Source organism: Aliamphritea ceti, from assembly GCF_024347215.1.
Taxonomy (GTDB): Bacteria; Pseudomonadota; Gammaproteobacteria; order Pseudomonadales; family Balneatricaceae; genus Amphritea; species Amphritea ceti.
Window position 1 is genome coordinate 4956448 of sequence record NZ_AP025282.1, and the last position, 115343, is coordinate 5071790.

Genomic DNA, 115343 nt, shown 5'->3' on the forward strand with positions numbered 1-115343 from the left:
CGACATTGCCATCATTCATCTCCTGTTTACTGATATATCTGTTAGCTTAGTAATGCTCAGCCCGGCTTTCATCCGAACCGGCAAACAATGCCTCAGTTTGCCACTGAAGCCCGTGAAAACATATCACTCTTCATAAAAGCGACCCATAAAAAAGGGAGCATCTGAGATGCTCCTTTTCTGTGTAACAGAGATTTAACGATCAGTTTTCCTGTGAAACCGCAGTGCCTTCACTCGCCTGTTTCCTTTCCATAAACAGGGATTTCAGCACACCCAGCGTCATCAGGATGATCACCACACTGAGCGGCAGTGCCGCCGCAATATTGGCCGTTTGCAAAGCACTAAGGCCACCTGCCACTAATAGTGCAGCAGCTACAAAACCAATAATGATGCCCCAGAATACCCGGAAGATATTCGGCGGGCTCTCATTACCGAAAGACAGAATAGTCGTCAGCACCAGGGTGCTGGAATCTGAGGACGTCACAAACCAACTCATTAACAGGAACACCATCAGCGCGGACAGAATCCAGCCCATCGCACCTGTACCGGCAATACCGTCAGAGCTGGCAAACAATGCCGCTGGCAGATTCCAGGCCATGACCAGATCAATAATTCCCGCGGTGCCTACACCCGCTTCGGCATACAGCTCCTGATACAGCGCTGTACCGCCAAAGATACCCAGCCAGACAAAGATGATAATGGTCGGTACCAGCAATACACCGATGACAAATTCGCGCAGCGTACGGCCTTTAGAAATACGGGCAATGAACAGACCAATGAAAGGTGCCCATGCTAACCACCAGCCCCAGTAGAAAACAGTCCAGCCGTTCTGCCACTTAGCCGGGCCTTCTTCTTCTGGGAACCACAACCCCATCTGTACGAAGCTACCCAGATAATCGACGATAGAATCGCCAAAGATTCCCAGTAACCAGGCGGTTGGTCCGCCAAACAGGAAGAAAGCGACAACCAGAATTGATACCAGAATATTCAGTTCAGAAATAATCTTGATACCCTTATTTACACCGGATACTGCCGACAAAATCGATACCACAGTGATCAGAGATATCAGCACCAGTTGCGTCGTAATTCCCGGGTCAGTGCCAATCAGACGTTCAAGCCCGACAGACATCTGGCTAACGCCAAGGCCCAAAGAGGTCGCAACACCAAACACGCAACCAAGTACACCGAAGATATCCACAACGTGCCCTATCGGACCATAAATACGGTCACCAATGAACGGATACAGTGACGAACGCAGTGCCAGCGGCAGCTTCTTACGGTATGCAAAGTACGCCAGCGACATACCCACAATCACGTATACCGCCCAGCCATGAAACCCCCAGTGGAAAAATGTTACCCGCAAAGCATCTACTGCCCGCTCATAACTAAGTGCAGTGGCACCTTCCATATCTGCATAAGGATTATTCGGGTAACCAAAGCCACCGCTGTTATCCAGATAAAAAATAGGTTCCGCCACACCAAAAAACAGAATACCTATGCCGATACCGGCCGAAAACAGCATAGAGAACCAGGCAAAGTTGCTGAATTCAGGGCGACTATCATCGTCACCCAACCGAATTTTTCCGAACGGGCTGACAACAATGTAAAAACAAACTGCGATCAGAAATACCACGGTGACCAGGTAGTACCAGCCAAATGTGGATTCAATCCAGCTACGGGCGCTGCCGAATACTGTTCCGGCGAGATCTGTATTGGTTGCTGTAAATAACACAAACAGCATGACCAGCGCCGCAGAGGTAATGGTCATTCCTTTGTGCATATCCTTAAATAGCCCGGACTGGGCCAGCATATCTGCCCGAAACACCGAGTTTTCCGGTGCCGGACTGCGTGAGTCTTGCGACATAACGCATCCTCCATCTTGTTATTTTTGTAGATGAATAAACCTTCTGCAAAGAAGGCAGGTATGGAAAAAGGCCGGCTTGCGCCGGCAAAACTCGCTAACCCGAGAGGCTCAAACAATCGAGTCAGGCAGGCATTTTTCCGAATCTGATTTAAAAAGCTCAGGCGTTTATTTAAGCCAGCGTATGGGTATCACCATCTACGCTAATGACCTGACCGGAGACTTTGCTGCCACCGTCAGATGCCAGAAACACAGCCATCGCGGCGATATCTTCAGGAGCAACGAAGGTTTGCATTGAACACTGGCTGACGTAAGCCTTTCTGACATCCGCTTCTGAGCTGTTACGCGCCCGGGCTTCATTGGCAATTACCCGGTCCATACGCTCACCGGAAACCGCTCCGGGGCATATCGCATTCACCCGGATATTGTCAGCGCCGCATTCCATCGCCAGTGATTTTGTCAGCCCGGTAACCGCCCATTTCGCCGCCGCATAAGGCGTACGCAGTGGATAACCCATAATGCCGGCTGTAGAAGAAAGATTGATAATTGCCCCGGACTGCTGTTGTTTCATTAATGGCAGGGCTTGCTTGCAGGCGTAAAAAGTCGCATTAAGGTTAATCTGTACAGTTTCCTGCCAGGCATCTGAATCCAGTGACTCCAGGACTCCGGCAGGACCACCGATCCCGGCATTATTCACCAGTACATCAATGCCACCTAATTGCTCCAGGCCGTCACGGAAGAACGCTTCAACCTCAGCTTCATTACCGACATCGGTGAGGCTACAGCTGATCTGGTCTGACTCTGCTGCCATCGCGTTCAGCGCGTCCTGATCAATATCACAAATATGTACCCGGGCACCGCTGGCAATAAAGGCCCTGGCTATCGCCCGGCCAATGCCCTGGGCGGCAGCTGTTACAAATACCCGTTGCTGAGATGTCGTTGTCATAGATCTGCCCCGCAAACAGCAGCTACCGGAATGAAGATTTCTTCTCCGGAAGCAGCAAGCTTATTGTTATTATCTGCCTGATAAAGTAACCAAGGCGGCGGGTGAGGTTTTCAGAAAAAACGACTATCTGTTGATAAAAATCGAAGAGATTGTCGAAAAAGTACCTATTTGCAGCTAACGCTCATGACTGGGCTTAACATTGAAGTACCGCTGATAGCAGCGGCTGAAGTGTGCAACGGAGCTGAAACCACATGCCACCGCGACATCCGTCACGCTGTGGCTGGTCTGCTGTAGCATCCAGCGGGCCTGATTCAACCGTAATGTCCGGTAATAGGTACCTGGTGTCTGTTGCAGATAATGCTTAAACAATCGTTCCAGTTCACGGTTAGAAATGCCCAGATGAACCGCTATCTCGCTCATACTTAAAGGCTCTTCAATATTGTTTTCCATCAACTGGACGGCATCAGCCAAACGGGGATTACGGCTATCAAGTCGTTTTTGCAGTGAAGCCCGCTGAGGATCAGAATGGTGCCGCTCATGGGTAACAATCAGCTCATCAGCCACTGTTACTGCCAGACCGTTGCCATGCTGCGTGCGGATCAGATGTAACATCATCTCCAGCCCCGACAATGCACCACTACAGGAAAACCGTTTACCGTCGACCACCAGCAATTCCTGTACCCAGGAAACCCGTGGATAGGTAGCCATTGCCACCGGCAGATTTTCCCAATGCATGGTTGTCCGGTAGCCATCCAGCACCCCGGCAGCTGCAACGATGTATGCTGCCGTATCCTGACTGCCAATTTCTGCCCCATGGCTTGCCAGCTGACGAATAAAACTGAGGATTCCAGAGGTAATATGATGTTCAGGATTATCACCGGCACAGACAATGACCATCTGCAGCTTACCGGCGTTTTTGATGCTGTGCTGGCTCATAATCTCAATGCCATCACTGCTGCTAATCAGCCCTCCCTGCTCACTGATCAGTCGCCAGCGGTAGAGTTCGCGCTCACTGGTACGATTGGCGTGCCGCAGAGGATCAAGCATAGAGGTTAAGCCAAACAGCGAGAAACCAGGCACAAGCAAGAAGTCTATTTGCTGGGGAAAGCTAACCGGCCGATCACCGAACATACTGCACCTCCTGCTCAGGCGTCTATACCGATATGTTTCAGGCGGGGCCTGCAACCGGTATCAGGTTTTGACTGGCGCTTTTAAGCAGACCGAAATAAAACAATCCGGCCACATCAGCCCGACTAACCAAGCTTACTAAGATACTGGCAAAAGCTGAAAATCTTTGCCTGTATACGCACAAAAACATAACAGATACGAATATTTTTTTGCTATATCAGCATAATAGCATCCACTGACAAGCAAGCCTCCGGCACAAAAAAGCCCCTTAACCGGGTCTATTTCTACACTGTAAAGAATACAGCTAAACTTATCAGGCCTTATCCCGCTCGGCCCGTGCGCGGAATTTAGCCTTCACCATTCGGGTGACTGACTGGAAAGGAAATAACTGCTGACGGTACATCCCTACCGGCACGTAGTCACCAACCACACCGTATGCATCCGGCCATTCTTTCTGTCCCCGGACAGCCGTTCCAAACAGATAATCCAGAAATGAGAAATGCGCCGCATAATTACGGTCTATCGCGGCATCATCTGAAGAATGGTGCCAGTGATGGAACTGTGGCGTAACAATAATGTACTTCAGCCAGCCAAATTTAATGTTCACATTGGCGTGATTAAATACTGCCTGTAAGCCAACAATTATCACGTAAATATCGATTACCTGTTTGGAAAATCCCAATACAAAAATAGGTGTTAGCACCAGACAACGCGTCGCTATCAGCTCAAAGATATGCTGCCGGGAACCCGCCAGCCAATCCATATGCTTCGCGCTGTGATGCACTGAGTGGAAACGCCACAGCACAGGCACTTCGTGATATGCCCGGTGTGCGCTGTATTGCACCAAATCTGCTGCCAGTACAATCAGGAAAATCTGTGCGGCCAGCGGTAAGTCGGCAATGAAAGTCTGTACCTCTGCAAACACCGCCCAGCCAAAAGCTTTATGTACAAACAGGTTGGTAACCAGCAGCACAAATCCCACAATCAGATGATTAACGAAGAAATGGTTCAGATCACCTTGCCACTCAGGCCGTAACACCGCTTGCTGCCGGTTATGCGGAATCAGCTTTTCAATGAAGATAAACACTAAAGTTGAGCCCAGCAGATCCAGAATGAACCAGTCCATTCCCAGATATAGCTCCGGCGTCTCAAACTCGCCAACTTCAACCCGGTGGCCGCCCAGTAACAGCGTCAGAATCAGAAATACCCAGGCAAACGCGCCCATACGTTTCTGCCGGTTACGTACAAAGTTAAGTAATCCCAGACTGCCCGCCAGCACCATTGACCAGAACATCAGCTCACGTAAGAAGGCGACATCATAGGCCTGTCGTAATTCAGGCGTGGTCAGGTATTCAGGGAAGTGAAACGCCAGCACTCCCAGAAATGAAAGTACCGATAACATACAGGCGATATAGCCGCTGATATTGCCAGCGCCAAACTGAAAGGTATCGTCCTTAAAAATCCTGCTAAGCATTATTGATCCTTGTGCTTAATGTTATTTTTCTGGCGGGTACTTTACCGGATTCAATGACCAAGAGAAAAGTAGATACACATCTGTATATCCGGTAAACCCCGTTTTTCAGCACAGGCGTGCCTAATCAGCCTAAAGCCTGACGGGGTCAGGCCATGTAGCGTCAAACTAGGCCCGGGGCCCTACACAAAGTAGTGCGGTAGGTTCCAGTAAACCTGACTGCGGTAACAACTGACATACTGCTACGTCATCAAAACCGCCCACCAGGGTCATGCCCAGCCCCAACGCCGTTGCCTGTAAATGAATATTCTGGCTCACCGCACCGGTTTCCATGTACACGTACCGCTCACCGCGCCAACCTCGTGGCGCCTGCTCGGCAAACGCCTGGCGCATGCTCTGAATATCCGCCAGCACGACAATTACCGCGGCAGCATCCGCTAACCAGGGTTGTTCACCTATAGCTGCGGCAGCAAACTGTTCGCTACGCTCACCTTCATCAAGAAAATTCAGACTGTGGCTGGCACCGTTATAACCATAAACACCCGGTATCAGCCCCCGGACATGACGGACATATACCTGCAAGGATAACGGACATAAACCGTTTGCCGAGGGCGCCATACGCTTACCGTTAGAAGTACCGCTACGGGTTTTACGCTCCCCCTGCCCTGCCCACAGCAAAGCTGCCAGTTGCTCCAGATTCAGGCCTTTTTCTGTATCCAGCTGACGAACTGTTTCCCGCTCTTTAAGTACCAATTGCAGGTCACACGGCGGTAATTGCAGTTCCGGTAACGGCTTGATCATCACATTCCCCTGTTCAGTCAGGCTTTTGCCAGCTCGCCACAAAACCTAATGGCGGATTAGCCGGAGTATCTTCTAATTCAGCACAGTAATTGCCAATATTTTCTGCCGCTTCTTCGAACCAGCACAATCGTAACTGCTGCCCCAGCGCTGCCTGTAAAATATCTGCCAGTGTATGCTGAAACCAATAATTGGGTGTTGCGTTATAGGCCTCGCCGGTAAAATAATCCAGCCCGGAATCATCCTCGAAAGGCTCCCGGTTGAAGTACGAATACTGCACCAAAGCACCACCTTCAGCTTCATCATACATATTCAGCACCGGATGAATGTCTTCGACCAGCAATTTACCGCCCGGCTTAAGCAACTGGTTACATACTGCAACAAAAGCCGGTAAATCCGGCATCCAGTTAAGTACGCCAACCGTCACCATCACAATATCGAAACGGTTATGTAGCTCTGCAGGTATGGCATAAACGTTATGGCAATAAAACGTCATGTCATCATGCCCTGCCAGGGATGCAAGCTGACGAGCCTGGGCAACAAAATTGTCAGCACCATCGATCCCGACGCACTGTCCTGCTCCCATGTTTTTAACCGACAGCAGATCAATACCATTATTGCAGCACAGCTGCAGAACAGATTTACCCTGCAATTCTTCTTTAGCGAGTAAATTATGCAGACCGGCATTCAGGTTATTAAAGCCCGGGCACTTTACTTGCTGCTGCAAAGCGTCATTAATCCTGGCGTGCCGTGGCGCGGCCTCATTCCAGGAAGCAATAGTGCTGTGCATTAAATTCTGATGTTTAGTATCCATACCTTATTCCTTTTACATCTTCTGCGGTCATCTGATAACGACTTTTGCACCCATTGTGGTTTAACTGATCTCTTCGAAGCCAGATTCACAATCCAGTTCACAACCCAACTCAGTGTTCGGGTCTGTCGCTTCTGTGGCTAACAGATCTTTACTAAAAGTTACTTCCGTCAGCTGATATCCCTGACGGACATAGCAGTCCCGGGCTAACTGATTATCCGCCAGTGCGCTGACCAGAATTCGTGCCAGCCCCAGCTCACGACAGTGATCTTCAGCCGCTGCCATTAACTGTGCAGCAATACCCTGCCCCCGGGCTTCCGCAGCAACGCAGATATCCGTCACCACGCCATAGGTTTTATATGTCGGATAAAGGTGCAGATCTGCCAACGCTTCCGACTCGGTAATCACCACCAAAAAACCCCAAACCTGTTGATCCTGTAATGCGACAAATACCTGACCGGCCGACTCTGCACAGGCACTGAGCAGATATTTAAAATGACCCGCTGCCACTTCATTGCCCGGTGGCCGGTCAGCACTAAGACTACGTTCGTGATCCTGTAATATCGCCATCAGCGCAACGACATCTTCATAATGCTCTGTCTGATATCCGATTATTTCAGTTGCTGTCAGCATGAAATACCTCTCCCTCCGGATGAAATGCAAACCAGGCGAACCAGAAGCTATTCACCACTGACAGCTCTGTACCCTGCGACTTATGTTCCTGAGCAGCTGGTATCGATGCTGCGTCCTGCTCTTGTTCCGAATCTGCTGGGGTTACCAGCCAGATGCGGCCACTGCGTTGTTCCGCATCATAACGAATCAATATCTGCTGTCCGGCAAGTTCATCATATACCTGCCCTTTTGAGCCGAGTTTGGCTAACTCGGCAAAAGGATAGGCCTTAAATTCACCGTTCAGTTCCAGCCCCAGCACCCGCTCTTTTGGATGGTAGGCTTTACTCAGAAAGCTAACCGGAAAATACAAATTCGTCGAGGTATCGTAATTGCCATAAGGAGAGCGCAGGTAATCCCGTGAATATCCGGTATCCCGTGACAACACCAGCGTCTGCGGGTGTTGTCTCTGCCAGCTTTGCCAGGAAGTGTACTGTGCCGTCACCGGCTGCAGGCGCTGGCCTTTATACGCACCGGCAATCGCACGGTTCTGCAGTTGCGACCAGAGAGACTCTGTCTGCCGGTCATACAGCAAGACATCACTGTTATATAACAACCCCGAGACACCGAAAGACAAAACTTCTCCAGTGGGCGCGGCCTGATATACCACTCCGGTGCCACACAGTGGGCAATAAGTAATTACCAGCGCGTTATCAGCACCTTCACCAAACTGATCATTAACAATTTCATGCCAGTCGAGAATCGCAATCGGGTAGGCTTTGGCAATGCCATTATGCATCACCCCCATGACCCGGGCGTCAGCACTTAACCAACCGGCTTCTGCTGCGCGAATAAAACGGGGATTATCGATCGAAGGGATACCATCCCGGGAAGGCCCACCAGAGAGAATCTGCCGGGCATCCAGCAAACTGTCACTCAGATCAAAACCATTCAGGGAATTTGCCTGAAGCGCAGTACACAGCGCGCCAGGCAGTAATATCAAGGAGAACAGCAGAGCACGAAGGAATGATCCGCACTTAAATAAATAAGACTGAGATAAGCACCCTGGCAAGAAAGGCTGAGATGAACGCGTTGATAACGGCATATGCTGATCCTCCTGAGAGATCATCATATACCGCGCTGTCACACATGAATACTTTCCAGGCTGCCACCTAACTGATACTGCTCGCGACTCCCTGAAGTTTACTCTGATGACGTTCAAGCAACTTCAGCCACACAAGCAACACAGCACCCAGCAGCATCATGCCAGCAGCAAGATACAACCCCTGAGCGTAACTGCCACTACTGCCCGCTAACCAACCAGTAGCAGCCGGGGCAACTATCTGCGCAACACCATAAGAAATCGTCATGCGCCCCATCATCTTCGCCGGGCGGGTCGGGTAATAACGACCGGCCATTGCCAGTACCAGACTGACCATCCCCACGAAGGTCGCACCAAACAACGCTGCGCCACTCAGGGCAAACCAAAGGCTGTTACCAAACAAAGGCAACATAATCCCTATAATTTGCAGTAAACAGGCCAGCAACAGCGCGTAAACATCCCCTGTAGAACGGGCAATTCGGTCCCAGATAAAACATGCCGGCATTGCACCCAATCCAACCAGCATAAAGGTAATACTGCCTTGCCCCTGCATTCCGGGCAGTGCTTCAACAATAGCGCTGATAAAAGTCGCACTGACCGCATAGCCAATACCGGCACAAAAATATGCAGCCATAAATACCCAGAAAAACAGCTTGCCTGGTGGGTTATCCGGCATTGGTTTCCCGGATGTTGTCATACCACTGGTATCCGGTGCTGGCATCCAGCGCCAGGTCAGTACAGTCAGAACCAGTGCCAGCAGTGTCAACAAATACCATTGCTGCTGCCAGTCAGCGAAGCGTACTGTCACTTCTACTAATATGGCGCAACAGGCAATGCCCAGGCCAATACCGCCAAAGTGAATACCCAGTTCGCCGCGCTGGCCATTACGTAATAACCAGTTCAGTACCAACCCGGAGCCCAGTAACATACCGGCAGCACTGCTAAGACCGGCAAAGAAACGCGAAACAGCCCAGACCCACAGATCATCACTCAGTCCCATCATTAGCGTAGTAGCAACCGCCACCAGCAAGCCTAGCCGAAACAGGCGGTCCTTAAGCTGCAAATCACTGATCAGTGAAGCGATAATCGCACCACTCAGATAGCCCACATAGTTCAGCGCTGCCAACCAGCCGCCGGCGGCCAGACTCAGATCAGTATGCTGCTGCATAATGCCCAACAGCGGCGTATAGGCGAACCGGGCAACGCCCATGGTAATCACCAAACCCAGCACACCGGCAGCCAGCACGCGAAACTTTTCTGAAAACTGCAACACTGACTCACTCCCGTAAAGCCGTTAAGAGTCGGCATATTTGCCGACTCGCCGCACAAGGTACATAATGCCAATCATCTCAACAAGCGAATCATTTTGATATAATCATTCTGTATAACAGATACATAAAAGACCGACTAAATATAAAAGACTGACTAAAGAGACCCACTATGGATCTGGCTGCCCTTAATACTTTCATCAGCGTCATTGAACAGGGCGGTATTCTTGCTGCATCCAGGCATCTGAATACTGTGCAGTCAAACGTTACCTCACGGATAAAACGCCTTGAAGAAGCACTCGATACCCAGCTGTTTTACCGACAGGGCCGTGGCCTGATCCTCTCCCCTTCCGGGCAGGTACTGGAAAGCTATGCCCGCCGTATGCTGCAATTGGAAATTCAGGCCACTCAGGCAGTCCGTCAAGCCGGTAACCAGAGCGGCGAATTACGTATTGGTACCATGGAGTCTTTCGCCGCATTACGTCTCTCACCTATTCTCCAGCAGCTGCGCCGTAATCATGCCGGGCTGCAACTGCAGATCAGCACCAATACCACAGCGGCGTTGGTGCAGGATCTGCTGCAACATAAACTGGATTGTGCCTTTGTAGGCGGCCCGGCAGAGCACCCGGATATAACCGTCAGCCAGGTCATAGAAGAAGAATTAGTACTGGTTCACAGCTGTCAGTCAGATACACCGGCAGTCGCAATGCTGCCGCTGATCATGTTCAGGGAAGGCTGTGCCTATCGAACCCGGGCGCTTAACTGGCAACGGCACACTGGCAATAATGGTCAGCCGTTAATGGAAATGGGAAGTCTGGACGGTATTCTCAGCTGTGTTGCCGCAGGTCTGGGCTGTACATTACTGCCTGCAGCAGTGGTTGCTGCCAGTAGTCATTGTCAGGCACTGGAAACCACCACTCTGCCGCCAGAGCTTGCCATGGTCCCGACGCTGCTGATTCAGCACAAAGATGCTCTGCCATTGCCGGTACTAAGTGACTTAAGTGCCCAGGTCAGCCAGCTGCTGGCTGACCAGCAGTTAGCAACTGAGGACGCTAAAGCCTGTCATATCAGCCCGTCAAATAAGCCCGTATGCTCAGCAGCGCCACGGCCATAAAAACAGGGCAGAAGATCAGGCCAGTACAGCAACACTCTTAATCTGAGCGAATACCTGACTACCCGGCTGTATATTCAGCTCAGCAGCTGACTTGCGGGTAATCCGCGCCAGAATCAGATCATTGCCGATACGCAGTCTGACAGTCATCTGGGCTTTACTGGTTTCCGCGAGCGCTTCAACCTGTGCCGGGAAGATATTCAGAATACTGGTATCAGTCTGGCGATTGAGTGTCAGGCTGACATCCCGGGCCTGAATCTGTAAGCGAGCCCGCTGGCCCTGAGGCATGCGTTCACCGGCAACCGCAAAACGACCACCGGAAAACACCAGATAACTCAGATCATAAGCGGCATCCCGCCCTGCAACCACAGCCTCAATAACAGTCTCTGCATCCGGGCTTTGCGCCATCGGCATATCCAGACTGGCGAATACGCTGTCCAGCGGGCCTTCCGCCACTACCTGCCCGGCTTGCATCATCACCAAATGATCAGCAAGGCGAGCCACTTCATCCAGGGAATGGCTAACATACAGCAAAGGAATATCCAGCTGCTGATGCAAGGTTTCCAGATACGGCAGTATTTCCTGCTTCCGGGCATCGTCCAGTGCCGCCATAGGTTCATCCAGCAACAGCACTTCAGGACTCACCGCCAGTGCCCGTGCGATAGCAACCCGTTGCTGCTCACCGCCGGATAGCTGATGTGGCTGGCGCTGTAGCAAATGGCTAATACCCAGTAACTCAACCGCAGTTTCCAACGCTATGGTTTTATCACCGGCAGGCTTACTACGCTTCATGCCAAACTCAATATTCTTCTGCACGCTCAGGTGCTCGAATAAGCTTGGCTCCTGAAACACATAACCGATTGGCCGTTTATGTACCGCCAGCCGTTTACGGCTGTCTTGCCAGATTTGATCATTGACCCGCAGCTCACCCTGCGCTTGAGGCTCCAGCCCTGCAATTGCCCGCAACAAAGTGGTTTTGCCACAGCCAGAGGGACCAAAAATAGCCGTTACACCTTTAGCCGGCAGCTGTAAATCTACCGCCAGCTCAAACTCACCCCGGTTAAGCCGGAAACGCGCTTCAATACTCATAAGCGCACCACCGTAAAGCGTCGGTTTAAAGCATACACAGCCATCAGCATGACAAACGAAAGCGCCAGCAAGCCGCCGGCTAACCAGTGTGCCTGACCATATTCCAGCGCTTCAACATGATCATAAATAGCGATAGATACCACCTGAGTTTCCCCCGGAATATTACCGCCAATCATCAGTACTACACCGAACTCACCCAGCGTATGGGCAAACCCCAGCACTGCAGCGGTCAGAAAACCAGGCCGGGCCAGCGGCATCACCACGCTGAAAAACCGGTCCAGAGGCGCTGCCCGTAAGGTAGCCGCCACTTCCAGTGGGCGCCGGCCAATCGCCCGGAAGGCGTTCTGTAAGGGCTGCACCACAAAAGGTAACGAATAAAACACGGAACCAATAACCAAACCGGTAAAGCTGAAAGGTAACGGATCGCCACCCATGGACTTCACCAAACTGCCAACCGGTCCGTCAGGACCTAAAGCAATCAGCATATAGAAGCCCAGCACCGTTGGTGGTAAAACCAGCGGCAAAGCAACGACAGCTTCAATAAGGAATTTATAACGCCAGCGACTTCGGGCCAGCCACCAGGCAAAAGGCGTACCTATTAATAACAATATTAAGGTAGTGACACCTGCCAGCTGTAGCGTAATAAGCAGTGCATCGAGATCTTGTTGAGTCAGCATCATTGGCCATTGTCTGTGGTGCTGTCATAGCCATAACGGGCGATAATTTCAGCACCTGCCGGGCTTTGCACAAACTGCATAAACTGCTGTGCTGCCGGCGTATCTTTAAGTAATACCGCCTGCTGGCGGATCGGTGTATAGCTGTTCAGGTCCGGCAACCACAGTGAGCCTCCGGCATCCGGTAAAGATTTCAGCTGTGAATATGCAACGAATCCCAGCTGGGCATTGCCACTGCGCACAAACTGAAATGTCTGGCCGATATTCTCTCCCCGAACCGTACGGCTGCGCAGCCCGGGCCAGACACCTGCCTGTTCCATTATCTGTTGTGCCGCACGGCCATAAGGTGCCAGTTTAGGATTAGCCATCGCCAGATAGTGAAACCGCTCAGACTGTAAAACCTTGCCTTCTTCATCTACCAGACTGGCATCCGGGCTCCACAACACCACCTTACCTACTGCGTAAGTAAAACGGCTGTTAACCACTGCGATACCTTCCTGCTCAAGCAACTGCGGACGTTTCACATCTGCAGCAAAAAAAGCATCAAAAGGCGCGCCATGTTTAATCTGCGCGTAGTGTTTACCGGTCGACCCGAAAATCAGCTTAGTGCTGTGACCACTAACTGCACTGAACTGTTCCGCTAATTGTTGCATTGCCGCTGTAAAATTACTGGCGACAGCAATCCGTACCTCAGCAGCGGTGGCGTTGGTAGCCAGCAAAACACTGCAGGCCAGCAATAAATATCGCGACTTATTTAAAAAACCAGATAACAGCAACATCATAAAAGCCTATCAGTGAACACGCGCCGTCAGTGGCAATGCCGAATTTATAGCAGATTAGACCAGCCAGTGGCAGCAGAACTGCCCCTAAAACGGGGCAGAGAAGTACTCAGATCAATGTATAAGGTGTAGCAGAATCAGAAGGATGGCGGCGTATGCGCACTGACAATCCGGCACTGTTTATTGGTTTTATTACGGAACCTGTGGGGAATTTTCGTCTGAAAATTATAACTGTCTCCCTGCTCCAGATTGAAAACTTCACCGCCCACTGTGATCTCAATTTTACCATCAATCACAGTACCGGCTTCTTCACCTTCATGTTCCATCAGCTCAGTACCGGTATCAGCACCCGGCTCATAACACTCAATGAAAAAGGCCAGCGTACGCTTTGTATCCGGGTTACCCACCAACTTCCAGTGAATATCATCCGTGCCCATGTCTATCAGCTCATCCGGACGGAAAATCACCTGCCGCTTCGCTTCAATATCAGCGGTGAAAAACTCGGTAACTGTCATAGGAATGCCGCTGAGAATTTTCTTCAGAGACGCAACCGAAGGGCTGACTGCATTCCGCTCGATCATCGAAATAGTACTGTTAGTTAAACCAACACGTTTCGCCAGCTCGCGCTGAGAAAGCCCGTAGATCTGGCGGATTTTTTTTAACCGGTCACCTACTTCCACGCATATACCTTTAATTAACAGCTGGATGAGCCCAGCATTGTATCAGCAGACGACGGACGAATGCAGGCTTACATACGTCACGCCGTGCCAAAGCATGACGATTAACGCAATTTTTCTAACATGCCGTAGTACCACATACCTGCAGCCATCATCTGACCACTTACCCAATCACCAAACGGCAACCGCACATGGCTGATATCGGCAAATACATCAAATTTTTCCATCGAGCCGGCAACTGCATCGCCCATTATTTCTGCAATGATATGGGTCAGACCAATACCATGGCCGGAATAGCCCTGCGCGTAATAAACATTGTCAGACAACTTACCTAACTGAGGGATCCGGTTAACCACTATGCCCATCATGCCGCTCCAGGCATATTCAATTTCGACACCTTTCAGCCTTGGAAATGTCTTTTCGATTCCCGGCCGAAGCTCAGCACGAATATCCCGGGATTCACGGCCTGAATAGTTAGCACCACCACCAAACATCAGGCGCTTATCAGCAGTCATACGATAATAATCGAGCACGAAGCGGCAGTCGTAAACGGCCAGATCCTGAGGGTTAATTTTACTGGCAACCTCATCCCCCAAAGGTTTAGTGACCACGTTACCGCCGCAGGCAGGAATGATCATGCCTTTCATCTTCATGCCACCTAAACGGTGATACGCATTACCGGCAAGAATCACCGATTTAGCAGTCACTTTACCCTGCTCGGTAATCACCGCCGGTGCATTTCCGTGCTGAATATCGACGACTTTAGAGTTTTCGAAAATCAGTGCACCCATCGATTCAGCAGCCCGTGCTTCACCAATACACAGATTAAGCGAATGCAGGTGCATATTACGCGTATTCAGTACCCCGCCATGATAGATATCAGTCTCCAGATACTCTGGCATATCTTTCGCGGAAATCAGCGTGACGTCATCACCCATGCCCCGTGCCAACGCTTCTTTATATCCGTCTTCCAGTTCCTGCATATGTGACGGTTTATAAGCCGTGTGCAAGTGACCGTGCTTAAGATCACACTGAATACCGTACTTCTCCACACGGGACTTGATAATCTCATGCCCCCGCCAGCGCAGATTCCAGACAAAATCCTCACCCGCCTGCCCCATCTTTGGAACCAGCTGCTTAAGTAACGCTTTATCACCCGACAGAGAACCAGTTACCTGGCCACCATTACGTCCGGTTGCACCCCAGCCAACCTTATTGGCTTCAATAATGGCAACTTTATAGCCCTTTTCCGCCAGTTCAACTGCCGTCGCCACGCCGCTAAAGCCGCCACCAACAATCGCCACATCAACCTGATGTTCACCTTCCAGCCGGGGATAATCCGTGGCGTCATTCAGGGACTTTGCATAGTAATTATCACAGTATTGGGCTTGCATCCGCTCTCTCCGAATTTACTTGTCACGGCCGTTTGAAGTGAATTTTGAACATTTATCAGTCCGACCATTTGCGAACAGAAAACAACAAAACCAGCCTATAAATGTTTTAAAGAAGCCTTATCAGAGCTAATCAATATCACCTAAGGCATTGATTAAAATCATTTTTACTATTAAAAGCCTCACGAAACCATCAAAAACAAGTGATCATTTTTTTGATCATATTATGCATATTAAGGTCCCCTAACAAGGTTATTGTAAAAAATATGATCAATTTTCTCTTGACTACAGGCTTCCCAAAACCTAATTTAATACGCAAATGAGCATTATATTGATCACTTATGTAAAACCCCGACGCTCTTAATAACAAGATTCCGGGGCAACGCAGCACAGAAAAACAAAAAAGGCATCCCATGTCCGAGCAAGCACAGAATCACAATCATCATCCTGCCGTTACTACTCTGCTGGAAAAACATCCTGAAATTCAGGCAGTAGATTTACTTATCAGTGACCTCAACGGCGTTACCCGTGGCAAGCGCGTCGAATGCAGCGCACTGGATCATGCAATGGATGACGGCATCAACATGCCAGCATCACTGTTCTCACTGGATATCACCGGTAAAACTGTAGAAGAATGCGCCTTAGGGCTAGATATAGGCGAGCCGGATAAACTCTGCCTGCTCAGCCCACAAAGTCTGACCCTGGCTCCCTGGCAGCGTCGTCCAACCGCTCAGGCACTGATGAGCATGTATGAACCGGATGGCCAGCCTTATTTTGCAGACCCTCGCCATGTACTGAGCAACATCACCAAACGCCTGACAGATATGGGCCTCACGCCGGTTGTCGCCGTTGAGCTCGAGTTTTATCTGATTGACACTAAGCGCGACAGCAAAGGTTTCCCACAGCCACCTATCTCACCCCGTACCGGAAAGCGTGAAGAACACACTCAGGTTTACTCGATTAATATTCTTGATGAGTACAGCGCCTTTCTGGAAGACATCGCGACCTATACCGCCGCTCAGAATATCCCGGCAGATACTGCTGTAGCTGAGTACGCCCCGGGACAATTTGAAATTAACCTCAAGCATCAGGACGATCCGCTGGCTGCCTGCGACAACGCAATTTTGCTAAAGCGGGTAATCAAAGCGGTTGCTGAAAAGCATGGTATGGAGGCGTCTTTCATGGCGAAGCCATATGAGGAAGAAGCCGGCAGCGGTACTCATATCCACGTCAGTCTGGTTGATGAGCAAGGCAACAATGTACTGGCTGAAGAAGGCCGTGAATACAGCGACAAGATGGAACATGCTATCGCAGGTTTGCTGGACTTTATGCCGGCATCAATGGCGTTCTTCTGCCCGAACATCAACTCTTACCGTCGTATGCGCCCAGAGTACTACGTACCGATGGCACCTAACTGGGGTGTCGATAACCGCACTACTTCACTTCGTATTCCAGCCAGTGGCAACAACGCCAAGCGTATCGAACACCGGGTTTCCGGCGCCGATGCGAACCCTTATCTGGTTATGGCCTCGATTCTTGCCGGTATTCACTACGGTCTGAGTCAGGCACAGGCACCTTCGAAACCACGTATCGAAGGTAATGCTTTTGCTCAGGACGGTGTCGGCCTGCCCACCCGCATGCACGACGCGCTGCAGAAAATGCAGGACAGCGAATTACTGCGTGAGTATTTCTCCCCGGCATTTATTGAGCTGTTCACCGTCTGCAAACGTGAAGAATTGTCTGAATTTGAGCGCCACGTAACGGCACTCGAAAGCCAGTGGTTCCTGACCACTGTGTAAATACCTTAACCGTCCCGTCGTCACCGACAGCGGGTATCGGATGTTAAACAACAATAAAAAAGAGGTTATACAAAATGATCGACGTTTCCGCTTCCCGCAATACTCTGGCCGCCGCAATAGCACTGAGCACTGCTCTGGCTATGCCGGCATCTGCCAGTGAAGACAGTCTGAAATTCTATAACTGGTCGGATTACATTGCCGGCGACACTATCGATAACTTCCAGAAAGAAGCCGGTATTGATGTCACCTACGATGTATTCGACAGCAACGAAGTACTGGAAGCCAAGCTAATGGCTGGCGGCTCAGGTTTCGACGTTGTCGTACCGGGTTCACAATTTCTGGGACGTCAGATCACCGCAGGTGTTTTCCAACCTCTGGATAAAACTAAACTGAGTAACTACGCCAACCTTGATGAAGGTCTGATGAAGGTGCTGACAGAAGTCGATCCGGATAATAAGTACGCTATTCCTTACCTGTGGGGCACGACCGGTATCGGCTATAACGTTGAACAGGTCAAAGCAGCACTGGGGGAAGATGCGCCGGTGGACAGCCTGGATCTGGTTTTCAAACCGGAAAATATGGAAAAGCTGGCAAAATGTGGTGTCGCTTTCCTGGATGCTCCGGGTGAGATAGTCCCTATCGCTCAGAACTATTTGGGTAAGAATCCAAACAGCGATAACAAAAAAGATTACAGCAAAGACTCTGCCGCCGGTAAGTTGCTGCTATCAGTACGTCCGTATATCACTTACTTCCACTCTTCCCAGTACATCAACGACCTGGCAAACGGTGACATCTGTGTCGCTATCGGCTGGTCAGGCGATATTCTGCAGGCAGCAGCCCGCGCTGAAGAAAGTGATAACGGTGTAAAAGTCGCTTACAGCATTCCAAAAGAAGGCACCGCTGTATGGTTCGATATGCTGGCAATTCCGGCTGACGCCAAAAATACTGACAAAGCGCACAAGCTACTTAACTACTTACTGCGCCCTGAAGTCATTGCCGGTATTTCAAACTACGTGGCATATGCCAACGCCAACAAAGCTTCTACTGACCTGATTGATCCTGCGATCGTTAACGATGAAACCATCTACCCGACAGATGAAGTCAGAAAGAACTTATTCTCTCTGAAGGTACTGCCGAAGAAGATCGACCGGGTACTGACCCGTCTCTGGACAAACGTAAAAGCTAATCGCTAATTCGTTATCCGAATGCTGGCAGCCTCCGGGCTGTCAGCCAGACAACAGATGGATAAACATTTGTAATTACTCTCAGCGGCCAGCTCTCAACGACCAGCTGACGAAATTACAAATGTTTATCCATTAACGTGAGAACCTGACATAACCTCAGCCGCGCCTCTGAACCCGTCCTCTGGCTATGTCATTTTCATCAATAATTATAAGAAGTCATCGGAGGCTTCCCCATGACACAAGCGCAACGCATCGACACGGACAGCATTGAACAACCCAATGCTGCTCCTGCAGAACAGATACCTGCCTGGAAACAGGACGGCGCTCAGCCATTCCTGCGGATTGAGAACATTACCAAGAAGTTTGGTGACTTCACCGCCGTTGATAACATCTCACTGGATATCTATAAAAACGAGCTTTTTTGTCTGCTAGGCGGTTCCGGCTCCGGTAAAAGTACCTTGTTGCGCATGCTTGCCGGCTTTGAGTCAGCCACGTCTGGCAAGATCATTATCGACGGCGTCGATATGGCAGGTATTCAGCCCTGGAAGCGCCCGGTGAATATGATGTTTCAGTCGTATGCGCTGTTCCCGCACCTGAGTGTTGAAGAAAACGTTGCCTTTGGCCTCAAGCGTGAAGGCATTCCCCGTGCAGAAGTCCGGGAGCGGGTCGCTCAGATGCTTGAGCTGGTGCAAATGGGCCATCTGAACAAGCGTAAGCCGCATCAATTGTCCGGTGGTCAGCGCCAGCGTATCGCACTGGCCCGCTCACTGATCAAACAGCCAAAACTGTTGCTACTGGATGAGCCACTGGGTGCACTGGATAAGAAGCTGCGTGAAGAGACGCAGTTTGAGCTGATCAATATTCAGGAAAAACTTGGCGTGACTTTTGTGGTCGTTACCCACGACCAGGAAGAAGCAATGACCCTGTCGACCCGTATCGGCGTGATGGATCAGGGCAAGATCGTCCAGACGGCCGAGCCGCATGATGTCTATGAATACCCGAACAGCCGCTTTGTCGCTGAGTTCATCGGTTCGGTGAATATGTTCGAAGGCCGGGTTATTGAAGATGAGCCGGACAGTGTGCGCATTCATTCCAAGGAAGCCGGTGGCGAACTCTATGTTAACCACGGCATCAGCTGTTCACCGAATCAGAAAGTACACGTGGCACTGCGCCCGGAAAAAATTAAAGTCAGCCGCCGTAAGCCGGATCAGGACGTTAATTGTATCGTCGGCATCATCGAAGAAATTGCCTACATGGGCAGCATGTCGGTGTTCCGCATCCGTCTGCCAAGCGGTAAAGAAGTCCGTATCACTCAGCCGAACCTGTCCCGTAGCATGGGCGAGCGCTTCACCTGGGAAGATCAGGTGTACATGTCCTGGGATGCAGACAGCAGCGTGGTACTGACCTCATGAACGCCCCGGTTTCCCTGAATATTCCCGGCCAGAAGCCGGTGTCAGGCTTGGGGCGCCTGATCTATAGCTTACGCCACCTGAGCATTGGTCGCTGGACGGTTATTTCCCTGCCCAGTCTGTGGCTGGCGGTGTTCTTTTTTGTACCCTTTTTAGTGGTCTTCAAAATTTCCTTAGCGGAGCCGACCATCTCGATTCCGCCTTACAGTTCATTGCTGGAATGGGACCCGGAAGAGTCGTTTGCGACACTGAAGCTGAACCTTGGCAACTACATCTACCTGTTTGAAGACACCTTCTATCTGGAAGCCTATTTGAGCTCGATCCGGATTGCGGCGGTCTCGACTTTCTTCACATTATTAGTCGCGTTTCCAATGGCATATCTGATCGCCCGCAGTAAATCCACCACACGGATCTTACTGCTGTCGCTGGTGATTCTGCCGTTCTGGACCTCTTTCCTGTTGCGGGTGTATGCCTGGATGGGCTTCCTGAAAAAGAATGGCCTGATCAATGAATTTCTGCTCAGTTTCGGCATTATCGATCAGCCGTTAACTATGCTGCAGACCGACTTTGCCGTGTACATCGGCATCGTCTATACCTACCTGCCGTTCATGGTCTTGCCGCTCTATACCGCATTGGAAAAGATGGACATTACCTTGTTGGAAGCCGCTGAGGATCTAGGTGGCCGGCCGATGCAGAACTTCTTCCTGATTACCTTGCCACTGGCGATACCGGGCATCATTGCCGGTTGTTTATTGGTATTTATTCCGGCGGTTGGTGAGTACGTAATTCCGGCCCTCTTAGGCGGTTCCGATACTCTGATGATAGGTAAAGTCCTCTGGGATGAGTTCTTCCTCAACCGGGACTGGCCGATGGCCTCTGCGGTCGCAACCGTGATGCTGATCGTGCTGGTACTGCCGATCATGCTGATTAGAAACACTAATTCCGGTAAGGAGGCGTTTTAAGATGCAACAACGTAAATCGCTGTTCCTGAATACCAGCGCGACATTAGGGTTTATCTTCCTGTACGCACCGATCATTGCGCTGATCGTATACAGTTTCAACAAATCCAAACTGGTCACCGTCTGGGGTGGCTGGTCCCTGAAATGGTATAGCGCGCTGTTCAATAACGAGCAGATCATGACCGCTGCCTGGCTGAGCTTAAAGGTCGCCTTCATCAGCGCCAGTGTGGCGGTGGTGTTAGGAACACTGGCAGGTTTCGTACTGTCACGGATGGGCCGTTTTCCGGGCAAACTGGTGCTGTCTGGCTGGATCACCGCACCTTTGGTGATGCCGGAAGTGATCACCGGTTTGTCACTGTTGCTGTTGTTTGTGGCAATGGAAGGCGCCTTCGGCTGGCCATCCGGCCGGGGCATTGGAACCATTATTATTGCCCACAGTACTTTCTGTCTGGCCTATGTGGCGGTCATTGTGCAATCGCGTTTATCGGCGATGGATGAATCACTGGAGGAAGCCGCGATGGACCTGGGGGCCAAGCCTTTCAGTTTGTTCTTCCTGGTGACCTTACCGCTGATTTCACCGGCGATCATCTCCGGCTGGTTACTGTCATTTACCTTGTCGCTGGATGATCTGGTTATCGCCAGCTTCGTCTCCGGTCCGGGTAACAGCACGCTGCCAATGGTGATTTTCTCCAAGGTACGTTTAGGGGTAACACCGGAAGTGAACGCCTTGGCGACGATCATGATCGGTATTGTCGCACTGGGTGTTGTTGGTGCGATCTGGCAGATGCGCCGCCAGAACCGGATGATGAACCGTTTAGACTAACTAGTCGAATATCCACCGCAGCTATCGTTTCACCCATAAGCGAGCTGCGGTGGTCAAAAAACCATCAGAAGCAGGGATAATACTGTTAACCCACAGCGACTGATTATAAAATAACCAAACATGCCAAGTGTGCCGCAGAACCGGCCACAAGAATTTGCAGTTAACTTCTCAGTAAAGGCTTTTTATGAAAGTTGGTATTCTCGCCGCCGGTATCACACCGGAGGAATTACAGGCTCAGTTTGGCAGCTATGCCGATATGTTCGTACAGCTGTTCAACACCGCTGAATATGAATTTGAGTACGATATTTATGACGTTCGTGAAGATATTTTTCCGACTGGCGCAGAAGTCTGTGACAGTTGGATCATCACCGGCTCAAAATCCGGCGTCTACGAAAATCAGGCCTGGATGCAACGCCTAAAAACACTGATCATGGAGATCCACCAACAGCAAAAGCCATTACTCGGCATCTGTTTCGGTCATCAGATAATTGCTGAAGCTTTCGGTGGAAAAGTAATCAAATATAACGGCGAATGGGGTCTTGGCCTGCAAACTTACCAACTGATTAGCGACAGCCCGCACATTCCTGGCGACGTATCTGGCAAGCCATTTACTATCAACGCGGTACATCAGGATCAGGTGGTAGAAAAGCCAGCAGCGGCTGAAGTTTTTGCCAGCTCCGACTTCTGTAATTATGCAGGTCTGGTCTATGGTGATCGTATTATGACTTTCCAGGGTCACCCGGAATTTACCGTAGAATTTGAAGATGCTCTGTTAACCTTCCGCGATGGCGACGGCATTCCTCATGAGCACGCGCAACAGGGGCTGCGTAGCCTGGCCGAGCCAGACGCCAAAGCAGACTCATTGCAGGTTGCTCACTGGATGGCAAATGTACTTTTACAACGCCCTGCCAGCTAACAGGGTCCATTTAAAAAAACCGTGCTTCTGCACGGTTTTTTTATGTAATAATTTTATTGCACAGCTATCTACAGAAACTCAACTGACTTGATACACAGGTTATTCAGCCAACACTTTGCCGGTTATTCCTGTAGTGAACGCAAGACAGCCTCTTCTGCGAAAGGCATGCACTGGCAATCACCAACTGAAAACTATAAGCCGTTAACTAACATCATCAAAAGCGCTTAACGCTATAAGGCTGCATATCTACACTGGTAGTTTCATTCGTCATCAATTGTGCAACCAATTTACCGGTAATGGCCCCGGTCGTTAAACCAATCTGACCATGTCCAAAAGCGTAAGCAACGTTACTGTAAACAGAGGCTTTATCTATCACAGGCAGGCTATCCGGCATGAAGGAGCGAAAACCCATCTGCTCTTCGCCCTGATTATTTTTCAGTCCGGGAAATAAACGCAGAGCTTTTTTAGCAATAATTTTTGCCCGTGAAAAGTTTGGTGAGTGATGCAACCCACCCATCTCAGAAGTACCGGCAATACGTAACCCATGCTCCATAGGCGTCACTACAAAACCACCATTGGTATAAATTACCGGGTGTTGCAGCGAAATCTCTGATTGGCTCACGGTCGTTGCATAGCCTGCTAATGCTTCTACTGGTAATTTATCACCTAACAGCCGGGTTAAGCGGCCAGACCAGGCACCGGCTGCAACGACAAAATGATCCGCCGTATAATTTTCATTACCAGCAAGCCTTAGTGCCTTCACTTCGCCATCACGACAATCAAACCCCTGCACTTCGGCTTGAAGCAACTTACCTCCCTCAGCGACAAAGTACTCCACCAATTGATCAACTAATCGCTTCGGATCAGCGAAAGACCTCCAGCCCTTAAGCAGTACTGCGCAGGCAAAATCATCTGCCAGTGCCGGCTCGATTATCTTTAACTGTTCGGGGCTAAGCCTTTCAAACTCAAAGCCAAGATCTGCTTTCATTTTCCAGGTAAGCCGGTCCTGTTCAAACTCATTTTCATGGTCATATACCAGTAGCGCTTCGTTTTCCCTCAACATGTCTTTAATGCCGGTAATGGCTAACAATTCTTCATAGCTTGAAGCAGCCTGACGCGTCAGAGCTGCCAGCCCTTCGCCAATTTCTGCCACTCTGCCAGGTTTAGCTGCCATCAGAAAACGGGCAAACCAGGGAATTAACTTCATGAAATAATGCGGCCGAATGACCAGCGGGCCTTCAGGATTCAACAGCCAACCAGGAATCTTTTTCATCGCTCCCGGCTTTGAGAAAGGTACTACCTCACCTATCGCTAATAGCCCGCAATTACCACTGGAAGCCCCTGCGGCAGGTGTTTCCTGTTCGATCAGACTAACTTGTATACCGCGACGCTGTAATTCTATTGCCGTACATACGCCGATAATTCCAGCACCAATAACAGCTGCACTTTGCTGATGGGTGTTGATCATGGAGTAACCCCTACAAAACTATGACAGTAAAATAAGCAAAACCGTGTTGTAGCAGATAACTCAGGAGGGGTCGATAGCAGGAGGGGAGATAGTAATAATCAGCCGGTAAGTACTCACTTACCGGCGATCATAGGATTATACTGCGCTTAGATCGGCAATCTTATCCAGCAATGCCTGTGGCACTTCAACACCATCACGTTCATGCTGCTCGCGCAACTGTTGACGGCGCTCACCCGGAATACGTACTTCGTTGTCATCGGTCAGTGAAGCAAACATAGTTTCCAGATGCGCCAGATAACCGTCACTGTAGAATTCCGGATTGAAAGCAATAATGGTCTGGCCTACATTAGGTGGCCCGCCATCATTGGTTGAGAACATAGATGCTTCATAGGAGCAGTTGCTGCCCGTCAGAGCACCACCCATCAGATCTACAATCAACCCCAGACCAAAACCTTTTGGTCCGCCTACCGGTAACTGAGCGCCTTTCAGGCCAGCTGCAGCATCAGTTGTCGGATTGCCATCAGCATCTATAACATGCCCCAGCTCAACCGGCTCACCGGCAGCGGCTGCTTTAACAATATTCACCCGTGCAGTCGATGACGTCGCCATATCTACTACAACTGGTGCCAACATTTCTCCTGAATCACTTTGCCGTGGCGAACCGAACGCAAAAGGATTGGTACCAAAGAAAGGTACTTTACCGCCGTGCGCCGCTACCGCTTTAGAAGAGTTAGCGAACATCAGAGCAACTAGCCCCCGTTGCGCCAGACGGCGTACAAACCAACCCAGTACACCGGCAGAATAAGACTGCTGGATTGCCAGCATACCAACGCCTTCACGCAGAGTAGTTTCGATCAGTTGCTCTTCAGCATGCAGATAAGCGGTATGGCAGAAACCGTGTCTGGCATTAACCAGCGTTGCTGCTGCAGACTGACGCACGATTTCAGGCTTCGCATCGCCAATTACTTTGCCGCACTTCAGGTGATTCAGATAAAGATGAATATATCCCAGTCCGACGTTACGTATCCCTTCGGCTTCGGCGTCCATCAGCTCCAGCGCAACCGCCGTAGCGTGTTCTTCGTTAGCGCCGCAACGGCGTAGTGCATCAAAACTTAACTGACGGATTTCTTCCAGTGACAAAACCGGCATATAAACATTCTCCCAACTAAACAGCCCTCAATGACAGTTGCTACCAATCTCAGGTTAGCAACTTCGAACTGTGCTTATTTTTCTGATTTAAAATTTATGCGCCGGCACCCTGGCGTGAGCTTTCACTGTTTTCTACCAGCACAGCATTACCAATCTTATAAATACTGTCCCATAAGGTCGCATCAATATAAATGCCCTTATCCAGTGCTTCTTTACCTTTCGCCGCCAGTTGTTGCGGCGTCATTTCCAACAGACCCTTGCCCTTAAACTGGTTACGTAACGACGATGTCAGGTCCAGCTGACGGGTACACAGCAACGTCAGGCTCTGATGCTCTACCGCTTCATCCCGTGCTTCAGGTGATAACTCTACCCGCGCATAGTTCGGATAGCTGTCACCGGCTTTTATAGCAGCAGTATGTTCAGTAATAACGTCTGAGCCATTCTGCCAGTATGCAACAGCACTTAAGCCTCTGCGGCCACAATCAGCCAACGCTTTCATCACCACCATCCGGTTATGGCAGTTATGCAAAGTTAAAGTAGCAATACCGGCGTGCAACGCTTTTACCTGTACCAGATCGACAGCAGCAGCAACACAGTTCAGCGCGCTGCGACCGGTACACTCGAGTACCAGTGAAGAAGCATCTTCGTAACTGATCTGGCTACCGGGTTTAACCTGATCTGTTTCCAGAAACGGCAGTGAGCGGTATAGCTCATCCAGCCCGCGGCAACCATGCTGCTCAAGCCAGACAACGGCATTAGCAGCATCTTCATATTGGCCAACACTGTAACCGTTTGCTTCAAAGCAACGGCGCAACGTGGCACTTAATTCATTCAGCGATACGTACATGATGGCGTCCTAGCGGTTAGATTGGGTTTGTGGATTCAGTGGCATAAACCAGTCATCAGCAAAAGGTTTGCCGATATCTTCCAGTAAGGGAGCCCCCTGAAACATAGTGTTACGTACCCAAAGCTTGGAACGCGGATCAAATTTACTTACCCCAAAGAACGCCAGCTTAGCGCGCAGCAAGTGCATTGGCAGCACGTCTTTATCCAGTAAGTTGGCACGAATTTCACCGAACAAAGTGTTACTCATTGCCTGAATACGGCGCACTATACCCCGTGACTGCGGCTGCTCCAGCAAGAACTGTGCACAGGTCGCCTGCTCATCACCGCCAAACTCCTGCAGCTGGTCGTAGCACTGACGTACAAGAAAACCAATGCCCAGCGGCATTTGTTTATCGGCGCCCGGCTCCTGCTCACAGTCACCTAAACGCGGTTCCATTTTATCTTCTGACCGATACCAAAATGTCTGGCAGGCTTCCGGCTTGGAAAAATCGATCTCCAGTGCCCAGTCATAATGTTTTTCGATCAGAGATTTAAGCGTGCTCAGCGGCATTTGCGGATTAAGATCCATCACGTCATTCTGACAGCAATGCTCTTCCAGCTCATCAACCAGCGTTGGGTACAGCTCAAGCAGCACAGAAACCAACAGCTCCTGGCCCTGTAATGAACAGTTCTGATTACTCCATTCCAGCAGGCTGCTCCAGTCACTGATACCGTTCAACATCTGCTCTTGCAGACGCTGCAAATCATTCAGCAGCATCTGATTATTGTCTTGCTGCCATTCATCGTCACAAAACACTTCACGGGTATGCAGGTCGCAACGCCGTAACAGCTCACCAAAGCGATCACGGGTGCTGCCGTCCGGCTCGGTCATGGCACAGATACGTGCCAGCGCCAGCTCACGCATTTCAATCCAGCGGTTAATCAGCAAAGGGTGATTAATCAGATAAGGCGCCATCCCCAGCCCGGTAGAATTACCAATACCAAAGTAACGCTTCAGGCCCAGCTCCATTGGTTTGTACGTTTCCGGATTGCGGATTTTTGCAATATGTTCCGCCTGTAACAGACTGAAGTTACGCAACATAAAGCACACAAACATTTCAGCACTGAACGGACGGGCGAAGTCCAGCCAGTGGCTTTGCACTTTCTGCCAGTCAGCCATACCAAGCTTACCGCTACCGTATACAGCGGTTGTACGGTACAGATAGCCAACTTTGGCAATCTTTTCGGCATCAGGCTGCTCGCCATTGGCCAGTTGATCAACGACGTAATCAAAGTTACGCGCGCTGCGGTTTGCCCGGGACAAAACGAAAACACGGCTATCGACCCGGCCGGCTTCCTGTTTAGGCACATTATCACGCAGTTTTTGCAGATAACTTTCATCACCGGCAGCAACTTCAGCCGCCAGATCACCGGCAACCAGCGCCATGGTCAGATCCCACTTAGTGGCAATCACACGATCATTACGTTCTTCAGGTGATAAATAGTCAGAGAAAAGTACGAAGCTGTAGCAGCCCTGTGGCGCCTGAATGCGATAGATAACCCGGCCATAGCCCTGGTCATCCAGCTCCATCAGTGCCGGGGTAATCTGCCAGCGTTCACGCATGATACGTCTTACCAGCGCGCGCATGAAACTCAGCCTGCTCTGGTGCATAGCCCCCAAACGCTCAAGCTGCATAACCTGCCCGACGGGCCGAAGTGGCAGTGCATGGCTGCCGTAGAGTGATGCCTGAATTGCCGCAGACCCTGTCATTGTCTTAACCTCATGGAACACCTAAGTCTCGTGGATACAGAATCCGCGACCGTCTGTGATACACACGCGTGTGCGCGTGAAAGACTGATTCGCCGATTCTTAGGGCAGCATAGAAATATATGGTGCAGTACCCGGACCGGACCGCTGATTATTATATTTAGGGCCAGATATAATCACCGCGCGTCGCTGGTATTATCCTGAGCTCCCTTACAAACATAATCAGCCGATTTCGCTGCGGCATCAAATCAAAAGGTTCTATCAAACGATAATCAAAACTTATTAAATTATCGAAGATATTATTTTTCCTAAGAGTTTATACGTTTAGGCGTCTTCTTCCAGATCACTACAGCACTGCTGCAGGATATATTTATAGAAGGCTTCCGCCGGTGGCGACAGGGAACGGTTAGTTTGCTGCACCACACCTATACGACGAATCACCTGCGGTGAATGCAAAGGTACAAACCTAAAGTTAGGACTATTTTCCGGAAACGCATAACGCGGCAATGTTGTAATTCCAAAACCAGCGTCCAGCATCGCCAGCAAAGAAATCATATTCGAAACATATAAAGGCGACTTATCTAACAGGCCGGCAGCATCAGTGCCTTCAAGTAAACGGGAGGTACCATTACCGATCAGGCGATACTCTTTCAGCACTTTCCAGTCAACGCTGACCTCTTCAGCCAGAGGATGTCCGACCGGACACACCACTCCCACTTCATCCTGCCAGATCGGCGTGAATGTCAGATTGGTATACAGATCTGGCTTCAGCAGATTCGTCAGGCCAAAATCCACCTGCTGATTTTCAATCATCCGAATAACGGCATCAGAATTATCATCAAAGCAACTGATATGCAGATCCGGTGCCTGACTAACAAAGTCCTGTAATAACGCGGGCAATACCCGGCTGGCGATCGACGGTACTGAGGCCAGACGTAAATGACCGGTACGGTGCTTAGCCAGTAACTCCATATCCTCAGCGACCCGGTCATGATGACTGATCAGTTCTTTAGCTTTCGGCAGGAAGTAATGCCCGAACGGCGTTAGCTCGGTCTTATTCGTTTTGGAGTGATGCTTCTCAAACAGCGCTTCACCGAGCTTATTTTCCAGATCACGAATGGATAAGGAGATCGCCGGCTGGGTACGGTGAGCCCGTTCCGCCGCGGCATGAAAGCCTTTGAGTTCAGCCACCCAGATGAAGTGACGCAGCTGCGCGATCTTCAGATCTGCCAACATAATAAGAACTCCTTATCACAAAATATTATTTATTAATTTTTATTATTACAGCACGAGACCTATTATGGTTCCAACAGATTTTTATATTGCGCCCTCTCTTACACATACAGTTAAGCATAGGCGCTACTTCCGATAGTCAGGAGATCAATATGTCAGATCAGGTATTCAACAACTACATCGCCGGTGAATGGCAGCCAGGCAACAACGGCAACATTGCTAACATCAGCCCGGCAGATACCCGTGACGTTATTGGTCAGTACGCTCAGGCTGATACAGCTCAGACTGAAGCGGCCATTCAGGCAGCAACTGCTGGTCAGGTAGAATGGGCCAAGAGCGGTCTGGAGCAGCGTTACTCCGTACTGATGGCGATTGGTGACGAACTGATTGCCCGTAAAGACGAGCTGGGTATGATCCTGGCACGCGAAGAAGGTAAAACAGTCGCTGAAGGCGGCGGTGAAGTTTACCGTTCTGGCCAGTTCTTCCATTACTACGCTGCTGAAGTGCTGCGTCAGATGGGCGAGACAGCTGAGTCAGTTCGTCCAGGCATCGAAATTGAAACCCGTCGCGAGCCTGTTGGCGTTGTCGGCATCATCACGCCTTGGAACTTCCCAACTGCAACAGGTGCCTGGAAAATTGCTCCGGCACTGGCATTCGGTAACGCCGTTGTATGGAAGCCAGCGAATCAGGTTCCTGCATCTGCATGGGCACTGACTGAAATCATTTCCCGTCAGGGTCTGCCTGCAGGTACTTTCAACCTGGTTATGGGTCCTGGCCGTGAAGTGGGTGACGTACTGATCAACTCCCGTCAGGTAAACGCTCTGACATTCACAGGCTCCCTGGAAACTGGCCGTAAGGTTGCATCTGCTACCGCTGGCAACCTGGTTAAATGCCAGCTGGAAATGGGCAGCAAGAACGCCCTGATCGTACTGGACGATGCCGATCTGGATAACGCTGTTGAATGTGCTGTTGGTGGTGCTTTCGGTGGTACTGGCCAGAAATGTACAGCATCTTCCCGTCTGATCGTAACTGAAGGCATTCACGACCGTTTCGTAGAAGCGATGCAGGCACGTATGCAGAAACTGGTTGTTGGCCACCCTCTGAAAGAAGGTGTTCACATCGGTGCTGTTGCTGATGCCCGTCAGTTGGAACAGAACGTTGAGTATTTTGAACAGGCTAAACGCGAAGGCGGCAACCTGGTATGTGGCGGTGAAGTGTTCACTGAAACTTACAACGGTGAAGAAGTTGAAGGCTACTACATGCAGCCAGCATTGTTCACTAACACAACTAATGACATGACAATCAACCGTGAAGAAGCATTCGCACCGATTGCCTGTGTTATCAAAGTTAAAGATTACGAAGAAGCTCTGGCGACTCTGAACGATACTAACTTCGGTCTGACTGGCGGTATCTGCACACAGTCTCTGCAGTACGCGACTCACTTCAAGCGTAACGCTAAAACTGGTTGTGTCATGGTTAACCTGCCAACTGCAGGTACTGATTACCACGTACCTTTCGGTGGCCGTAAAGACTCTAGCTTTGGTCCTCGTGAACAGGGCACTTACGCGAAAGAGTTCTACACAGTGGTTAAAACCAGCTACATCCGCGCCTGAAGTCAGCCGCATATAATCAGTCATCAGGAGAGCTAAACATGCATCTGGATATACATCGCCAACAGATCGTCATAGATGGCCTGCAGTACTCCAACTGGAGCCGCGAGATTTTCGAACAGCTGCAAGCCGGCGGTGTAACTATGGTTCACGCCACCATCGTCTATCATGAGCAGATTCGCGAGACCCTGCTGCGCATAGGCGAATGGAACCGCATGTTCGAGCAACACGGCGATCTGATCATGCCGGTTAAGTCTGCGGATGATATCCGTCTGGCGAAAAAACTGGGTAAAGTAGGTGTTATGTTCGGCGCGCAAAACTGCTCGCCGATCGAAGATGACATCGACATGATCGAGATTATGCGTGAGCTGAATCTTATGATTATGCAGCTCACCTATAACAACCAGAGCCTGCTGGCCTGTGGTTGCTACGAAGCAGAAGACAGCGGTGTTACCCGCTTTGGTCGCCAGGTTATCGCTGAGATGAACCGGGTAGGCATGATCGTTGATATGAGCCACAGTGCTGAGCGCAGCACCCTGGAAGCGATTGAAATTTCCAGCCGGCCGATTGTGATCTCACACGCTAACCCGAACAGCTTCCATGCGGCTAAACGTAATAAGTCCGATACTGTTCTGAAAGCACTGGGTGAATCCGGTGGTTTACTGGGCTTCAGCCTGTATCCGTTCCACCTGAAAAACGGCCCTGACTGTACTCTTGATGAGTTCTGCGACATGGTTGCCCGTACCGCAGACCTGATGGGTGTTGAGCAAATTGGTATTGGTACTGATTTGTGTCAGCAGCAGCCGCTGGAAGTACTGGAGTGGATGCGTAACGGCCGCTGGTCGAAAGAGATGGACTACGGCGAAGGCTCAAAGAGCAATGCTGACTGGCCACGTCCGCTGGAGTGGTTTAAAGACAGCCGCGACTTCCCTAATCTGACAGCTGGTTTACTGAAGCGTGGCTTCAGTGAACAGGATGTTGCCAGAATAATGGGGCTAAACTGGTTAAACTTTTTTGAAAGCAGCCTGAAGCCAGCTTAATTTAATTATTAAGTTAAGCTTTATTTTTAAATAGTCATTTAATTAAAAACAGCTTTTTCTTTAAATGACTATTTAATTAAAAAAACTGACATAAATGATATTTATGCCTATAAGTAAAATTGCGAATTATTTTCGCATTTATGATATAGGCATTAAATAAACGCTGTTAGATTGAGTGGTTAATCTGGCGACTTAATTTGTTTTTATTGGGTGTATAAAAACAAAATAGCTAATTGAAGCAGTAACATTTGTTACAGTTTCCGGATTAAACACATAACGCGCATACGCTCTCATCACTGCGACAGGCATGCAGTGATTAAGGCGGACAAAGCAGTAACAGGTAATATTACCTGCGCGATAATAAACTGCGTTATTTAGTAACGCTGAATACCTTCAGTTTTAATAAATGACAAAGTTAATATTTTAAGGAAAGGACTCCGGTATACGCTCCCGTTAAATACTCATAAAAATAACAACATGAGGTAATAACATGAAAACCCCACCGCCGTTTACGGATATAGAGGTTAAAACCTCTTCCGAAGGCTTTTATAAAGGTTACAGTTTGCCTATCGCAATGCTCAGTAAAGTGTCTATGACACTGCTGGTTTTGTGGGCACTGGTCTGGCCTGATAACGCTGGCTCTATGCTGTCATCATTGAATGGTACTCTGCTGAATACCTTCAACTCCTTCTACATCGTTGTAGTTGGTCTGTTCGCTTTCTTCTGTTTCGCACTTGCTATTGTCCCTTCCTGGGGTAGCCGTCGACTCGGTCCAGAAGGTGAAAAGCCTGAATTTTCTAATTTCTCATGGTTCTCCATGATGTTCGGTGCGGGTCTGGGTGTAGGCCTGATGGTTTACTCTACAGCAGAACCTATGGGACTCTGGGGCTCAAACCCAGTTGTTCTGGCTGGTGACGCCGTTGCTAATACTGCCAGTGCAGTTGAATCCGGTATGCGTTATACCTTCCTGCACTATGGCTTCCATGCCTGGGCGATTTACGTGGTGACAGGCCTGTCTCTGGCTTACTACGCGTACACCCGTAACATGCCACTAACTATCCGTTCTGCGTTGACACCTCTGCTGGGTCGTCATCTGAATGGCCCGCTGGGTCATCTGGTTGACGTATTAGGCGTTGTAGCAACAATCCTGGGTGTATCGGTAACTATCGGTTTCGGTATCAGCCAGCTGGTTGACGGTGTCTATGCCATTACCGGCATGGAATGGCTAATGAAAGATATCGACACTAAACCAGCACCAAGCACAGTTGGTCTGCTGGCAGCCCTGATTATGATCATGGGTATGTCGATTGTCTCTGCAGTATCCGGTGTAGGTCGCGGGGTAAAATACCTGTCTAACCTGAACCTGGTATTGTCTCTGATCCTGCTGCTGACTTTCGTATTCTTCGGTTCATTCGGCTTTGCCATGACCACTTACGGTACAGCACTGGTTGATTACATCCTGAACTTTGTTTCACTGTCTTTCGGCGCTTACGGCCCGACTCCTTACGACAGCTTTGTTGCTTCATTGCCTGAAGTTGCCCGTTCTCTGCCACCTGCAGATCTGCAGGCATTACACGCGACTGGCCCATGGGGTGGTTTCGAGTCCTTCAAGGCTGGCCTGCCGGCTGCCCTGCAGGCAACTGAAAACTTCGACGCTACTGCAGCGGCTATCTGGGAAGTTACCGAAGAAGGCCGTCAGTTTGGCTGGCAGTCTGCATGGACTACTTTCTATTGGGCTTGGTGGATTGCATTCTCTCCATTCGTAGGTCTGTTCCTGGCGCGTATCTCTAAAGGTCGTACTATCCGTGAATTCGTACTGGGTGCAGTTATTGCTCCGGCACTGGTATGTTTCGCATGGATGACTATCCTGGGTGGTACTGCGATCGATCTGGAACTGTCTGGCGTAGCTGAAGGCAGCATCATCGGTGCATCTGCTACCGCTAAGCTGTTCGCAACACTGGCACTGATGATTGACGGCGGTCTGCTGTCTGCAATCACTATCATGTGTGTTGTACTGATCATGACCTTCCTGGTGACATCTGCTGACTCCGGTATTCTGGTAATGAACACCATCATGTCTGGTGGCGCTCAGGAAACTGGTAATCTGCACCGCATCATCTGGGGTGTTCTGCTGACGCTGGTAATCGCTACTCTGCTAATCGCTGGTGGCGGTGGTATGGACGCACTTAAGAACGCAATGATCATCGGCGCACTGCCATTCACTATGATCATGTTCCTGATGTGTATCTCTATGATCAAAGCACTGATCCGCGACGATATCCGTGATAAAGAAGGTCTGGGCGCTGAACCATCAGCTTCTACGAACAACTAGATCCGGTACTGTAAAAAAGCCCCCGTCAGGTAACTGACGGGGGCTTTTTTGTTGGTTTGGCTTGGCTTGGCTTGGCTTGGCTTGGCTTGGCTTGGCTTGGCTTGGCTTGGCTTGGCTTGGCTTGGCTTGGCTTGGCTTGGCTTGGCTTGGCTTACAGAATTATAGACGGCGACGTAACTTTCTCAGGCTGCGCTTATAGTGTTTCATATTGGCATTAGAAGACACGTCATACTGTGCTTTCCCGGCAGCATCTGACCAACCTGACAACACCTCACTCAGCTCAGGCAAAGCCTGACACAAACGCTGGCTATACTGTTGCAGAGTTTCATCAGAACTGCGGGCCAGATTTGGATCCTGCCGGCTAACCCGGTCTGAAAGGCGCTCCGTATCCAGTGAAATCTGATCCCTGTACAAAGGCCTGGCACGTAAAAGCCACCAGCCAATGAATAGCAACACCACCGTGACCGGTAACAGTATCAATAACACTGATTTCAGATAATTAAGATTGCCCAACCAGTCCTGTAACAGATCTTCCTGCTGGCTGTCGTAGCCAAGCACCCAGCGATGCCAGTTATAGTTAAGGCTCTGATAACGCAAACGCAGTTCAGCCAGCAGCGCAAACTGTCGTTCTAAATTCAGGATATTTAACGGCTGGTTAGCCAGATATCCCGGTGACTGTTGCAGTAAGTTTTCGACACCGTCTCTGACCCGCTCCGGAGCCACTGCTGCTGTCGGGTCAATTCGCTGCCAGCGGCCATCCATCCAGGCTTCAACCCAGGCGTGAGCATCATACTGCCGGATCAGCAAATACTGACTGTATGGATTCCACTCCCCGCCAAGATAGCCTCCCACCACCCGGGTGGGAATACCGGCCATACGTAACATCAGCCCGGTTGCACTGGCAAAGTGCTCACAAAAACCTTCCCGGGTTGAAAAGAAAAACTCATCCACCCGGTCCCCCTGTAACCGGGCAGGTGACAAGGTATAACTGAAACGCTGCTGATACTGCTGCAGAATTGCCTTAACTATTTGTGATTTTGTCAGCCCTTGCGCCAGCCACTGATCGATTAAAGCCCTTGCACGGGGATTCCCGGCAGGCACCTGCAAATAGCGCCTGTATGCCTCTTTACTGAGCGATTCCTTAGTATCGACCTCAGATGCAAGATTATAGGTGAAACGCTGTTGCAGAGGCTCTGGAGCCCGTACAGTGCCATCAGCAAACAGCTTTAATCCCTGCGTGCCAGTTCGTACCGGCGTTAAGGCAATAAGCCAGCTACTGGTTGCCGGTTCTGCGATTACCTGATAATCACCGCTGCTGCTAATACCTGATAACTGGCTCTGTGACTGGGCGGCATCTATACGCCAGCGCTGACCATCAAAAGAATCAAACGTCATCGCCCGCCAATAGCGCTCCGGCTCTGCTACAGGCTCTCCACTAAAGCTCACCCGAAACGCCATTTCGTCAGAGCGTAACAAGTTGCTGATTTCTCCGGGCGCCATGCTATCTGAAAGACCGGTACGACCGGCAGTTGACCCCAGTTCCAGACTCCATAACGGGCCTATACGGGGGAAAACCAGAAACATCAGTGCCGCCAGCGGCAACGCCTGCAATAACAGTAACCCTGCGGTTTTTACAGGCTGCCAACGCAATGACTGCGCTGCTGCAACTTCATTTATAGCCCCGCTTTGAACCTCACTGTGCAGTGCAACCAGACTGGCAAGCAGTACGATAATAGATACCACACCGTAAGCACCCGCCAGCATACTGGTGGAAAACAGATACGCTGCGGCAATAATAAAGCAGTTCACCAGTGCTATAACCCAGGCGTCCCGCAACGTGCGAAACTCCAGTAACTTAAGGGTATTCGCCATAACCAGTAAAATAACCAGCCCCAGCAACATTGAGCGGTCCAATACACTAAGAGCGGCTGTAGCCAGAATCACCAATACGGCCAGCACCTTCAGTAAACGCGGTGGTTCCGCTAACCCTCTATTTAGCCGCAGGCCTACATATACCAGTAACACACCAGACACTACTGACATCCAGACAGGCATATTTAGCGCCTGTGGCAACATACACAGCACAGTGCTGAACAATAACCAGCGACGGGCACTAAGAGCAGGTAATGCAGACTTACTTTCAGACCGTTGGTGGGCAAATAAACTCATAGCGGCCCTCCATCTTCTGACTGGCTGGCAGCACCAGGACTCAGCGCTAGCTGTTTCAGCACCGCATCCAAATGCCCTCTGCCTTTAGCCGGCGCAAGATCGGCGCCACCAAGGCGTAAACCATAAGTCTGATCCTGAGCGTGATATTGCAAGGCCTGCCAGGTCATTTCTGAAATTTTTACTTCCCGACTGCCCGGCCAGACATTGGCATCCAGCCAATACTCTTGCCCCTGTTCAGTGGTATAGCTGCGTACTTTTAGCCCCTGGCCACTGGCGAGTTTTTTCCAGGCAATCCGGCTCAGTGAATCGCCGACCTGATAATCATCCAGCCCCTGAAATGCATCGGTACCCGACTGACGACTGCCGACCGGCCTGCTGCCTTCCGCTGCAGCCGGAGATAGCGGCGGTGGCCGTTTAGCCTGCACAGGTTTAGGGTATACCAGACATTTATTTTGCAAAGACGCCCAGCTCCAGGCGCGGATTAATCCCAATGGATATCGGGTTTCAATATACAACGCGCCGGCTTCATCCCAGCCTCTTTGCAATGCCGGGCGATACAGCGTCAGAATAGCACTGCCTCCAGCAGCAATGGCCACTGAACGTAAGTCCGCATCATGAATCGCCAGTGTAATCTGGTTTACCTGCCTGTCCGCCGCCTTAAGCTGATAACTGAAACCAATATCCTCACCCACAAACACCGGCTCACAGCGCCCTGTTTCAACAACCACGCCGGACAGCGTTGCGTATGTGTGCAAAATAGATATCAGAAACACTGCCCCCAGCATAAAGCACACCGCATAGGCGAGGTTGTTCTGATAATTAATAGCGAGTAGTAAAATCAGCAGGTTGACGCCCAGATAAGCAAACCCGGCCCAGGTAGGGAAAATATATATAACCCGCTGCGTCAGTTCGATCTTCTGTCCTGATTCATGACGGGCAATGGCCCAGCGACGCATCCGTCGGGCCAGGCGGTCAGCCAGAGAGAAACGGCGTGCCATCAGTTGAGTACATCAACCTGAGATAACAAATAACGGGCTGGATCATGCCCTGACCCGGCATGCAATAATTCCCGTCCCACCAGACGATGACCGGCAACCGCAGGAAATACCTGTTGTACATCATCAGGCAGAACATAGGCCCGCCCCTGCGGAATGCCCAGGCTTTAGCCGCATTCAGCACAGCCAGACTACCCCTGGGCGAGAGCCCCAGGCTGAAATGCTGACTGTCGCGACTGTATTGCGCCAGCCGTTGCAGATAGCTGATCACAGCAGGCGAGACCTGCAGCTGACTGACGATTTGTTGCGCCTCCAATAATTGATCTGCTGTCAGCAGTTGCTGTACACCACTCAATTGATCCGAGGCACCTCCCTGAAGCAGCATCTGCTCCTCTGCTGCAGCCGTGGGATAACCAATCGAAACACGCATTAAAAACCGGTCCAGCTGAGATTCCGGTAACGGAAAAGTACCGTATTGTTCGGTAGGATTCTGAGTAGCAATAACAAAAAAAACTTCTGCTAACGGATGCCGCTGACCGTCCAGAGAGACCTGCCGCTCTTCCATTGCCTCCAATAAAGCACTCTGGGTTTTCGGCGACGTCCGGTTAATCTCATCAGCCAATAGGAGCTCTGTAAAAACAGGACCTTTATGCAGTCGAAAACAAGATTGCTGCTGATCATAAATAGCCCCCCCCAGAATATCTCCCGGCAACATATCACTGGTGAACTGCACCCGCTGATATTCCAGCCCAAGTACCTTTGCCAATGCATGGGCAAGAGTGGTTTTACCCAACCCGGGCAAGTCCTCTATGAGTAAATGCCCCCGTGCTAACAGGCAGGCCAGAGACAAACGGATTACCTCAGGCTTGCCCAGTAAAACATCGTCGATTACCGCTGCAAGTTGCTGCAGTCTCTCCTGCATGGCCTTTTTCCTTTTTTAGTTCAGAGAGGCCGTTAACCAGCCAGTTGGCTTATTTTGTCACATATATAGTGCAGCATTGCAAACCTGTTTAGTTGTCATACAAGGTTTCCCTTCCTAAAGTGAAACTTACGTAAATTCAGGACCTTATGTGTGGATTATCTGTTTATCATTATAGTCGGACTACTCGCCGGAACATTGGCAGGCATTATTGGCACCGGCTCTTCAATCATACTGCTCCCGATACTGTTCTACAGTTTCGGCGCTAAAGTAGCAGTGCCGGTTATGGCTGTGGCCGCTGTTTTGGCAAATCTTGGCAGAGTAATTATCTGGTGGCGACAGATCCACTGGCCAGCGGTACTGGCATATTCTCTTACCAGTATTCCCGCCGCCGCATTGGGTGCGAATACTCTGATCAGCATGCCGGAAAACACGGCGAACCTGATCCTTGGCTGCTTCTTTCTGATCATGCTGCCATTGCGTCGCCACCTGAAGCAAAAACAATTCAGTATAAAGTTATGGCAGCTGGGCTTAGCCGGGGTATTTATCGGTTTTATCACCGGTATTGTTGTCTCATCCGGGCCCCTGAGTATTGCTGCATTTGCCGCTTTCGGACTGTTACAGGGACCTCTGATTGCCAGTGAGGCAGCCGCTTCAATGCTGGTCTATCTGGCCAAGCTGTCAGCGTTCGACAATCTCGATGTACTTAATACCAAGATACTGCTCAACGGCTTCATCGTTGGAAGCACTCTTATCATCGGAGCCTGGCTGGGCAAACACATTGTTTTACAAATGCGTCCACGCCAGTTTGAAAGAATTTTGGACTTAATGATGCTGATTGCAGGTTTATCGCTTCTCTGCATGTCGGCCTCAACTCCATGAAAAACAAACAAAAAATTAATCACACCTACCAGGCCCACCACCACTAATAAGATTAAATTATTAAAAAATATAAATAATTAATTTTTATTATCGAAAATAAATTCCTATGATTCTTGTGACGCAACCGCTGAAGGTTAGCGCATTCTTATTTTCACCATGAATGACTAAAAAACTGGTAAACCCCATGAAACAAGCTGTAAAGACCGACCTGTTCGCATCAAAAGCACCACTTGAATGGGCCGTAACGGCAAACGGTCACCTATCCACAGCACAAATTCCAATTAACGCTGAAGGTAAGGTAGTTGAAGGCGGCATCGAAGCACAGGCTCGCCAGACCATGGAGAACTTTAAACACACGATTGAAGCTGCAGGTCTGACAATGGCTGACGTCACTCAGGTTCTGATCTACGTAACGCACCGCGACCAGCTACCAATTTTCAATCAGGTTTACGCAGAATATTTTGAAGCTCCGTTCCCTAACAGAGCTGCAATGATCGTCGCGGGCCTGGCCCGCGAGGAAATGCTTTGTGAAATCGTCGCTTATGCAGCGATGAAGACACAGCTAGCAAGCTAGAGCACTAATCGGCAATGGGGTGCCCCTCCGACCGGGCATCTCATTGCTGATTCTTTGATTTTCTGTCTGTCAGCATACAACGGATTAACTTCCAGGCTGCTTCCGCTCTCGCCCTTCTTCCCCGCAACTGATAATACCCGTAATCAATCGCTCCATTGCTGTCCCGGCGAATCCTATCTTCTTCCCTGTCATGCTTATTCGTTAACTCTGCCATCAATCTGTACCTCTGCCAGTCGCTAAGCTATTCATCTGCTCAGGTTTACAAAGGCAAGTTTAAAGACGAAAATAAATCAATAATAACGATTTATATTTATTAAATTGATCGTAAATTACGAACTAATTTTCAAAAGACTTTAATCACAATATGTAATTTTTCTGATAACGCTTTGAACAGGTCTATGACTATGTCTGCAAATCTCTCTTCTGAATTGCTCAATACCTTTGTTACTGTGGTCCACGAGCAAGGCTTTATTAAAGCGTCTGAACGGCTGCATAAAACTCAATCCACCGTTAGCCAGCAGATTAAGAAACTCGAACAGGAAGTCGGTGTAGCATTGTTTCAGGCTGAAGGCCGCAAGCGCATTCTCACCCCTGAAGGTGAAATATTTCTTGGTCATGCCCGCCGCATACTCAGCAGCCATCAGGATGCCGTCGCAGCCATTGCCGGCCCCCGCCAGTATCAGCAACTAAAAATTGGTATATCTCAGGCCCTGTCTGAAACCCTGTTACCTGCATTGCTGGGACAGTTCCGTCAGGCAAACCCACAGCTGGCCTTAGAAGTGCACTGTGGCTTTAGTCAGGAACTGGGTAAAGAATTTGATGCCGGTAATTATGACTTAGTCTTATTACTACAGCCTGATAAGGCGGCACTGACAGGCTTGCAAATCAGTGAAGAGCCTCTTGCCTGGGTAGCATCTGCTCAGTTCTATCCACAGCCTGGTGCACCTTTACCGCTGGCATTTCTGTCACCCCAATGTCAGTTTCGCCAGCGCGGTCTTGAAGCATTAGATCAAGCGGGCATTACATGGGAGCAGGTTTATCACACCAGCAGCTTTGCCAGCCTGATGATGGCGGTGCGTGCGGGACTCGGCGTTACTGTGCGGCCGTTGCGCGGACTGGGGCAAGACTGGCAACTGGCTGACCTGCCACAGCTACCCGAACTGCAATCTATGTATATTGAACTGCGCAGCCACCCGTCAGCACCGGCGCAACAGCTGGAAAAACTTCTGGCCAGACAAAATCTGATCATTAACTGATTGGCGGATTTATCCAATACAACACAGCACTGGAAGATTAGGCTGCCACTCAATCATTCAACATGAAGGAGTCAGCCATGAACGACGCGATTAAAGCAGCATTTATTTTTATTACCCCTGACGCTAACCCGGAACAGCATCAGGGCTGGGTAAAAACACCCGGCGTTGAAGTTAAAACACTCGCAGTTAACAGTTATCAACAAGCCTGTGAATCCCTAGAAAACCTTATTAGCGAAGGCGTCGCAGCGGTAGAACTCTGTGGCGGTTTCGGCCATCAGGGCGTTGCACAGCTAACCCATGCGGCAGCCGGACGTGTACACATTGGAGTGGTGAGGTTTGATCAGCATCCGCTGCTAAACTTTGTCAGTGGTGATTCCATAGTAGCGCAGTAATATAATCTGCTCTCCTGACTAAAGGATTCGCCATTATCATGCTCAGGCACTGTACCTACCCTATACCGTCACTGACGCCATACATTGCACAGTTCTGGAGCATTGAAGCGCAATGTCGAATAAACATGCCTGACTATCTGCCCGGTACCGGGGTAGAAATACTGCTGAATCTGGCGGACGATGTCGAACTGATACAAACCAGCATTGCTGGTCCTTCCGTGACTACAGTTACTCTGCTCCGTGCCGAACAGGCCGTCTGTATATGCCCACGCTTGAGCCAGCTGAAAATCAAACCCGCCGGCAGAATTCATCTGTTCAGTGTTCGTTTCCGCTCTGCCGGTTTTTTCAGTCTGTTTGCTATACCACTGAATGTTTTTAGCGATCAGGTTATCCACATTAGTGAGCTGGGGCTCGTATTGCCTGATACGATAACCAACAGCCATCATGACGCACTGGTTAACCAGCTGCAGCCATGGTTTACTTCCCGGTTAGATACAAAATTGCCAGGTCAAAATCTGCTGAAGCACGCCATTGATCAACTCTATTATCAGCATACTCAATTTTCCGTTCAGGCTATTCAGCAGGCAACAGACCTTAGCGAAAGAGCTTTTCAACGCAGTGTTAAGCAGCTTACAGGCGTAAGCGCCAAATACTTTGCCCGCACCGCCCGCTTTCAGGCCACCTTAAAACTTCTGTTAAAACAGCCCCAGGCGCCCGTCCACTTTTGTCTCGACACCTTACTGGCACAGGGATATTGCGATCAATCACACTTCATTCGTGATTTTCGCTACTTCACCGGCAGCACGCCCACTCAGTATTTACGTGTAGCTAACCCCCAATGTAATTTTTACCTTCATCCTGTCGGCGACTAAACTTTCGTATGTTCACCAAGAACTTTTAGACGCCGGAATTGACAATCATATTAGGTTGATCTAATTTATATATTCCAAATAGTTTTATACTTATAACTAAAAACACTAAACAGGTATAGCCTAATGTCTGCCGCAGCCAAACCTGCCATTGTCACCGCCTTCTTTGATGAGCCTTCATTTACCTTCAGTTATGTTATTCAGGATCCTGACTCTAATCACTGTGCGATCATAGATTCAGTCCTGGATTTTGATTATGCATCCGGTAAAACCAGTACAGCGTCCGCCGATGCAATACTGGCATTTGTTAACAGTAAGTCACTCAGTGTTGACTGGATTCTGGAAACCCACGTTCATGCTGACCATGTTTCTGCAGCCCCTTATCTGAAGGCAAAAACCGGCGGGCTTATAGGTATCGGCAAACAGGTTTGCAGCGTACAGAAAACCTTTGGCCAAGCATTTAATGCAGAGAAAGAATTTGCCACTAATGGCAGCCAGTTCGATATCTTGCTGGAAGATAACGACAGCATAAGTATTGGCCAGTTAACCGGTCAGGCACTGCATACACCTGGCCATACCCCGGCCTGCATGACCTTTGTATTCGACGATGCGGTATTTGTCGGTGATACTCTTTTTATGCCGGATTACGGCACTGCCCGTTGCGACTTTCCCGGCGGTGATGCTGCTATGCTATACCAGTCAATCCAGCGTATTTTCCAAATGCCGGATAACACCCGTCTGTTTATGTGTCACGACTACAAAGCCCCCGGACGGGATGAATACGCTCATGAATCCAGCGTCGCAGAACAACGTCAACATAACATTCATATTCAGGAAGGCATCAACGAGACAGACTTTGTGGCCATGCGTACCAGCCGGGACGCCACCCTTAGCATGCCAAAACTGATTCTGCCTTCTGTACAGGTCAATATGCGTGCAGGGCATTTGCCACCCGCAGAAGATAACGGGCAGCATTATCTAAAAATTCCCCTCAACCTCTTCTGAATACTGGCAGGTCGCATGCCTGCCTATTTGCCCAATACCTTTTCGAAGCCCTGCACCGGTTGCTCATAACAGCAACCTTGTGCTGACCGTGCCTAAAATAATAAAAAGGACCCTGTCATGGATGTGCGTCAACTTAGCCCTTTCATCAGTATCACACCGCAAATAAACCCTACCGATATAGGTCTGGCGGCTTCGCTGGGGTTTCAGACAATCATCTGTAACCGGCCAGCCAATGAATCCAAAGATCAGCCGGACCACCGTTTACTGGCGGAAGCCTGTGAGCGACTGGGTCTCGCCTGGCATTACCTTCCTGTCGAAGCAGGTAATATTACCGATGCAGACGTAACCAAATTCAGCTCTCTGCTTCATGAAGTGCAAGGCCCTGCACTGGCGTTTTGCCTTAGCGGTACCCGAAGCGCAACTCTTTGGGCACTGTCACAGGCCCCCAGATTAGATATTAACGCCATTATCAAGGCCACAGCTCAGGCCGGTTACGACCTGGAGCCCCAGCGTCAACGCCTCATAGCAGCCGCGAATCAGCCAGATACGCAACCAATAAATGCCAGTCGCCAGCACGATATTCTGATTGTCGGTGGCGGTGCCGGAGGTCAGGCAGCTGCAGCAAGCCTGCTAAAACGCCAGCCCGACCTGGACATTGCCATCGTCGACCCCAGTTCCGAACATTACTATCAGCCTGGCTGGACACTGGTAGGCGGCGGTGTATTTAACCGCAAAGACACAGTACGTCACATGTCAGACGTGATGCATCCAAGCTGCCATTGGTATCAGGCAGCTGTCAGTCATTTCGAACCTGACCAGCAACAACTGGCACTGGAAGATGGCGAGCGGATAGGCTATCGCATATTGATAGTAGCTCCGGGCCTGACACTGGACTGGGAAGCAATTTCCGGACTGCGAGAAAATCTTGGTAGCAATGGCGTGACCTCTAACTATCAGTTTGATATGGCACCTTATACCTGGGAGCTGATACAAAACTGCAAAGCAGGTAAAGCGCTGTTTACTCAGCCACCTATGCCAATCAAATGTGCCGGAGCACCGCAAAAAGCTATGTATCTCGCCTGTGATCACTGGCTACGCAGTGGCCAGTTAAGCAATATTGACGTCGAATTCTGTAACGCCGGACCGGGGTTATTTGGTGTCGCTGACTATGTACCGGCCCTGATGGAATACGTAGAAAAATATGCCATTCAATTGCAGTTTCAGCACACGCTGACCAGCATTGACGGCTCAGCTAAAACGGCAAAATTTAATGTCAATAATGCTGATGGCGAGATACAGGAGGTCGAAAAATCTTTCGATATGATTCACGTCTGCCCACCACAAAAAGCACCACAGTTTATCTGCAATAGTCCTTTGGCAGACACCAGCGGCTGGCTCGACCTCGATCCTGAAACCTTACAACACAATAATTATGGCGATATCTTTGGTCTGGGTGATGCCAGTAACACACCGAATGCAAAAACCGCCGCAGCCGTTCGTAAACAGGCACCGGTAGTCGCAGAAAATGTCCTGATGGCACTCAAAGGTAAAGCACCCAAAGCTATCTATGCCGGTTATGGCTCATGCCCGCTAACAGTTGAAAAAGGTAAGATAGTGCTGGCCGAATTTGGCTATGGAGGGAAACTACAGCCGTCTTTCCCAACCTGGTTGGTACAAGGTACCCGACCATCCCGCTTATCCTGGTTTCTGAAAGAAAAAATGCTGCCCTGGATATACTGGAACGCCATGCTCAAAGGTAAGGAATGGCTGGCACAGCCAGAAATTCTCAGTCATCGCCCAGCCAGACATGAAGCTGCTGACGCTCTGGAAAAATAATCCTTCATGCATAAAAAAACGGGAAGCCAAGGCTTCCCGTTTTCAGTTCAGAATCCGAAATTAACCTTCTGGGTTAATCTCCAGTAATTCAACTTCAAAGACCAGAGTCGCGTTAGGTCCGATAGTACCGCCCGCACCTGCAGGGCCATAAGCCAAATCTGCCGGGATAACCAAACGGGCTTTACCGCCACTCTTCATCAGCTGTAAACCTTCAGTCCAGCCAGGGATAACACCGTTCAGCGGGAAAGAAACCGGTTCGCCACGGCTGTAAGAGCTATCAAACTCAGTGCCGTCAATCAGCGTACCTTTATAGTGCACCATCACAGAGTCTTCAGCGGTAGGGCTTTCGCCAACACCTTCGTTCAGGTGCTCAATCTGCAAGCCAGACTCAGTAGTCGTCACGTTTGGCTTCTTGGCATTTTCAGCCATGAAATCCATACCAGCCTGCTTGTTCTTGTCCGCTGCTGCAGCGGCTTCCTGCTGTGCCAGCTCAACTTTCTTCTGCTGAGCTTCCATCAGTACTTTTTCAACTTCTTCCCGGCTCAGCAGGCCTTCTTCTTCCGCATACGCTGCTTCAACACCACGACGCAACGCATCATAATCCATTGTTTCAAAGTCAGCCTTTAAACGCTCACCCAAAACCATACCCAGGCCGTAGCTTAACTTCTTCGTTTCACTATCCAGAGTGTAAGGCTTTTCCACCGGTGCAGGGGCGTTCTTTTCTTCACCACAACCCACCAGGAACGCACTTGCAACAGCAACAGCAACCAGCGTCTTTTTCATTTCATTTCCTTAATTTTGTCTGTCCGAATATCGGAGTCGGCAGCTTTCAGCCTGAGATCTTTGCATAAAGCTATCTGCACAGAATTTATACGCAGCGCCCAACTTAACATAGCTACTTCTTTATATCCTGCCTTAGTGGGGGTTGCCGGTTAAAAGTTCAACCTAATCCTCAGTTTCAGTGGATAAATCCAATAACCTTTGCAGCCACTCAGACCAGTGCCCCTGAACTGTCTCCAGATACACTTCCAGGTTTGCTCTGGCCAGGTCATCACCCGGCAGAGATAACGCAGGGCAAAGATCGTTCGCCGTCGCCAAATCATAAAGCATCTGTAGTTCAGCTTTTTCGCAAGCTAATTCAGCTTGCTTCAACTGTGCATATACAGCCTCTAAACGGCTATCCTGCTGATACTCTTCACGCACGCTGTAACGTAAAGCACGTAACGGTAACAGGCGTTCGTAATGCCAGTGCTGTAACGCCTTATCATTAAACAGCTCAGCTACTACACCTTGCTTCTGCTGCGCCAGCCACAGACAAAATAATACCCGGTTGACGGCCAGCCCCTGTTCAGACTGTAACTGCAGACAAAGCTGCGCCACCTGCGGTCGGGAATAAAAACTCACTGCAAACTGCCACAAGCTATTCTCTGCTGACTGTCTATCCGACATATTCTGGTCTCGCTCAAAGTCATATTCACGGGCTGAATTGTGCTAGAATCCGCAGCCAAAATCAGCGCCGGATTTATACCGGCATCCGATATTAGCCTGCCAGCCCGGTAAGAACCATGATTCAGTTAAACCAACTCAGCCTGCAACGCGGCCCGCAACGTCTGCTCGACCAGGCCCAGTTGACCATTCACGCCTCCCAGAAAGTCGGAATCATCGGCGCCAACGGAGTGGGTAAGTCATCACTGTTCAAACTGATTCTTGGCGAACTGCAAGCCGATGAGGGTGATCTTCAGCTGCCTACTAATCTGATCATTGCGCACATGGCTCAGGAAGTATCGGACTCTGACCGCAGTGCGCTGGAGTATGTCCTCGACGGTGATCGTCGCTTACGCCAGGTTCAACAGCAACTGGAAGAAGCTGAAAACAGTGGTAACCATCATCGCAGTGGCGAACTGCACGCTGAAATGGCCGCAATTGACGGTTATACCGCTGAGTCCCGTGCTCATCAGTTACTTAATGGCCTGAGCTTTAAACCCGGCGACGCCACTCGCCCCGTCAGTACTTTCTCAGGGGGCTGGCGTATCCGCCTGAATCTGGCTCAGGCACTGATGTGTCATTCAGATATTCTGTTGCTCGATGAGCCGACCAACCACCTGGATCTGGATGCCACTATCTGGCTGGAACAGTGGTTGCGAAGCTATCCGGGAACCTTACTGCTGATCTCCCACGACCGTGATTTCCTTGATGCCGTCACTACGCATATCGTGCATATGCACCGTCAAAAAACAGATATATATAAAGGCGGTTATTCAGACTTTGAAATCATGCGTGCTGAGCGTCTGTCACAACAACAGGCGCAGTTTGAGAAACAACAGCAACGTATTGCAGAAATAGAAAACTTCGTACGCCGTTTTAAAGCCAAAGCGACCAAAGCTAAACAGGCACAGAGTCGGGTCAAAGAACTGGAGCGAATGGAAAAAATATCTGCCGCACACGTCGACAGCCCGTTCACATTTGGTTTTCCAGCCAGCGATAAGATTTCGTTCCCGCTGTTAGCACTGGACAAAGCCGATCTTGGTTATGACAAAGCTATTCTCAAACAGGTTTCACTGAGTCTGGTACCTGGCGCACGAATCGGTCTGCTGGGGCCAAACGGCGCCGGTAAATCGACGCTGATAAAGTCCCTGACTGAAGACCTGACACTGCTCAGTGGTGAACGCAAAAGCGGTGAGCATCTGAAGATTGGTTACTTTGCACAGCATCAGCTCGAAGCACTGGATCTGGAAGCCTCTCCAAGCCTGCATATCAAACGTATTGCACCGAAAGCCACGGACCAGGAAATACGTAATTTTCTTGGCAGCTTTGATTTTCACGGCGACCGGGCTCTGGAACCTGTTAAACAATTTTCCGGCGGTGAAAAAGCCCGGGTTGCGCTGGCACTGATTGCCTGGCAAAAACCTAACTTATTACTATTAGACGAACCCACCAACCACCTGGATCTGGAAGTACGCCACGCGTTAACGCTCGCCTTGCAGGGCTTTGAAGGCGCACTGATTCTGGTCTCTCACGACCGTCACTTATTGCGTAATTGTGTCGATGAATTCCTGCTGGTCGCCGATCAACAGGTCGCGCAGTTCAAAGGTGACATGGACGACTACCAGCAATGGCTCGCCAACCAGCGACGTGAAGATAACCAGACAGAACAACCTGAGCGGGAAAACCGTTCGGCCAGTGCTGCTGAGCGCAAAGAACAAAAACGTCTTGCCGCCGAGCGCCGCAGTAAGTTGCGACCACTGAAGAAAGCCACTGAAAAGCTCGAAGCAGAAATGGAAACACTGGCTGAAAAGCTGACTGAAGTCGAAGAAAAACTGTCGGACACATCTATTTATGAAGACGCCCGTAAAGCTGAACTGAAAGATGTGTTACAGCAGCAGGCCAGTCTGCAGCAACGTAGCGAAGTGGTTGAAACAGAATGGATGGAAAAACTCGAAGAGCTTGAAGAGCTCGAGCAGCTGACTGCCGCAGATTAAACTCCCGGGCTCAGACCACTGAGCCCGTCAATCTCAGGCTTCAAAAGACGCCAGCTTTATACCAAATGTCACGAATACCACTCCCGTTACTGCCTTCAGCACCCGCTGAAATACACCCGCTCTGGTGAAGCCCATAAAGCGGGACAGCAAAATCACCATGCCAGAGAACCACAACAGGTTAATCACCGAGTGGACAAACACCAGCAAGAACGCAGCTGAAGCGCCTTCACCCATAGGAATAAACTGCGGAAATGCCGCTAAATAAAACATCGAAACCTTAGGGTTCAATGCGTTAGTCAAAAAGCCCTCCAGAAACGCATGCCTGCTACTTTGACGCTTAACCGCTTTAACTGTCTGAGCAGACTGCGTAACAGCACTACCCTTCCAGGCCGCACGCAAAGCATTAATACCTATCCAGCAGAGATACGCTGCTCCGAGTATTTTAACGATAAAAAACAACTGCGCCGATTGCACCAGAAGCACCGAGATACCCAGTATGGACAAAGCACCGTGCAGATAAAATGCAGCCACGAACCCCGCTACATTGGCAAAACCTGCCGCTCTGCCTGAGGTCGTCACTGATTTAAAAATCAGGGCACCATTCGGCCCCGGTGACATCACCAGTAAGGCGGCAACCAACGTAAAGGTTATAACCTGTGAAACATCCATACTGACTCCGTGTATTGATCGTTAATACGCGCTTTGAGGGTCTACATTCTAAGCTATTAAAACAAAAAAGCGCCGCAGTATTAACTGGGGCGCTTATCTTATTAGCTAACTGATGGCGCTAACTATTACTCAGTTTAACTGGCTTTTGCCGGCGCGATTGAGTTCACCAGCGCTTCCAGCTCAGTGCGATTCTCAAGGATTTTTTCCACTGCTTCATCCGCGTCTTCACGGCTGATCTGTAGACGCTTGAACAACGCACCCGGAATCTCTTCTTCAGGGCCATCGCCCAACCCCTTGGCACGCAACAGGCGGGATGCAATATAAAGCAAACCTACTTCCTGCTGAGCTTCTCCCTGATAATCAGGATCCTGCTGATGGCGAACCGCTTCACATACCGTCGCAGGCAGAGACCAGCTATCCAGCAGCCATGAGCCGATTTGTTCTCGGGTAACATTCAATACCTGTTGCTCGATATATTCAGACGACATATGCGGGTTTGCTTCGATATAACGGGACAACAGAGAAAAATACGACGGAAACACATGTGCCAACACCAGATAACCGAAGTTATGCAGCAACCCGGCCAGGTAAACCATACCTAGCTTAGGCCTTACCGCTACCGGCACCTTCTTACATAACAGCTCACACAATGCTGCCGTATAAACGGCCTGCTGCCAGAAAGGAACACCTTCACGCGGCGTATCATCCGGCACCGCCAGGGTCTGCCCCATTGCAACACCTAAGGCCAGATTAAGTACCAGATCAAAACCCAGTACCCGAACCACTGCGTCATCAACAGACTGCACATCCGTTGGCGCAGCGTAATATGGCGATGCAGCCCAACTCATTACCTGAGCAGCCAAACTTGGATCCACCCGCACCAGCGGCACCAGATCGTCGATACCGGCGATCGGATCCGAACGCAGGGCAATCAGCTTCTTCATAGATAACGGCAGTGCAGGCATGCCCAGCGTGTCTTCAAGACGCTGCTTTACACGCAGGCTGGTGAAACGCTCAACCGCCTGAGTAATAACTTTGGCATCATTACCGCCCGGCTGAGCATTACTGATAGTCGTCGTGGTTAATGCCAGCGCTTTCAGAACCACTGGTTTCTGAATCCAGCTGCGGCGAATTTCAAATACCCGCCCGGTATATGGCTCAACCGCCTCAATCAAATCCAGATCATTGAGACCAGAATCCATATAGACCTTCAGGCCCATTAATTTTTGTAAGCCTTTTTCAGTATTCAGAGCAGCCTGACCGAAAAACTTAATCGCTTCACGGCTACGCAGAGGCTGTAAACGCAACTCTGAGTGATTCCAGATACTTACTAAGTCCAGCAGCTGGTCAGACGGCACCAATACCAGCGCTTTGGTATTGGTATCATGCACCATCAGGATGCGATATTTAGGCTCAGTCTGAGCAGCTTGCATTGATTGCATATTGTGAGTCGCCAAAGCAATCTCCATCCACCAGGTTATTCAGGATTACTCTTCATTCAAAACCAGTTAAAACCGGTAAGCTACTGACCGCTATCGTTAAGCGGTTTTATTGAGTCAGACTACAAAGCCAGGCATGCAGTGTCCACGCCAAGCCTCCCAGTTTGGGGGCTAAATGGCGATATACCGTCGGCTTCACCCAAAACAGGGCTTGTATCAACCGGCAGATCTTGTATCGGTCGGCAGAGCAATTTCTGAACAAAAAATAGACAACAAGATAAATAAAGCACAAAAAAAGCACTTCCTGTCAGAGAAGTGCTTCTTTCGGAAGAATGAGGCGCCGCGGTCAGACCCGGGTCAGTTTATACACCGCCGGTAAAGACTTGAGTTTACGCATCACCCGGGCTAAATGAATCCGGCTGGTCACAGTAATATCCATATGTACTGTACTCAGTGGTGAATCAGTCTCTGATATATCGATCTTAAATACGTTCGAACCCGCACCCGCTGCAGTAGTGGCCAGCGAAGCAATCAGACCCCGCGCCGGCTCGACCTGCAGGTCCAGATTAACGGTAAACTCTTCATCAATGCTCGCCGACCATTCCAGATACACACACTTCTCAGCGTCATCTTTCATAAAGGCAATATTGCGGCAGTCGGAACGGTGTATCACCAGGCCTCTGCCAGAAGAGATATGACCGGTAATTTTGTCTCCCGGGATAGGGCCACAGCAACGGGCATAGTGGAGCACCATGCCTTCTGTACCTTTAATCGCGAACGGCTTATCACTGGTAACCGGGCCAAGATCCTTACTGGTTTCTTCATCCGAACTCGGCCGCAGACGGCGAGCCACCACATAGGCCATGCGGTTACCCAGACCAATATCCACCAGCAGATCATCCAGACTGTTGAGCTGCACTTCTTCCAGTAAGGTCTGCAAACGCCCCGGATCAACTTCATCCACCGACGTACCAAAGTTACTCATAAATTGATTAAGCAAACGGCGACCCAGTTCTACCGATTCATCACGCTGCTGCTGTTTAACAAAATGACGTATGGCTGAACGGGCCTTACCGGTGACAACAAAGTTCATCCAGGCAATATTTGGACGGGCGCTGGCAGTGGTAATAATTTCGACTGTCTGGCCACTTTCCAGTGTCTGAGACAACGGCGCCAGACGGCGATTAATCCGACACGAAATACAGGAATTACCCACGTCAGTATGCACCGCGTAGGCAAAATCGACAGCTGTAGCCCCCTGAGGTAATTCGTAAATCCGGCCTTTTGGCGAGAATACATATACTTCATCGGAGAACAGATCAGTTTTAACCGTTTCGATGAACTCCATTGAGTCACCGGCACGCTTTTGCATTTCCAGCAGACTCTGAACCCATTTTCGGGCACGGTTGTAACCATCAACAGCACTGCTGGAGTCACCATAAATCTTATAATGGCTGTGTTCCGCAATGCCCTGACTGGCAACCGCATCCATCTCCTTAGTACGTATCTGTACTTCAATGGTGATATTACGGGCGCCGAATAAATCTGTGTGTAATGACTGATAGCCGTTTGCTTTAGGAATGGCGATGTAATCTTTAAAGCGTCCGGCAACCGGCTTATAAAGGCTGTGAACAACACCCAACACCCGGTAACAATCGTCCACGCTATCCGTAACAATTCGGAAGGCAAATACGTCCATGATTTCTTCGAAGGACTTACCTTTGCTCTTCATCTTGCTGTAAATACTGTAAAGATGCTTTTCCCGACCGGAAACCCCACCGCTAAAACCTTCCTGCGTCAGGCGGCTACGGATCGATTCTTCAATGCTGGTAATAATATCTTTACGCTGACCCCGGGCCTGTACCACAGCACGACGGATATACTTAGAGCGCATCGGGTGATACGACTGAAACGCCAGATCCTCCAGCTCCAATTGCATATCACGCATCCCAAGACGCGCCGCAACCGGTGCATAAATATCCAGGGTTTCACGGGCAATACGGCGCTGCTTTTCTGGCGGCATTGCGCCCAGGGTGCGCATGTTGTGTAAACGGTCGGCAAGCTTAACCAGAATTACCCGGATATCGACGGCCATAGCCATCACCATTTTCTGGAAGTTTTCTGCCTGCGCTTCCGCACGGGTTTCGAACTCCAGATGGGTCAGCTTACTGACACCGTCCACTATATCAGTCACCTGATCACCGAACTGGCCAGCCAGGCCATCACGGTTTACTTCTGTATCTTCAATAACATCATGCAGCATCGCCGCCATCAGACTCTGATGATCCATATGCATGCCTGCCAGGATAGACGCCACTGATAAAGGATGCGTCACATAAGGCTCACCACTTTTACGCCGCTGGCCGTCATGGGCCTGTTCTGCGTAAAAATACGCCCGCCGAACGGCCTTGATCTGTTGCAGATCAAGATAACCGGATAATCGGTCAGAAAGCGCATCAATGGTTGGCATCAGGTACTCCTAGATGATTTACGGATAACTTACTGTTAAAGCTACAAAACTACACCTGCATTGTGCAAGTGCTAAATACACTAAAACAGAGGATTTAAGCCCGGAATATCAGCTTAGCAGCAATATGGATGAATTTCTGACTGTATAACGACGCCAAACGGCGAACTGACGGGTTATTCCGGCAATTTAAAACAATAAACGCCAGACACAAATATGGCCGGAAAAACCGGCCATATTTGCTTAAATCGTATAGCTTTGAACGAAAAACTTAAATTTTAAAACTTAGGCTTAAACGATCTGAAGCTTTAACAATTGAAGTTCGCGTTAACTTATACTTCTTCCGCGATATCAATTGTTGCATTGCTAACGTGTTCTTCAGCGATTTCACGCAGAGCAACAACAGTTGGCTTATCGTTTTCCCACTCTACCTTTGGATCTTTACCACCGGTAGCTAGTTGACGAGCACGCTTGGAAGCAAGCATGACTAATTCAAAACGGTTGTCTACATGTTCCAGACAATCTTCAACGGTTACGCGAGCCATTCGGTACCTCGGTACTTTCGTACGAAAAAATGTATAAAAATTGACCCGAAAGTTTACCTAAGTGCGCTTAAGCTGACAAGAGCCCGGTCAGTAAAGCCTGGTGCTTTCTCTGCTGACGGTTCAGCGTCAGTCGCTGACCGGCAAAAACGGACTGCAATTCAGCCAGAGCCAACTGAAAATCATCATTGATAATCAGGTAATCAAAGGCTCCGTAGTGGCTCATTTCACTGACGGCCTCAGACATACGGTGATCAATCACTTCTTTAGCATCCTGTCCACGGCCTGTGAGTCGCTCACGCAATGCTTCAGTGGACGGTGGCAGAATGAATACTGAAACGCTTTCTGGCATCAGACGACGCACCTGTTGTGCACCCTGCCAGTCGATTTCCAGAATTACATCCAGGCCCTGCTGCAGTTGCTGTTCGACCCATACCTGTGAAGTACCATATTTATTGGTAAACACGTCAGCAAACTCAAGAAACTCTCCCCGACCGATCATTGCATCAAACTCAGCCATTTCAACAAAGTTATAATCTTTGCCGTCTACTTCTCCCGGACGCATATCACGGGTGGTATGGGAAACCGATACGCAGATCTGCTGATCCTGCTCCAGTAACGCCTTTACCAGACTGGTTTTACCAGCGCCGGACGGCGCAGAAACGATATAGAGAGTGCCTAGCTTGTTCATGGGGTAGAAGTCTCGAACATTAAAAATGCAGGCATTGTAAAACAATCCCCGATGGGCGGACAGCATTTGCCACCACACCGGGGACCCCGTCAGGGTTCTTGGTGGTCGTCCGGGTTTTGTGTCAGGGCAAACAGCATGCCTTTTTCAACCCAGATTTTGACCGGTAAACCTTTTCCGTATGCAATTACAGGGGCTTCACCCACACCTATATCAGGTAATGGGCCAAACACTTCTGGCTGATAATCCACCTGATACCAGGTCTGCTCATCACCATTTACATCGGCGACCCTGAATTGCGCCGCACGAATACTGCTCAGCGAACAGTAACGCGCGCCCTGAAATATTTCTCCACCCAACAAACCCGATAACATCGGTTTAAACTGCAGTTGCGTAAAATAGCTGCTCAGCTTAGGAAAGCTGCTGCCCTGAGTTTCCAGTGGGCGACGGTTAAAGTGGTTATAAGCCACTTCAGCAGCAATTTCGTGTGCTTTTGGATAAGGTCCACTGGCAATACTTGGCCACCACAGCTGCACACAAAGCAATAACAGTGCACAGCAACCAAACAGCCAGCCACCATACTGTTTTATGTGCTGACGACCCGCCCAGGTATTTTCTACGCCGGGCTGCGCAGCAACCTGCATCGCCTGCAAGCTTTTCAATTGTTCAGGCGTTAACTCAATGCTCTGATAATAATCATGTACCATCTGCTTTAATGGTTTGTCTTTCTGCTGTGTCATAAGCTTACCCCGCAGTTGTTCTCCCGGGCCTTACTCTGATGTAATCGCTGACGTAAACGGTGAATTTTGGATAATACTGTGCCTTTAGGTAACGCCATTAAATTTGCAACTTCCTGAGTGGTATAACCTTCAACAGCCCAGAGGAACAACATTTCGCGTTCCTGATCATCCAGCATCGTCATTAGGTAATTCACCTGACGCTCATTAACCATCACCGTTTCCAGTACCTGCAAGTCATAATCAGCCGCTTCACGGTGCTCATCCTGCAAAGACGTATTCTGAACCCTCTGATCTCGCCGATAAGTATCGATATAACGATTACGAATGCTGGTGAATAAATATGGAATTGGATCTGTAACCTGCTTTATCGGCGGTTCCAGAAAGCCAGCTAAAGCTGTCTGTACCAGGTCGAAGGCATCATCCGCATTGCGACACAAAGATACTGCATACCGGTGCAAACGATTCAGCTGCGCCTGATCAATCATGCGCCACCAGCCATTGCCGGACTAACCAGCGCTGTAGACTTTCGCTCACATCCATACCTCTTTCAGCAAATTCGGCAACCAAATCTGTCAGTAATATATGATTAGCTCGACTAAGCAAACCGGCCTCCTCTGTACTCACAGACGTCGCCGCAATATGCCAGCCTTGTTGAGGCGAAAGCTGCATATTGATGATCAGGTTAAAACCACCGGTTTTTAACTGGAATTCTTCTGCCGGGGCACGGTGCCACAACCACAGCTCATGAACATTATGCTCGCAGATAACACGCTGTAAGCTAACCGGCGTACTAACCCGTAAACGTTCAAGACTCCGTTCATCTATTTGTGTCAGTTGCTCGTTGCTAAGTGCCGACTGTAAACAGGCAAAACGGGCTGCCTGAACATGCCATTCAAAAGCAGCCATTTCCGCTACATAAGGTACATCATGTAAAGGCTGACACCTTTGTAGGTACTCCGAAAAATCCTCGCCAAACTCATCCAGATCAGCTGCAAAAGCCGGATGATGTAACACATAGTCACTTGCATAAGCGCTGAATGCTGCATCGCCCAGTAATTGCTCGACTACCGGGAATGTTACCTGTAAAGCGCGTATACGGCCTTCAGAGGTGTTGTTCCGGTATGCTTCCAGAACAGATTCAGGCGAAGCATTACCGGCAGCCTGCCAATGACGGGTATCGGCTTTCAGCTGTAAAGCATCCGTCAGTAATTGTGGCCAGTGCTGAGGTAAAAAAGCCTCGTTATTTGCCAACTTATGTACGGTCACTAAGCAACCTCCCGCCGCATCAGAATCTGATCTGCCCGGCCGGCTTCTTCCAGCAACCGCGACAACTCAGGAATATTATTATCCCACTCAATCAGTGTTGGCCGTGGTCCAAACCTTGCTATGGTTTCTTCAAATAATGCCCAGACATCCGGCCAGATTTCCTTACCATGGGTATCCAGCGCGCCCCACTCAGTTTTCTGATAGCCCCCTAAGTGCATCTGCCGAATCCTATCTGCAGGCAAATAGCTGATCTGCTCACTAGGATCATCGCCAAAGTTGATACTGTTCACCTGGAAGTTATTCACATCCAATAGCAGATCACAGTCAGCCAGGTCTGCTACCAGTGCCAAAAACTGGCCTTCCGGTAATCCCGTGACCGGAGGACGTAAATAAGTTGACAGATTTTCTAACAGAATGCGCTGTTCCAGATAGTCCTGTACCTGGCGAATGCGGCCTGCTAAATGTTCTGCGTAAGCTTCTGTCATCGGCAGTGGCAGTAGGTCATGGCTATGCGCATTACCATGGCTGCAGAAACAGGCATGATCAGAAATCCAGGCCGCGCCGGTATCTTTTGCAAGGCGTTTAATACGGTCCAGATAGGCAAAGTCCAGCGGATCATTACCCGCCAGATTCATTGATACACAATGTAAAGCAACAGGGTAACGTTCAGCCAGCGCCATCATCCGGTGGTAATCCAGATTGCCGGTATGCAAATGGTTATCTGCCAGCAGCTCAAGCCAGGCCACATCAGGCTGCTCAGCCAGTAACTGATCAATATGCGGCCAACGCAAGCCTATCCCTGCACGGGCAGGTAACGAACCAATTGCTCTGCTATCCAATCCGGACTCCTTAATATGTATATGCTCTCTGAAGCGATCGACGCTGCAAGCGCTTAGGACAGCATAGTCATGTTTCTAAGTGCTCACCTGAAAGGCTGGCAGCCTCGCTCCGCCAGCCTTCCAGACGAGAACAACAGTTATGCCTTTGCTGGCTTAACCTTAGCGACATCACCACCAATCTTGGCACAGGTACCCTGAGGTACGTATACCCACTCGTTAGCAGCGCGATCTACAGTAGACTGACCTGCACAACCGTGCTTGCCGTCCAGAGCGCCACAGTCATTCTTACCAGCCATTGCTACACCGGTGCACTTTTCCCAGGCAGCTGGCTGATCTGGTACAGCCATCGCTGCAGAAGCACCTGCAAGGGCAATACCGGCAATCGCTGTTTTCAGTGCAAATGTTGATTTAGACATGATCGATATCCTCAAATTTTATTTTAATGTCCTGACTGGTCACCAAACCCGCAAACAGAACTGTTATTCCCCTTAACATCTGCGGGCCTGCGAGGCAGGTCGTACGAGTCATTTTTGTTGAGACTCATAAGGGATAACGAAGTAGCGTCAGGTTTGATTGCAAAGAATTTAAAAAAAATCGGATTTAATGTTCAGAAATATGCTCAGGAAGGCAAAACAACTTACACAGCAGAAGCAGATAGCCTGCAGCAACGGCCTATCTAAGCCGCTAAGTTATGCAAGCGAAAGATAACCGGTTAACTAAAAAACTGGCTTATCAGAGGGAAACAAGAGACAGAAGGACTAATAAAGCACTTCCCGACGCTATTCGCGACAAACTTCAGGACAACGTTCCAGATATTTAAGATGGCTTCGCTGGCACGGGCCACCTATGCCTGCATAACAGGCACCGCCAACCCCCTTATACAGCGGCCCACCTTTCCCTGCATAGCGCTTACCACCTACACCAGCATATCTTGGACCACCAACACCGGCGTAACAAGGGCCATCTACGCCTGCATAAGCAGGACCACCCACACCAGCATAGGCAGGGCCGCCCACTCCGGAGTAACAGACACCACCAGGCTTTTTGCTACCTTTACAGTCACACACATCAACCGCATAGGCGGGTAATGCCAGGAGTGAAACAAACAGCAATATTAAAATGCGCATAACAAAATTTCCGGGTCAGTGAGACGCAATCATCAGATAGCAATTGGAAAATTGTCCATCAGGCTGACCAGAAAAGCAAAAGCAGTGCAAAATTAAAGCATCACTGATAGAGGCTTTATGTTCTTTATGTCCGCCTTTCGCTTCACATCATCGCTATGTATGGCTTATTCCGATGCACTCAGTTTTTCTTAACGTCTATTCTTACTTCCTATACTCACCGGCACAAACCAATTTTCCAGCGCGAACTGGCGCACTTCAACTCACCAAAATAGTTAAACTGATCCCAAGAATTTTCCGGTATTTTTTCTAGTATAAATCAGCTACCTAACCTCAAAAATTCAGCTAGGCTTGTATGAAAGTGGACATAAAGAGACAAGCCTCAGCGTATTGCCCAGGCTTTATGAGGCAGAAATAATCTACAGTTAACAGAATAACGCCAATAACGTGCACAGCCAGCAGTCGTGGTACATGAGGCCCTAAAAAATCTCTAAGGAAATAAACAGGACCGGAATCTGTGGCCAGTAGCAGCGTTGTTAACTCATTAATGATCAAAGTCGGGAGCGTTATTTTCATAACAACCCTGGTGATTGGTTATTTATGGATCGACAGCGAATACCGTGATCTGGAAGATACCAATCAGCGCTTTGCTAAAAACTATCTGGAAGAACAAAAGCAGATTTTACGTAAAGACGTATTACGCATACGCGAATTTGTACGCCAGCAACAGGATCTGGCCAGTACAGAAATGCGCCGCCAGCTAAAAAATCATGTATATCAGGCGCATAGTGTAGCAACAGGCATCCACCGCCAATATGACAAACGCTTGCCAGACTTTAATATTAAGCAACGTATCATTGATGCTCTTCGTTATAGCCACTTTTCAAGTTCCCGCAGTTATTATTTTATCGACTCACTGAACAACACACCGGTTCTGTATCCACCAGCCCCTGGCATTGAGGGTAAAACCATACAAGCTGGTCAGAACCATCAGGAAAAGCACGAAGTAACTCAGAAAGCTCTGCAGTTGGTAACTACTCAGGATGAGGGCTATGTCCAGTACGACTGGTACAGACCGGATGACGACACCAAACTGGAACGCAAATACAGCTTCGTAAAGCGCTTTGAACCCTATGACTGGATCATCGGCAGTGGTGATTATCTGGTAGATTTTGAAACCCGCAACCGCAGCCGTATTATGCAGGATATTGCCACTACACCTACCTCCAAAATGGAGCCTGATTACTTTTTTGTCGTGTCTTATACCGGCAACCTGTTTGCCTCGCAGGGAAAATATTTCGGCGGAGATACCAATATATGGAATCTAACTTCTCCAAATGGTCAAAAAGTCGTCCAGGATTCAGTCAAGCTGGTTAATCAGAGTCCTCAGGGAGATTTCTATTACTACCCCTGGCCAAAACCAAACGGAGATGTGGCAGAGAAAATTGCCTTCATGGTAGGTATTGATGAATGGCAGGTGTACATAGGTACCGGTGCGTACCTGGACACTATTGATGCTGAAATAGCCCTGCGCAGCGCTGAATTCGCCAGTAAGGTAAATACCCGGGTGCGTACAGCCATTCTCATTTTACTCACTGCTACACTGCTAATTCTGCTGTCCGCTTACTTCTTCAGCCGTCGCTTACAACATAATTTAATGCTGTTTCAGCATGCCTTTAACGACGCAATTGAGAATGGCATCCACCTGAATAAAGACAGCATCTTTTTTACTGAATTCAAACGCCTTGCTGGCAGCGTTAACCGTATGGTCGACCGCCTTAACAGGCAAACCAACGTGCTGCGCCATACTGCACAGCACGACGCCCTAACAGACCTGCCTAACCGTCTTATGGGGAATGATTATCTGGAAGCAATGCTGCATCGGGTAGAAGAACATAACGCCTTACTGGCACTATTTTTTATCGATCTGGATAACTTCAAAGAAGTTAACGACACGCTTGGCCACAGTGCCGGTGACCAGCTGTTACGACAGGTTGCTGAACGCCTGCAAAGCACATTGCGTGAAGAAGATCATCTGGCCCGTTTAGGTGGCGATGAATTTACAATTGTTACCGGCTTCATGCCCAGTCAGGATGATGCTGTGATCATCGCTGAAAAACTACTGGAATGCTTTTCCAGCCCTTTCACTATCAGCGAACAGCAGATTTTTGCCGGCGCCAGTATCGGTATTGCTATATATCCGGACCACGGGCACACCTCTGAATTATTGTTACGCAATGCTGATGCAGCCATGTATCAGGCAAAACATAACGGTAAAAATGCCTTTGCTTTCTACGACAGCCATCTGACAGCGAATTTGCAGCACAGGGTTAACATGGTCGATAACCTGCGCCGGGCAATTGATAATCAGGAGTTTCAGCTGCATTACCAACCACAGGTATGCGTTAAACGTAACCTTACTGTCAGCTGCGAAGCATTGCTTCGCTGGCCCAGAGAACAGGGATGGATCAGCCCTGCTGAATTTATTCCCTATGCGGAATCCAGCGGATTAATCAATCCAATTGGACGCTGGGTTATCAGGCAAGCTTGCGAGCAGTGGGTCAACTGGCGGGGTCAGGGGCTGAGTCTTAGAGCTATTGCCGTAAATATTTCCTGTCACCAGTTACAAGACCCTGAGTTTGTAGAACATATCGTTAGTTGTTTGTCCGAAACAGGCTGCCCGCCAGAAGCACTGGAACTGGAAGTCACCGAAAGTGCATTGCTTGAAACCCCTGAAAAACTCGCCCGGTTGTATAACATGGGCATACGGCTGGCACTGGACGACTTTGGCACTGGCTACTCATCACTTTCCTATCTGAAACAGTTACCTCTGAACAAGATCAAAATTGACCGCAGTTTCATTGACCATATAAGTAATGACGTCAATGATCTGGCAATCACCCGGGCAATTCTGACCCTGGGTAAAAGTCTGAAACTGGAAGTAATCGCCGAAGGCGTGGAAGATGATCTGCAATTAAATGTGCTGCGCGACGAACAGTGTCCTCTGATTCAGGGGTTTATCTTCAGTCCGGCACTGGCACCGGCTGACTTTCTGGAATATGCCATGCGCGACGGTAAGAATGCAGACCGTATCACCCGCATGGGCTAACCATGCAGGCATGATCAGCGTTGATTATTCCCAGTGAGCTTCATCCTCATGTAGCAAAAATTCAACGCTGCGTTCATCACCGGTAAGCTGCTGAATAGTAACGGGAGCACCTTCTGCGTCTAACTCCAGCCAACCTATACCCGAGGCATTTAGCAGGCGCTCACCACTGCGGGCATTCGCCGGTTTATAAGGGATGATTTTCATACCCCGCCGCTTGGTAAACCAGTTCAAAGGTGATAGTGGTGCATATAACCAACGATTCAGGCGGTCAAAGGCAGACAGTAATTTTTCCGGGAATTCATTACGAATTCCACTACTGGTTATCTGCCATATTTCTGGTCCACCGCGCCTGCCCCGCAGCTGGATATCGTATGCAAAAGAGTAATGCACATCGCCGGAAAGGATCACAAAATTCTTCGGTGTACGTGGGTGTCGGAACATATTTAGCAATGCATGTGCCGAGCCAGAATGCGCCATCCAATTTTCTGCATCCACCAGTAAGGGCTTACCCACCCAGGTAAAAATACGCTGTACCGTTTCAATCAGTTTGACACCAAAAACAGGTGCCGGTGAGACAATGATTACAGATTCATGACCGAGAATATCACTCTGTAAATCGGTTAGCGCTTCCCAGTCCATCAAACCGGATGGCCAGTTCAGATCCAGCTCAGAACGCCAGCGATGGGTACGGGTATCCAGCACCACCAGAGGCGTATGATAATCCCAGTGATAATGCCAGCGGGGAAACTTCAACAGCTCATCCAGCAAGGCTTCATATTGTTCGCTGCCAGGCTGCTGTAACCCTGTGGTCACCTGGTCCAGTAGCTCAGGAGAAAACTGCTCTGGCGCATTACCCCAGCCCTGACAAATCAGATACCCCAGCAATGCATTACCAATTACCCGCTTAGAGAATGGATTCGAGTATGCGGTTTGCTCCCAGCCAGCAGTAAGATTCCAGTCATCAGTAATATCATGATCATCAAAAATCATTGCCACCGGTAAGTGCGCCATGACCCGGCGAACCCGGGGTAAACCGGCCATAAACTGATCCAGCACATGCCGCTCTTCGCCATACAATTTTTGCTGGCCTTCATCCAGCGCTGGCGGTGCCTGCAGCGACAGTCGATCCCAGGCAGCCGGCGACCATACCAGCAGATACATCGCCAATACTTCACCAATTGTAATCAAATGATTATGGGCATGGTCAGAGGTAAATACCGGTTTCTCAACGCTGCGGAATAACACATCCTGAAGCCCGCTTTGCTGCTCGGTCGGTAACAACGTATCACGCTGATAATAGTGCGCATCCTGATTATGCAGCTTAGCTTCAGTATGCTGCACATCCGCTATATGCTCTGCCGGCAACCCAAGCTCAGCAAGTAATCCGTGGATGGCCACCAGCATCGGCCCGCCGACATCATCCACATAGACCTGATCACCGGACATCATCAGTACAGAAGGCCAGTGTTGCGGATCGATAAAATGCTGTTGCAGTTTAGCGTCCGCAAATAGCAACCCGTCGCTGCTGTCATGATGCGGCTTACGGCATGATCCGTGTAACACCCGGTCCAGTCTGGAACGTAATACGAAGCCCGGCCGTGGCTGCCCCGGATAACAGATATCATTTGCCCATTCAGTCACGGATTGCCAGGTATCATCTGCTTTCGGCCGTAAACGCAGGTCGTAGCCAATAAAACTGTCTTGCGGTAATGCTTGCTGCAACGGGATATCAAACAGATAAAAAAATAATTGCTCGCCGGCTGGCCAGCAACGGCAATGCAGGCTGGCATCAATTTCCTGATGCAGCTGATCGCCAATAAATAGTTGTAACTGGCTATCAAGTGGTTGTGAGGCCGCTAACCAAAGCGTCAGTTTCTCAGGCGTTAACCGACGTAAAATCGGGCCACAAAGTACAAGTGGCAAAGCAGTTGCTGTCATAGATTCACTATCTGGCGATGTTCAAACATAACTTAACCATACACGGCGGGTGATTAAAACCGCCACAAAATGCACGAGCGTTGATTTTCAACAGTTTCCTCAGCATAACGCATTCAAACAGCTGTTAGAAATCTGTCCCAAAGCCGGTCCAAAATACCATGATTTTGTTATCCCAAACGGATAGTTTTGTGATAACTGCCTGCAAAAATATCCCTCACTAATAATACATTGATGCTCCTGCTGAGACTAAAGCCTGCCCGGTATTTCTGATCAGCAGAGGCTTCCCATGAGGTGATGTTATGACACTGCAAACAACAGGCGCAGGCGGACAAATACTGCGCCAGCCGGAAGCAACACAGAACACCGCACACCGAGACTCAACACAGACAGATTCTTCTCATGCTGCGTACCGGATTCCTGCAGACCATCCGGCACTCGGCGCTTTACCTGCAAAACAACAACAGCAATTTTGCCAATTCGGTACAGGGCCATCCCTCACCCCAGACTTTCCGTTGATTCATCAGGGCTTCGAATATTTTGCCGAACACCAGCCGAACAGCTGCGCGATTCGCGAAGCAGATGGCCGTGAAATCAGTTATAAACGGCTTAATGATCAGACTAATGCGCTGGCAGCCCACCTGCAACGCAACGAAGTTACCCGTGGTGACAGCGTCTGTCTGTTTGTCCGCAGAGGCATAGAAATGGTGGTGGGTATATTCGCCTGCCTTAAACTGGGCGCCAATTACGTCCCCCAGGATATGCAGTTGTGCCCATCACAGCAGCGCAGCCATATCGTCCAGACGGTCGCAGCCAGCATTATCCTGACAACCCGCCAGTACGAGCCGGTAGTAAGTGGTGACGGAGCACAGAAGATAATCGCCATCGACAGTTTTCTTGAGCAACCTGCCGGAATCAATATCGAACAGCGCTTCTTTCGGGCTGCGCACCCGGACGACACGGCAGTAGTGATCTTCACATCAGGCACCACAGGTAAAGCCAATGGTGTCCAGGTAACCCATGCTAATCTGGTGAATATCCTGCTGACCTCGCCGGGCAATATGGGAATTAGCCCCGGCGACAATGTTGCCCAGCAGCTCAATATCGCCTTTGATATGGCCGCCTGGGAAATTCTTGGCTGCCTGAGTAATGGCGGCACTTTGCTGATTCGTAATAAAGATTTTCAGGCAACTGCTGAGCAGGCAGATGTTCTTATCGCAACGCCCAGTATTCTGGCAACATTAGATGCCAGCCGTTGCCAGCAAGTACGTGCTGTTGCCGTCGCCGGCGAACCCTGTCCTCAGCCACTTGCTGATAACTGGGGAGCCTTCAGTGACTTCTATAATTCCTGTGGCCCTACCGAAACAACCATTATCAACACCGCGGAAATTTACCGCCCTGAAGATCCTGTTCTCAGTATTGGCCGGCCAACACCAAACAACACCGTCTATGTTCTCAATGAAAATCTGGAGCCCTGCCAAATAGGCGAAACAGGAGAAATGTGGGCCGGTGGTGTATGTGTATCCAAAGGCTATATCAACAATCCGGATCTGACTGCTGAACGCTATCGGGATGACCCGTTTCTGGGCTCAGGTCATAAAATGTTTCGCACCCGTGATCTGGGCCGCTGGACTGCCGGAGGCACACTGGAACACTTTGGCCGGGTCGATGACCAGGTAAAAATCCGTGGCTTTCGAGTGGAACTCGATGCGGTTTCAGCTGTGTTGGAGCGTACCAATAACTGTAGCCATGCCGTCGCATTGAAGCTCAATAACCGCCACCTGGCAGCCTTTGTTTCGCCTGCAGACGTTGATCTGGAAACAGCCCGCCAGCATGTGCTGGACGCCCTGCCTTACTACTGTGAACCCCTGTTTATCTTACCTATAGACGAACTGCCGAAAACCATTCGCGGCAAAGTCGATAAACGCGCTTTGGCAAACAGCGCCGCTGAACACCACCGTCACCTAGAATCATCAGGAGCAACCGCATGACCAGCCAGAACATGCATATTGATCTGCCCGCTCCCCGTCAGGGCTTACGCAGCACAATAAAAAAACCCCGTTACATGCACTATAACCGGCTGATCACACTGGTTTTTCTGCTTAACGCCGCCGCATTAGGCTACGGTTTTACTCAGGAATGGTGGTCTGCCGGAGGCATTGCGCTGCAAATGCTGGCCGATCTGACCCTGTTTAATTTGGGTCTGGCGATTCTGGTACGTCAGCAATATGTCATTAATTGTCTGTTCTGGCTGTTCACCCGGGCTCCCACCAGTTGGCCGTTGTCTATCCGCTGGACACTGGGCAAAGTTTACCACTACGGTGGTTTGCACAAGGGCGGCGCACTGGCCGGTACATTATGGTTCTTCGTATTTGCCGGCAGTGCCAGTTATCAGTTCCACCAGAATCTGCCGGGTATCTCCGCCACCAGCCTGGGTATTATTTATGGTTTACTGATCTTGCTGGTTCTGATCGTAGTGATGGCGCAAAAGAACATCCGCGCTAAATATCATGACAGCTTCGAGCGAACCCATCGCTTTGGCGGCTGGCTATCACTGGTATTGTTTTGGGCGCTAACGATCTCATTCATCGATGACCAGCGAGGCGCACAAAGCCTGAGTGAAGCTTTAACCGGCGCCACCAGCTTCTGGATTCTGTGCCTGCTTACCGCCAGTATTATTCTGCCATGGTTGCGCCTGCGCCGGGTGCCTATACAGGTTGAAACCCCTTCCAGCCATGTTGCTGTTGCCACTTTTGATCATGGTGTCACACCTTTTGCAGGGTCTTCTACCGCCATCAGTCTGAACCCGTTAATGGAATGGCATCACTTTGCAAATGCGCCATCACCTGACAAAGACGGCTTCCGTCTGGTTATCTCCCGTGCCGGCGACTGGACCGGCAACTTCATCGAACAAAAACCCAGCCATGTATGGGTAAAAGGTATCCCTCAGGCAGGTGTTGCCTACATTGAAGTGCTGTTCAAAAAAGTCGTTTATATCGCCACTGGTAGCGGCATTGGTCCGGTTTTGCCCCACTTGCTTGCACAGGAAGTGCCTATCCATCTGGTCTGGTCTACCCGGGATCCACGCAAAACTTATGGTGATGCACTGGTAGATGAAATTCTCGAAGCTCAGCCGGATGCACATATCTGGGATACCGACGCGGATGGTAAACCGGATCTGGTGAAGCTCGCCTATGAAGCCTGCCAGACTTACGACGCAGAAGCGGTTATCTGTATTTCAAACGAAAAGCTCACCTGGCAAGTGGTCTATGGCATGGAGAGCCGTGGTATTCCTGCTTATGGCGCCATCTGGGATTCATGATAAGGAGTATGAAATGTTGGAGATGATACCTAACAGCGAGAGTCCGCTATTAACAGAACGGCATGGCAAGATAGTCGTCCTGCGGCTTAATCGTCCTGCGGTTCTTAATGCCCTGAATAACCAGTTGATGCAGCTATTAGTTGCAACCTGCCAGGAACTGGACGCGGATCCAAACACTGGCTGTATGGTGCTGACAGGTACTGACCGGGCTTTCGCCGCCGGTGCCGACATCGAAGAATTAGCAGTACAGAAACATTTAAATATGTTTCAGCAAGGTTTCTTTGAACCTTGGGACCAGTTTGCCGCTCTAAGAACTCCGATTATCGCTGCAGTATCAGGCTATGCGCTTGGCGGCGGCTGCGAACTGGCCATGATGTGCGACATCATCTTTGCGGCCGATAATGCCCGCTTCGGGCAGCCGGAAGTCAAAATTGGTGTAACACCCGGCATGGGAGGCTCGCAGCGGCTGACTAAGCTAATTGGCAAATCCCGGGCAATGGACATGATTCTGACCGGTCGGATGATGCACGCAGATGAAGCCGAGCGGGCTGGGCTGGCCGCCAGGGTTGTGCCACTGGATATGCTGTTCAGTACCGCGCTGGAAGCTGCGCAGCAAATTGCCAGTTACAGCAAAGCCGTGACCATGACAGCTAAGGAAATGGTCAAACAGTCAGAGCAGACAAGCTTACACAACGGCGTATTGTTTGAACGGCGCAGTTATTATGCGCTCTACGGCAGTGATGATCAGATCGAAGGTATGCAGGCGTTTATGGAAAAACGCCCTCCGGTATTCCAGCGGTGAATGCCGGCCATTTACAGGATGTCGCCGTGAGACAGGATTTACCCATGGAAAATAAGAAAATACTTATCGTCGAAGATCAGGACGAAATAGCCGACCTGCTGCAACTGCACTTGTCAGACCTCGGTGCAGAAATTACCCGAGTCAGCGACGGCCATAGCGGTATGCGTATGGCCTGCAGCATGAACTGGGATTTGCTGATTCTGGATATACAGCTACCCGGCCCTTCCGGTCTGGAGATTTGCCGCAGCGTAAGACGCAACCAGAATTATGTCCCCATACTGTTACTCACTTGTCGCTCCAGCGAACTGGACCGAGTGCTGGGACTGGATCTGGGCGCAGATGATTACATCACCAAACCTTTCAGCGTTATGGAAATGATTGCCCGCATCAAAGCGATGTTTCGTCGGGTCAGCGCCATACAGAACGCTAATCCTAAACAGCAGGCCACCCTTAAACTGGGTAGGTTATCAATTGATGAAAAGCTCCATGAAGTAAAACTGGCCGGAAAAATCATCGACCTGACCGCCCGTGAGTTTGATTTGCTGCACTATTTCGCCAGCCAGCCCGGCAGAGTTTTTCGCCGTTCTGAGTTACTCGATAATGTTTGGGGCTATGGCCACGCAGGCTACGAACACACCGTCAACTCTCATATCAATCGGTTACGGGCAAAAATTGAAGCAGACTCAAATAACCCGGAAATTATCGTGACCGTCTGGGGAGTCGGCTACAAGCTGGATACAGAGAGACTCAGCCTGTGAACCCTAAGCGCGCTATTGATACGTCGGCTGAAAGTATACAAAAAGGTCTGGTTGGCACCCTGAATACCCGGTTATCGCTGGCGCTGATGTTTATCGTTATTGCCGTGGGCGTAGCTGTCATGCTGGTTAGCCAGAACTGGATGCGTGCTTACTACGAAGAACTGACGCAAAAACTGAATTTCAGTATCGCTATGTACGTAACCGATACTTACAGCCTGATCACCCAAAACGGCGATACTGCCCGCGTTCAGGTGGATGCTATAGAAGCGCTCGCCCAGCAGGCAATGGTGATCAATCCTCTGGCTGAAGTCTATTTACTCGACCCTCAGGGCAATATTCTCGCCCATGCCCTGCAGGATGATAACCTGGCACGCCGTAGTATTCCGCTGGCGCCGGTGAAAGCATTTATTAACGGCGACATAGAATACCCGCTACGTGGCTCCGATCCCCGCCACCTTAATGCTGAAAAAGTATTCTCCGCCGCAGAAATTCGTCAGGACGACCAGTTACAGGGATATCTGTATGTCATTCTCGGTGGCCAACTGTACGACAACATTGAAGATGGCATTCAGGACAGTTATAGCCGATCTATGGTGTTGGTTGCTATCGCTGTCATCACGCTGGCGGCAATCCTTGCCGGCTGGCTGATCTTCCGGCTATTAGTCCGCCGTCTGGGCATGCTCAGCCTGGCCATGCATAGCTTCAGCGAACAAAACCTAGACCATTGCCCTGTTAACCAACAGCAGATACAGGCCCCCTTGCCTAAAGATGAAATAGATTTGCTGGCACAAACTTTTGAGCGCATGTCAGAAAAAATCAGTATGCAGTTTGAGATGCTCCGGGAAGCTGATCAGACCCGCCGAGAACTGATCAGTAACGTGTCGCACGACCTACGGACGCCGCTATCAACCATTCAGGGGTATCTGGAAACGCTGTTGATAAAGAACAGCAGCCTCAGTGAAACTGAACGGGTAGACTTCCTGCGCACCGCAATGCACAGCTCTCATCGACTGGGGCAGCTAATCCAGGATTTATTTGAGTTGTCCAAGCTGGAAGCCAAACAAATGAGCGCAGACTGCGAACGTTTTTCACTGGCGGAACTGGTTTTCGACACCATTCAGGAATTCAAACTGCAAGCTGAAGCCAAGCAAATCCATATAGAGGTGGTGAACCGGCAAAACAGCGCGTTTGTTTATGCCGATATCAGCCTGATACAACGTGTTTTTGAAAACCTGTTACGTAACGCTATCGCTTATACACCTGAGAGCGGTGAAATCCGGCTGCAGATTGAAGCGGACGCGACTCTTTCACAAGATGCCATTAAAATCAGTATCATAGATAACGGCCAGGGCATCAGCCCCGAACACCTGCCATACATCTTCGACCGCTTCTATACTCAGCAACAGGCACAAAGCACCAATACCGGTTCAACCGGGCTTGGGCTGGCCATTGTTAAACGTATTCTGGAACTGCACAGCAGTGAAATAGAAGTACAAAGCCAGCTAAACCAGGGCAGTTGTTTCCGTTTTTCACTCCAGTCGGCCGCCTGACACTTCCTTAAAACACTTCGGTCTTACAGGCTTTTTCTTCAAAATTTGCCTTAAAACTGGCCTCTATGACTAAGGTCAACTGCCCCCGTTGACCTTAGACGATTCTGTTTATACTCTATCTGGCACGCAAAACTCATATAGGTTTGCGGAATTACAGTTGATGAGCTGCGAAATCAATATCTGACAGAGAGCATCAATTGTAGGAGACAAAAGGTAGAGGTCTGCAAACATCAGACCTGTGCTCAAGCTCCCGGGGGTTTCCTGAAGTATTAAACGGTTTAACAGTTTTTAGGAGCAATCAATGAGCGTCTCCTGGTGCAAGTCGTATCTGCTGCCAGCCAGCCTGTTTGTGATTTTTAGTTTTTGTCTGAGTGGATGTATAGATCAGGAACCCGATACAATTTCCTGGCGTTTACAAACTCAGGCGACCAAAGAAAGTATTGATTATCAGGGGCTTTTAGAACTTTCTGACAGCGTCAGTAAGATGAGTGCTGGCCGCTTACAACTGGAAATAATCCCCAGCTGTGAAGTTCCTGCCGGACCGGATATCTATAGCGCTGTACAGGAACGCCGTATCGAAATGGGTAACGGCTGGCCTAACTGGTGGTCTGGTCAGCATCCTGCCTGGGCGTTGATGAACGCTGGTCCTTTCGACTTCATGAATCTTGATGCCTCGATGATGTTCTTTCTCGCCGGAGAAGGTACACAGCTGGCCAACACGCTATCATCTCCAGACGGTATCTTATGGCGCCCAGCCTGGTGGCCAGGTATGGAGTTTGGACTGATATCCAAAGAACCTATTACAGGCCTTGATGACCTGCGCGAAAAGAAAGTGCGCATCGGTCCGGGGTTGCCCAGTGAAGTACTAACCGCTGCAGCCGGTGCCTATACTATCCCGCTGGTGCCGAACGAAATTCGTCCGGCGCTTGAAAATGGCGATATCGACGCCGTGGAATGGACAACCGCACGGGGCGCCTGGGATTTAGGTCTGCATGATATTGGTCAGCACGCCATTGTACCGGCAATCTGGCAGCCTTCAGTTCTGTCTGATTTTCTGATTAATCAGGCCGCCTTTGATGAGTTAGCGCCAGACTTACAAGCCATTCTTGAAGCAGCAATAAAGTCTTACACGCTGTCAGTAACCATGAAAGCCAAAGTCGCAGACTTCGAAGCTTTCAAACAATTGGCAGACAGCGGCGTCAATATAAACCGCTGGTCGCAGGAAGATATTGACCGCTGGCGTGAAGAGTCTGACAAAGTATTAGTCAAATATGCTCAGAGAGATCCAATCACTAAAGAAATTATCGATAAGAAACGCAGCTTTAAAAAGGAATACAACCAGTACTACGACTGGTTCGGGAATTATGAGCAGCAATGATTAACCGCTTAACGATCCGCCTGTTCTGCATCGTTAGCCTCATAACCCTGCTGGTTATGAGTTCTTTTGTCGCTGTACGTTATGTGGCAAATGCGGAATTGATGGAGAGCACCTCCCAGGAACGGGGCTTAGCAGTCGCCAAGCGGGTTGCTGCATCAGTAAAGCCAACTATCTGGAATATTTACAACAAATCTTACAACCGTACTTATACCTCTGAGTTTGCCGACGCTATTCTTGATGCCGAAATGGACTCTGAGTTCATTCAGGGCATCAAGGTATTCGGTAACTTCGGGCATCTCTACATGGGTAAAATCAAGCGTGAAGACGATCAGATTGAACGTTTCAACGCCGACAGTGATGACCTTATCTGGAAACAACAACCCAACCGTATCAGTTACCCCGTATCACTGGGTGCTATGACCATCGGCCACGTTGAGGTCAGTTATTCTAATAAAGAATTCGCCGAAACCCTGCAAAGTTCTCTCTGGGTAGACATCACGCAGGTCGCTATTGTCAGCCTGTTATTCGTCGGCTCTCTTTATATTGTATTGCGGCTGGCACTGGTCTCGCCGATGCAATCACTCCAGGTAGCCCAGCACGCACTGGATGCCCTTGATGAAGCAGTATTCGTCGTCAATAAAGACGGCCATGTCATCGATATAAACCCCAGTTACACAACTATTACAAATTACAAAGAAAACGAAATACTCCACCGCCCTCCTGCCATTTATGCCACCGATCGTGCGCAGCTACCTATTTTCCAGTTTGCCGCCGAAACCCTTGAGAAAAAGCACAGTTGGGCCGGCCAGGTTGTTGGCCAGCGTAAAGACGGCAGCACCTTCCCTGGCTGGCTGAATATCAATATTGTTGAGCCAATCGACGGCGTTCTGACCGACGCAAATACCACTTATGTTGGTGTATTAACGGATATTGCAGAAAAACAGGAAGCTGAGCAAAAGCTGCATCATCTGGCGTATTTCGACACCTTGACACAAATCCCCAACCGCTACTCATTCATGCTACGGCTGGAAGCAGACATCCACCTGGCCAGTCGCCAGACCAGCGCCCTGGCCTTGTTGTTTATTGATCTGGATAACTTCAAGTGGACCAACGACAGTTTCGGTCACGAAGCCGGCGATCTGCTACTTATCGAAATCGCCAACCGCCTGAAAGCCCGCTTACGTAAGTCTGATACCGTCTACCGCATCGGCGGCGATGAATTTACAGTCATCGTATCCAGTTATCTGGATAACGAAAGTTTGGTGCAACTGGCGGAAGATCTGGTCAATACGATAGGCAGGACCTTCTATGTCGATGAGCATAAGATAAAGCCTGGCGCCAGCATTGGCATTTCAACCTTCCCGGGTGATGCCGCCAATGCACACGAACTGATCAAACGTGCGGATTCCGCAATGTTCCAGGCCAAAGAACAGGGACGCGGCCAGGTCTGCTTCTTCTCCTCGCATCTTGAGCAGCAACGCCAGCGCGATCAGATGATAATTGAAGGCCTCAAAGAGGCTATCCAGGAAAACGAACTGGATCTGCATTACCAGCCTAAAGTTGTGCTGCGGCCTGACGGCTTCGACGTAATTGGCGCCGAAGCACTGCTACGCTGGCACCGGGATGGTGAAGTTGTATCAACACCAGACAGGTTCATTCCTATTGCCGAGCAAAGTAACTTAATTTGCGAGTTAGGCTACTGGGTAATTGATAAATCCTGCCAGCAAATCGCTGAATGGAAGCAACAGCAGCTTGGCCCTTTAACCATCGCTGTTAACCTGTCACCACGGCAGTTTAAAGACAGTCTGTTATGCGAATACCTGGAAGGCTGCCTGAAGAAATATAAAATTCAGCCCGGTGAGTTGGAGCTGGAAATAACCGAAAGTGCGGTCATTGAAGACATAGCGGGCTCAATTAAAACTCTCACTAAGCTACAAAGCCTGGGTATTTCAATTGCAATGGATGATTTCGGGACAGGCTATTCATCACTGGGCTATCTGAAGCAATTGCCAATTGAAGTGCTGAAGATCGACCGCTCCTTTATCAGTACTATTCCAAATCCGGATGACAATGACGCCATTGTTAAAGCAATCTTTTCAATGGCCAATGCTCTCGGCCTGGAAGTTGTTGCCGAAGGCATCGAAAACCAGCAACAGCTGGAGTTTCTCATTGCGAACAATTGTCAGGTTGGACAAGGATATTATTTCTCCCAGCCATTACCCGTCAAACAGTTCAAACGCTGGCTTACCGCACAAGCCAAACCACTGCTCAGTCAGATGTAACTGGCTCAGCCACTTATTGCTCTACAAAAAAACCATGCCCTCCGGCATGGTTTTTTATATTGCTTTCAGGCTTTAATCACGCGGACTAAACGCGCCGCTGGTTCGCATTTCACCGCCAGCTACTGTTGACTCAATAGCTTCTGGAACAGTGTCTTCAGCACCTTCATATTCCTTGGCATACTCCTGTTTCAGAGAACGCAGCAACGACCAGATCATAAAGCCAATACCAATCGCGAACGGGCTACCCGCCACAATTGACGCTGTTTGCACCGCCTTCAAACCACCACTGAGTAACAATACGATAGCCAGCATGCCGGTAAATAGCCCCCAGGTGATTTTCATGCCAAATGCAGGCTCATAAGCGCCTTTAGACATTTGCATCGCCACAAAGAAACATGCCGAATCTGCAGAGGTTACCAGAAAGATAATCATGCTGATGAAGACAACCAGGCTCAGCAAACCACTCATTGGGAAGCTATCCAGCAGGACGTAAATACCTGAACCGACATTCGCCTGCACAGCCTCAAAAATCTTCACCTCACCACCAGCTTCCAGGCCAATGGCAGAACCGCCGATAACCGCAAACCATAGCATTGAGCACAATGTAGGTGTCAGCACAGCAAACAGAATAAACTCACGCAAAGTACGACCACGGGAAATTCGTGCCACAAAGCCACCAACAAACGGCGACCAGGAAATAACGATCAGCCAGTAAAAGACTGTCCACCAGTTAATCCAGCCACTCTTTTGCAGCGGATCTGCCCAGAAAGTCATTGGCAGCAAATTGCCCAGATAATTACCGATACCAGTCACGTAGTAACGCAACAGAGTATTAGTATCACCCGTTAGTAAGATGAACACGCAGAAAGCCACGACTATCGCCACATTGACCGTGCTCAGATACGCCACGCCACGCTTCAAACCGGAAACCGCAGACAAGCTGTAGAGAACAGCCAACACCGCGATAATAATGACTTTGCCCGTGTTACCTGTCTCAATCCCAAAGATATGATTAACGCCGTAATCAATAGAAATTACACCTAAGCCCAGCACCGTAGCAATTCCGCCAATGGTCGCTACCGCACCTATCAGGTCCAGTAACCGTGCCCAGACACTGCCTTCTGTACGTTCACCCAACAAGCCATACAGGGCGATACCAATATTCATCGGCTTACCGTAACGAAACGCAGGAAACGCAATGCACAAGCCAACTATGCAGTAGCCCATCCAGGTATGCAGCCCCCAGTGAAGAGAAGTTATCTGTAAAGCAACAGGTATTGCTTCAGGTGTAGCAGGCTCAGCCATATAGGGCGTTTGCATGTAGTGATAAAGCGGTTCAGCTACGCCCCAAAGCAGGAAGCCAACACCAATACCACAGCTGAATAGCATGGCGACCCAGGTAAAGGTCGTAAACTCAGGCGTTTCATCTTTCGTACCCAGTTTGAGATTTCCATAGCGGCTAAATCCTACCCAGAGACCAATGCCCACATACACGGCTAACGCCAGTACATACGCCCAGCCAAACTGGCTACTCAAATACCCTTGTGCATTACTGGCGTAAGCTTTCAGGGTATCCGGGCTGGCCACTCCCAAGGCAACAATCAAAAGGGTAATACCCGCCGTTGTCCAGAACAGCGGCTTGTCATAATCACCCAGGAACCCACCACTTCGGGTGGCTGACAGTTTATCCATCATCATTCTCCTATTTATTTTTATTCTCGGATCTTTTGTTTCGGACGTTTCAGATCTTTAGGTTGCAAGAGTGCTCTCTGACGCTGTCACGTCAGAGAACAAAATTGTTATTTGCGATAAACGATCTCCCCGTTAGAAAGGGTCATGTAGATTTCCTGCTGGCTGATATCCTCAACGGGCACACTCAGAAAAGCCGCATCGATCACAGCTAAATCGGCCAGTTTCCCTACTTCCAGCGACCCCTTACGGGTTTCGTGATACACCGAGTACGCGGCATTCCAGGTATAGGAGCGTATCGCTTCCAGAACTGAGATACGCTGGCCTTCCCCCATATCCCGGCCCGTCAGACTGAGTCGGTTTACAGCTGCGCTGATGGCATCAAAAGGCTTATACGACTGAACGAAGGCATCGGTACTGATGACCGCAGGTACACCCTCATCCAGCATGTCGCGCAATGGACAAAAACGCTTCGCCCGCCGCTCGCCGTAAATACTTGTCAGATCATCGCCGGTTTCATTCACCTGACCTGGCTGAGTCACCGGAATAACGCCCAGACGTTTGATACGGCCAACCTGTTCGCGGGTTGGCCCATGACAGTGTTCAATACGGTGACGGGCATTACTCCGCGGGAAGCGTCGCTGCGCTTCTTCAACCGCATCGAGTACGATATCCATCGCCATATCTCCCTGGGTATGCACACCGAACTGCATGCCCCGGCTATGGGTATCAATCAATGCTTCTTTAAACGCTTCGATATCGGGCCAGTAGGTGTAACCTCTGCCGGCGCTCTTGTTGCACTGGCAACCATGTTCCGTCTGCGGCTCGTCTGCGTAGAACAACGCTGTACCACCAATTAGCGCACCGTCGCAGTAATACTTCATCGGCCCGATAGACAGCAGATCGTTGCCAATATGATCGGTGATACCCAGCTCATTAATCGCATTCTGATGATTCGACAGGTACATACAGGTAGTTTTAATGGTCAGCTTGCCTTGCTGACGGGCAGCCATATAGCCAGGCATCTCACGGGTGGTTACCTGCGGGTCTACTACAGACGTAATACCGACTTTCAGATAGGCCTGACAGGCACGGTCAATATCATCTACCAGCTCTTCTAATGGCAGGTCATAGCCGATATCCGGACCATGATGTCCTACGTCTACACTGGTCGGAATGACAAGCTGCTGCGCGCTGTCATAGGCATAACCAGTGATCCGTCCCTGCTCATCGCGAACAAACATACCGCCGGCAGGGTCAGGCATTGCATCCGTGACTCCAGCAAGCTCCAGAGCCAGACTGTTCACCAATACGTTATGACCGCTGACGTGAACGATACATACCGGATGCTCAGGAGAAATATCATCCAGGTCCCAGCGGGTTGGCAACCGGCCGTCAGCAAACTTTTCGTAGTTCATACCCCAACCACGAATCCACTTACCCGGCGCGCAGTTCTCTGCCGCTTCACGAACGGCATTACGTAAATCTTCAATTGACGAAACAGCAGGGTAACCAAAGTCCACCGTTGCGAACGCAGCCCCCTGATGGGTCAGATGGTTATGTGCATCAATGAAACCCGGCATCAGGGTACGCCCCTGTAAGTCGATCACCTGATGGTTATCTACCTGCGCCAGTATTTCTGCATCGTCGCCGACAGCGGAAATGTGCTTTCCAGTGACCAGCAGCGCAGAACAGATTCGATCCTGCGCATCAACGGTAATCACTTCACCGTTAATAAAAGCAAAATTGGCCATATACACCTCGAATTATTGTTATTTGTAGCCATTGAGTTTCTGCACCTTTATCTGTGCGGAAAGCCTCTGATTAACCAGTTTAGGGAAGGGATAAGTTCGGTAAAATCACCAATAACAGAAAATTAGTTTGGAAAATCCTGAAGTAATAGCCATGCGAATTCAGCCTGGAAGGAGAATGATTTATGAGGGGTATCAAGAAGTTAATTAGGTATATGGCATCCTCAGCCTGCTCATTGGAAGATTGAAATCCATATACACATCGCAGGTAATGAATTTTTTTCCGCTTGTACTCAGCATTGACCACTATCAATATGGAGCAAACCGTACCTATAAAAATAACGACGGGATCTGAAATGCCTTTGCATCACAACAGCGATTATTCAATTGGCAAAACCAGCAGTATTGATATCCGCCTGCTGAGTATCTTTGTAACTGTGGTTGAAAGCGGCGGGTTCACCCAGGCACAGGAACCTCTGAATATCGCCCTGTCCAGTATCAGCACCTATATTCAGGACCTGGAAACACGCTTGGGAATAAAACTCTGTAACAGAGGCCGTGGAGGTTTCTCCCTGACTGAAAATGGCCAGGTGGTATACGCTGAGGCCTGTAAACTATTTTCCAGTGTTGATCAGTTCAACGCCAATGTTGCCAGCCTCAACGGCAAACTTACCGGTGAGCTGAAAATAGGTATTCTCGACAACTCAACTATGTCACCGAATACCAGAGTTCAGGATGTGATTCATCGCTTTGCTGCGCAACATCCGGATGTCCACATTATTATTAAAGTACTGTCATCCGACGAAATTGAAGACGAACTCAGCGCCGGCACATTACATCTCGGCATTGGTTTATTTACGGATGCAGGCAAGCACTTACGGGTTATTCATCGCTTTCTGATTAGCGTCGACCTGTTTTGCGGTTACCAGAGTCCGCTGTTCACCGAAGCACATATCGATACCGCAGCACTGAAAGATTCCGGATATGCCAAAGGCTGCTATGCACCAGAAATGAAAAGCGCTTTGGCACAATCACTACCACCGGCCACAGCCTCGTCTTACTTATCGGAAGGACTCGCCTTCCTGATTTTATCCGGCCGCTATATTGGTTTCCTGCCACGCCGTTACGCCGCAAACTGGGTCAGCAACAATGAGATGCGTACACTGCCACGGGAACTGTTTAGCCACGAAGTGCAATTATCTCTGGTGGTCCGTAAAGGCGAGCATGTTGGGCCGGTGCTGCATACATTTCTGGAAAGCTTTGCTGCCTTTACCGCCAGCGATTAATAGTTCCCGAATGTAATTAAAGCCCCTCCCCAAAGTGAGGACTCTATGTGCGACAAAACCCACCGCAATCATACAAAAGGCGACATTTAATGGCATACTCGGGCCACTTAACAATAATAAAGTGCGGCCCGATGGAGCGATATGGTCAGCGCTGGCTCTCGGGTTGTTTGGAATTGTAGCGGACACAATTATCTTCCGAACCGCCATACTGGAAGATGTACAATGCTGAAAAACCTATCTCTGAGGGCAAAGCTTGGCTCTGTCCTGATCCTCACGCTGCTCAGTTGTGCAGCGCTGGCATATGCTGCTCTGACGTCTATTAACCAGATATCCAGCAGTGCCGGACAAACTATCCAGGTTAACTCTCAGCTGGCTCAACTGCAGGAACTGCGCTTAGGTCTGTTTGAATTTGAACGGGCTGAAAGTCACGACATGGCAGCCGTTGATTCACTGGTTGCTAATCAGAGAGAGCAAATAGCCTCACTTAGTGCATTGGCTGCCGAAAACTCACTCGCCGCTGATGCGAATGCCCTGGAAGCTAATTACAACCTCTATATCGACAATTTACGTAAACTGGCACAGCTTGATCAAACGTTGGGGCAAAGTGATGACGAAGGCTTACGCCAGTCTGTCAATACAGTCGGTACAGAACTTACCGGTAAAGTATTGGGAGCTTTGAAACCGATTCAGCGCGATACCAGTATCCTGGTCAGCATTTATTTTGAACAACATAAGGCCGAGCAGCATGAAGAGATTCAGTCACTGTTTACCCAGTTCAGAGCAGCAGCAGATGATATTAATCTGTACGACTTTTACCAGGAAACCTTTGAAGCTTACCTTGCCAGCTTTGGGCAGGCAGCAGCCGTTGTAACGGACATTCGAACCACACGTGAGGCTGCCGACGAGCAGCTTGGCAATATCCGTACTAACGTGCAGAGCTTGATTCAGCAAATGAAATCAACCGTCCTCCAGCAAGTGGAAGCGGACATGCAGAGTACGATCAGCGATGCCCGGATAATGGTTACCGGAGGCGGTCTGATATTAGCTGCTATTCTGTTTTTACTGATTTTCAACATTGCCCGTACGATCACCGCATCCATGAGCAGTATCATTGATTGCCTGGAAGGTATTGGCGCCGGTAACCTCAGCCTGCGTTTACCTATTAATGAAAAACGTAACGATGAATTTGACCGGACAGCCAACGCGGTCAACCATATGGCGGACGAACTGGAAGGGATTGTCGGTCAGGTAAAAAACACCAGCCTGGAACTGACCACTGCTGCAGGTGTACTGCATACTTCTATTGAACAGGTAAGCCAGACCTCTGAACAGGTAACTGAACAAACCACTACTGTAGCTTCAGCAACTGAAGAAATGAGCGCGACTCTGCAGGACCTTACCAATACTACAAACGATGCCGACTCTATGGCCCGCGAGTCATTCGAGACAGCAGTAGAAGGCTCCAAAGTTATTGACCGCGCAGTGAATTCCTTTACTGAAACTGCCACTCTATTCTCTCAGGTAGATGAAGAGATTCAAGAACTGAATCAACACTCAACCAAGGTCGACAGCATTACCGATATGATCAGCGATATTGCCAATCAGACAGGTCTGCTAGCGTTGAACGCAGCTATTGAAGCTGCGCGCGCCGGTGAGCAAGGGCGAGGATTTGCGGTGGTTGCCGATGAAGTACGTACTCTGGCTGAAAAAACAGTACATGCGACAGCCGAAATCACATCTATTGTCGATAGCATGGCAACGCTGACCCGCTCACTGATTAAAAGTATGGAAAGTGCCCGTGAATGCATCAGTGTTGGGCAGGGATACAGTGAAGAAGCTCTGTCAGTCGTCGGTGTAATTAATGACGGTATTCAGGGTGTAACGGACCGTAATCATCAGGTTGCTGTCGGTATCGAAGAAATGGCCCGCGTAACGCAGGAAATTGCTACCAATATGGAAGAGATTGCCGGCGCAATGGTGGAAAGCAACCAATATACGTCTGACATTCGCAGCCAAAGCATTCAGGTTTCCAGCCGTGGACAGGAGCTGGTTGAATCCGCTGAGTGCTTCCAGGTAGATTCCCGCAACTCATAACCTTTCAAGGAAGCTCCCCGTAATAACAGCGGGGAGCATTTCTCAGCAAATAAAGACAAACTCCGTCTTTTATTCAGGTTGCCAGTGACTATCTGTCAATTGGTGGTTATTTTCCCGAAGTAAAATTTGTAGCGTATCGATAAGCGTATCCCCATGCTGCAATACGTTATGCCCTGCCAGACGATCCAGCAGACTACGCTGCTTAGTCACCATTAACCGCCACTCGACTGTAGTACTGCCCTCTGCACCTGTTACACCCAGATAATAGCCCTGTTGCTGGCCGTCATGCAGTAGATCGAGGCGTAGCTCCCAGCCCCAATCTTCTTCATACAGGTCTTCAACAACCACGCCATAAACCGCCAGTTTCTCTGCCAGCCAGTTTGCTACTGTCTTACCGGGTATAGCCTTCTCATCCCCGCTGACAGTAAACTCTTCCAGCCCAACAGCAGCATTAAACGTCATAATATAATTCATCATGCGCTCCTTGCTGTTATGCCTAAATGTTAATTTTCTCTATCCTACTGACGACAGTTTTTAACAAATACCTGCTGTAATTTATGTGGCTGGTATCCTGCCCGAAGATAGAATCCGTGCGCCTCTTCCCGACGCGTATTCGCCCGGATACGAATGCTGCTTACCTGAGGTTTCAGCCATGCTTCAGCCGTTAGCATTAAAGCTTGCCCAACGCCACCGCCACGGCACTCCTCTGAAACCACCAGACTGACTATTTCACCAACACAGCCTTCCGCCAGACGCACATCAAGAATAGCACTGATACAACCAATAACAGGTGTATCGCTGGTTTCGCCCGACTGACAAGCAACCCATATCTCATGCCCATTAGCCCGTAGCTGCTGTAGCCTTTCGGCCAGCTCAGATGGTGTCCAGTGATAGCCTAGCTGTTGCATCAGTTCCGCAAGTTCAGGTGTATCAGCTGCGATAGCCGGTCGAATATCCAAATGCATCATTACCTCCTGTTACTCATACTGTGTGATCCCGGATGAACTCCAAAACAAACTGTGCTATTTATATTTTGCCCGCATTTTTTTGTAACGCTGAAATGCCTGGCCTATCTAGCCACCAAAGGAAGCTCTATGTGCACACAGGCTCACCGCTTTCGCCAGATTTGTGCATTATTGTTTACTTTGCTCTTCAGTACTTTCAATTTTGCTGAAACCCCAGCAATGACAATCGCTTACGCGGATTATCAGCCTTATAGTTTTGCAGAGAAGGAAACAGCTCGGGGCATAGAAATAGATGTTCTTAATGAAGCTCTGAACCGTCGAATGCATATCCCAGTGGTACACAGCATACTGCCCTGGAAGCGCGTCCAGAAGTACGTTAAAAGTGGCGAGATTGATGCCTATGTCGCCGTTGCCACACCTGAACGCTTAAGCTATGCCAACGCCAGCCAGGAAGCCGTAACTTATGGCAGTGTTTCGGCATTTACACAAACTGCAGATACCCGGTTAGATGATACTGATATACTAACATTACAAGATCTGAAACCTTACAGACTGGGTGTTGTTGCCGGAAGCGGCTGGGCGAAACGCAATCTGACGAATCATTTTATTCAGCCGGCCTATTCAACCTCTGCGCTGGCTGAAATGTTGAAACTTAATCGTATCGACATGATTGTCGAGAACCCTTATATCTTCAACTACCATCTGAAACAGTTTGCTGATGATGAATTCAATGTCAGGGAAATACCAATTGCCAATCAGAAGCTATCTCTGGTGCTGTTCATCAACAAGTCATCGCCATACGCAGATATTTTGCCAAGATTTGATGCCACTCTGCGAAAAATGCAGTCAGACGGAACCTTAGAAAAAATAAACGCTAAGTATCGTTAACGTGCCAGATGGTTGATAGCCTGCTCTAAGCCTGCAAGCGTTAACGGGTACATATGGCCGTTCAATTGCTGATTTATCATCTGAGTACTGCGGGTGTATTGCCAATAATCTTCCCGGGCTGGATTTAGCCAGACAGCCTTATCCCAAACATCCAGAATTCGCTGTAACCATACTTGTCCGGCTTCTTCATTCATATGCTCAACACTGCCGTAACGCTCCTGTAATTCATAAGGAGACATAGCTGCATCGCCAACGAAAATTACCCGGTAATCTTTACCATAAGTACGCAAAACTTCGAGAGTAGAAACTGTTTCCTGAAATCGTCGCTGATTATTCTGCCAGAGCTTTTCATAGACACAGTTATGAAAGTAATAATACTCAAGATGTTTGAATTCACTGCGTACGGCCGAAAAGAGTTGCTCACAAATACGGATGTAAGGATCCATAGAACCACCAACATCCAAAAACAACAGTACTTTAGCAGCGTTATGGCGTTCGGGAACCAGTTTGATATCCAGCAAGCCGGCATTATTTGCAGTACTGCGAATAGTATCCGCCAGATCAAGCTCTTCAGCGGCGCCCTCACGTGCAAAACGCCTTAGCTTCCTCAATGCCACCTGAATATTCCGGATACCCAGTGTCTGAGAATCATCGAGATTACGAAACTCACGCTTCTCCCACACTTTTACTGCCCGTTTATGCTGACTCTGACCACCGATACGAACACCTTCCGGATTATAACCGCTATGTCCAAAAGGCGATGTTCCTCCAGTGCCTATCCATTTATTCCCGCCAGCATGGCGTCCTTGTTGATCTTTAAGCCTGTCCTGCAGAGTTTCAAGTAGTTTATCGAGACCGCCAAGCGCTTCTATCTGTTGTTTTTCTTCCGCTGATAAATGCTTAAGAAACTCAGCCTTCAGCCAGTATTCCGGCAACTCAGCTTCAGGAAATAACTGTACGCTCTCAAGGCCCTGAAAATACTTACCAAATGCCTGATCAAATCTGTCGAAATACTTTTCATCTTTAATCAGACACAAACGTGCCAACAGATAAAAATCGTCGAGATCAGCAAACACTACCCGTTTTTGCAGCGCTTCCAGTAATACCAGTAACTCATTCAGACTAACCGGTACTCTGGCTTGCCTCAGCGCAAAGAAGAACTCAATCAGCACAACAGTACTCTCTCCTTAACCGGAGGTTCGACGGGACAGAAAGGCTAACCGTTCCAGCATATGAACATCCTGTTCATTCTTCAGTAGTGCACCATGTAACGGTGGGATAGCCTTACTACTATCTTTACTGTGCAAAATGTCTGCCGAAAGTTTGTCAGCCATCAGCAGTTTCAGCCAGTCAATCAACTCTGACGTTGAAGGTTTTTTCTTCAGGCCATTCAAACCGCGCACCTCAAAGAAAACTTCCAGAGCTTCCTGTACCAGTTGCTTCTCTAAATCAGGAAAATGTACCTGTACGATTTGCTTCATTGTCTGCACATCAGGGAACTGTATGTAATGGAAAAAACAGCGACGCAGAAAAGCATCCGGTAATTCTTTTTCATTATTTGAGGTGATAATGATAATAGGCCGGTGTCGGGCGACTATTGCTTCACCTGTCTCATAAACACTGAATTCCATCTTATCCAGCTCGACCAGTAAATCATTGGGGAACTCAATGTCAGCTTTATCGATCTCATCAATCAGCAATACTACCTGTTCATCTGCTTCAAACGCCTGCCAGAGAATCCCTTTTCTAATATAGTTGCTGATGTCGTGTACCCGTTCATCGCCCAGCTGAGAGTCTCTCAGGCGTGAGACAGCATCATATTCATACAGCCCCTGCTGAGCTTTAGTGGTCGACTTGATATGCCAGCGTAACAACCTTTTGCCAAGTGCTGCTGCAACTTCTTCAGCCAGCATAGTTTTACCCGTACCAGGCTCACCTTTAACCAGTAAGGGCCGCTGTAGTGTAATCGCTGCATTAACTGCCATCTGCAAATCAGATGTTGCTACATATTGCTCTGTCCCTTCAAAGCGCATCACCAGCCCCTCCTTATTCACCTATATCTTCATTCCAGAGTTCAGGCTTAGCGGCAATAAAATCCTGCATAATTTGATAACACTCAGCATCATCTACCAAGGTAAGCTCAACACCCCGGCTACGGACATACTCTTCAGGCCCCTTAAAAGTACGATTTTCACCGACAATCACCTTAGGAATACCATATAAAAGCACCGTGCCGCTGCACATGTCACAGGGGGATAAAGTCGAATACAAAGTTGCACGTTTATAGTCAGCAGCACTCAGCCTACCGGCGTTTTCAAAACAATCCATTTCAGCATGCAACACACAGCTGCCTTTCTGCACCCGCTGGTTATGCCCCCGCGCGACTATCTCGTCATCAATAACTAAAACTGAACCGATGGGAATGCCGCCTTCCGCCAGACCCTGCTTTGCTTCATCGATTGCTGCCTGTAGGAACTTATCCATAATTTATTTTCTCGTTTTAATTCAGTACTCCGTGAGCATACCTAATCATCTAGTAGGAAGACAATTTCACCCTATATTCAAGATCTTCCGACTAACCATAAAGACCTCATGATTTCAGGCTAATAAGGTAAGAAATCTGAAGTAGAGCTCGTATGAACTGAAAAAACTGAATACAGGTGGGCTTGAGCAGCCGAAGATCTGACTTTTCTGCAGACGAAAAAAAAACCCTGCTACAACGTAGCAGGGTTTCTTAAATAGGTGCTTGGCGATGACCTACTCTCACATGGGGAATCCCCACACTACCATCGGCGCTAAGACGTTTCACTTCCGAGTTCGGTAAGGGATCGGGTGGTTCCATCTCGCTATGGTCGCCAAGCAAAAAACTGTAACAATAAAAATCCTGTATGCCTTCTTCAGGCTAATCCGAGTCTTAAGATGATGTACAAACTCTAATCCAACATGCTTTGCAGCAATGTATCTTCATCAATCACTTGATCCGTGTTGTGTAATCACACAACCAAACGCTTTTGGCGTTATATGGTCAAGCCTCACGAGCAATTAGTACTGGTTAGCTCAACGCCTCACAACGCTTACACACCCAGCCTATCAACGTCCTGGTCTTGAACGGCTCTTCAGGGGACTCAAGGTCCCAGTGAGATCTCATCTTGAAGGGGGCTTCCCGCTTAGATGCTTTCAGCGGTTATCCTGTCCGAACATAGCTACCGGGCAATGCCATTGGCATGACAACCCGAACACCAGAGGTTCGTTCACTCCGGTCCTCTCGTACTAGGAGCAACTCTTCTCAAATCTCAAACGTCCACGGCAGATAGGGACCGAACTGTCTCACGACGTTCTAAACCCAGCTCGCGTACCACTTTAAATGGCGAACAGCCATACCCTTGGGACCGGCTTCAGCCCCAGGATGTGATGAGCCGACATCGAGGTGCCAAACACCGCCGTCGATGTGAACTCTTGGGCGGTATCAGCCTGTTATCCCCGGAGTACCTTTTATCCGTTGAGCGATGGCCCTTCCATACAGAACCACCGGATCACTAAGACCTACTTTCGTACCTGCTCGACGTGTCAGTCTCGCAGTCAAGCGCGCTTATGCCTTTATACTCGATGCATGATTTCCGACCATGCTGAGCGCACCTTCGTACTCCTCCGTTACTCTTTAGGAGGAGACCGCCCCAGTCAAACTACCCACCACACAATGTCCGCGATCCCGATAAGGGACCTGCGTTAGAACCTCAATAGTACCAGGCTGGTATTTCAAGATTGGCTCCACTCGAACTAGCGTCCAAGTTTCAAAGCCTCCCAGCTATCCTACACAAGTAATATCAAAGTCCACTGCGAAGCTATAGTAAAGGTTCACGGGGTCTTTCCGTCTAGCCGCGGATATACGGCATCTTAACCGCAATTTCAATTTCACTGAGTCTCGGGTGGAGACAGTGTGGCCATCGTTACGCCATTCGTGCAGGTCGGAACTTACCCGACAAGGAATTTCGCTACCTTAGGACCGTTATAGTTACGGCCGCCGTTTACTTGGGCTTCGATCAAGAGCTTCGCCGAAGCTAACCCCATCAATTAACCTTCAAGCACCGGGCAGGCGTCACACCCTATACGTCCACTTTCGTGTTTGCAGAGTGCTGTGTTTTTAATAAACAGTCGCAGCCACCTAGTATCTTCGACCCCCAACAGCTTAGAGAGCAAGTCTCATCACCGTCAGGGGCGTACCTTCTCCCGAAGTTACGGTACCATTTTGCCTAGTTCCTTCACCCGAGTTCTCTCAAGCGCCTTGGTATTCTCTACCTGACCACCTGTGTCGGTTTGGGGTACGATTTCTTGTTATCTGAAGCTTAGAAGTTTTTCCTGGAAGCATGGCATCAACCACTTCGTCCAAAAGAGGACTCGTCATCGACTCTCAGCCTTAGGGAACCGGATTTTCCTAATTCCCCAGCCTACAGCCTTAAACACGGACAACCAACGCCGTGATGGCCTAGCCTTCTCCGTCACTCCATCGCAATAACAAGAAGTACAGGAATATTAACCTGTTTCCCATCGACTACGCCTTTCGGCCTCGCCTTAGGGGTCGACTCACCCTACCCTGATTAGCATTGGATAGGAACCCTTGGTCTTCCGGCGGGGAGGTTTTTCACCCCCCTTATCGTTACTCATGTCAGCATTCGCACTTCTGATACCTCCAGGATGCCTTACAGCTTTCCCTTCAACGGCTTACAGAACGCTCCTCTACCACGCAAACAAGTTGCGTCCGTAGCTTCGGTGTATGGTTTGAGCCCCGTTATATCTTCCGCGCAGGCCGACTCGACTAGTGAGCTATTACGCTTTCTTTAAAGGGTGGCTGCTTCTAAGCCAACCTCCTAGCTGTCTGAGCCTTCCCACATCGTTTCCCACTTAACCATAACTTTGGGACCTTAGCTGACGGTCTGGGTTGTTTCCCTTTCCACAACGGACGTTAGCACCCGCAGTGTGTCTCCCATAATTGCACTCTACGGTATTCGGAGTTTGCATCGGGTTGGTAAGTCGGGATGACCCCCTAGCCGAAACAGTGCTCTACCCCCGTAGGTGAGATATGAGGCGCTACCTAAATAGCTTTCGAGGAGAACCAGCTATCTCCGAGCTTGATTAGCCTTTCACTCCGATCCACAAGTCATCCGCTGGCTTTTCAACGACAGTCGGTTCGGTCCTCCAGTTGATGTTACTCAACCTTCAACCTGCCCATGGATAGATCGCTCGGTTTCGGGTCTAATCCCAGCAACTACACGCCCTATTAAGACTCGGTTTCCCTACGGCTCCCCTAAACGGTTAACCTTGCTACTGAAATTAAGTCGCTGACCCATTATACAAAAGGTACGCAGTCACGGAACAAGTCCGCTCCCACTGCTTGTACGTACACGGTTTCAGGTTCTATTTCACTCCCCTCACAGGGGTTCTTTTCGCCTTTCCCTCACGGTACTGGTTCACTATCGGTCAGTCAGGAGTATTTAGCCTTGGAGGATGGTCCCCCCATGTTCAGACAGGATATCACGTGTCCCGTCCTACTCGATTTCACTGTGTATAAGTTTTCGTATACGGGGCTATCACCCACTACGGCCGCACTTTCCAGAGCGTTCTACTAACTACAACACAGCTTAAGGGCTGGTCCCCGTTCGCTCGCCGCTACTAGGGGAATCTCGGTTGATTTCTTTTCCTTCGGGTACTTAGATGTTTCAGTTCCCCGAGTTCGCCTCTCAAGAGCTATGTATTCACTCAAGAGATACCCAGCTTACACTGGGTGGGTTTCCCCATTCGGAAATGTTTGGATCAAAGCCTGTTTACCGACTCCCCAAACCTTATCGCAGGTTACCACGTCCTTCATCGCCTCTGACTGCCAAGGCATCCACCGTGCACGCTTAGTCACTTGACCATATAACCCAAAAGGGTCTGATTCAAAGTGACTGATAAAACTTCATAGCCATCTACTTTATACAAAGTAAATAACGCTGAAGTAACGATACATTTACGCCGGATTAGCGCTTGTACATTTTTTACTTCTTAATTCTCGTTTTTTACAGGATTTAAATTGTTAAAGAGCGTTTAAAGCAAAAAGCTTTAAAAGATAGTCACAACATCGTGAATATTTTTTAAAACTTTCATAAACTTGAGCGATAATGCGATCATTACATCACTGCCAAGCTTTTCTTTATCAAGGCGAAGTAATCCGACACATAGTCTGCCATGTGAGGTATTGCTTCAACGAAGAGAAAGGAAAGGTTGGTAGGCCTGAGTGGACTTGAACCACCGACCTCACCCTTATCAGGGGTGCGCTCTAACCAGCTGAGCTACAAGCCTATGTCTTGGTATAAATACCAATTCGCTCTCTTTACATTCTGATCAGATAATTCGTGTGAACGCTTGCTGAGAATCCGCTATCGTTTAAGGAGGTGATCCAGCCCCAGGTTCCCCTAGGGCTACCTTGTTACGACTTCACCCCAGTCATGAACCACACCGTGGTAACCGCCCTCCCGAAGGTTAAGCTAGCTACTTCTGGTGCAATCCACTCCCATGGTGTGACGGGCGGTGTGTACAAGGCCCGGGAACGTATTCACCGTGACATTCTGATTCACGATTACTAGCGATTCCGACTTCATGGAGTCGAGTTGCAGACTCCAATCCGGACTACGACCGGTTTTGTGAGATTAGCTCCCCCTCGCAGGATTGCAGCCCTCTGTACCGGCCATTGTAGCACGTGTGTAGCCCTACTCGTAAGGGCCATGATGACTTGACGTCGTCCCCACCTTCCTCCGGTTTGTCACCGGCAGTCTCCTTAGAGTTCCCACCCGAAGTGCTGGCAAATAAGGACAAGGGTTGCGCTCGTTACGGGACTTAACCCAACATTTCACAACACGAGCTGACGACAGCCATGCAGCACCTGTCACTGCGTTCCCGAAGGCACATCAGAATCTCTTCCGACTTCGCAGGATTTCAAGAGTAGGTAAGGTTCTTCGCGTTGCGTCGAATTAAACCACATGCTCCACCGCTTGTGCGGGCCCCCGTCAATTCATTTGAGTTTTAACCTTGCGGCCGTACTCCCCAGGCGGTCTACTTAGTGCGTTAGCTGCGCCACTAAGACATCAAGTGTCCCAACGGCTAGTAGACATCGTTTACGGCGTGGACTACCAGGGTATCTAATCCTGTTTGCTCCCCACGCTTTCGCACCTCAGTGTCAGTATCAGACCAGGTAGTCGCCTTCGCCACTGGTGTTCCTTCCTATATCTACGCATTTCACCGCTACACAGGAAATTCCACTACCCTCTTCTGTACTCTAGTTATCCAGTATCAGGTGCAGTTCCTAGGTTGAGCCCAGGGCTTTCACATCTGACTTAAATAACCACCTACGCGCGCTTTACGCCCAGTAATTCCGATTAACGCTCGGACCCTCCGTATTACCGCGGCTGCTGGCACGGAGTTAGCCGGTCCTTCTTCTGCAGTTAACGTCACAGCTAGCAGTTATTAACTACTAACCTTTCCTCACTGCTGAAAGTGCTTTACAACCCTAAGGCCTTCTTCACACACGCGGCATGGCTGCATCAGGCTTGCGCCCATTGTGCAATATTCCCCACTGCTGCCTCCCGTAGGAGTCTGGGCCGTGTCTCAGTCCCAGTGTGGCTGATCATCCTCTCAGACCAGCTACGGATCGTCGCCTTGGTAGGCCATTACCCCACCAACTAGCTAATCCGACGCACGCTCATCTAATAGCGCAAGGCCCGAAGGTCCCCTGCTTTCCCCCGTAGGGCGTATGCGGTATTAATCCAAATTTCTCTGGGCTATCCCCCACTACTAGGCAGATTCGTACGCGTTACTCACCCGTCCGCCGCTCGTCAGCGGGTAGCAAGCTACCCCTGTTACCGCTCGACTTGCATGTGTTAAGCCTGCCGCCAGCGTTCAATCTGAGCCATGATCAAACTCTTCAGTTTAATTTCGACACTGTAAACAGTGTCTTAAATCTAGCTCAAAGTTAAACTAACTTTGTAAATCTCATAAATGAATTCACTAGGTTGCTTATCTTTGATAAAGCTTTTGTGCTTCATCTCAACAAGCGCCCACACGAATTATCTGATCAAATTGTTAAAGAGCGTTGCTTAATCCGTCTCAGCAGTCGGTGTTGACCGTGGCTGCTGTCGTCTCAAGCGAGGTGCGTATTCTACTCAACACCCGGTGGAAGTCAACGCTTATTTTCAGAAGATTTTGAATCATTCCGCAGAATGTTTCAAAACCGGAAAAACAAGCTTTCGTTCCGGTCGAAGCATTTCACTCGAACTTCAAAACAAGCTGTTTATCAGTGAGTTACTTTGTTTCTCATTGTGTCTGCTGTCTGCGTTGCCGCTGTCTTGCGTCTCAATGTGGGGGCGTATTATAGGGACCAACTGAAAAGAGTCAACAGCCTTTTGAGCAATAATTGTAATTAGTTTTTGCGCTGCAAAAATCGCGGCTTTTATCGCTATGCAGATCGCTACATAAACCGCTAACGACAGGCATAAAAAAACGCAGCTATATAAGCTGCGTTTTAATTCATTCTAATCTGTCGAGACTACTTAAGAAGCTTTGTTCTCTTCTTCCTGCTGGATAGCTTCATCCAACTCTTCATCCTGGTCATCGGTGTTACGCGGAATAATGACAGAAAGTATGATCCCTAACTCAAACAACAACCACATTGGCAATGCCAGTAGTGTTTGCGAAATAACATCCGGCGGTGTCAGTAACATTCCCAGTACGAAGCAGCCAACAATGACATATGCACGCTTCGACCGCAGACTTTCAACATCGCTGATACCGGCCCATACAATCAACAGCGTCGCTATCGGGATTTCAAATACGATGCCAAATGCAAAGAAGATCTTCAGGACAAAATTAAGATAACTGCTTATATCCGTCATTACCGCAACATTTTCCGGCCCAACACTGGTAAAGAAGCCGAAGATCAGCGGGAAAACGATAAAGTAAGCAAAAGCTACACCGCAATAGAACAGGAAAATACTTGATGCCAGCAACGGTACTGCAAAACGCTTTTCATGCTTATACAGACCTGGTGCAATGAATCCCCAGATCTGATGCAGAATAAATGGCATCGCTGCAAAGAGAGCAGCAACCAATGTCAGCTTAAATGGCGCAAAGAATGGCGAAGTAACATCCGTCGCTATCATGCTGGTGCCTTCCGGCAACAACCCTGTTAAAGGTTCCGATATGAGCGTGTAAAGGTCATTCGCAAAATAGAACAGACCCAAAAAGATTACCAGGATCACCATCAGGGCACGGAGCAAACGCGTACGCAGCTCTACCAGGTGAGAAACAAAGGTTTGTTCTTGTTCGACTTCCGGCTGATTAGGATCGATCATTACTGGCTGGCTTATCTTCGCTGTTTATGGTCTCAGGCGTTTCAACTTCTGAGACAGGCATTTTGTCGAGTTCGTCATGTGCAGCGCTAATCTCTTTCTGCAAATCAACGTTCGCCTGATCAAACGGCTGACGCATTTCATTCAGCTCCTGATCAAGGTCGTCTTTTTGCATCGCAACCTGGCGACGCATCTCATCAAGACGAAGCTCTTCACTAATTTCTGACTGAATACCGCCAATAGTTCGCCGGGCTTTACCAACCCAAAGGCCGACAGTACGTGCTGCAACCGGCAATTTCTCCGGTCCCAGTACTATGAGGCCAACCACGCCAATAATCAGAAGTTCGGCAAAACCGATATCAAACATTCAGGACTACCTGATTACTTGTCAGACTTAGGTTCTTCAGCCGCTTCTTTTGCTGCAGGCTTATCACCTTCTGCAAAATCAGCATCAGCAGGAATCTGCTTTTTGTCTTCTTCAGCTGCGCCATCGTTCATTGCTTTTTTGAAGCCTTTAACTGCACCACCTAAGTCACCGCCAATATTGCGCAGTTTTTTAGTACCGAACAACAGAACAATGATGACCAGAACGATTGCTAATTGCCAAAGACTAATACCACCTAACATAATATCTACTCCGTTATTGCATTGGCGGCATATCGCCACCCATCAAATGAAAATGCATGTGCCAGACCTCTTGTCCGCCGCCATGTCCAGTATTGGTTACTGTCCTGAATCCTGCATCCAGGCCCTGCTGTTTCGCTATCTTGGGAATGGTGAGCATCAGATGAGCTATCAACTGCTGATCAGCACGTTCAAGATCATATAAATTCTCGATATGCTTCCGCGGTATCACTAACAGATGTACTGCGGCTTTAGGCTGGATATCCCGGAAAGCTATTACCTGCTCATCCTGATATACAATATCTGCGGTCACATCACCTTTAGCGATACGACAAAAAATACAGTCAGCCATTATCTTTGTTGGGACGACTAGCCTTTTCTTCAAGGCCTGACATGTCAAAACGACGTGCCAACTCGTTTACCACCGCTTCCGGACGCTCACCTAGATGCGATAACGCGACCAGTGAATGGAACCACAAATCAGCTACTTCATAGATAACATCTTTGTTATCCCCACTGCTCTGAGCATCTTTAGCAGCCAATATAGATTCAGTCGCCTCTTCGCCTACTTTTTCCAGAATCTTATTCAGACCCTTTGCATGCAAACTTGCCACATACGAACTGTCAGCGGCCGCATCTTTACGTGCTTCTAAGATATCACCTAATTGTGTCAATACGTCGTTCATTACACGGCCTTATTTGTCATAAATCACGTTCGGATCTTTTAGGACAGGTTCTGCAGCAACCCATTCACCGTTTTGCAGGCTCTTATAGAAACAGTGCTGCCGACCCGTATGGCAGGCAATGCCACCAAGTTGCTCGACCTGCATAAGAATCACATCGCTGTCGCAGTCCAGACGCAAATCATGCAACTGCTGAACATGCCCGGACTCTTCGCCTTTGCGCCATAGTTTCTGGCGTGAGCGGGACCAGTAAATCGCACGTTGTTCCGCAATGGTCAGCTGCAGCGCTTCAGCATTCATCCAGGCAACCATCAAAACCTGGCCGGACTTATAATCCTGCGCAATCGCCGGAATCAAACCATCCTGATTCCATTTTATCTCTTTTAGCCAGGTTGTTTGCTGACTATTTGTATCTGAAGCTTGTTCGCTCATTTTCTACTACCTGTGTACGACAGCCGCCAAGCATACCCCATCAACCAGAGGGGTGCTATCCCTCTTATAAGGGTGTATCAGCCACGAATAATCAGTGCTAAACCAGCACCTGTCAGCAACCATCCCAGAGGCGGCAGGCTTGCCACGACAGCCTGAGGTTCCAACAACGTCAAACCGGCACCTGCCAACATCAGAATACCTAATAGTTTAGGCCAGCAACGCTGTGCTTTGCTCGTGGTGTTTTCGCTAACCTGCTGCAATTGCTGCTGACGGCTGCTATCTATCTGTTTAATTTGCTGTAATGCCTCATATGTCAGCTGCGGAAGCTGCGGCATTTTTTCCAGCCAGTCCGGCGCTTGCTGGCGAATATTCTTCCATACGGCCTTAGGCCCCATACGCTCTTTCATCCAGCTTTCAAGAAATGGCTTAGCGGTCTGCCATAAATCCAGGTCTGGATATAACTGACGCCCCAAGCCTTCGATGTTTAATAAAGTTTTCTGTAACAACACTAACTGTGGCTGCACTTCCATATTAAAGCGCCGGGCTGTCTGAAACAGACCCATGAGTACTAAACCAAACGAAATATCTTTCAGCGGTTTCTCAAAAATAGGCTCGCAAACACTGCGTATTGCCGTTTCAAAAGCCACTACATTCGTATCCGAAGGCACCCAGCCTGATTCTATATGCAGCTGAGCAACCATCCGGTAATCACGTTTGAAGAACGCCAGAAAATTGCGCGCCAGATAACTCTGGTCTTCACTACTCAATGAACCAACGATCCCAAAGTCGATGGCAATATACTGTGGGGATGAGGGATTATCCCGGGATACAAAAATATTTCCCGGATGCATGTCGGCATGAAAGAAGCTGTCCCGAAATACCTGAGTAAAGAAGATTTCAACGCCTTGCTCAGCCAGCTTTTTCATATCTGTATTCTGAGCATTAAGTTGATCGACATCGGCAACAGGAATACCGTGAATACGCTCCATTACCAACACATTCTGACGTGTCAGATCCCAGTAGATTTCCGGGACATAAAGAATGGGAGAGCCTTCGAAGTTACGACGAATCTGAGAACAGTTTGCCGCCTCCTTACGTAAGTCTAACTCATCAAAAATGGTGTTTTCATAATCTGCCACCACTTCAACCAGCCGTAAGCGTTTGCCTTCTGCCCAGAGTTTTTCAATCAGATGCGCCAAACTAAAGAGTAGATCCACGTCTTTACGAATGATCTTATCGATACCCGGACGTACAACTTTGACAATGACTTCATCGCCGCTATACATGAGTGCCTGATGCACCTGAGCAACTGATGCCGACGCCATAGGTTCAGCAGAAAACTCCGCGAACAGATTTTCAACGTTGTCGCCTAAAGCACGCTCTATCAAACGTCGGGCTTTATCACCAGCGAACGGCGGCACCTGATCCTGTAGCCGCTTTAACTCTAAGGCAAGATTATCTGGCAGCAGATCCCTTCGGGTAGACAGCATCTGGCCAAATTTAATAAAAATAGGCCCCAGCTCTTCGAGCGCTAAGCGTAACCGCTCGCCTTCGCTGCGTTTGCCAACCGGAATAAAGTAACGCCACAACATGAGCCAAAGCGCTAAACGCACATACCAGCGCAATGGTAGATTTTCAAAGAAGGTATCCAGGCGGTATTTTGCAAACACCCGGGCAATTTTAAGCAGTCGCAGTAATTGTCTCACTGAGGGGCCATGAATATTCAGCTATAGGACGGGACGCCATATTGCACGCTTGATAGGGGAAGGTAAAGGAAAACCCATGAGCCGTGTCAAAGTCAGGCGACTTCAACACGGTTACGGCCATTTTTCTTTGCCGTATACAAAACTTTATCTGCCCGGTTGAAAAGTGACTCGATACTGTCCGCTGCATCTATTTCAGCCACACCGAACGACATCGTGATCGTCACCGACTTACCGTGAAAATTAAACGGACTACTTTCAATACCATGACGAATTTTTTCCACTGCCTGGGCAGCTTCTGCTGACGTTGTAGAAGGCATCAGAATAACAAACTCTTCCCCACCAAAGCGGGTGACAAAATCTGTTGAACGACATTTATTCGTTAAGATGTTTGCCACTAAACGTAATACTTTATCGCCGGCCAAGTGCCCATAGGAATCGTTTACTTTCTTGAAGAAATCTAAGTCGCAAACAACGACAGAGAAAAATTGCTGATAGCGCTTCCAACGCTCAAATTCGGCAGCGATCTTTTCATCGTACGCAGCCCGGTTTGGCAACATAGTTAACGGATCTGTCATTGCTTTAGTGCGCTCTGCTTCTATACGTGCACGCACTTGCATACTCTCAGTTTCCATCTGCTGCAGACGGTCATTCATTGCTACGTAGCGCTCTTCTACAGCCTTTTCACGCGCTTCTTCATGGCTGCGAAAATCATCCATCGACTTAACGATACTCTTGAGCTGGGAAGACACCTGCACTTTCAGCTGATTAATATCACTGCTGTCAGTCACCGCCTGATGAATGGCTTTAACATCACGTCGGATAAGCGTATTCAGCTGATCAGTTTCTTTACCATTCTCAACTTCATCTTTATGGCTGTCGGTCAAAAAGATCTGCACTTCTGACAATTGCGAATTCAGATTCACCAGATAATCTTCAAAGTCACTGCTGCTGCGACTGGCAACACTGACAATCAGCTGCGTTAAGTTCTGAAACACATCCGACATACATTTAAGGTTTATTCCCTGGCGAATCTGCTTAATCAGCGCTTTAGCATCTGCCTGATCAGATTTAGGGATATAGAGACTTTTAACTAAGGTGACCAATTCCATTTCAACCTGCTTACACAGATCATTTAACTCATCATCGCTCTCGGTACCGAGAGAAACAGGCGTTGCTACAGGTATACTGTCGGCACTGTTCAACAACGGCTTTTGCAGTTCCAGCAGATCTTTCATGACGCCCGGCAAAGCAGCTTTACGTTCAACCGCCTGAGGAATCATCTCGCCAATATTGTCTAACTGCGCATTATTCTGATCCGCAGCCAGATTATCGTTAATCTGCCGTAACCACTCACGCAGGACCTTCAGTAAATCGCCGTCAGTTTTCTGCTGCGCCTGGTCAACACCGCGTAATTCTTTATCAACCGAATCTAAAGCGACCTGATACGTTTCAGTTTGCTGATTAGCTTTCAGTTCTTCTGTCAGCTGCAGTAAAGCAGTATCCAGTTTTGGTGTGACACCTGTTAAGTGCACAGCCATTTGAGTAGTCAGACGACTCAGAGAACGGTCATCCAATTGCTTCTGCAACTCGTCCATTTCAAGGGCGAGTTCTTTGTATTTATCTTTCCACTCATTCTGCTTGTTTGACATCCGACTACCTACCAGAACCGATCAGTAGCCGCTATGGTATACTCTCGCCTCTACTGTCGCCATAGATTGCCACTCGCTTTGGGAGGCTAAAATATAAAAAACCCCGCACATGGCGAGGTTTAAATAAGCGTTTGAAACAGTACCCGCTATAAACTTAACTGCCTTGGGCAGTACGTTCCTTTTCAAGCAAGTATTCAACTACTTTTAGCATGTTGGCGTGGCTGCCTGCAGTTCCCGTTGTTACACGATACTTACCGTTAACAATCAGAGTCGGCACACCTTCAATACCGTAGCTTGCCAGCTTAGACGCACCAATGTTCAGCTTCATATTGGTTGCAAATGAGTCATACATCTTCTTAAATTTTTCTGGGTCAACACCCAGATTTGCATAGAACTCTGCCAGGTCATCGGCATTTTTAAAACGACGACGCTCCTGATGGATACCGTTGAAAGTCGCCTGATGAGTTTTATCCAGAGTCTTCAATAATTCAGAAGAATAGTACGCGCGTGCCATTGGCTCCCATGAACGGCTAAACACCACCGGAATACGAACAAAATTCACATCAGCAGGCTGACGCTCTACCCATGGTTCTAAAAGTGGCTCGAAGTTATTACAGTGCGGGCACAGGTAGCCGAATGCCTCTACAACCTCAAAGCGTTTAGCATCGGTTGTTTTTACCGGAGTATCCAGCTTTTCGTAATGCACACCTTCAGTAAATTCTGCGGCATGCGTAATTAACGGGCTAACCGCCAACAGCAGTACGGCACAGATTCTCTTCCACATGATCAACTCTCCAAGTAACGCCCTGAAAGGCATAAACATTTATCTTCGTTTCTGGGACTCATAAAACGTTCATGAGTTCCCCGGCGCCAACAAAAAAGGTAGCCGAAGCTACCTTTAATATCTATTTCTGTGCTCAGAAGCAGTCGGCTTAGTGCAGACCCTGAATATAGCTGGAAACAGCTTTAATCTCTTCTTCACTCAGCTTAGAAGCAATATCCTGCATCATACCGGAAGGATCATTGTTACGCGCACCGCTGGCAAATGCTTTCAGCTGCTTAGCAGTATAGTCTGCGTGCTGACCGCCAATTTGCGGGAAACCTGCAGAAGCATTACCGCTACCTGTTGGCAGGTGACATGCTGTACAAGCGGCAACACCTTTAGCCTGAACACCGGCACGATAAATATCACGACCAGCATTCACCAATTCAGGAGACGCGCTGCCTACCTGAACGTTTTTAGAAGCAAAGTATGCAGCGATATCTTCCATATCCTGATCGCTCAGGTTGGTTAGCATACCTGTCATTTCAACAACCTGACGGGTACCGGCTTTGATTTCCTGCATCTGCTTCAGCAGGTAGCGTTCGTTCTGGCCTGCCAGTTTTGGGAAATTGGCAACGGCACTGTTACCGTCAGCACCGTGACAAGCGGCACAAATTGCAGTTTTGGCTTGACCTGCAGCAGCATCACCTGCTGCCTGAGCAACACCTGTGATACCAACACTTACCAGTAAGGCGATCAGTAGTTTATTCATCAACCTAGACTCTTGCTATTATTTGCTAACGGCATCCGCCATGTCCCTCACACAGACATAACTGAGCTACCTCACCAATCCCGGACTAGAGTTATCGCCTAGCCACAGGTAGAATTTCGGCGGCATTATAACCTAATATCCACACAAACTGGAACGATTTAGCCGGACATTTAGTCGAACGCCACGCATTCTCCGGCAGAAGCAGGTAAAATCCCGCATAATAATGACTTAACGCAAGACTCCAGCAGCGTTCAATTCCGATTTAAGGCAACCGCATGACACAAGCACAAATCCACTATCACCTGTCGCGTTTTAACACCAGCGCCAGTAAGCTCAGCCAGTGTCCTGAAGACAACGGTGCTGAAGTTGCCTTTGCCGGGCGCTCAAACGCTGGTAAATCCAGCGCCCTGAACGCACTGACCAACGCCAAACTTGCCCGTACCAGTAAAACCCCTGGCCGTACTCAGCTGATTAACTTCTTCGATACCAATGTCGAAGATGTTCGCCTGGTAGATTTACCCGGTTATGGTTATGCAAAAGTGCCTATTGCTATGAAAGAGCACTGGCAGAAGCATTTGGACGATTATCTGCAATCACGTGATTGTCTGCGTGGTGTAGTACTAATGGTTGATGTTCGCCATCCGTTAAAAGAATTCGATCAGATGATGATTGACTGGTGTCAGAGCGCGCAGATGCCGTTGCATATTCTGCTCACCAAAGCTGATAAGTTAAAGCGCGGGCCTGCGCAGAACACCTTGCTACAACTGAGTCGCACACTGGATGTTAAGAATGATCCGTTAATCACCATTCAGTTATTTTCTGCGCTGAAGAAAACCGGTGTAGACCAGCTGCGGGAAAGGCTCAGCAATTTGCTGCTGGCTGAAGAAGGTTAAACGAGAAAAACGTTTAACCTAAAAACATAGAGAAGCTCTCAAAAACACAAAGGGGAACGTTCGTTCTTGAGAGCTTCAATGCGTGTTGTCTACGCTCAAGGCCAAACAGAAAAAAACATTAAGGCCTCACATTAAGATTAGTTGAAACACAGAATTTACCCAAATTTTTTGCATGATTTATGATCACCTAAAGATTTGGGTATCCTCAGCGGCGCGTTACTTAATGCGCCTCATCCCAGTTATCACCTGTACCCGCTTCCACCAGCAATGGCACATCCAGATCAGCAGCATTCTCCATTATGGAAACCAGCTGAGCACTCACCTCTGCCACCTGCGCTTCAGGGACTTCCAGAATCAGTTCATCGTGTACCTGCATGATCATCCGCACACCGTTATCGCTGCTCAGCAACCAGTCATCGACTTTAACCATCGCACGCTTGATGATATCGGCTGCCGTGCCCTGCATCGGTGCATTGATAGCGGTTCGTTCAGCAGCCTGACGGCGCATACCGTTACTGGCTTTAATTTCCGGTAAGTACAGGCGGCGTCCAAACAAGGTTTCAACATAGCCGTTCTCTGCAGCCTTCATACGCACATCATCCATATAATGCTGCACGCCCGGGTACGTCGCAAAATAATGGTCGATATACTTCTGTGCTTCGTTACGGCCTATTCCCAATTGCTTAGCTAAGCCAAAAGCGGACATGCCATAAATCAGACCAAAGTTAATCGCTTTCGCACTGCGACGCTGATCGATGCTCACCTGATCCAGTCCAACCCCAAACACTTCAGCGGCTGTAGCTTTGTGAATGTCTTCACCATGGGCAAACGCATTCAGCAAACCTTTGTCCTGTGACAAATGCGCCATGATCCGTAATTCGATTTGCGAGTAATCCGCTGCTACCAGCTTATAGCCTTCCGGCGCAATGAATGCCTGACGAATCCGGCGGCCTTCCTGGCTTCGAATCGGAATATTCTGCAGGTTAGGATCTGTCGAAGACAAACGCCCTGTCGCCGTGACCGCTTGATGATACGAGGTATGAATACGCCTAGTACCCGGATCGACCATCAACGGCAGCTTGTCAGTATAAGTACTCTTCAGCTTACTCAGGCCCCGGTGTTCAATAATCAGCTTCGGCAACGGATAATCCAGCGCCAGCTCCTGCAGGACTTCTTCGGCAGTAGAAGGAGCGCCTTTAGGTGTCTTCTTAATCACTGGCAGCTTTTGCTGCTCAAACAGGATTTCCTGTAACTGCTTCGGTGAACTTAAATTGAAAGGCGCACCGGCAAGCTCATGCGCTTCCGTTTCCAGCTCCTGCAGACGCTTACCATGGTCCATGCTCTGCTGTGCCAACTGATTAACATCCACCAGCGCACCCTGACGCTCCATACGGGCTAATACAGGTACTAATGGCAGCTCTATTTCAGTAAAGACCTTCTGCAAACTGGCTTCATGCTCAAGCTTCGCCGCCAGCGTCTGGTGCAAACGCAGCGTAATATCCGCATCTTCAGCCGCGTATGGCGCGGCCTGTTCCAGATCAATCTGGTTGAAGGTCAGCTGTTTTTTACCTTTACCGGCAATATCTTCAAACTTAACCGTTTTAACACCCAGATACGCATCCGCCATGCTATCCATATTGTGTCGAGTAGCGGTTGAATTCAGTGCATAGGACTCAAGCATGGTATCGAATGCAACACCGCGTAATTCGATGTCATACCGAGCCAGCACGTTCATGTCGTACTTCAGATGCTGCCCGACTTTTTTATGCTCGTCACTTTCCAGTAAAGGCTTCATCTGAGCCAGAACGGCATCCCGGTCAAGCTGTACCGGCACGCCCATATAGTCATGAGCCAGCGGAACATAAGCCGCTTTACCGGGTTCTACTGCGAATGACAGGCCGATCAGATTCGCCTGCATATAGTTAAGGCTGTCAGTCTCAGTATCGAAGGCGAATAGCTCAGCGTCTTCCAAAGTTTTAAGCCAGCTGTCTAGCTGTTCCTGCTCAAGTAGCGTTTCATAAACAATTTCAGCAGGTGCGGCAATCACGTCTTCCCCTGCGAGAGACACCGCAGCACTGTCGCCGCCTTCTTCCAACTCCAGAATCCAGGATTTGAATTCACAGGCTTTAAATAACTCCGCTAAAGCCTCTTTATCAGTGACCGGTACCGGAATTTCATCAATCGCGGTATCCAGCTCCAGGTCAGTCTTAATGGTTGCCAGCAAATATGAGAGATCAGCAGAGTCTTTATGTTGCTCAAGCTTAGCTGCCATACTTTTTGAACCACGGAAGCCCAGGTCAGCAATTTTATCGAGATTCTCGTACAGGTCCGCAATGCTGCCGATCCCCTGTAACAGTGCCAATGCAGTTTTTTCGCCGACACCCGGCACACCTGGAATGTTATCGACTTTATCGCCCATCAACGCCAGATAATCGATAATCAGTTCCGGCGGAATACCAAACTTTTCCTCAACACCGGCCCGGTCCATATAGGTATCGGTCATGGTATTGATCAGTGCAACATGCTCATCTACCAGCTGCGCCATATCTTTATCGCCGGTCGAAATAATCGTCGCCTGTTGCTGCGCACTGGCCTGACGGGCCAGCGTACCGATAACGTCATCCGCTTCAACGCCGGTAACTGCCAGCAACGGAAAGCCCATAGCACGCACAATGTTATGAATCGGCTCAATCTGAGCCCGCAAATCATCCGGCATAGACGGCCGCTGAGCTTTATATTCAGGATATATATCATCTCTGAAAGTCTTACCCTTGGCATCGAAGACAACCGCTACAGGGCTCCCCGGATATTGCTTTATCAGACTGCGCAGCATGCTGGTTACCAGACGCACAGCACCGGTCGGCTCGCCTTGCGAGTTACGCATATCAGCTTGCTGGGAAGCAAAAAAAGCACGGTATAGATAAGATGAACCATCAACGAGGATTAGCGGATTAGAATTGGCCATAGTACTCAGACTTAATCTTCAAACTGTAGATTAAAAAGGCAAAAACCAGATCAGATACCGGCCAGCCCTCATGAAATTGCTTATTCAGCGGGAATAGGCAACATCATATGCCATCTGCCCGGGGTACCCAAGACATAAGCCTGTTGTTAGCAGCAATTTCCTGTCTGTCAGCTACTACTAATGAAATTTAGTTGTCGAGCCAGCAGTGAAGCCTTACTATGCAGCCCACTAAAAATGAGCAAGAATCTTCCGTCTATGGCCGTTTATACCTCTGTCAGCAGCGCTGAACTCGAAACATTCCTTTCCGATTTTGACCTGGGCAAACTGGTCAGCCATCAAGGCATTGACGGCGGTATAGAGAATACAAATTACTTCGTCACCCTGGAGACTGATCAGGGCGAAACAGCAGAGTATGTACTTACTTTGTTTGAAGAACTGACGATGGATGAAATGCCGTATTTCGTCGAACTTACAACCTGGCTGGCAAACAGACAGATTTCTGTCCCGCATCCGATGCAGGACAGAAACGGCATCGCACTAAAATCGTTAAAGCAGCGGCCAACGCTGATCCAACCCCGCTTTGCCGGTGGCCATCTGGCAAGCTTAACTCCGGACCACTGCGCACAAATAGGCAAAGCGCTGGCTCAGTTTCATAAAGCGGGTAATGACTTCTACATGCAGCGTCAGGCCCACCGGGGAGTCTTCTGGTGGCGCCGGGAATCCGCAGCTATTGCCAGTAAACTGACAGCTGAAGATGCCGGCCTGCTACGCACGGAAGTTACGCTATTTGATGAACTTCGGGAACAGCCAAACGACTTACCGATGGGCGTCATTCACGGCGATTTATTTTTCGACAATGCACTGTTCGATGGTGACGCACTAAGCGCCATCATTGACCTCTACAATGCCTGTACCGGTTACCTGCTATATGATCTTGCCATTGTAGCCAATGACTGGTGTGTGAATCCTGACGGCAGCATCGACTCCGAACGGGAAACCGCACTGTTACAGGCCTACGCGAATGAGCGCCCCTTTACTGCCGGCGAACATAAGGCATGGGCACAACTGACCCGCACCGCCGCTATGCGTTTCTGGCTCTCCCGCCTGATACCCTGGCTGGATGAAAACAGCACCCAGAAGCTTAAAGATCCTGATGAACTGAAGCAGATTCTGCTACAACGTATTCAGCATCCCGGGCAGCTCCCGGTATAATAATTCCGATATAAAAAAGGCCATCATTACGATGGCCTTTTTTGATGCAAATACGGCTATTCTTCAAGCGCTTCGGCAAGCGACTCCAGCTCATCCAGCACCGCAATGAAACGCTGCCCGAATGGGGTTACCTCATATTCAACCCGCGGCGGTACTTCCGGATAGCTAATACGTTTCAGAATGCCGAAATCCACATTCTTACGCAGGCATTCATTGAGCACTTTAGTGGTTAACCCTTCGACACTGCGTACCATTTCACCCGGACGATTTATCTCATGTGCCAACAACTGATACACCGTCAGTGACCATTTGCAGCCATAGATAGTTTCCACCATCCGCGCACTGCGTGCTGGAGCCGACTTTTGTGAAAATATTTTATCTTTAGATTTCATCAAACTGTACCGAAAAGTACCTATAGCACCGGTTTGTACTTACTTTTTATCAGCGTCGCTATCCATACACTGAATCCCATACAGAACGGTTCACAGCACCGTCTTAATGTTAATCATTAATCATGGGAAACAATCAAAATGCAAGCCACACAAACAGCATCAGCAATTATCCTCGGCGGTTCCAGCGGCATGGGTCAGGCCATCGCAGAACAGCTAATGGCACAGGGCATCAGCACCTGCATTATCGGCCGTTCCGCACAAAAACTCAGCCAGATAGCTGAACAACATCAAAGCAGCGGTTTACTCTCTACACGTCAGGCTGACCTGTACGATGCCCAAGATGTCGATGACCTGATCAGCGACATCGCCGCCCAGCCACAAGCCATTAAATATTTCGTCAATGCTGCTGGCTACTTCAATCCAAAAGCCTTTCTGGAACATACCCCGGAAGACTATAACCTCTACATGCAACTCAATCAGGCAAGTTTCTTTATTTCACAGGCCGTAGCCCGCAACATGCAGCAGCATGGCGGTGGCAGCATTGTTCATATTGGCTCAATGTGGGCTAAGCAAGCCGTTAAAGCAACGCCCTCATCAGCATACTCAATGGCTAAAGCAGGCCTGCATGCGCTGACACAGCACATGGCAATGGAACTGGCGGATTACCACATCCGGGTAAATGCAGTGTCGCCGGCTGTAGTGGCTACACCTATCTACGAAGCCTTTATCCCTCAGGAAGAAGTCAGCAGTGCCCTGGCTGGCTTTAACAGCTTCCATCCAATAGGCCGTATCGGTCAGCCTGCGGATGTAGCGGAAACAGTTAGCTTTCTACTCAGCGAAAAAAGCAGCTGGGTTACCGGTGCTGTCTGGGATGTAGATGGCGGCGTCATGGCTGGTCGTAACTGATATAACAGACAAAAAAAAACCGCCAGAACTGAGGCTCTGGCGGTCTTTTATACTCGATGCACTAAACCAGTATCATGCTTCGCAAAAAAGGAAGTTCCGGATCAGCTCTTTACCACCTTCAGTCGCAAAAGACTCCGGATGAAACTGAATGCCATAAATCGGATATTCCTTATGCTGCAGCCCCATTACCTCGTACTTAGCAGCAGGGTCCGTAATCAGTGCCGCGAGATCTGCTTCTGACATTTCACCGGCGTCAGCCTGATTCACGACAGCGGTTATCCGCAGGCAATCCGGGAAGCTGCTAACCTCTGCAATCAGTGAATGATAACGCATGATTTCCAGAAAATTAGGAATAGCACGGAATACCGAACTGCCATCGTGCACAATCGGACTGATTTTACCGTGCATAGGCAATGCAGCCTTTACCACCTTACCGCCAAACTGATGCACAATTCCCTGCATACCGAGACATACACCCAACAGCGGAATGGTTTTACCCAGCTCTTCGATCACCTGCGCGCAGATACCAAAATAGCTTTCATCTTCCGGTGTACCCGGACCCGGAGAAACAATAATCCGGTCAGGTGCAGCAGCTTTAATATCTTCCAGCGTCACTTCATCATTACGCTTCACCACCAGCTGAAAATTTTCCAGCCGGCCCTGATGCTGTTCAGCACTAAGAATCTCACCAATATACTGATACAGGTTGTACGTAAAGGAATCGTAATTATCAATAATATAAACTTTCATGCCCGTGCCCCTTACTGCGCTGTATCTTTAACAAATTGATCCAGCACTTTCTTGGTACCGGCAAACTTTCGCTGAATTTCCTGATACTCATCTTCAGGATTAGAGTCGTACACATTGCCACCACAGGTTTGCACGTACGCTTCTTCCTTATTAGCAAATACTGTCCGGATTGGAATCGCAAACGCACAGTCACCATTAAAGGAGAAATGCCCAACCGCACCGCCATACGGGCCTCTGCCGTCAGACTCCAGATCATCAATGATTTTCATCGCTTCGATCTTAGGCGCGCCGGTTAAAGTTCCCGCCGGGAAGTTACTCGCCAGGGCAGAAAACATATCCTGATCCTGAGCAATGATGCCGACAATTTCACTGGAGATATGCTGCACATGGCTAAAGCGTTTTATATCCATCAGGCTACGTACTTTCACCGTACCAAACTGTGCAACCCGGCCAATATCGTTGCGGTGTAAATCCACAATCATATTGTGCTCCGCAATTTCTTTCGGATCATTTAACAGGTTTCGGGCCAGCTCACGGTCTTCCGCTTCGGTCGCACCACGCTTTGCCGTACCCGCCAGCGGGAATGTTTCCATCTCTCCCTGACGTAAGCGGAACAATAGCTCAGGGCTGGCGCCTATCAGTTTCTGATCACCAAACTTCAGGTAATACATCTGCGGTGAAGGATTAACCTCACGCAATTGCTCATAAATATTGATCGTGTCGCCTTTCAGAGTGAAGCGCTTCTTAAAGCCAACTTCCGTCTGGAAGATTTTGCCTTCAATAATGTCCTGCTTCACCTTCATAACCGCTGCGGCGTGCTCTTCGCGACTCATGGTTTCTTCGCCAACCAGAATTTCCAGCTCTCCGTTGCCCGGATACTCAGCATCAATCAGCTGCTGTACCAGATCCAGACGATTATCATCGTAATAGAAGTAGAATATCTCACCGGTCATTTTGTCCAGAATTAGGCCGTCTTTATATAGACCAAACTTAAAAGCATTGAACATATCGCTGCTTTGCAAATTCAGCGTAGGCTCAAAGTAATTCATGCTGTCATAGCCCAGATAGCCGGTCAGACCGCCAGCATATTTGCGGGAAATAACATCCTGAGGAATCAGATCACGAAGTAAGTAGTACGGATTATCACTTGGATACTCTTCTGTCGTACCATCCCGCTCTTGAATAAACAGACTCTTACCTTCTGCCCAAATAAGCTTTTCCGGATCAAAACCAATAATAGAGTGGCGGGAGATGTAGCTTTCTTCCCCCAGAGACTCCAGCATGAAACAAACATCAAACTGTTTATCCAGCTTTTTAAATAACTCAAAAAAGTCGCAACCGGCCCCCATAGGGACGTACTGCGGTTTCCGTGGCAAATTGATCGGCTCGGGCTTACGGGACATAACATTCTCTGAATTCAATAACTGCCTTAATCATCGCGGCAGTCAGGGTTGTATAAGGTTAACGCGCTTTACTGACTATCTTTTAACGCTCTGGAACCGCGGGTAACAGTGGCAATGCCAACACCCAGGGTTTCAGCTATCTGACGCTGCGGTACGCCCTGCTCTAACATCCTGAATATCTGTAAGCGCTTAGTCACTTCAACAAATTCATTAGGTGTGAGCAAATCACGCAATGCCGTCTCCATCGCATCCGGGTTATCAATCTCTAACAGATGACTTGTCAAAGCAGCGACGTATTCTTTTTCAATACTCATAGGAACAACTTTTCATGTACTAGCGAACTAGTATGCTAGTACAGTTAGATTTTCAGTCAAGCATTATTTAAGTTGCCAGCATTTACGGGGCAATCGTTAATGTAAGTATATGCGTTGCAAGATTAAATTTGTGACGCAGATGTTTAGCCCGTTATATAGGCAAACGGATACTCGTGATTCCAGGTAATAGAGTGAGGGGGGAACCCGCTGTATAAAACAACTAATTCATTTGTTCACTTGTCAATAGTAAGTACAAATATCTGTTGACTTATCCACTGTCGGTCTATACGGTGAGCGCAGCTTAAAGAAAGTCTTATTTTTACACTCTCCATCTCGTAGCACCTAGCAGTTCTTCGTCCTGTAGTTTCTAAATCTCATATTTTCATTTCCGCTATTCATGCCTCATGAAGGCACCTTTATATTTATCTACAGGATAGTAAATTATGTCTAATACAGTTACTGGCACCGTAAAATGGTTTAACGAAACTAAAGGTTTTGGTTTTATTGAACAGCAGTCCGGTCCAGATGTTTTCGCACATTTCAGCGCGATCGTTAGCTCAGGCTTCAAAACCCTTGCTGAAGGTCAGGCTGTTGAGTTCACTGTAACTCAAGGCCAAAAAGGCCCACAAGCTGAAAACATCGTCGCAGTTTAATTTATTGCGTCTTTGTTAACCCCGGCGCTGAGCTTATAAAGCTTAGTGCCTGCGTTTTCTTATATTCATAGTAAACATTGCTTACTGTGAACTGCCCGGTTTCAGGGTCACACTGCCTCTTTTTACAACTCCCTGAACTCCAATATATTCTAAGCCGCTCTGTTATATGAGTGCTACCAGCCACCTTGTCTTGCCATTGTTATATCTGATCTGTACCAACACATCATATTTCTATCTTCAAATTGCAACGCTTTTGGCTATATTTTCCTGAGAGAAATTTAAATGAAAGCCGTTTCAAAAGCTGCAATTACCCCCCTGGATAATCAAAAATACAGTCACCCTATTCCGAACCGTGATTACATTCTTGAAGTGCTGAAAAAGCACGACAGTCCTATGAATAGAATACAACTGGCAACATCACTGATGTTATCCGGTGAAGAAGAGCTGGAAGCTCTACGACGCCGCTTGCGGGCGATGGAACGTGACGGACAAGTCGCTTATCACCACCGTACAGGCTATAGCTTATTTAAAGATGGAGACCTAATTCACGGCCGCGTTTCTGGCCATCGTGAAGGATTTGGCTTTTTGGCTGTAGACGGAAATGACGACGATTTACTCCTAAGTAAACAAGACATGTTAAAGCTATTTGATGGTGATCTTGCGCAGGTTCGTATTGTAGGTAAAGATCATCGTGGTCGTGAGAAAGCATCACTTGTTAAAGTAATTGAACGCAATACACCCTACGTCGTTGGGCAACTAAGTGTCGAAAACGGTGGCTATTTCATTAAACCTGAAAACAACCGTATTGCACATGAGATTGATATTGATGAAGATCATTTACTGGGGGCTAAAGAAGGTCAGTATGTTGTTGTAACAATTACTGATTATCCATGTCATCAGTACAACGCATATGGAAAAGTCACTGAAGTACTGGGCGATGCCATGGCACCAGGAATGGAGATCGACATTGCGATACGGGAACACAGCATTCCTTTTTTATGGCCGGAAGATGTATTACAAGCAGCCAAGTCCTTGGGTACGTCAGTCACTGAATCCGACAAATCACACCGTGTTGACCTGAGAAAGCTCCCGTTTGTAACCATTGATGGTGAAGATGCTAAAGATTTTGATGATGCCGTCTATTGTGAGTCTCTGCCTAATGGTGGCTGGAAACTCTGGGTAGCCATTGCGGATGTCTCCCATTATGTCACTCCGAACAGCCCTCTGGATCAAGAAGCTGAAAAACGGGGAACCTCTGTATACTTTCCCGGGCATGTTGTGCCAATGCTACCCGAAGCGTTATCTAATGGGCTTTGTTCACTGAATCCACACGCTGACCGTCTGGTAATTGTTTGTGAAATGCAGATCAATCCGCAAGGGAATATGACCCGTTACGAATTTTCAGAAGCGGTCATTCATTCGCACGCCAGACTTACCTATAATCAGGTAAATGCATTGTTAACGGCGCCAAAGTCCCGGCTCGGGCGGCGCATGCATGACAAACACGCTTCTCTTGTACCGCATATTAGTGCTTTACATAAACTCTATGGAGCCTTGCAAAAAGCCAGTAATAAACGCGGTGCAATTGACTTTGATACGCAAGAAGTAAAATTTGAATTCAACGCCGAGCGTAAAATTAACAAAATACTTCCGGTAGAACGAAACGACGCGCATAAACTCATAGAAGAATGCATGCTATGTGCGAACGTTGCCACCGCGCGCTTTTTAGAAAAAGCACAATTACCTGCGCTATACCGTAATCACAACGGGCCACAAGAGAAGAAACTCAAAAGCTTGCGGACATTTCTTGGCAAAAAAGGCCTTAACCTGTCCGGTGGCGATAAACCCGCCCCTGCTCATTACGATCAGTTACTCAGCAGTATTAACGAACGTTCTGATGCCAGTGCAATTCAAGCGATGATGCTACGCTCACTTAGCCAGGCAGAATATAGCGCAGACAATGCCGGTCACTTCGGCTTAGCCTATTCGGCCTACGCGCACTTCACATCTCCTATTCGACGCTATCCCGATTTGTTAGTACACAGGGCGATACGCTCAGTCATTCGCAAACAAGAAAGCGGTGGAGTAATACGTCGTGCACTGAAGCTTGTAACCGGTACTAACACGGACTCTGTTCGACGTATTAAAAATGCCAAGACACTCGATCCGTCCAAAAGTTACCCTTACGATAAAGAAGACATGACGGCTTTGGCTTCAGCCTGCTCAGAACAATCCCGCCGCGCTGATAAAGCGAGCTGGGACGTTGATGCATGGCTCAAATGTGACTTCATGAAAGACTCTATCGGTTCTACATTTACAGGTAGCATTACCACAGTTACACAGTTTGGCTTATTCATCGAACTTGAGAATACAAAGATAGAAGGCCTGATCCATATCAGCACGCTCAAGCATGATTATTATCAGTTTGACGAAACTAAACAGTGCCTAAAAGGTGAACGCTCTAACACCAGCTACGCTATTGGAGATACCGTCGATATAACAGTCGCTCGTGTGGATATGGAACAAAGAAAGATCGAATTTCAAATGGTAGATATGCGGCCAAAATCAAACTCAAGAGCTTCAAGATCTTCAAGAAAACATTAAATAAGGTCTCTATGATCTAAATAGTGTCTCCGATAAGTGTTGGTGTTAACCAACCTGTCGCAGACACTTTTCGACACGTCTATTCGCCTGATTAATATATCCTCACGCGTTTTATTATTGGGTGACATTTCTGCGCGCCATTTCAGATAACACTGCACCCGCTAAAGGGTCTGCTATAATCCGACACTGATTATTTATAATCCAACTCCCCTGACAAAATTCAATAAAGTTTGTGACTGAGCTAGAAAGCAGCTCTTCAATATACTCAGGAGAGATTCTCCCAATTACCCAAAGCCGCCTCTACTTTAGGTTACTCCATGCTTTCAGCACTGCAAATCGCTACCAAGGTCACTCTGATAAGGTTCTCTATTTAGAAGCTATATCGAAGATCCCGTCGTCGATAGCAATGAATGAGAATCCTCAGTTCATCGGCCAGCACAGAATTGGGGGGCGCTGCTACTATAGAAAGTCTATAAAGAGTGGAAACAAGCTGAGATTTTCATCCACGCTAGCAAGCGGATACAGGAAATAAATCAATTCAATATATTCATTTACAAACTAATGCGTCCTTAGACTCATTATTTAAAAAAATGCATTTTTCATTGTGTTCAATAATGAAGTCAAATACTTCATTGCCTGGAATCGGCTTTGAATATAAATAGCCCTGGCCTATATCACATCCAATTTTCAACAATTCCTTTTCTATATACTCATTTTCAATGCCCTCAGCAATAGCCAGGCATCCTAATCGATTAGCTAATCTGACAGTAGCATCAGTGATAGCGTAGCTAGTCGGATTAACATCCATATCTTGTACAAATGACCTATCTATTTTCACAGCATGAACAGGTATATCTTTTAAATATGTGAGAGACCCCATACCTGTACCAAAATCATCTATAGAACACCTGATCCCCATATCTCGTAATTTATATAAAACTGTTGCAAGCTTCTTAATACAGACACTATTCGCTATCTCTGTTAACTCCACATCTAACATAGAAGGCTTTATAGCGCCATTAGAATGCAGTTTACTTATGTAATTTATAAAGGTTTCACCATCAAGATCATTAGGTGAAACATTAATTGCAACATTGATCTCAAGACCTAAACTATTCCATTCATTTATTTGAACCAAAGCCAAATCAACTATATGGCTACTAAAAAAATTTGCTATAGAGCTTTTTTCTACTAAATCTAAAAACTGATCTGGATAAATAATCCCTTTCTTAGGGTGTTTCCATCTTACTAATGCCTCAACACCACTAATAGCTTTTGTTCTTATATTTATTTTCGGTTGAAAATAAAGTACGAATTCATTATTTGATATCGCGTTTAATAAATCATTGTAAAGCTCACTTTTAAAAAGCATTTCTTCACTATTCTTATCGTCATAAGTAAAAACTTTAGATCTCGTCTTTTGTGCTATCTCAAGCGCATAAGCAGCATTCCCTAAAACATCATTGGGAGTAAAATCATTTGAATCAAAGTATTTTTCACCAATACTAAAAACTGGAGAAAATTTCACTCCAGCCGCATCAAGACACGATTTAGATAATAAAAAAATATTTTCCTTTAACTTATCCAATTTATTATCATGAGTATTAACTAATAAAAAGAATGTATTATGGTTATAAACACCTAAAAGACCATCACCAGAAAAAGCACCTATAGAAAGAGAAACCTTTTTCATTATAAGATCGCGTAATTCAATACCATGTAAAAATTGAAATTCATTAATATTATCTATAGATATGAAAGCCAAATAATATCTCATATCATCAATATCTGTGATCTTATAGAGCTTATCAATAAGAGCTTTCTCATTCAAAAGGCCTGTCACTCTATCGTTAAAGACATGAATCTTTAATGACTGATGATACTTACCGATAAATTTCGATAGAATGACTGCTATTCCGAAAGAAAACCAAGATGCTAACCAGACTACCACTACAGCAGATGTCAGCATTCTGGGTATGACATAATCTTTTGCCGCAGAAATAAGATTATGCTTTTGAATTATTAACACATCACCATATTTTTTACTTTGATGGATCATCCAATTAAATTCTTCGCCACCACACTCAACCAAACAAAATTCACCATCACACATGGAAGAGTGATCATGCGATTCCGTTTTATTACTAGAATGATGCTTGGTACTCTCTACATCAATTAAAGAAATTATATCGTTTATCTTATCTAGCCCAATACCCTCAACTGATTGAATTATATTGCCATTATTTTTCACTATGACAGCTGATTCATTCGTAGTATGAAGGTGGTCCACTATTGAATGTAATAACTCATTATTGTCATTAGAGGATGAATCAAGTACTTCAATAACATGTTCTGCGTTTTCGTGAAGTTGCGAGCCCTCAACCCGATGCCCAAAATCAATAGCTGAGTCATACCCTTCGATCACAAATAGTAAGCTAATTATTGATGTTATAAATAAACATCCGAAAAAAATTCTTCGGCGAAGTGACTTTTCTGATAATTTGTCGTCATATGATTTATTTACACCATTAACAAAACTCATTCATCACCTTTAGTTGACACTTCAAAAATAGAGTACATAAAGCACCAACACATTAAACTTGAAACGATATTTATAACGCCAAATATTAAACAAAAATAACTTAATACCGTTCCTGGAATTACATCTAAAAATGGCCAACTAATCATTATCAATATAGCACCAAAAAAAACCCTCAGTGTTCTATCCAGCATACCCATGTTTCTAATCATAGAGTCTCCTCATAAAACAATATTAAATTATATAAAAAATAACTCATTACAAATGGATTCTAAATGGGGCTCATTACTAGTAAAACAAACTGTATGCTACATATACTTTTTTGTAGAACTTATATCTACCATAATAAAAATTTTATTTTTAATATTCCATTTAATTTCAAATATAAAGCTAGCAGTTAATAGAGTACATTCATCAATTAATAAGCAGGCAAAATTAATCACTTTTCCACGGCTTACTTATTTATAGTTTCTCATACACAACATTGCAATTTTTCACACACTGTTTTAGTCATTATCTCCCCAATCTCTGATAACCAATTACCACCTCTCATTTTGAGGTATGCAATGGAAGCGAATTAGCTGAAGTAAACTAGCCTTACTATCATAGTGTTAAGCTAGCTTTTCACTGAAAACGCCCCTAAGAACAAGGATTACTTTCTATACAAGGATGCAGCCAATAGCATAAATGCGAGGCTTTGCATGAAAATACTTCTTAAAAAAATAAATATTAGAACCCAGATATTCGGCAACGCAGCACTACTTCTAAGCTTTATTATTATCTGTTCTACCTATTCGATCCTAACAATGAAAAACATAGGAAATGAACTGACCAGCATTGCTCACCTTGATATTCCACTCACTGAAAAATTCACCAAAATCAGTACTCACCAACTCAAACAGGCGCTCATGTTTGAACGTGCAATTCGACAAGGTGAACAAATAGAAAAAGGACATGAACAACTCATAAGCGAGCAGGAACAGACAATTCAAGATTTTAATTCGCTAAGTAAACTTATTAACCCAGAGATAAGTAGCGCTATAGCCCTTACTAAAGAGGCTCTTCAGAAAAGCCAAAGCAAACCTGAAAAGGACGAATTCTCCAAAATCATTCAAATGTCTGAAGCCATTAATACCCATTACCAACAGTTTCAATCTCAGGCATCGATAGCCCTTTCACTTCTCCAACAACACCGCATACAGGAAGTTGAAAAACTTATACCCGATATCACGCATCAGGAAGATATGCTCAGCAAAGAACTGGAAACAGTAGTGGACGAAATAAGCACATTTACTGAGCACGCAGCAAAAAAAGCCCTCGCTCACGAGCAACAAGCCTTGTACATACTTTTATCTATCACACTGTTTTCAATCGCACTGGGAGGAATAATTTCATTTTTGATCACTCAAACCATCTGGCAACTAATAGGTAATGAACCCAAATTACTAAATGTCATTGCACGTAAAATTGCTGAAGGTGACCTGAGAGCTAAAACTAACTCAAATAAAACATCCGGCGTGTATAAATCCATCAACATGATGCTGACAAATTTAAAGCAGCTCATTAACAGCATCCAGAGCAGCGGTAATCATTTATCTTCATCATCACAGGAGCTCGCTACGATTACAGAACAAACTAACCAAAACCTCCTGTCGCAACAGGAAAATACCGAACAAGTTGCCACTGCCATTACTGAAATGAGTGCCGCGGTTGAGGAAATTGCTCACAACACAACTCAGGCATCTGATACCGCTATCGAAGCGAAGCAGCAAACCAATGAAAGTAGCCAGTTAGTCGATAAAACTGTTACCGGTGTCCACCAGCTTTCACAACAACTCACGGAAACAATGGCTGTTATTGGTGCATTGGAAAACGACGCTATTGAGATCAACGGCATACTCGATGTCATCAAAAATATAGCCGACCAAACCAACCTACTGGCCTTGAATGCCGCAATAGAAGCAGCACGTGCCGGTGATCAAGGTCGTGGCTTCTCGGTAGTTGCCGACGAAGTACGTTCACTGGCTCAAAACACCCAGAATTCTGCTGCCGAAATCGAACACATGATCAATCGATTACAGAAAAGTGCGAACGCCTCGGTAGAGTCGATGCGTCATGGATCGGAACAAGCCAACCAGGTACTGGCCAACTCAGAACAAGTATCGGAATCGCTACAACAGGTTCAGCACGCGGTCTCAAGTATTTCGGATATGAACGCTCAGGTTGCCACTGCCGCAGAAGAGCAGCGCGCAGTAGTAAACGAGATAAATAAAAACATACTCGAAATAAATAACATGGCCCAAGAAAATGGCGAGGGCTCGAAGCTACTAAATTCCACAAGTAATAATCTGGCACAACTCGCTATAGAACTGGAACAGAAGATAAAACAATTCAAGCTAACAGCATGACCCCTGTAAAATAGGAATCCTTTCCTTATGACCAAAGGGATCAAAGCCGCACGACAGAGAAGGTACTCAATAATTATTGGATATCTTCTTTTCTCTCTCCTTTTCAGATAAC

Annotated in this window: 96 protein-coding genes, 1 tRNA gene, 3 rRNA genes and 1 pseudogene (1 of these 101 running past the window's edge); 35 read left to right on the plus strand and 66 right to left on the minus strand. The window is 48.5% G+C overall.

The annotated features are described in order from the left end of the window. From OCU49_RS22515 to OCU49_RS22560, 10 genes are all read right to left on the minus strand, one after another. A protein-coding gene (locus OCU49_RS22515) for a 4a-hydroxytetrahydrobiopterin dehydratase (protein WP_261842759.1) crosses the window boundary here: on the minus strand, window positions 1-15 show its 5' end (the start). It extends 294 nt beyond the left edge of the window; the window shows 15 of its 309 coding nt (coding positions 1-15); its start codon is at window positions 13-15; its stop codon lies beyond the left edge, outside the window. A gap of 184 nt (window positions 16-199) precedes the next feature. Beyond that, window positions 200-1861, minus strand: coding sequence for a BCCT family transporter (locus OCU49_RS22520; RefSeq protein WP_261842760.1), 1662 nt, complete (start codon window positions 1859-1861; stop codon window positions 200-202). 169 nt (window positions 1862-2030) lie between these two features. Further along, complete coding sequence (locus tag OCU49_RS22525) at window positions 2031-2804, minus strand: SDR family oxidoreductase (protein WP_261842761.1); 774 nt, start codon at window positions 2802-2804, stop codon at window positions 2031-2033. Between the two features lie 174 nt (window positions 2805-2978). Next, the gene (locus OCU49_RS22530) at window positions 2979-3935 is read right to left on the minus strand and encodes a GlxA family transcriptional regulator (RefSeq protein WP_261842762.1); all 957 of its coding nucleotides are present in this window, start codon (window positions 3933-3935) and stop codon (window positions 2979-2981) included. Between the two features lie 310 nt (window positions 3936-4245). After that, window positions 4246-5406, minus strand: coding sequence for a sterol desaturase family protein (locus OCU49_RS22535; RefSeq protein WP_261842763.1), 1161 nt, complete (start codon window positions 5404-5406; stop codon window positions 4246-4248). A 165-nt stretch (window positions 5407-5571) separates the two neighbouring features. Beyond that, window positions 5572-6204, minus strand: coding sequence for a SagB family peptide dehydrogenase (locus tag OCU49_RS22540; protein WP_261842764.1), 633 nt, complete (start codon window positions 6202-6204; stop codon window positions 5572-5574). A 13-nt stretch (window positions 6205-6217) separates the two neighbouring features. Beyond that, window positions 6218-7015: a class I SAM-dependent methyltransferase gene (locus OCU49_RS22545; protein ID WP_261842765.1), complete on the minus strand. Its 798-nt coding sequence runs from the start codon at window positions 7013-7015 to the stop codon at window positions 6218-6220. 60 nt (window positions 7016-7075) lie between these two features. Continuing rightward, complete coding sequence (locus tag OCU49_RS22550; protein WP_261842766.1) at window positions 7076-7645, minus strand: GNAT family N-acetyltransferase; 570 nt, start codon at window positions 7643-7645, stop codon at window positions 7076-7078. Then, entirely contained in the window at window positions 7629-8726 is a 1098-nt protein-coding gene (locus OCU49_RS22555) for a DUF3179 domain-containing protein (RefSeq protein ID WP_261842767.1), read from the minus strand. The genes OCU49_RS22550 and OCU49_RS22555 overlap by 17 nt, the downstream gene beginning before the upstream one ends. 67 nt (window positions 8727-8793) lie before the next feature. Further along, a complete protein-coding gene (locus tag OCU49_RS22560) occupies window positions 8794-9996 on the minus strand; it encodes a YbfB/YjiJ family MFS transporter (protein WP_261842768.1) in 1203 nt (400 codons plus the stop codon). A 167-nt stretch (window positions 9997-10163) separates the two neighbouring features. Here OCU49_RS22560 and OCU49_RS22565 point away from each other — a divergent pair, with 167 nt between their 5' ends. Then, on the plus strand, window positions 10164-11105 hold the full coding sequence (locus OCU49_RS22565) for a LysR substrate-binding domain-containing protein (protein ID WP_261842769.1): 942 nt from the start codon (window positions 10164-10166) through the stop codon (window positions 11103-11105). A 15-nt stretch (window positions 11106-11120) separates the two neighbouring features. Here OCU49_RS22565 and modC read toward each other — a convergent pair whose 3' ends face one another. The 5 genes from modC to OCU49_RS22590 form a co-directional block, all read right to left on the minus strand. Next, the gene (modC, locus tag OCU49_RS22570; RefSeq protein ID WP_261842770.1) at window positions 11121-12191 is read right to left on the minus strand and encodes a molybdenum ABC transporter ATP-binding protein; all 1071 of its coding nucleotides are present in this window, start codon (window positions 12189-12191) and stop codon (window positions 11121-11123) included. After that, window positions 12188-12868 (minus strand): molybdate ABC transporter permease subunit, encoded by a 681-nt coding sequence (gene modB / locus OCU49_RS22575; RefSeq protein ID WP_446680427.1) that lies wholly within the window; start codon window positions 12866-12868, stop codon window positions 12188-12190. Before modB ends, modC begins: the two co-directional genes overlap by 4 nt. Then, window positions 12868-13644 (minus strand): molybdate ABC transporter substrate-binding protein, encoded by a 777-nt coding sequence (modA, locus tag OCU49_RS22580; RefSeq protein ID WP_261842772.1) that lies wholly within the window; start codon window positions 13642-13644, stop codon window positions 12868-12870. The genes modB and modA overlap by 1 nt, the downstream gene beginning before the upstream one ends. A 137-nt stretch (window positions 13645-13781) precedes the next feature. After that, window positions 13782-14324: a cupin domain-containing protein gene (locus tag OCU49_RS22585; RefSeq protein ID WP_261842773.1), complete on the minus strand. Its 543-nt coding sequence runs from the start codon at window positions 14322-14324 to the stop codon at window positions 13782-13784. Window positions 14325-14425: 101 nt separating this feature from the next. Further along, window positions 14426-15715 (minus strand): NAD(P)/FAD-dependent oxidoreductase, encoded by a 1290-nt coding sequence (locus OCU49_RS22590; protein WP_261842774.1) that lies wholly within the window; start codon window positions 15713-15715, stop codon window positions 14426-14428. A 410-nt stretch (window positions 15716-16125) separates the two neighbouring features. On the opposite strand from OCU49_RS22590, the gene OCU49_RS22595 reads away from it, so the two are divergent. The 6 genes from OCU49_RS22595 (at window position 16126) to OCU49_RS22620 (ending at window position 22802) form a co-directional block, all read left to right on the plus strand. After that, complete coding sequence (locus tag OCU49_RS22595) at window positions 16126-17511, plus strand: glutamine synthetase family protein (protein ID WP_261842775.1); 1386 nt, start codon at window positions 16126-16128, stop codon at window positions 17509-17511. Window positions 17512-17585: 74 nt separating this feature from the next. Continuing rightward, window positions 17586-18704, plus strand: coding sequence for an extracellular solute-binding protein (locus tag OCU49_RS22600; protein ID WP_261842776.1), 1119 nt, complete (start codon window positions 17586-17588; stop codon window positions 18702-18704). A 224-nt stretch (window positions 18705-18928) separates the two neighbouring features. After that, window positions 18929-20107: an ABC transporter ATP-binding protein gene (locus tag OCU49_RS22605; RefSeq protein WP_261842777.1), complete on the plus strand. Its 1179-nt coding sequence runs from the start codon at window positions 18929-18931 to the stop codon at window positions 20105-20107. Then, complete coding sequence (locus OCU49_RS22610; RefSeq protein ID WP_261842778.1) at window positions 20104-21066, plus strand: ABC transporter permease subunit; 963 nt, start codon at window positions 20104-20106, stop codon at window positions 21064-21066. The genes OCU49_RS22605 and OCU49_RS22610 overlap by 4 nt, the downstream gene beginning before the upstream one ends. A gap of 1 nt (window position 21067) precedes the next feature. Further along, window positions 21068-21886, plus strand: a complete 819-nt coding sequence (locus OCU49_RS22615; RefSeq protein WP_261841696.1) for an ABC transporter permease subunit — start codon at window positions 21068-21070, stop codon at window positions 21884-21886. Window positions 21887-22070: 184 nt separating this feature from the next. Next, complete coding sequence (locus tag OCU49_RS22620) at window positions 22071-22802, plus strand: glutamine amidotransferase-related protein (RefSeq protein WP_261842779.1); 732 nt, start codon at window positions 22071-22073, stop codon at window positions 22800-22802. Between the two features lie 214 nt (window positions 22803-23016). On the opposite strand, the gene OCU49_RS22625 is transcribed toward OCU49_RS22620, so the two are convergent. The 5 genes from OCU49_RS22625 to OCU49_RS22645 form a co-directional block, all read right to left on the minus strand. Beyond that, window positions 23017-24270, minus strand: a complete 1254-nt coding sequence (locus OCU49_RS22625) for an NAD(P)/FAD-dependent oxidoreductase (protein ID WP_261842780.1) — start codon at window positions 24268-24270, stop codon at window positions 23017-23019. 135 nt (window positions 24271-24405) lie between these two features. Next, on the minus strand, window positions 24406-25419 hold the full coding sequence (locus OCU49_RS22630; protein ID WP_261842781.1) for an Ldh family oxidoreductase: 1014 nt from the start codon (window positions 25417-25419) through the stop codon (window positions 24406-24408). Between the two features lie 94 nt (window positions 25420-25513). Then, window positions 25514-26266, minus strand: coding sequence for a DUF3726 domain-containing protein (locus tag OCU49_RS22635; RefSeq protein ID WP_261842782.1), 753 nt, complete (start codon window positions 26264-26266; stop codon window positions 25514-25516). Window positions 26267-26275: 9 nt separating this feature from the next. Beyond that, a complete protein-coding gene (locus OCU49_RS22640) occupies window positions 26276-28015 on the minus strand; it encodes a hypothetical protein (protein WP_261842783.1) in 1740 nt (579 codons plus the stop codon). Between the two features lie 321 nt (window positions 28016-28336). Continuing rightward, window positions 28337-29248 (minus strand): LysR family transcriptional regulator, encoded by a 912-nt coding sequence (locus OCU49_RS22645; RefSeq protein WP_261842784.1) that lies wholly within the window; start codon window positions 29246-29248, stop codon window positions 28337-28339. Window positions 29249-29397: 149 nt separating this feature from the next. Between OCU49_RS22645 and OCU49_RS22650 the strand changes: the two genes are divergently transcribed. The 3 genes from OCU49_RS22650 (at window position 29398) to OCU49_RS22660 (ending at window position 34227) form a co-directional block, all read left to right on the plus strand. Next, complete coding sequence (locus tag OCU49_RS22650) at window positions 29398-30858, plus strand: aldehyde dehydrogenase family protein (RefSeq protein WP_261842785.1); 1461 nt, start codon at window positions 29398-29400, stop codon at window positions 30856-30858. A 38-nt stretch (window positions 30859-30896) separates the two neighbouring features. After that, window positions 30897-31895 (plus strand): dipeptidase, encoded by a 999-nt coding sequence (locus OCU49_RS22655; RefSeq protein WP_261842786.1) that lies wholly within the window; start codon window positions 30897-30899, stop codon window positions 31893-31895. Window positions 31896-32385: 490 nt separating this feature from the next. After that, window positions 32386-34227, plus strand: coding sequence for a BCCT family transporter (locus tag OCU49_RS22660; RefSeq protein ID WP_261842787.1), 1842 nt, complete (start codon window positions 32386-32388; stop codon window positions 34225-34227). Between the two features lie 159 nt (window positions 34228-34386). On the opposite strand, the gene OCU49_RS22665 is transcribed toward OCU49_RS22660, so the two are convergent. From OCU49_RS22665 to OCU49_RS23790, 3 genes and pseudogenes are all read right to left on the minus strand, one after another. After that, window positions 34387-36396, minus strand: coding sequence for a transglutaminase TgpA family protein (locus tag OCU49_RS22665; RefSeq protein WP_261842788.1), 2010 nt, complete (start codon window positions 36394-36396; stop codon window positions 34387-34389). Further along, entirely contained in the window at window positions 36393-37394 is a 1002-nt protein-coding gene (locus tag OCU49_RS22670; protein WP_261842789.1) for a DUF58 domain-containing protein, read from the minus strand. The genes OCU49_RS22665 and OCU49_RS22670 overlap by 4 nt, the downstream gene beginning before the upstream one ends. After that, window positions 37394-38313, minus strand: a pseudogene (locus tag OCU49_RS23790) (AAA family ATPase). Before OCU49_RS23790 ends, OCU49_RS22670 begins: the two are co-directional and overlap by 1 nt. Before the next feature lie 150 nt (window positions 38314-38463). Here OCU49_RS23790 and OCU49_RS22685 point away from each other — a divergent pair. Together OCU49_RS22685 and OCU49_RS22690 are read left to right on the plus strand one after the other, a co-directional pair. Beyond that, window positions 38464-39192, plus strand: coding sequence for a sulfite exporter TauE/SafE family protein (locus OCU49_RS22685; RefSeq protein WP_261842790.1), 729 nt, complete (start codon window positions 38464-38466; stop codon window positions 39190-39192). Window positions 39193-39376: 184 nt separating this feature from the next. Next, window positions 39377-39766 carry a RidA family protein gene (locus tag OCU49_RS22690; protein ID WP_261842791.1) on the plus strand — a complete coding sequence of 130 codons (390 nt, stop codon included), beginning with the start codon at window positions 39377-39379 and terminating at the stop codon, window positions 39764-39766. 40 nt (window positions 39767-39806) lie between these two features. Here the strand turns inward: OCU49_RS22690 and OCU49_RS22695 are convergent, their stop codons facing one another. After that, a complete protein-coding gene (locus OCU49_RS22695) occupies window positions 39807-39980 on the minus strand; it encodes a hypothetical protein (RefSeq protein ID WP_261842792.1) in 174 nt (57 codons plus the stop codon). 190 nt (window positions 39981-40170) lie between these two features. Between OCU49_RS22695 and OCU49_RS22700 the strand changes: the two genes are divergently transcribed. The 5 genes from OCU49_RS22700 (at window position 40171) to OCU49_RS22720 (ending at window position 45124) form a co-directional block, all read left to right on the plus strand. Next, complete coding sequence (locus OCU49_RS22700) at window positions 40171-41022, plus strand: LysR substrate-binding domain-containing protein (RefSeq protein WP_261842793.1); 852 nt, start codon at window positions 40171-40173, stop codon at window positions 41020-41022. Between the two features lie 77 nt (window positions 41023-41099). Continuing rightward, window positions 41100-41414 (plus strand): DUF6506 family protein, encoded by a 315-nt coding sequence (locus OCU49_RS22705; RefSeq protein ID WP_261842794.1) that lies wholly within the window; start codon window positions 41100-41102, stop codon window positions 41412-41414. 38 nt (window positions 41415-41452) lie between these two features. Then, a complete protein-coding gene (locus OCU49_RS22710; RefSeq protein WP_261842795.1) occupies window positions 41453-42286 on the plus strand; it encodes a helix-turn-helix domain-containing protein in 834 nt (277 codons plus the stop codon). 123 nt (window positions 42287-42409) lie between these two features. Further along, complete coding sequence (locus tag OCU49_RS22715) at window positions 42410-43288, plus strand: MBL fold metallo-hydrolase (RefSeq protein WP_261842796.1); 879 nt, start codon at window positions 42410-42412, stop codon at window positions 43286-43288. 117 nt (window positions 43289-43405) lie between these two features. Next, complete coding sequence (locus OCU49_RS22720; RefSeq protein ID WP_261842797.1) at window positions 43406-45124, plus strand: bifunctional protein tyrosine phosphatase family protein/NAD(P)/FAD-dependent oxidoreductase; 1719 nt, start codon at window positions 43406-43408, stop codon at window positions 45122-45124. A 60-nt stretch (window positions 45125-45184) separates the two neighbouring features. On the opposite strand, the gene bamJ is transcribed toward OCU49_RS22720, so the two are convergent. Together bamJ and OCU49_RS22730 are read right to left on the minus strand one after the other, a co-directional pair. Next, window positions 45185-45907, minus strand: coding sequence for a BamJ family beta-barrel-assembly machinery protein (gene bamJ / locus OCU49_RS22725; protein ID WP_261842798.1), 723 nt, complete (start codon window positions 45905-45907; stop codon window positions 45185-45187). 162 nt (window positions 45908-46069) lie between these two features. Continuing rightward, window positions 46070-46573, minus strand: coding sequence for a TIGR02444 family protein (locus OCU49_RS22730; RefSeq protein WP_261842799.1), 504 nt, complete (start codon window positions 46571-46573; stop codon window positions 46070-46072). Window positions 46574-46689: 116 nt separating this feature from the next. Here OCU49_RS22730 and OCU49_RS22735 point away from each other — a divergent pair, with 116 nt between their 5' ends. Beyond that, on the plus strand, window positions 46690-48603 hold the full coding sequence (locus OCU49_RS22735; protein WP_261842800.1) for an ATP-binding cassette domain-containing protein: 1914 nt from the start codon (window positions 46690-46692) through the stop codon (window positions 48601-48603). Window positions 48604-48636: 33 nt separating this feature from the next. On the opposite strand, the gene OCU49_RS22740 is transcribed toward OCU49_RS22735, so the two are convergent. The 11 genes from OCU49_RS22740 to OCU49_RS22790 form a co-directional block, all read right to left on the minus strand. Then, window positions 48637-49272, minus strand: coding sequence for a LysE family translocator (locus OCU49_RS22740; RefSeq protein ID WP_261842801.1), 636 nt, complete (start codon window positions 49270-49272; stop codon window positions 48637-48639). A gap of 134 nt (window positions 49273-49406) precedes the next feature. Then, window positions 49407-50729: an HDOD domain-containing protein gene (locus OCU49_RS22745; RefSeq protein WP_261842802.1), complete on the minus strand. Its 1323-nt coding sequence runs from the start codon at window positions 50727-50729 to the stop codon at window positions 49407-49409. 328 nt (window positions 50730-51057) lie between these two features. Beyond that, window positions 51058-53181: a RelA/SpoT family protein gene (locus OCU49_RS22750; RefSeq protein WP_261842803.1), complete on the minus strand. Its 2124-nt coding sequence runs from the start codon at window positions 53179-53181 to the stop codon at window positions 51058-51060. A 329-nt stretch (window positions 53182-53510) separates the two neighbouring features. Further along, window positions 53511-53723, minus strand: coding sequence for a DNA-directed RNA polymerase subunit omega (rpoZ, locus tag OCU49_RS22755; RefSeq protein ID WP_261842804.1), 213 nt, complete (start codon window positions 53721-53723; stop codon window positions 53511-53513). A gap of 67 nt (window positions 53724-53790) precedes the next feature. Next, complete coding sequence (gene gmk, locus OCU49_RS22760) at window positions 53791-54411, minus strand: guanylate kinase (RefSeq protein ID WP_261845279.1); 621 nt, start codon at window positions 54409-54411, stop codon at window positions 53791-53793. 89 nt (window positions 54412-54500) lie between these two features. Beyond that, the gene (locus tag OCU49_RS22765; RefSeq protein ID WP_261842805.1) at window positions 54501-55148 is read right to left on the minus strand and encodes a hypothetical protein; all 648 of its coding nucleotides are present in this window, start codon (window positions 55146-55148) and stop codon (window positions 54501-54503) included. Further along, window positions 55145-55633: an RNA polymerase sigma factor gene (locus tag OCU49_RS22770; protein WP_261842806.1), complete on the minus strand. Its 489-nt coding sequence runs from the start codon at window positions 55631-55633 to the stop codon at window positions 55145-55147. The genes OCU49_RS22765 and OCU49_RS22770 overlap by 4 nt, the downstream gene beginning before the upstream one ends. Continuing rightward, on the minus strand, window positions 55626-56414 hold the full coding sequence (locus OCU49_RS22775; protein WP_261842807.1) for an HvfC/BufC N-terminal domain-containing protein: 789 nt from the start codon (window positions 56412-56414) through the stop codon (window positions 55626-55628). The genes OCU49_RS22770 and OCU49_RS22775 overlap by 8 nt, the downstream gene beginning before the upstream one ends. Next, window positions 56414-57253: an MbnB/TglH/ChrH family RiPP precursor modification enzyme gene (locus OCU49_RS22780; protein ID WP_261842808.1), complete on the minus strand. Its 840-nt coding sequence runs from the start codon at window positions 57251-57253 to the stop codon at window positions 56414-56416. Before OCU49_RS22780 ends, OCU49_RS22775 begins: the two co-directional genes overlap by 1 nt. A 137-nt stretch (window positions 57254-57390) precedes the next feature. Continuing rightward, window positions 57391-57669: a BufA1 family periplasmic bufferin-type metallophore gene (locus OCU49_RS22785; RefSeq protein ID WP_261842809.1), complete on the minus strand. Its 279-nt coding sequence runs from the start codon at window positions 57667-57669 to the stop codon at window positions 57391-57393. A 363-nt stretch (window positions 57670-58032) separates the two neighbouring features. Beyond that, window positions 58033-58380, minus strand: coding sequence for a hypothetical protein (locus tag OCU49_RS22790; protein ID WP_261842810.1), 348 nt, complete (start codon window positions 58378-58380; stop codon window positions 58033-58035). A 514-nt stretch (window positions 58381-58894) separates the two neighbouring features. Here OCU49_RS22790 and OCU49_RS22795 point away from each other — a divergent pair. Next, a complete protein-coding gene (locus OCU49_RS22795; RefSeq protein WP_261842811.1) occupies window positions 58895-61486 on the plus strand; it encodes a bifunctional diguanylate cyclase/phosphodiesterase in 2592 nt (863 codons plus the stop codon). 24 nt (window positions 61487-61510) lie between these two features. Here the strand turns inward: OCU49_RS22795 and OCU49_RS22800 are convergent, their stop codons facing one another. Continuing rightward, window positions 61511-63424, minus strand: coding sequence for an alkaline phosphatase D family protein (locus OCU49_RS22800; protein ID WP_261842812.1), 1914 nt, complete (start codon window positions 63422-63424; stop codon window positions 61511-61513). A gap of 299 nt (window positions 63425-63723) precedes the next feature. On the opposite strand from OCU49_RS22800, the gene OCU49_RS22805 reads away from it, so the two are divergent. The 7 genes from OCU49_RS22805 to OCU49_RS22835 all read left to right on the plus strand — a co-directional run bounded on the left by OCU49_RS22805 (window position 63724) and on the right by OCU49_RS22835 (window position 73513). Then, window positions 63724-65412, plus strand: coding sequence for an amino acid adenylation domain-containing protein (locus tag OCU49_RS22805; protein WP_261842813.1), 1689 nt, complete (start codon window positions 63724-63726; stop codon window positions 65410-65412). Beyond that, entirely contained in the window at window positions 65409-66743 is a 1335-nt protein-coding gene (locus tag OCU49_RS22810; protein WP_261842814.1) for an FNR domain-containing protein, read from the plus strand. Before OCU49_RS22805 ends, OCU49_RS22810 begins: the two co-directional genes overlap by 4 nt. 13 nt (window positions 66744-66756) lie before the next feature. Beyond that, window positions 66757-67545, plus strand: coding sequence for an enoyl-CoA hydratase-related protein (locus tag OCU49_RS22815; protein WP_261842815.1), 789 nt, complete (start codon window positions 66757-66759; stop codon window positions 67543-67545). Window positions 67546-67589: 44 nt separating this feature from the next. Beyond that, window positions 67590-68303 (plus strand): winged helix-turn-helix domain-containing protein, encoded by a 714-nt coding sequence (locus OCU49_RS22820; protein WP_261842816.1) that lies wholly within the window; start codon window positions 67590-67592, stop codon window positions 68301-68303. Further along, window positions 68300-69853 (plus strand): sensor histidine kinase, encoded by a 1554-nt coding sequence (locus tag OCU49_RS22825; protein WP_261842817.1) that lies wholly within the window; start codon window positions 68300-68302, stop codon window positions 69851-69853. Before OCU49_RS22820 ends, OCU49_RS22825 begins: the two co-directional genes overlap by 4 nt. Window positions 69854-70154: 301 nt before the next feature. Beyond that, window positions 70155-71231 carry a TRAP transporter substrate-binding protein DctP gene (gene dctP, locus OCU49_RS22830; RefSeq protein WP_261842818.1) on the plus strand — a complete coding sequence of 359 codons (1077 nt, stop codon included), beginning with the start codon at window positions 70155-70157 and terminating at the stop codon, window positions 71229-71231. Then, window positions 71228-73513, plus strand: a complete 2286-nt coding sequence (locus tag OCU49_RS22835; protein ID WP_261842819.1) for a putative bifunctional diguanylate cyclase/phosphodiesterase — start codon at window positions 71228-71230, stop codon at window positions 73511-73513. Before dctP ends, OCU49_RS22835 begins: the two co-directional genes overlap by 4 nt. Before the next feature lie 72 nt (window positions 73514-73585). Here the strand turns inward: OCU49_RS22835 and OCU49_RS22840 are convergent, their stop codons facing one another. Together OCU49_RS22840 and OCU49_RS22845 are read right to left on the minus strand one after the other, a co-directional pair. After that, window positions 73586-75205 carry a BCCT family transporter gene (locus OCU49_RS22840; RefSeq protein WP_261842820.1) on the minus strand — a complete coding sequence of 540 codons (1620 nt, stop codon included), beginning with the start codon at window positions 75203-75205 and terminating at the stop codon, window positions 73586-73588. Between the two features lie 107 nt (window positions 75206-75312). After that, window positions 75313-76956: an amidohydrolase gene (locus OCU49_RS22845; RefSeq protein ID WP_261842821.1), complete on the minus strand. Its 1644-nt coding sequence runs from the start codon at window positions 76954-76956 to the stop codon at window positions 75313-75315. Between the two features lie 353 nt (window positions 76957-77309). Here OCU49_RS22845 and OCU49_RS22850 point away from each other — a divergent pair, with 353 nt between their 5' ends. Both OCU49_RS22850 and OCU49_RS22855 read left to right on the plus strand, forming a co-directional pair. Continuing rightward, the gene (locus OCU49_RS22850) at window positions 77310-78239 is read left to right on the plus strand and encodes a LysR family transcriptional regulator (protein ID WP_261842822.1); all 930 of its coding nucleotides are present in this window, start codon (window positions 77310-77312) and stop codon (window positions 78237-78239) included. Window positions 78240-78461: 222 nt separating this feature from the next. Then, entirely contained in the window at window positions 78462-80333 is a 1872-nt protein-coding gene (locus OCU49_RS22855) for a methyl-accepting chemotaxis protein (protein ID WP_261842823.1), read from the plus strand. 69 nt (window positions 80334-80402) lie between these two features. On the opposite strand, the gene OCU49_RS22860 is transcribed toward OCU49_RS22855, so the two are convergent. Both OCU49_RS22860 and OCU49_RS22865 read right to left on the minus strand, forming a co-directional pair. Beyond that, the gene (locus OCU49_RS22860; RefSeq protein ID WP_261842824.1) at window positions 80403-80810 is read right to left on the minus strand and encodes a hypothetical protein; all 408 of its coding nucleotides are present in this window, start codon (window positions 80808-80810) and stop codon (window positions 80403-80405) included. Window positions 80811-80851: 41 nt separating this feature from the next. Beyond that, window positions 80852-81298, minus strand: a complete 447-nt coding sequence (locus tag OCU49_RS22865; protein WP_261842825.1) for a GNAT family N-acetyltransferase — start codon at window positions 81296-81298, stop codon at window positions 80852-80854. Between the two features lie 129 nt (window positions 81299-81427). On the opposite strand from OCU49_RS22865, the gene OCU49_RS22870 reads away from it, so the two are divergent. Next, window positions 81428-82186, plus strand: a complete 759-nt coding sequence (locus OCU49_RS22870) for a substrate-binding periplasmic protein (protein WP_261842826.1) — start codon at window positions 81428-81430, stop codon at window positions 82184-82186. On the opposite strand, the gene OCU49_RS22875 is transcribed toward OCU49_RS22870, so the two are convergent. From OCU49_RS22875 to OCU49_RS22955, 17 genes are all read right to left on the minus strand, one after another. Next, window positions 82183-83358, minus strand: coding sequence for a vWA domain-containing protein (locus tag OCU49_RS22875; RefSeq protein WP_261842827.1), 1176 nt, complete (start codon window positions 83356-83358; stop codon window positions 82183-82185). The two genes, OCU49_RS22870 and OCU49_RS22875, sit on opposite strands and share 4 nt — an antisense overlap. Before the next feature lie 15 nt (window positions 83359-83373). Then, a complete protein-coding gene (locus tag OCU49_RS22880; RefSeq protein WP_261845280.1) occupies window positions 83374-84219 on the minus strand; it encodes an AAA family ATPase in 846 nt (281 codons plus the stop codon). A gap of 13 nt (window positions 84220-84232) precedes the next feature. Then, window positions 84233-84670 (minus strand): nucleoside deaminase, encoded by a 438-nt coding sequence (locus tag OCU49_RS22885; RefSeq protein WP_261842828.1) that lies wholly within the window; start codon window positions 84668-84670, stop codon window positions 84233-84235. 260 nt (window positions 84671-84930) lie between these two features. After that, a 5S ribosomal RNA gene (gene rrf, locus OCU49_RS22890) occupies window positions 84931-85046 on the minus strand. Window positions 85047-85207: 161 nt separating this feature from the next. Beyond that, window positions 85208-88097: ribosomal RNA gene (locus OCU49_RS22895) — 23S ribosomal RNA — on the minus strand. A 348-nt stretch (window positions 88098-88445) separates the two neighbouring features. Further along, window positions 88446-88522 (minus strand) — tRNA-Ile (locus OCU49_RS22900). A gap of 85 nt (window positions 88523-88607) precedes the next feature. Then, a 16S ribosomal RNA gene (locus tag OCU49_RS22905) occupies window positions 88608-90147 on the minus strand. Together the 16S, 23S and 5S rRNA genes with 1 tRNA gene alongside form the textbook arrangement of a ribosomal RNA operon. 618 nt (window positions 90148-90765) lie before the next feature. Continuing rightward, on the minus strand, window positions 90766-91566 hold the full coding sequence (gene tatC, locus OCU49_RS22910; RefSeq protein ID WP_261842829.1) for a twin-arginine translocase subunit TatC: 801 nt from the start codon (window positions 91564-91566) through the stop codon (window positions 90766-90768). Further along, complete coding sequence (tatB, locus tag OCU49_RS22915) at window positions 91553-91930, minus strand: Sec-independent protein translocase protein TatB (protein WP_261842830.1); 378 nt, start codon at window positions 91928-91930, stop codon at window positions 91553-91555. The genes tatC and tatB overlap by 14 nt, the downstream gene beginning before the upstream one ends. 14 nt (window positions 91931-91944) lie before the next feature. Continuing rightward, window positions 91945-92190 carry a Sec-independent protein translocase subunit TatA gene (gene tatA / locus OCU49_RS22920; protein ID WP_261842831.1) on the minus strand — a complete coding sequence of 82 codons (246 nt, stop codon included), beginning with the start codon at window positions 92188-92190 and terminating at the stop codon, window positions 91945-91947. Between the two features lie 13 nt (window positions 92191-92203). Then, on the minus strand, window positions 92204-92539 hold the full coding sequence (locus OCU49_RS22925; protein WP_261842832.1) for a histidine triad nucleotide-binding protein: 336 nt from the start codon (window positions 92537-92539) through the stop codon (window positions 92204-92206). Next, the gene (locus OCU49_RS22930; protein WP_261842833.1) at window positions 92532-92873 is read right to left on the minus strand and encodes a phosphoribosyl-ATP diphosphatase; all 342 of its coding nucleotides are present in this window, start codon (window positions 92871-92873) and stop codon (window positions 92532-92534) included. The genes OCU49_RS22925 and OCU49_RS22930 overlap by 8 nt, the downstream gene beginning before the upstream one ends. A gap of 9 nt (window positions 92874-92882) precedes the next feature. Further along, window positions 92883-93302, minus strand: a complete 420-nt coding sequence (hisI, locus tag OCU49_RS22935; protein WP_261842834.1) for a phosphoribosyl-AMP cyclohydrolase — start codon at window positions 93300-93302, stop codon at window positions 92883-92885. A gap of 77 nt (window positions 93303-93379) precedes the next feature. Then, window positions 93380-95008 (minus strand): ubiquinone biosynthesis regulatory protein kinase UbiB, encoded by a 1629-nt coding sequence (gene ubiB, locus OCU49_RS22940; RefSeq protein ID WP_261842835.1) that lies wholly within the window; start codon window positions 95006-95008, stop codon window positions 93380-93382. A 92-nt stretch (window positions 95009-95100) separates the two neighbouring features. Then, on the minus strand, window positions 95101-96657 hold the full coding sequence (locus OCU49_RS22945; RefSeq protein WP_261842836.1) for a GGDEF domain-containing protein: 1557 nt from the start codon (window positions 96655-96657) through the stop codon (window positions 95101-95103). A 154-nt stretch (window positions 96658-96811) separates the two neighbouring features. Then, the gene (locus tag OCU49_RS22950) at window positions 96812-97441 is read right to left on the minus strand and encodes a thiol:disulfide interchange protein DsbA/DsbL (RefSeq protein WP_261842837.1); all 630 of its coding nucleotides are present in this window, start codon (window positions 97439-97441) and stop codon (window positions 96812-96814) included. A 148-nt stretch (window positions 97442-97589) separates the two neighbouring features. After that, window positions 97590-98192, minus strand: a complete 603-nt coding sequence (locus tag OCU49_RS22955) for a c-type cytochrome (protein ID WP_261842838.1) — start codon at window positions 98190-98192, stop codon at window positions 97590-97592. 275 nt (window positions 98193-98467) lie between these two features. Between OCU49_RS22955 and yihA the strand changes: the two genes are divergently transcribed. Next, a complete protein-coding gene (gene yihA, locus OCU49_RS22960; RefSeq protein WP_261842839.1) occupies window positions 98468-99085 on the plus strand; it encodes a ribosome biogenesis GTP-binding protein YihA/YsxC in 618 nt (205 codons plus the stop codon). Between the two features lie 220 nt (window positions 99086-99305). Here yihA and polA read toward each other — a convergent pair whose 3' ends face one another. Beyond that, a complete protein-coding gene (gene polA / locus OCU49_RS22965) occupies window positions 99306-102050 on the minus strand; it encodes a DNA polymerase I (protein ID WP_261842840.1) in 2745 nt (914 codons plus the stop codon). A gap of 234 nt (window positions 102051-102284) precedes the next feature. Here polA and OCU49_RS22970 point away from each other — a divergent pair, with 234 nt between their 5' ends. Continuing rightward, window positions 102285-103262 carry a homoserine kinase gene (locus OCU49_RS22970; RefSeq protein WP_261842841.1) on the plus strand — a complete coding sequence of 326 codons (978 nt, stop codon included), beginning with the start codon at window positions 102285-102287 and terminating at the stop codon, window positions 103260-103262. Between the two features lie 56 nt (window positions 103263-103318). Here OCU49_RS22970 and OCU49_RS22975 read toward each other — a convergent pair whose 3' ends face one another. Further along, entirely contained in the window at window positions 103319-103654 is a 336-nt protein-coding gene (locus OCU49_RS22975; RefSeq protein ID WP_261842842.1) for a winged helix-turn-helix transcriptional regulator, read from the minus strand. A gap of 138 nt (window positions 103655-103792) precedes the next feature. Between OCU49_RS22975 and OCU49_RS22980 the strand changes: the two genes are divergently transcribed. Continuing rightward, window positions 103793-104560 carry an SDR family NAD(P)-dependent oxidoreductase gene (locus OCU49_RS22980; protein WP_261842843.1) on the plus strand — a complete coding sequence of 256 codons (768 nt, stop codon included), beginning with the start codon at window positions 103793-103795 and terminating at the stop codon, window positions 104558-104560. 72 nt (window positions 104561-104632) lie between these two features. On the opposite strand, the gene OCU49_RS22985 is transcribed toward OCU49_RS22980, so the two are convergent. The 3 genes from OCU49_RS22985 to OCU49_RS22995 form a co-directional block, all read right to left on the minus strand. Further along, window positions 104633-105310, minus strand: a complete 678-nt coding sequence (locus tag OCU49_RS22985) for an anthranilate synthase component II (protein ID WP_261842844.1) — start codon at window positions 105308-105310, stop codon at window positions 104633-104635. An 11-nt stretch (window positions 105311-105321) separates the two neighbouring features. Then, window positions 105322-106713 (minus strand): anthranilate synthase component I family protein, encoded by a 1392-nt coding sequence (locus tag OCU49_RS22990; RefSeq protein WP_261842845.1) that lies wholly within the window; start codon window positions 106711-106713, stop codon window positions 105322-105324. Between the two features lie 68 nt (window positions 106714-106781). Then, window positions 106782-107027: a Trp family transcriptional regulator gene (locus OCU49_RS22995; RefSeq protein WP_261842846.1), complete on the minus strand. Its 246-nt coding sequence runs from the start codon at window positions 107025-107027 to the stop codon at window positions 106782-106784. A 443-nt stretch (window positions 107028-107470) separates the two neighbouring features. Here OCU49_RS22995 and OCU49_RS23000 point away from each other — a divergent pair, with 443 nt between their 5' ends. After that, on the plus strand, window positions 107471-107680 hold the full coding sequence (locus OCU49_RS23000) for a cold-shock protein (protein ID WP_261842847.1): 210 nt from the start codon (window positions 107471-107473) through the stop codon (window positions 107678-107680). Between the two features lie 282 nt (window positions 107681-107962). Continuing rightward, window positions 107963-110284 carry a ribonuclease R gene (gene rnr, locus OCU49_RS23005; RefSeq protein WP_261842848.1) on the plus strand — a complete coding sequence of 774 codons (2322 nt, stop codon included), beginning with the start codon at window positions 107963-107965 and terminating at the stop codon, window positions 110282-110284. Window positions 110285-110831: 547 nt separating this feature from the next. Here the strand turns inward: rnr and OCU49_RS23010 are convergent. Both OCU49_RS23010 and OCU49_RS23015 read right to left on the minus strand, forming a co-directional pair. Continuing rightward, window positions 110832-112826 carry an EAL domain-containing protein gene (locus tag OCU49_RS23010; protein WP_261842849.1) on the minus strand — a complete coding sequence of 665 codons (1995 nt, stop codon included), beginning with the start codon at window positions 112824-112826 and terminating at the stop codon, window positions 110832-110834. Further along, entirely contained in the window at window positions 112823-113035 is a 213-nt protein-coding gene (locus tag OCU49_RS23015; protein WP_261842850.1) for a YgaP family membrane protein, read from the minus strand. Before OCU49_RS23015 ends, OCU49_RS23010 begins: the two co-directional genes overlap by 4 nt. 489 nt (window positions 113036-113524) lie before the next feature. On the opposite strand from OCU49_RS23015, the gene OCU49_RS23020 reads away from it, so the two are divergent. Further along, window positions 113525-115231: a methyl-accepting chemotaxis protein gene (locus OCU49_RS23020; RefSeq protein WP_261842851.1), complete on the plus strand. Its 1707-nt coding sequence runs from the start codon at window positions 113525-113527 to the stop codon at window positions 115229-115231. Window positions 115232-115343: the final 112 nt, after the last annotated feature.

What these genes read in the sequence shown, in the direction of transcription:
- OCU49_RS22520 (WP_261842760.1), bottom strand. Translation starts at nt 1,861, where the DNA reads ATGTCGCAAGACTCACGCAGTCCGGCACCGGAAAACTCGGTGTTTCGG.
- OCU49_RS22525 (WP_261842761.1), bottom strand. Translation starts at nt 2,804, where the DNA reads ATGACAACGACATCTCAGCAACGGGTATTTGTAACAGCTGCCGCCCAG.
- OCU49_RS22530 (WP_261842762.1), bottom strand. Translation starts at nt 3,935, where the DNA reads ATGTTCGGTGATCGGCCGGTTAGCTTTCCCCAGCAAATAGACTTCTTG.
- OCU49_RS22535 (WP_261842763.1), bottom strand. Translation starts at nt 5,406, where the DNA reads ATGCTTAGCAGGATTTTTAAGGACGATACCTTTCAGTTTGGCGCTGGC.
- OCU49_RS22540 (WP_261842764.1), bottom strand. Translation starts at nt 6,204, where the DNA reads ATGATCAAGCCGTTACCGGAACTGCAATTACCGCCGTGTGACCTGCAA.
- OCU49_RS22545 (WP_261842765.1), bottom strand. Translation starts at nt 7,015, where the DNA reads ATGGATACTAAACATCAGAATTTAATGCACAGCACTATTGCTTCCTGG.
- OCU49_RS22550 (WP_261842766.1), bottom strand. Translation starts at nt 7,645, where the DNA reads ATGCTGACAGCAACTGAAATAATCGGATATCAGACAGAGCATTATGAA.
- OCU49_RS22555 (WP_261842767.1), bottom strand. Translation starts at nt 8,726, where the DNA reads ATGCCGTTATCAACGCGTTCATCTCAGCCTTTCTTGCCAGGGTGCTTA.
- OCU49_RS22565 (WP_261842769.1), top strand. Translation starts at nt 10,164, where the DNA reads ATGGATCTGGCTGCCCTTAATACTTTCATCAGCGTCATTGAACAGGGC.
- modC (WP_261842770.1), bottom strand. Translation starts at nt 12,191, where the DNA reads ATGAGTATTGAAGCGCGTTTCCGGCTTAACCGGGGTGAGTTTGAGCTG.
- modB (WP_446680427.1), bottom strand. Translation starts at nt 12,868, where the DNA reads ATGCTGACTCAACAAGATCTCGATGCACTGCTTATTACGCTACAGCTG.
- modA (WP_261842772.1), bottom strand. Translation starts at nt 13,644, where the DNA reads ATGTTGCTGTTATCTGGTTTTTTAAATAAGTCGCGATATTTATTGCTG.
- OCU49_RS22590 (WP_261842774.1), bottom strand. Translation starts at nt 15,715, where the DNA reads ATGCAAGCCCAATACTGTGATAATTACTATGCAAAGTCCCTGAATGAC.
- OCU49_RS22595 (WP_261842775.1), top strand. Translation starts at nt 16,126, where the DNA reads ATGTCCGAGCAAGCACAGAATCACAATCATCATCCTGCCGTTACTACT.
- OCU49_RS22600 (WP_261842776.1), top strand. Translation starts at nt 17,586, where the DNA reads ATGATCGACGTTTCCGCTTCCCGCAATACTCTGGCCGCCGCAATAGCA.
- OCU49_RS22605 (WP_261842777.1), top strand. Translation starts at nt 18,929, where the DNA reads ATGACACAAGCGCAACGCATCGACACGGACAGCATTGAACAACCCAAT.
- OCU49_RS22610 (WP_261842778.1), top strand. Translation starts at nt 20,104, where the DNA reads ATGAACGCCCCGGTTTCCCTGAATATTCCCGGCCAGAAGCCGGTGTCA.
- OCU49_RS22615 (WP_261841696.1), top strand. Translation starts at nt 21,068, where the DNA reads ATGCAACAACGTAAATCGCTGTTCCTGAATACCAGCGCGACATTAGGG.
- OCU49_RS22620 (WP_261842779.1), top strand. Translation starts at nt 22,071, where the DNA reads ATGAAAGTTGGTATTCTCGCCGCCGGTATCACACCGGAGGAATTACAG.
- OCU49_RS22625 (WP_261842780.1), bottom strand. Translation starts at nt 24,270, where the DNA reads ATGATCAACACCCATCAGCAAAGTGCAGCTGTTATTGGTGCTGGAATT.
- OCU49_RS22630 (WP_261842781.1), bottom strand. Translation starts at nt 25,419, where the DNA reads ATGCCGGTTTTGTCACTGGAAGAAATCCGTCAGTTAAGTTTTGATGCA.
- OCU49_RS22635 (WP_261842782.1), bottom strand. Translation starts at nt 26,266, where the DNA reads ATGTACGTATCGCTGAATGAATTAAGTGCCACGTTGCGCCGTTGCTTT.
- OCU49_RS22640 (WP_261842783.1), bottom strand. Translation starts at nt 28,015, where the DNA reads ATGACAGGGTCTGCGGCAATTCAGGCATCACTCTACGGCAGCCATGCA.
- OCU49_RS22645 (WP_261842784.1), bottom strand. Translation starts at nt 29,248, where the DNA reads ATGTTGGCAGATCTGAAGATCGCGCAGCTGCGTCACTTCATCTGGGTG.
- OCU49_RS22650 (WP_261842785.1), top strand. Translation starts at nt 29,398, where the DNA reads ATGTCAGATCAGGTATTCAACAACTACATCGCCGGTGAATGGCAGCCA.
- OCU49_RS22655 (WP_261842786.1), top strand. Translation starts at nt 30,897, where the DNA reads ATGCATCTGGATATACATCGCCAACAGATCGTCATAGATGGCCTGCAG.
- OCU49_RS22660 (WP_261842787.1), top strand. Translation starts at nt 32,386, where the DNA reads ATGAAAACCCCACCGCCGTTTACGGATATAGAGGTTAAAACCTCTTCC.
- OCU49_RS22665 (WP_261842788.1), bottom strand. Translation starts at nt 36,396, where the DNA reads ATGAGTTTATTTGCCCACCAACGGTCTGAAAGTAAGTCTGCATTACCT.
- OCU49_RS22670 (WP_261842789.1), bottom strand. Translation starts at nt 37,394, where the DNA reads ATGGCACGCCGTTTCTCTCTGGCTGACCGCCTGGCCCGACGGATGCGT.
- OCU49_RS22690 (WP_261842791.1), top strand. Translation starts at nt 39,377, where the DNA reads ATGAAACAAGCTGTAAAGACCGACCTGTTCGCATCAAAAGCACCACTT.
- OCU49_RS22695 (WP_261842792.1), bottom strand. Translation starts at nt 39,980, where the DNA reads ATGGCAGAGTTAACGAATAAGCATGACAGGGAAGAAGATAGGATTCGC.
- OCU49_RS22700 (WP_261842793.1), top strand. Translation starts at nt 40,171, where the DNA reads ATGTCTGCAAATCTCTCTTCTGAATTGCTCAATACCTTTGTTACTGTG.
- OCU49_RS22705 (WP_261842794.1), top strand. Translation starts at nt 41,100, where the DNA reads ATGAACGACGCGATTAAAGCAGCATTTATTTTTATTACCCCTGACGCT.
- OCU49_RS22710 (WP_261842795.1), top strand. Translation starts at nt 41,453, where the DNA reads ATGCTCAGGCACTGTACCTACCCTATACCGTCACTGACGCCATACATT.
- OCU49_RS22715 (WP_261842796.1), top strand. Translation starts at nt 42,410, where the DNA reads ATGTCTGCCGCAGCCAAACCTGCCATTGTCACCGCCTTCTTTGATGAG.
- OCU49_RS22720 (WP_261842797.1), top strand. Translation starts at nt 43,406, where the DNA reads ATGGATGTGCGTCAACTTAGCCCTTTCATCAGTATCACACCGCAAATA.
- bamJ (WP_261842798.1), bottom strand. Translation starts at nt 45,907, where the DNA reads ATGAAAAAGACGCTGGTTGCTGTTGCTGTTGCAAGTGCGTTCCTGGTG.
- OCU49_RS22730 (WP_261842799.1), bottom strand. Translation starts at nt 46,573, where the DNA reads ATGTCGGATAGACAGTCAGCAGAGAATAGCTTGTGGCAGTTTGCAGTG.
- OCU49_RS22735 (WP_261842800.1), top strand. Translation starts at nt 46,690, where the DNA reads ATGATTCAGTTAAACCAACTCAGCCTGCAACGCGGCCCGCAACGTCTG.
- OCU49_RS22740 (WP_261842801.1), bottom strand. Translation starts at nt 49,272, where the DNA reads ATGGATGTTTCACAGGTTATAACCTTTACGTTGGTTGCCGCCTTACTG.
- OCU49_RS22750 (WP_261842803.1), bottom strand. Translation starts at nt 53,181, where the DNA reads ATGCCAACCATTGATGCGCTTTCTGACCGATTATCCGGTTATCTTGAT.
- rpoZ (WP_261842804.1), bottom strand. Translation starts at nt 53,723, where the DNA reads ATGGCTCGCGTAACCGTTGAAGATTGTCTGGAACATGTAGACAACCGT.
- gmk (WP_261845279.1), bottom strand. Translation starts at nt 54,411, where the DNA reads ATGAACAAGCTAGGCACTCTCTATATCGTTTCTGCGCCGTCCGGCGCT.
- OCU49_RS22765 (WP_261842805.1), bottom strand. Translation starts at nt 55,148, where the DNA reads ATGACACAGCAGAAAGACAAACCATTAAAGCAGATGGTACATGATTAT.
- OCU49_RS22770 (WP_261842806.1), bottom strand. Translation starts at nt 55,633, where the DNA reads ATGATTGATCAGGCGCAGCTGAATCGTTTGCACCGGTATGCAGTATCT.
- OCU49_RS22785 (WP_261842809.1), bottom strand. Translation starts at nt 57,669, where the DNA reads ATGTCTAAATCAACATTTGCACTGAAAACAGCGATTGCCGGTATTGCC.
- OCU49_RS22790 (WP_261842810.1), bottom strand. Translation starts at nt 58,380, where the DNA reads ATGCGCATTTTAATATTGCTGTTTGTTTCACTCCTGGCATTACCCGCC.
- OCU49_RS22800 (WP_261842812.1), bottom strand. Translation starts at nt 63,424, where the DNA reads ATGACAGCAACTGCTTTGCCACTTGTACTTTGTGGCCCGATTTTACGT.
- OCU49_RS22805 (WP_261842813.1), top strand. Translation starts at nt 63,724, where the DNA reads ATGACACTGCAAACAACAGGCGCAGGCGGACAAATACTGCGCCAGCCG.
- OCU49_RS22810 (WP_261842814.1), top strand. Translation starts at nt 65,409, where the DNA reads ATGACCAGCCAGAACATGCATATTGATCTGCCCGCTCCCCGTCAGGGC.
- OCU49_RS22815 (WP_261842815.1), top strand. Translation starts at nt 66,757, where the DNA reads ATGTTGGAGATGATACCTAACAGCGAGAGTCCGCTATTAACAGAACGG.
- OCU49_RS22820 (WP_261842816.1), top strand. Translation starts at nt 67,590, where the DNA reads ATGGAAAATAAGAAAATACTTATCGTCGAAGATCAGGACGAAATAGCC.
- dctP (WP_261842818.1), top strand. Translation starts at nt 70,155, where the DNA reads ATGAGCGTCTCCTGGTGCAAGTCGTATCTGCTGCCAGCCAGCCTGTTT.
- OCU49_RS22835 (WP_261842819.1), top strand. Translation starts at nt 71,228, where the DNA reads ATGATTAACCGCTTAACGATCCGCCTGTTCTGCATCGTTAGCCTCATA.
- OCU49_RS22840 (WP_261842820.1), bottom strand. Translation starts at nt 75,205, where the DNA reads ATGGATAAACTGTCAGCCACCCGAAGTGGTGGGTTCCTGGGTGATTAT.
- OCU49_RS22845 (WP_261842821.1), bottom strand. Translation starts at nt 76,956, where the DNA reads ATGGCCAATTTTGCTTTTATTAACGGTGAAGTGATTACCGTTGATGCG.
- OCU49_RS22850 (WP_261842822.1), top strand. Translation starts at nt 77,310, where the DNA reads ATGCCTTTGCATCACAACAGCGATTATTCAATTGGCAAAACCAGCAGT.
- OCU49_RS22855 (WP_261842823.1), top strand. Translation starts at nt 78,462, where the DNA reads ATGCTGAAAAACCTATCTCTGAGGGCAAAGCTTGGCTCTGTCCTGATC.
- OCU49_RS22860 (WP_261842824.1), bottom strand. Translation starts at nt 80,810, where the DNA reads ATGATGAATTATATTATGACGTTTAATGCTGCTGTTGGGCTGGAAGAG.
- OCU49_RS22865 (WP_261842825.1), bottom strand. Translation starts at nt 81,298, where the DNA reads ATGCATTTGGATATTCGACCGGCTATCGCAGCTGATACACCTGAACTT.
- OCU49_RS22870 (WP_261842826.1), top strand. Translation starts at nt 81,428, where the DNA reads ATGTGCACACAGGCTCACCGCTTTCGCCAGATTTGTGCATTATTGTTT.
- OCU49_RS22880 (WP_261845280.1), bottom strand. Translation starts at nt 84,219, where the DNA reads ATGCGCTTTGAAGGGACAGAGCAATATGTAGCAACATCTGATTTGCAG.
- OCU49_RS22885 (WP_261842828.1), bottom strand. Translation starts at nt 84,670, where the DNA reads ATGGATAAGTTCCTACAGGCAGCAATCGATGAAGCAAAGCAGGGTCTG.
- tatC (WP_261842829.1), bottom strand. Translation starts at nt 91,566, where the DNA reads ATGATCGATCCTAATCAGCCGGAAGTCGAACAAGAACAAACCTTTGTT.
- tatB (WP_261842830.1), bottom strand. Translation starts at nt 91,930, where the DNA reads ATGTTTGATATCGGTTTTGCCGAACTTCTGATTATTGGCGTGGTTGGC.
- tatA (WP_261842831.1), bottom strand. Translation starts at nt 92,190, where the DNA reads ATGTTAGGTGGTATTAGTCTTTGGCAATTAGCAATCGTTCTGGTCATC.
- OCU49_RS22925 (WP_261842832.1), bottom strand. Translation starts at nt 92,539, where the DNA reads ATGGCTGACTGTATTTTTTGTCGTATCGCTAAAGGTGATGTGACCGCA.
- OCU49_RS22930 (WP_261842833.1), bottom strand. Translation starts at nt 92,873, where the DNA reads ATGAACGACGTATTGACACAATTAGGTGATATCTTAGAAGCACGTAAA.
- hisI (WP_261842834.1), bottom strand. Translation starts at nt 93,302, where the DNA reads ATGAGCGAACAAGCTTCAGATACAAATAGTCAGCAAACAACCTGGCTA.
- OCU49_RS22945 (WP_261842836.1), bottom strand. Translation starts at nt 96,657, where the DNA reads ATGTCAAACAAGCAGAATGAGTGGAAAGATAAATACAAAGAACTCGCC.
- OCU49_RS22950 (WP_261842837.1), bottom strand. Translation starts at nt 97,441, where the DNA reads ATGTGGAAGAGAATCTGTGCCGTACTGCTGTTGGCGGTTAGCCCGTTA.
- OCU49_RS22955 (WP_261842838.1), bottom strand. Translation starts at nt 98,192, where the DNA reads ATGAATAAACTACTGATCGCCTTACTGGTAAGTGTTGGTATCACAGGT.
- yihA (WP_261842839.1), top strand. Translation starts at nt 98,468, where the DNA reads ATGACACAAGCACAAATCCACTATCACCTGTCGCGTTTTAACACCAGC.
- polA (WP_261842840.1), bottom strand. Translation starts at nt 102,050, where the DNA reads ATGGCCAATTCTAATCCGCTAATCCTCGTTGATGGTTCATCTTATCTA.
- OCU49_RS22970 (WP_261842841.1), top strand. Translation starts at nt 102,285, where the DNA reads ATGAGCAAGAATCTTCCGTCTATGGCCGTTTATACCTCTGTCAGCAGC.
- OCU49_RS22975 (WP_261842842.1), bottom strand. Translation starts at nt 103,654, where the DNA reads ATGAAATCTAAAGATAAAATATTTTCACAAAAGTCGGCTCCAGCACGC.
- OCU49_RS22980 (WP_261842843.1), top strand. Translation starts at nt 103,793, where the DNA reads ATGCAAGCCACACAAACAGCATCAGCAATTATCCTCGGCGGTTCCAGC.
- OCU49_RS22985 (WP_261842844.1), bottom strand. Translation starts at nt 105,310, where the DNA reads ATGAAAGTTTATATTATTGATAATTACGATTCCTTTACGTACAACCTG.
- OCU49_RS22990 (WP_261842845.1), bottom strand. Translation starts at nt 106,713, where the DNA reads ATGTCCCGTAAGCCCGAGCCGATCAATTTGCCACGGAAACCGCAGTAC.
- OCU49_RS22995 (WP_261842846.1), bottom strand. Translation starts at nt 107,027, where the DNA reads ATGAGTATTGAAAAAGAATACGTCGCTGCTTTGACAAGTCATCTGTTA.
- OCU49_RS23000 (WP_261842847.1), top strand. Translation starts at nt 107,471, where the DNA reads ATGTCTAATACAGTTACTGGCACCGTAAAATGGTTTAACGAAACTAAA.
- rnr (WP_261842848.1), top strand. Translation starts at nt 107,963, where the DNA reads ATGAAAGCCGTTTCAAAAGCTGCAATTACCCCCCTGGATAATCAAAAA.
- OCU49_RS23010 (WP_261842849.1), bottom strand. Translation starts at nt 112,826, where the DNA reads ATGAGTTTTGTTAATGGTGTAAATAAATCATATGACGACAAATTATCA.
- OCU49_RS23015 (WP_261842850.1), bottom strand. Translation starts at nt 113,035, where the DNA reads ATGATTAGAAACATGGGTATGCTGGATAGAACACTGAGGGTTTTTTTT.
- OCU49_RS23020 (WP_261842851.1), top strand. Translation starts at nt 113,525, where the DNA reads ATGAAAATACTTCTTAAAAAAATAAATATTAGAACCCAGATATTCGGC.